104 protein-coding genes, 14 pseudogenes and 1 riboswitch (2 of these 119 only partly in view) are annotated in these 111,432 nt (G+C 69.1%); of the genes and pseudogenes, 53 read left to right on the plus strand and 65 right to left on the minus strand.

The genetic code is table 11. The features are described from left to right. The 3 genes from ACIGQF_RS31535 to ACIGQF_RS31545 form a co-directional block, all read right to left on the minus strand. Positions 1 to 958: the 5' portion of a hypothetical protein gene (locus ACIGQF_RS31535; RefSeq protein WP_399717350.1), read on the minus strand. Its footprint begins 38 nt before the window's first position; 958 of the gene's 996 nt are visible here — the first part of the coding sequence; its start codon is at positions 956 to 958; its stop codon lies off the left edge, out of view. Positions 959 to 1,466: 508 nt separating this feature from the next. After that, positions 1,467 to 1,706: a hypothetical protein gene (locus tag ACIGQF_RS31540; RefSeq protein ID WP_399717353.1), complete on the minus strand. Its 240-nt coding sequence runs from the start codon at positions 1,704 to 1,706 to the stop codon at positions 1,467 to 1,469. A gap of 250 nt (positions 1,707 to 1,956) precedes the next feature. Next, a complete protein-coding gene (locus ACIGQF_RS31545) occupies positions 1,957 to 2,619 on the minus strand; it encodes a DUF4232 domain-containing protein (protein ID WP_399717356.1) in 663 nt (220 codons plus the stop codon). A gap of 444 nt (positions 2,620 to 3,063) precedes the next feature. Here ACIGQF_RS31545 and ACIGQF_RS31550 point away from each other — a divergent pair, with 444 nt between their 5' ends. Continuing rightward, a complete protein-coding gene (locus ACIGQF_RS31550; protein ID WP_399717359.1) occupies positions 3,064 to 4,101 on the plus strand; it encodes a hypothetical protein in 1,038 nt (345 codons plus the stop codon). Between the two features lie 854 nt (positions 4,102 to 4,955). Here ACIGQF_RS31550 and ACIGQF_RS31555 read toward each other — a convergent pair. Then, the gene (locus ACIGQF_RS31555) at positions 4,956 to 5,795 is read right to left on the minus strand and encodes a LysR family transcriptional regulator (RefSeq protein ID WP_399717362.1); all 840 of its coding nucleotides are present in this window, start codon (positions 5,793 to 5,795) and stop codon (positions 4,956 to 4,958) included. A gap of 71 nt (positions 5,796 to 5,866) precedes the next feature. On the opposite strand from ACIGQF_RS31555, the gene ACIGQF_RS31560 reads away from it, so the two are divergent. The 4 genes and pseudogenes from ACIGQF_RS31560 (at position 5,867) to ACIGQF_RS31575 (ending at position 8,560) form a co-directional block, all read left to right on the plus strand. After that, on the plus strand, positions 5,867 to 6,184 hold the full coding sequence (locus tag ACIGQF_RS31560; protein ID WP_361568469.1) for a hypothetical protein: 318 nt from the start codon (positions 5,867 to 5,869) through the stop codon (positions 6,182 to 6,184). Then, positions 6,181 to 6,933, plus strand: coding sequence for an SDR family NAD(P)-dependent oxidoreductase (locus tag ACIGQF_RS31565; protein WP_399717365.1), 753 nt, complete (start codon positions 6,181 to 6,183; stop codon positions 6,931 to 6,933). Before ACIGQF_RS31560 ends, ACIGQF_RS31565 begins: the two co-directional genes overlap by 4 nt. Before the next feature lie 219 nt (positions 6,934 to 7,152). Beyond that, a pseudogene (locus ACIGQF_RS31570) lies at positions 7,153 to 7,986 on the plus strand (amidohydrolase family protein); the annotation flags it as partial. Positions 7,987 to 8,281: 295 nt separating this feature from the next. Further along, positions 8,282 to 8,560 carry a hypothetical protein gene (locus tag ACIGQF_RS31575; protein WP_399717368.1) on the plus strand — a complete coding sequence of 93 codons (279 nt, stop codon included), beginning with the start codon at positions 8,282 to 8,284 and terminating at the stop codon, positions 8,558 to 8,560. Positions 8,561 to 8,756: 196 nt separating this feature from the next. Here the strand turns inward: ACIGQF_RS31575 and ACIGQF_RS31580 are convergent. Then, positions 8,757 to 9,041: pseudogene (locus ACIGQF_RS31580) on the minus strand (HNH endonuclease); the annotation flags it as partial. Between the two features lie 206 nt (positions 9,042 to 9,247). Between ACIGQF_RS31580 and ACIGQF_RS31585 the strand changes: the two are divergent. Continuing rightward, on the plus strand, positions 9,248 to 10,852 hold the full coding sequence (locus ACIGQF_RS31585; protein ID WP_399717371.1) for an ABC-F family ATP-binding cassette domain-containing protein: 1,605 nt from the start codon (positions 9,248 to 9,250) through the stop codon (positions 10,850 to 10,852). 1,317 nt (positions 10,853 to 12,169) lie between these two features. Here ACIGQF_RS31585 and ACIGQF_RS31590 read toward each other — a convergent pair. The 4 genes from ACIGQF_RS31590 to ACIGQF_RS31605 form a co-directional block, all read right to left on the minus strand. Further along, positions 12,170 to 12,430 carry a hypothetical protein gene (locus ACIGQF_RS31590; protein WP_399717374.1) on the minus strand — a complete coding sequence of 87 codons (261 nt, stop codon included), beginning with the start codon at positions 12,428 to 12,430 and terminating at the stop codon, positions 12,170 to 12,172. After that, the gene (locus ACIGQF_RS31595; RefSeq protein ID WP_399717376.1) at positions 12,427 to 12,732 is read right to left on the minus strand and encodes a DUF6247 family protein; all 306 of its coding nucleotides are present in this window, start codon (positions 12,730 to 12,732) and stop codon (positions 12,427 to 12,429) included. Before ACIGQF_RS31595 ends, ACIGQF_RS31590 begins: the two co-directional genes overlap by 4 nt. A gap of 74 nt (positions 12,733 to 12,806) precedes the next feature. After that, positions 12,807 to 13,049, minus strand: a complete 243-nt coding sequence (locus tag ACIGQF_RS31600; RefSeq protein WP_399717378.1) for a DUF6087 family protein — start codon at positions 13,047 to 13,049, stop codon at positions 12,807 to 12,809. 604 nt (positions 13,050 to 13,653) lie between these two features. Then, positions 13,654 to 14,553 carry a helix-turn-helix transcriptional regulator gene (locus ACIGQF_RS31605; protein ID WP_399717381.1) on the minus strand — a complete coding sequence of 300 codons (900 nt, stop codon included), beginning with the start codon at positions 14,551 to 14,553 and terminating at the stop codon, positions 13,654 to 13,656. Positions 14,554 to 14,882: 329 nt separating this feature from the next. Between ACIGQF_RS31605 and ACIGQF_RS31610 the strand changes: the two genes are divergently transcribed. Continuing rightward, complete coding sequence (locus ACIGQF_RS31610) at positions 14,883 to 15,149, plus strand: Atu4866 domain-containing protein (protein WP_399717384.1); 267 nt, start codon at positions 14,883 to 14,885, stop codon at positions 15,147 to 15,149. 115 nt (positions 15,150 to 15,264) lie between these two features. Beyond that, the gene (locus ACIGQF_RS31615) at positions 15,265 to 16,023 is read left to right on the plus strand and encodes an SDR family NAD(P)-dependent oxidoreductase (RefSeq protein WP_399717387.1); all 759 of its coding nucleotides are present in this window, start codon (positions 15,265 to 15,267) and stop codon (positions 16,021 to 16,023) included. 140 nt (positions 16,024 to 16,163) lie between these two features. Here ACIGQF_RS31615 and tpg read toward each other — a convergent pair whose 3' ends face one another. The 6 genes from tpg to ACIGQF_RS31645 all read right to left on the minus strand — a co-directional run bounded on the left by tpg (position 16,164) and on the right by ACIGQF_RS31645 (position 20,218). Then, complete coding sequence (gene tpg, locus ACIGQF_RS31620; RefSeq protein ID WP_399717390.1) at positions 16,164 to 16,721, minus strand: telomere-protecting terminal protein Tpg; 558 nt, start codon at positions 16,719 to 16,721, stop codon at positions 16,164 to 16,166. 3 nt (positions 16,722 to 16,724) lie between these two features. Next, positions 16,725 to 18,794, minus strand: coding sequence for a telomere-associated protein Tap (tap, locus tag ACIGQF_RS31625; protein ID WP_399717393.1), 2,070 nt, complete (start codon positions 18,792 to 18,794; stop codon positions 16,725 to 16,727). Positions 18,795 to 18,809: 15 nt separating this feature from the next. Beyond that, entirely contained in the window at positions 18,810 to 19,193 is a 384-nt protein-coding gene (locus ACIGQF_RS31630; RefSeq protein WP_399717395.1) for a hypothetical protein, read from the minus strand. A gap of 179 nt (positions 19,194 to 19,372) precedes the next feature. Further along, positions 19,373 to 19,504, minus strand: a complete 132-nt coding sequence (locus ACIGQF_RS31635) for a hypothetical protein (RefSeq protein WP_399717397.1) — start codon at positions 19,502 to 19,504, stop codon at positions 19,373 to 19,375. Between the two features lie 29 nt (positions 19,505 to 19,533). After that, positions 19,534 to 19,899: a hypothetical protein gene (locus tag ACIGQF_RS31640; RefSeq protein ID WP_399717399.1), complete on the minus strand. Its 366-nt coding sequence runs from the start codon at positions 19,897 to 19,899 to the stop codon at positions 19,534 to 19,536. Between the two features lie 112 nt (positions 19,900 to 20,011). Further along, on the minus strand, positions 20,012 to 20,218 hold the full coding sequence (locus tag ACIGQF_RS31645) for a hypothetical protein (protein WP_399717402.1): 207 nt from the start codon (positions 20,216 to 20,218) through the stop codon (positions 20,012 to 20,014). 636 nt (positions 20,219 to 20,854) lie between these two features. On the opposite strand from ACIGQF_RS31645, the gene ACIGQF_RS31650 reads away from it, so the two are divergent. From ACIGQF_RS31650 to ACIGQF_RS31680, 7 genes and pseudogenes are all read left to right on the plus strand, one after another. Then, positions 20,855 to 21,580, plus strand: coding sequence for a glycoside hydrolase family 11 protein (locus ACIGQF_RS31650; protein WP_399717405.1), 726 nt, complete (start codon positions 20,855 to 20,857; stop codon positions 21,578 to 21,580). Positions 21,581 to 21,884: 304 nt separating this feature from the next. Then, positions 21,885 to 22,037, plus strand: a pseudogene (locus tag ACIGQF_RS31655) (zinc ribbon domain-containing protein); the annotation flags it as partial. A gap of 153 nt (positions 22,038 to 22,190) precedes the next feature. Further along, positions 22,191 to 22,379 (plus strand): hypothetical protein, encoded by a 189-nt coding sequence (locus tag ACIGQF_RS31660; protein WP_399717408.1) that lies wholly within the window; start codon positions 22,191 to 22,193, stop codon positions 22,377 to 22,379. Between the two features lie 273 nt (positions 22,380 to 22,652). Beyond that, positions 22,653 to 22,889: a hypothetical protein gene (locus tag ACIGQF_RS31665; RefSeq protein ID WP_399717411.1), complete on the plus strand. Its 237-nt coding sequence runs from the start codon at positions 22,653 to 22,655 to the stop codon at positions 22,887 to 22,889. Positions 22,890 to 23,270: 381 nt separating this feature from the next. Next, entirely contained in the window at positions 23,271 to 23,900 is a 630-nt protein-coding gene (locus ACIGQF_RS31670) for an HdeD family acid-resistance protein (protein ID WP_399717414.1), read from the plus strand. A gap of 491 nt (positions 23,901 to 24,391) precedes the next feature. Then, positions 24,392 to 24,487: pseudogene (locus ACIGQF_RS31675) on the plus strand (diacylglycerol kinase); the annotation flags it as partial. 89 nt (positions 24,488 to 24,576) lie between these two features. Continuing rightward, positions 24,577 to 25,140 carry a hypothetical protein gene (locus ACIGQF_RS31680; protein WP_399717696.1) on the plus strand — a complete coding sequence of 188 codons (564 nt, stop codon included), beginning with the start codon at positions 24,577 to 24,579 and terminating at the stop codon, positions 25,138 to 25,140. A gap of 125 nt (positions 25,141 to 25,265) precedes the next feature. Here the strand turns inward: ACIGQF_RS31680 and ACIGQF_RS31685 are convergent, their stop codons facing one another. After that, the gene (locus tag ACIGQF_RS31685) at positions 25,266 to 25,610 is read right to left on the minus strand and encodes a MerR family transcriptional regulator (protein ID WP_399717417.1); all 345 of its coding nucleotides are present in this window, start codon (positions 25,608 to 25,610) and stop codon (positions 25,266 to 25,268) included. Between the two features lie 583 nt (positions 25,611 to 26,193). After that, positions 26,194 to 26,622 (minus strand): DUF6192 family protein, encoded by a 429-nt coding sequence (locus ACIGQF_RS31690; protein WP_399717419.1) that lies wholly within the window; start codon positions 26,620 to 26,622, stop codon positions 26,194 to 26,196. Positions 26,623 to 27,141: 519 nt separating this feature from the next. Between ACIGQF_RS31690 and ACIGQF_RS31695 the strand changes: the two genes are divergently transcribed. The 4 genes from ACIGQF_RS31695 to ACIGQF_RS31710 all read left to right on the plus strand — a co-directional run bounded on the left by ACIGQF_RS31695 (position 27,142) and on the right by ACIGQF_RS31710 (position 30,788). Continuing rightward, positions 27,142 to 28,254 (plus strand): ferredoxin reductase, encoded by a 1,113-nt coding sequence (locus tag ACIGQF_RS31695; RefSeq protein WP_399717422.1) that lies wholly within the window; start codon positions 27,142 to 27,144, stop codon positions 28,252 to 28,254. Positions 28,255 to 28,308: 54 nt separating this feature from the next. Further along, positions 28,309 to 29,433 carry a fatty acid desaturase family protein gene (locus tag ACIGQF_RS31700; RefSeq protein WP_399717425.1) on the plus strand — a complete coding sequence of 375 codons (1,125 nt, stop codon included), beginning with the start codon at positions 28,309 to 28,311 and terminating at the stop codon, positions 29,431 to 29,433. A gap of 824 nt (positions 29,434 to 30,257) precedes the next feature. After that, entirely contained in the window at positions 30,258 to 30,542 is a 285-nt protein-coding gene (locus tag ACIGQF_RS31705; protein ID WP_399717428.1) for a hypothetical protein, read from the plus strand. Positions 30,543 to 30,638: 96 nt separating this feature from the next. Then, the gene (locus ACIGQF_RS31710; protein ID WP_399717430.1) at positions 30,639 to 30,788 is read left to right on the plus strand and encodes a hypothetical protein; all 150 of its coding nucleotides are present in this window, start codon (positions 30,639 to 30,641) and stop codon (positions 30,786 to 30,788) included. Between the two features lie 290 nt (positions 30,789 to 31,078). Here the strand turns inward: ACIGQF_RS31710 and ACIGQF_RS31715 are convergent. The 6 genes and pseudogenes from ACIGQF_RS31715 to ACIGQF_RS31740 form a co-directional block, all read right to left on the minus strand. Further along, positions 31,079 to 31,186: pseudogene (locus ACIGQF_RS31715) on the minus strand (IS5/IS1182 family transposase); the annotation flags it as partial. A 52-nt stretch (positions 31,187 to 31,238) separates the two neighbouring features. Further along, complete coding sequence (locus tag ACIGQF_RS31720; RefSeq protein ID WP_399717433.1) at positions 31,239 to 31,982, minus strand: YoaK family protein; 744 nt, start codon at positions 31,980 to 31,982, stop codon at positions 31,239 to 31,241. 339 nt (positions 31,983 to 32,321) lie between these two features. Then, a complete protein-coding gene (locus ACIGQF_RS31725; RefSeq protein WP_399717435.1) occupies positions 32,322 to 33,620 on the minus strand; it encodes an NAD(P)/FAD-dependent oxidoreductase in 1,299 nt (432 codons plus the stop codon). A 188-nt stretch (positions 33,621 to 33,808) separates the two neighbouring features. Next, on the minus strand, positions 33,809 to 34,270 hold the full coding sequence (locus tag ACIGQF_RS31730; protein ID WP_399717437.1) for a hypothetical protein: 462 nt from the start codon (positions 34,268 to 34,270) through the stop codon (positions 33,809 to 33,811). A gap of 422 nt (positions 34,271 to 34,692) precedes the next feature. After that, on the minus strand, positions 34,693 to 36,207 hold the full coding sequence (locus tag ACIGQF_RS31735) for a cryptochrome/photolyase family protein (protein WP_399717440.1): 1,515 nt from the start codon (positions 36,205 to 36,207) through the stop codon (positions 34,693 to 34,695). 77 nt (positions 36,208 to 36,284) lie between these two features. Continuing rightward, the gene (locus ACIGQF_RS31740) at positions 36,285 to 36,491 is read right to left on the minus strand and encodes a hypothetical protein (RefSeq protein WP_399717443.1); all 207 of its coding nucleotides are present in this window, start codon (positions 36,489 to 36,491) and stop codon (positions 36,285 to 36,287) included. 303 nt (positions 36,492 to 36,794) lie between these two features. On the opposite strand from ACIGQF_RS31740, the gene ACIGQF_RS31745 reads away from it, so the two are divergent. Further along, positions 36,795 to 37,706: an SDR family oxidoreductase gene (locus ACIGQF_RS31745; RefSeq protein ID WP_399717446.1), complete on the plus strand. Its 912-nt coding sequence runs from the start codon at positions 36,795 to 36,797 to the stop codon at positions 37,704 to 37,706. Positions 37,707 to 38,569: 863 nt separating this feature from the next. On the opposite strand, the gene ACIGQF_RS31750 is transcribed toward ACIGQF_RS31745, so the two are convergent. After that, positions 38,570 to 39,037 (minus strand): VOC family protein, encoded by a 468-nt coding sequence (locus ACIGQF_RS31750; RefSeq protein WP_399717448.1) that lies wholly within the window; start codon positions 39,035 to 39,037, stop codon positions 38,570 to 38,572. 488 nt (positions 39,038 to 39,525) lie between these two features. Here ACIGQF_RS31750 and ACIGQF_RS31755 point away from each other — a divergent pair, with 488 nt between their 5' ends. Then, positions 39,526 to 39,807, plus strand: a complete 282-nt coding sequence (locus ACIGQF_RS31755) for a peptidylprolyl isomerase (RefSeq protein ID WP_399717451.1) — start codon at positions 39,526 to 39,528, stop codon at positions 39,805 to 39,807. A 1,019-nt stretch (positions 39,808 to 40,826) separates the two neighbouring features. Here the strand turns inward: ACIGQF_RS31755 and ACIGQF_RS31760 are convergent. After that, entirely contained in the window at positions 40,827 to 42,422 is a 1,596-nt protein-coding gene (locus ACIGQF_RS31760; RefSeq protein ID WP_399717454.1) for a DUF2235 domain-containing protein, read from the minus strand. 808 nt (positions 42,423 to 43,230) lie between these two features. After that, positions 43,231 to 43,962 carry a DUF4232 domain-containing protein gene (locus tag ACIGQF_RS31765; RefSeq protein ID WP_399717456.1) on the minus strand — a complete coding sequence of 244 codons (732 nt, stop codon included), beginning with the start codon at positions 43,960 to 43,962 and terminating at the stop codon, positions 43,231 to 43,233. A 347-nt stretch (positions 43,963 to 44,309) separates the two neighbouring features. On the opposite strand from ACIGQF_RS31765, the pseudogene ACIGQF_RS31770 reads away from it, so the two are divergent. The 6 genes and pseudogenes from ACIGQF_RS31770 to ACIGQF_RS31795 form a co-directional block, all read left to right on the plus strand. Continuing rightward, a pseudogene (locus tag ACIGQF_RS31770) lies at positions 44,310 to 44,780 on the plus strand (transposase); the annotation flags it as partial. Between the two features lie 349 nt (positions 44,781 to 45,129). Beyond that, positions 45,130 to 46,029, plus strand: a complete 900-nt coding sequence (locus ACIGQF_RS31775; RefSeq protein WP_399717459.1) for an ANTAR domain-containing protein — start codon at positions 45,130 to 45,132, stop codon at positions 46,027 to 46,029. 1,238 nt (positions 46,030 to 47,267) lie between these two features. Next, positions 47,268 to 47,768, plus strand: a pseudogene (locus tag ACIGQF_RS31780) (SDR family NAD(P)-dependent oxidoreductase); the annotation flags it as partial. Positions 47,769 to 47,966: 198 nt separating this feature from the next. Then, positions 47,967 to 48,146 (plus strand): hypothetical protein, encoded by a 180-nt coding sequence (locus ACIGQF_RS31785; RefSeq protein ID WP_399717463.1) that lies wholly within the window; start codon positions 47,967 to 47,969, stop codon positions 48,144 to 48,146. A gap of 654 nt (positions 48,147 to 48,800) precedes the next feature. Further along, positions 48,801 to 49,148, plus strand: coding sequence for a hypothetical protein (locus ACIGQF_RS31790; protein WP_399717465.1), 348 nt, complete (start codon positions 48,801 to 48,803; stop codon positions 49,146 to 49,148). Between the two features lie 18 nt (positions 49,149 to 49,166). Beyond that, positions 49,167 to 49,415 carry a hypothetical protein gene (locus tag ACIGQF_RS31795; RefSeq protein ID WP_399717468.1) on the plus strand — a complete coding sequence of 83 codons (249 nt, stop codon included), beginning with the start codon at positions 49,167 to 49,169 and terminating at the stop codon, positions 49,413 to 49,415. A gap of 952 nt (positions 49,416 to 50,367) precedes the next feature. Here ACIGQF_RS31795 and ACIGQF_RS31800 read toward each other — a convergent pair. Further along, positions 50,368 to 50,862 carry a hypothetical protein gene (locus tag ACIGQF_RS31800; RefSeq protein WP_399717470.1) on the minus strand — a complete coding sequence of 165 codons (495 nt, stop codon included), beginning with the start codon at positions 50,860 to 50,862 and terminating at the stop codon, positions 50,368 to 50,370. Between the two features lie 686 nt (positions 50,863 to 51,548). Between ACIGQF_RS31800 and ACIGQF_RS31805 the strand changes: the two genes are divergently transcribed. Together ACIGQF_RS31805 and ACIGQF_RS31810 are read left to right on the plus strand one after the other, a co-directional pair. After that, a complete protein-coding gene (locus ACIGQF_RS31805; RefSeq protein ID WP_399717473.1) occupies positions 51,549 to 51,854 on the plus strand; it encodes a hypothetical protein in 306 nt (101 codons plus the stop codon). Between the two features lie 127 nt (positions 51,855 to 51,981). Continuing rightward, positions 51,982 to 53,094 carry an ABC transporter substrate-binding protein gene (locus ACIGQF_RS31810; RefSeq protein WP_399717475.1) on the plus strand — a complete coding sequence of 371 codons (1,113 nt, stop codon included), beginning with the start codon at positions 51,982 to 51,984 and terminating at the stop codon, positions 53,092 to 53,094. A gap of 426 nt (positions 53,095 to 53,520) precedes the next feature. On the opposite strand, the gene ACIGQF_RS31815 is transcribed toward ACIGQF_RS31810, so the two are convergent. Beyond that, positions 53,521 to 53,820 (minus strand): WhiB family transcriptional regulator, encoded by a 300-nt coding sequence (locus tag ACIGQF_RS31815; RefSeq protein ID WP_399717478.1) that lies wholly within the window; start codon positions 53,818 to 53,820, stop codon positions 53,521 to 53,523. A 339-nt stretch (positions 53,821 to 54,159) separates the two neighbouring features. Continuing rightward, on the minus strand, positions 54,160 to 54,507 hold the full coding sequence (locus ACIGQF_RS31820; RefSeq protein WP_399717480.1) for a PhzF family phenazine biosynthesis protein: 348 nt from the start codon (positions 54,505 to 54,507) through the stop codon (positions 54,160 to 54,162). A 515-nt stretch (positions 54,508 to 55,022) separates the two neighbouring features. Here ACIGQF_RS31820 and ACIGQF_RS31825 point away from each other — a divergent pair. Further along, entirely contained in the window at positions 55,023 to 55,634 is a 612-nt protein-coding gene (locus tag ACIGQF_RS31825) for an ALF repeat-containing protein (RefSeq protein WP_399717483.1), read from the plus strand. A 248-nt stretch (positions 55,635 to 55,882) separates the two neighbouring features. Here the strand turns inward: ACIGQF_RS31825 and ACIGQF_RS31830 are convergent. Beyond that, positions 55,883 to 56,409 (minus strand): annotated as a pseudogene (locus tag ACIGQF_RS31830) (alcohol dehydrogenase); the annotation flags it as partial. Between the two features lie 644 nt (positions 56,410 to 57,053). Continuing rightward, positions 57,054 to 57,551 carry an HIT family protein gene (locus ACIGQF_RS31835; RefSeq protein WP_399717486.1) on the minus strand — a complete coding sequence of 166 codons (498 nt, stop codon included), beginning with the start codon at positions 57,549 to 57,551 and terminating at the stop codon, positions 57,054 to 57,056. Positions 57,552 to 57,681: 130 nt separating this feature from the next. Here ACIGQF_RS31835 and ACIGQF_RS31840 point away from each other — a divergent pair, with 130 nt between their 5' ends. Next, positions 57,682 to 58,101 carry a hypothetical protein gene (locus ACIGQF_RS31840; RefSeq protein ID WP_399717489.1) on the plus strand — a complete coding sequence of 140 codons (420 nt, stop codon included), beginning with the start codon at positions 57,682 to 57,684 and terminating at the stop codon, positions 58,099 to 58,101. Here the strand turns inward: ACIGQF_RS31840 and ACIGQF_RS31845 are convergent. From ACIGQF_RS31845 to ACIGQF_RS31855, 3 genes are all read right to left on the minus strand, one after another. Further along, positions 58,090 to 58,428, minus strand: a complete 339-nt coding sequence (locus ACIGQF_RS31845) for a hypothetical protein (protein ID WP_399717492.1) — start codon at positions 58,426 to 58,428, stop codon at positions 58,090 to 58,092. The genes ACIGQF_RS31840 and ACIGQF_RS31845 overlap by 12 nt on opposite strands. Before the next feature lie 301 nt (positions 58,429 to 58,729). Beyond that, positions 58,730 to 59,029: a hypothetical protein gene (locus tag ACIGQF_RS31850; RefSeq protein WP_399717495.1), complete on the minus strand. Its 300-nt coding sequence runs from the start codon at positions 59,027 to 59,029 to the stop codon at positions 58,730 to 58,732. 32 nt (positions 59,030 to 59,061) lie between these two features. Further along, positions 59,062 to 59,418: a MerR family transcriptional regulator gene (locus tag ACIGQF_RS31855; protein ID WP_399717498.1), complete on the minus strand. Its 357-nt coding sequence runs from the start codon at positions 59,416 to 59,418 to the stop codon at positions 59,062 to 59,064. A gap of 68 nt (positions 59,419 to 59,486) precedes the next feature. Between ACIGQF_RS31855 and ACIGQF_RS31860 the strand changes: the two genes are divergently transcribed. Continuing rightward, complete coding sequence (locus tag ACIGQF_RS31860) at positions 59,487 to 60,599, plus strand: alkene reductase (RefSeq protein WP_399717501.1); 1,113 nt, start codon at positions 59,487 to 59,489, stop codon at positions 60,597 to 60,599. A 105-nt stretch (positions 60,600 to 60,704) separates the two neighbouring features. Here the strand turns inward: ACIGQF_RS31860 and ACIGQF_RS31865 are convergent. Further along, positions 60,705 to 60,803: pseudogene (locus ACIGQF_RS31865) on the minus strand (HNH endonuclease); the annotation flags it as partial. Between the two features lie 790 nt (positions 60,804 to 61,593). Here ACIGQF_RS31865 and ACIGQF_RS31870 point away from each other — a divergent pair. Then, positions 61,594 to 61,815, plus strand: coding sequence for an ArsR/SmtB family transcription factor (locus ACIGQF_RS31870; protein ID WP_399717504.1), 222 nt, complete (start codon positions 61,594 to 61,596; stop codon positions 61,813 to 61,815). Between the two features lie 729 nt (positions 61,816 to 62,544). After that, positions 62,545 to 63,897 carry a caspase domain-containing protein gene (locus tag ACIGQF_RS31875; RefSeq protein WP_399717507.1) on the plus strand — a complete coding sequence of 451 codons (1,353 nt, stop codon included), beginning with the start codon at positions 62,545 to 62,547 and terminating at the stop codon, positions 63,895 to 63,897. Positions 63,898 to 64,994: 1,097 nt separating this feature from the next. Here the strand turns inward: ACIGQF_RS31875 and ACIGQF_RS31880 are convergent. The 4 genes from ACIGQF_RS31880 to ACIGQF_RS31895 form a co-directional block, all read right to left on the minus strand. Next, positions 64,995 to 65,303, minus strand: coding sequence for a hypothetical protein (locus ACIGQF_RS31880; protein ID WP_399717509.1), 309 nt, complete (start codon positions 65,301 to 65,303; stop codon positions 64,995 to 64,997). 318 nt (positions 65,304 to 65,621) lie between these two features. Next, positions 65,622 to 66,254, minus strand: coding sequence for a cytochrome b (locus ACIGQF_RS31885; protein ID WP_399717512.1), 633 nt, complete (start codon positions 66,252 to 66,254; stop codon positions 65,622 to 65,624). Further along, positions 66,251 to 67,384 (minus strand): catalase family peroxidase, encoded by a 1,134-nt coding sequence (locus ACIGQF_RS31890; RefSeq protein WP_399717515.1) that lies wholly within the window; start codon positions 67,382 to 67,384, stop codon positions 66,251 to 66,253. Before ACIGQF_RS31890 ends, ACIGQF_RS31885 begins: the two co-directional genes overlap by 4 nt. Positions 67,385 to 67,399: 15 nt before the next feature. Beyond that, entirely contained in the window at positions 67,400 to 67,921 is a 522-nt protein-coding gene (locus ACIGQF_RS31895) for a hypothetical protein (protein WP_399717518.1), read from the minus strand. A 203-nt stretch (positions 67,922 to 68,124) separates the two neighbouring features. On the opposite strand from ACIGQF_RS31895, the gene ACIGQF_RS31900 reads away from it, so the two are divergent. The 4 genes from ACIGQF_RS31900 to ACIGQF_RS31915 all read left to right on the plus strand — a co-directional run bounded on the left by ACIGQF_RS31900 (position 68,125) and on the right by ACIGQF_RS31915 (position 70,251). Then, positions 68,125 to 68,682, plus strand: a complete 558-nt coding sequence (locus ACIGQF_RS31900; RefSeq protein ID WP_399717520.1) for a sigma-70 family RNA polymerase sigma factor — start codon at positions 68,125 to 68,127, stop codon at positions 68,680 to 68,682. Continuing rightward, complete coding sequence (locus ACIGQF_RS31905) at positions 68,672 to 69,328, plus strand: anti-sigma factor domain-containing protein (protein WP_399717523.1); 657 nt, start codon at positions 68,672 to 68,674, stop codon at positions 69,326 to 69,328. Before ACIGQF_RS31900 ends, ACIGQF_RS31905 begins: the two co-directional genes overlap by 11 nt. Positions 69,329 to 69,543: 215 nt before the next feature. After that, positions 69,544 to 69,723 carry a hypothetical protein gene (locus ACIGQF_RS31910; RefSeq protein WP_399717526.1) on the plus strand — a complete coding sequence of 60 codons (180 nt, stop codon included), beginning with the start codon at positions 69,544 to 69,546 and terminating at the stop codon, positions 69,721 to 69,723. A gap of 180 nt (positions 69,724 to 69,903) precedes the next feature. Next, on the plus strand, positions 69,904 to 70,251 hold the full coding sequence (locus ACIGQF_RS31915) for a thioesterase family protein (RefSeq protein ID WP_399717528.1): 348 nt from the start codon (positions 69,904 to 69,906) through the stop codon (positions 70,249 to 70,251). Here ACIGQF_RS31915 and ACIGQF_RS31920 read toward each other — a convergent pair. The 4 genes and pseudogenes from ACIGQF_RS31920 to ACIGQF_RS31935 form a co-directional block, all read right to left on the minus strand. Beyond that, positions 70,241 to 70,369 (minus strand): annotated as a pseudogene (locus tag ACIGQF_RS31920) (DUF1345 domain-containing protein); the annotation flags it as partial. The gene ACIGQF_RS31915 and the pseudogene ACIGQF_RS31920 sit on opposite strands and share 11 nt — an antisense overlap. A gap of 768 nt (positions 70,370 to 71,137) precedes the next feature. Further along, positions 71,138 to 72,517, minus strand: coding sequence for an MFS transporter (locus ACIGQF_RS31925; protein ID WP_399717531.1), 1,380 nt, complete (start codon positions 72,515 to 72,517; stop codon positions 71,138 to 71,140). A 195-nt stretch (positions 72,518 to 72,712) separates the two neighbouring features. Next, positions 72,713 to 73,168, minus strand: coding sequence for an RpiB/LacA/LacB family sugar-phosphate isomerase (locus ACIGQF_RS31930; protein WP_399717534.1), 456 nt, complete (start codon positions 73,166 to 73,168; stop codon positions 72,713 to 72,715). A 220-nt stretch (positions 73,169 to 73,388) separates the two neighbouring features. Next, on the minus strand, positions 73,389 to 74,381 hold the full coding sequence (locus ACIGQF_RS31935; protein ID WP_399717537.1) for a LacI family DNA-binding transcriptional regulator: 993 nt from the start codon (positions 74,379 to 74,381) through the stop codon (positions 73,389 to 73,391). 44 nt (positions 74,382 to 74,425) lie between these two features. Here ACIGQF_RS31935 and ACIGQF_RS31940 point away from each other — a divergent pair, with 44 nt between their 5' ends. The 4 genes from ACIGQF_RS31940 (at position 74,426) to ACIGQF_RS31955 (ending at position 79,002) form a co-directional block, all read left to right on the plus strand. Further along, complete coding sequence (locus ACIGQF_RS31940; protein ID WP_399717539.1) at positions 74,426 to 74,932, plus strand: FAD-dependent oxidoreductase; 507 nt, start codon at positions 74,426 to 74,428, stop codon at positions 74,930 to 74,932. Between the two features lie 187 nt (positions 74,933 to 75,119). Then, on the plus strand, positions 75,120 to 77,456 hold the full coding sequence (locus ACIGQF_RS31945; RefSeq protein ID WP_399717541.1) for a molybdopterin cofactor-binding domain-containing protein: 2,337 nt from the start codon (positions 75,120 to 75,122) through the stop codon (positions 77,454 to 77,456). A gap of 10 nt (positions 77,457 to 77,466) precedes the next feature. After that, a complete protein-coding gene (locus tag ACIGQF_RS31950) occupies positions 77,467 to 77,943 on the plus strand; it encodes a (2Fe-2S)-binding protein (RefSeq protein ID WP_399717544.1) in 477 nt (158 codons plus the stop codon). 171 nt (positions 77,944 to 78,114) lie between these two features. Further along, positions 78,115 to 79,002, plus strand: coding sequence for an LLM class F420-dependent oxidoreductase (locus tag ACIGQF_RS31955; RefSeq protein ID WP_399717546.1), 888 nt, complete (start codon positions 78,115 to 78,117; stop codon positions 79,000 to 79,002). A gap of 482 nt (positions 79,003 to 79,484) precedes the next feature. Here ACIGQF_RS31955 and ACIGQF_RS31960 read toward each other — a convergent pair whose 3' ends face one another. The 6 genes from ACIGQF_RS31960 to ACIGQF_RS31985 form a co-directional block, all read right to left on the minus strand. Beyond that, on the minus strand, positions 79,485 to 80,795 hold the full coding sequence (locus tag ACIGQF_RS31960; RefSeq protein WP_399717549.1) for an alpha-glucosidase/alpha-galactosidase: 1,311 nt from the start codon (positions 80,793 to 80,795) through the stop codon (positions 79,485 to 79,487). Then, the gene (locus ACIGQF_RS31965) at positions 80,792 to 81,748 is read right to left on the minus strand and encodes a carbohydrate kinase family protein (protein WP_399717552.1); all 957 of its coding nucleotides are present in this window, start codon (positions 81,746 to 81,748) and stop codon (positions 80,792 to 80,794) included. The genes ACIGQF_RS31960 and ACIGQF_RS31965 overlap by 4 nt, the downstream gene beginning before the upstream one ends. Positions 81,749 to 81,793: 45 nt before the next feature. Further along, positions 81,794 to 82,687 carry a carbohydrate ABC transporter permease gene (locus tag ACIGQF_RS31970; protein WP_399717555.1) on the minus strand — a complete coding sequence of 298 codons (894 nt, stop codon included), beginning with the start codon at positions 82,685 to 82,687 and terminating at the stop codon, positions 81,794 to 81,796. Further along, entirely contained in the window at positions 82,684 to 83,628 is a 945-nt protein-coding gene (locus ACIGQF_RS31975) for a carbohydrate ABC transporter permease (protein WP_399717558.1), read from the minus strand. Before ACIGQF_RS31975 ends, ACIGQF_RS31970 begins: the two co-directional genes overlap by 4 nt. A 9-nt stretch (positions 83,629 to 83,637) precedes the next feature. Further along, complete coding sequence (locus ACIGQF_RS31980) at positions 83,638 to 84,966, minus strand: ABC transporter substrate-binding protein (RefSeq protein WP_399717561.1); 1,329 nt, start codon at positions 84,964 to 84,966, stop codon at positions 83,638 to 83,640. Positions 84,967 to 85,146: 180 nt separating this feature from the next. Further along, the gene (locus ACIGQF_RS31985; protein ID WP_399717564.1) at positions 85,147 to 85,968 is read right to left on the minus strand and encodes an endo alpha-1,4 polygalactosaminidase; all 822 of its coding nucleotides are present in this window, start codon (positions 85,966 to 85,968) and stop codon (positions 85,147 to 85,149) included. 965 nt (positions 85,969 to 86,933) lie between these two features. On the opposite strand from ACIGQF_RS31985, the gene ACIGQF_RS31990 reads away from it, so the two are divergent. Both ACIGQF_RS31990 and ACIGQF_RS31995 read left to right on the plus strand, forming a co-directional pair. Then, positions 86,934 to 87,515, plus strand: a complete 582-nt coding sequence (locus ACIGQF_RS31990; RefSeq protein WP_399717566.1) for an RNA polymerase sigma factor — start codon at positions 86,934 to 86,936, stop codon at positions 87,513 to 87,515. Further along, positions 87,512 to 88,324 (plus strand): hypothetical protein, encoded by an 813-nt coding sequence (locus ACIGQF_RS31995; protein WP_399717569.1) that lies wholly within the window; start codon positions 87,512 to 87,514, stop codon positions 88,322 to 88,324. The genes ACIGQF_RS31990 and ACIGQF_RS31995 overlap by 4 nt, the downstream gene beginning before the upstream one ends. 349 nt (positions 88,325 to 88,673) lie before the next feature. On the opposite strand, the gene ACIGQF_RS32000 is transcribed toward ACIGQF_RS31995, so the two are convergent. Next, on the minus strand, positions 88,674 to 89,420 hold the full coding sequence (locus tag ACIGQF_RS32000; protein WP_399717571.1) for a phosphotransferase family protein: 747 nt from the start codon (positions 89,418 to 89,420) through the stop codon (positions 88,674 to 88,676). A gap of 694 nt (positions 89,421 to 90,114) precedes the next feature. Continuing rightward, positions 90,115 to 90,453, minus strand: coding sequence for a helix-turn-helix domain-containing protein (locus tag ACIGQF_RS32005; RefSeq protein ID WP_399717573.1), 339 nt, complete (start codon positions 90,451 to 90,453; stop codon positions 90,115 to 90,117). 214 nt (positions 90,454 to 90,667) lie between these two features. Here ACIGQF_RS32005 and ACIGQF_RS32010 point away from each other — a divergent pair. Continuing rightward, positions 90,668 to 90,775 (plus strand): annotated as a pseudogene (locus tag ACIGQF_RS32010) (VOC family protein); the annotation flags it as partial. Between the two features lie 22 nt (positions 90,776 to 90,797). On the opposite strand, the gene ACIGQF_RS32015 reads toward ACIGQF_RS32010, so the two are convergent. After that, positions 90,798 to 91,448, minus strand: coding sequence for a LysE family translocator (locus tag ACIGQF_RS32015; RefSeq protein ID WP_399717576.1), 651 nt, complete (start codon positions 91,446 to 91,448; stop codon positions 90,798 to 90,800). A gap of 67 nt (positions 91,449 to 91,515) precedes the next feature. Between ACIGQF_RS32015 and ACIGQF_RS32020 the strand changes: the two genes are divergently transcribed. Then, entirely contained in the window at positions 91,516 to 91,833 is a 318-nt protein-coding gene (locus ACIGQF_RS32020; protein WP_399717686.1) for a transposase, read from the plus strand. Between the two features lie 264 nt (positions 91,834 to 92,097). On the opposite strand, the gene ACIGQF_RS32025 is transcribed toward ACIGQF_RS32020, so the two are convergent. Continuing rightward, positions 92,098 to 92,301 (minus strand): cold-shock protein, encoded by a 204-nt coding sequence (locus ACIGQF_RS32025; RefSeq protein ID WP_361550724.1) that lies wholly within the window; start codon positions 92,299 to 92,301, stop codon positions 92,098 to 92,100. Positions 92,302 to 92,955: 654 nt separating this feature from the next. On the opposite strand from ACIGQF_RS32025, the gene ACIGQF_RS32030 reads away from it, so the two are divergent. Next, entirely contained in the window at positions 92,956 to 93,258 is a 303-nt protein-coding gene (locus ACIGQF_RS32030) for a hypothetical protein (protein WP_399717699.1), read from the plus strand. A gap of 66 nt (positions 93,259 to 93,324) precedes the next feature. Here ACIGQF_RS32030 and ACIGQF_RS32035 read toward each other — a convergent pair. Beyond that, positions 93,325 to 93,634, minus strand: a pseudogene (locus ACIGQF_RS32035) (transposase); the annotation flags it as partial. Positions 93,635 to 94,209: 575 nt separating this feature from the next. Between ACIGQF_RS32035 and ACIGQF_RS32040 the strand changes: the two are divergent. The 4 genes and pseudogenes from ACIGQF_RS32040 to ACIGQF_RS32055 form a co-directional block, all read left to right on the plus strand. Further along, on the plus strand, positions 94,210 to 95,703 hold the full coding sequence (locus tag ACIGQF_RS32040) for a xanthine dehydrogenase small subunit (RefSeq protein WP_399717578.1): 1,494 nt from the start codon (positions 94,210 to 94,212) through the stop codon (positions 95,701 to 95,703). Continuing rightward, on the plus strand, positions 95,700 to 98,141 hold the full coding sequence (gene xdhB, locus ACIGQF_RS32045; protein WP_399717581.1) for a xanthine dehydrogenase molybdopterin binding subunit: 2,442 nt from the start codon (positions 95,700 to 95,702) through the stop codon (positions 98,139 to 98,141). The genes ACIGQF_RS32040 and xdhB overlap by 4 nt, the downstream gene beginning before the upstream one ends. Before the next feature lies 1 nt (position 98,142). After that, positions 98,143 to 98,952: a xanthine dehydrogenase accessory protein XdhC gene (gene xdhC, locus ACIGQF_RS32050; protein WP_399717584.1), complete on the plus strand. Its 810-nt coding sequence runs from the start codon at positions 98,143 to 98,145 to the stop codon at positions 98,950 to 98,952. 75 nt (positions 98,953 to 99,027) lie between these two features. Further along, positions 99,028 to 99,234, plus strand: a pseudogene (locus ACIGQF_RS32055) (nuclear transport factor 2 family protein); the annotation flags it as partial. 44 nt (positions 99,235 to 99,278) lie between these two features. Here the strand turns inward: ACIGQF_RS32055 and ACIGQF_RS32060 are convergent. The 4 genes and pseudogenes from ACIGQF_RS32060 to ACIGQF_RS32075 form a co-directional block, all read right to left on the minus strand. Beyond that, positions 99,279 to 102,161 carry a M48 family metallopeptidase gene (locus ACIGQF_RS32060; RefSeq protein ID WP_399717587.1) on the minus strand — a complete coding sequence of 961 codons (2,883 nt, stop codon included), beginning with the start codon at positions 102,159 to 102,161 and terminating at the stop codon, positions 99,279 to 99,281. Continuing rightward, on the minus strand, positions 102,158 to 102,637 hold the full coding sequence (locus tag ACIGQF_RS32065; RefSeq protein WP_399717590.1) for a hypothetical protein: 480 nt from the start codon (positions 102,635 to 102,637) through the stop codon (positions 102,158 to 102,160). The genes ACIGQF_RS32060 and ACIGQF_RS32065 overlap by 4 nt, the downstream gene beginning before the upstream one ends. A 255-nt stretch (positions 102,638 to 102,892) precedes the next feature. Beyond that, positions 102,893 to 103,242: pseudogene (locus tag ACIGQF_RS32070) on the minus strand (short chain dehydrogenase); the annotation flags it as partial. A gap of 150 nt (positions 103,243 to 103,392) precedes the next feature. Next, positions 103,393 to 103,950, minus strand: coding sequence for a DUF3291 domain-containing protein (locus ACIGQF_RS32075; protein ID WP_399717593.1), 558 nt, complete (start codon positions 103,948 to 103,950; stop codon positions 103,393 to 103,395). Between the two features lie 468 nt (positions 103,951 to 104,418). Here ACIGQF_RS32075 and ACIGQF_RS32080 point away from each other — a divergent pair, with 468 nt between their 5' ends. Further along, the gene (locus ACIGQF_RS32080) at positions 104,419 to 104,670 is read left to right on the plus strand and encodes a hypothetical protein (RefSeq protein ID WP_399717595.1); all 252 of its coding nucleotides are present in this window, start codon (positions 104,419 to 104,421) and stop codon (positions 104,668 to 104,670) included. A gap of 306 nt (positions 104,671 to 104,976) precedes the next feature. On the opposite strand, the gene ACIGQF_RS32085 is transcribed toward ACIGQF_RS32080, so the two are convergent. The 5 genes from ACIGQF_RS32085 to ACIGQF_RS32105 form a co-directional block, all read right to left on the minus strand. Then, entirely contained in the window at positions 104,977 to 105,837 is an 861-nt protein-coding gene (locus ACIGQF_RS32085) for an alpha/beta fold hydrolase (protein ID WP_399717690.1), read from the minus strand. Between the two features lie 706 nt (positions 105,838 to 106,543). Next, complete coding sequence (locus ACIGQF_RS32090) at positions 106,544 to 107,236, minus strand: (2Fe-2S)-binding protein (protein WP_399717598.1); 693 nt, start codon at positions 107,234 to 107,236, stop codon at positions 106,544 to 106,546. A 49-nt stretch (positions 107,237 to 107,285) separates the two neighbouring features. Continuing rightward, the gene (locus tag ACIGQF_RS32095) at positions 107,286 to 107,681 is read right to left on the minus strand and encodes a (2Fe-2S) ferredoxin domain-containing protein (protein ID WP_399717601.1); all 396 of its coding nucleotides are present in this window, start codon (positions 107,679 to 107,681) and stop codon (positions 107,286 to 107,288) included. A 40-nt stretch (positions 107,682 to 107,721) separates the two neighbouring features. Next, positions 107,722 to 107,910: riboswitch (cobalamin riboswitch) on the minus strand. 32 nt (positions 107,911 to 107,942) lie between these two features. Beyond that, the gene (locus ACIGQF_RS32100; protein WP_399717604.1) at positions 107,943 to 108,116 is read right to left on the minus strand and encodes a hypothetical protein; all 174 of its coding nucleotides are present in this window, start codon (positions 108,114 to 108,116) and stop codon (positions 107,943 to 107,945) included. Positions 108,117 to 108,283: 167 nt separating this feature from the next. Continuing rightward, positions 108,284 to 108,943, minus strand: a complete 660-nt coding sequence (locus ACIGQF_RS32105; protein WP_399717607.1) for an NADPH-dependent FMN reductase — start codon at positions 108,941 to 108,943, stop codon at positions 108,284 to 108,286. A gap of 601 nt (positions 108,944 to 109,544) precedes the next feature. Between ACIGQF_RS32105 and ACIGQF_RS32110 the strand changes: the two genes are divergently transcribed. Next, positions 109,545 to 110,552, plus strand: a complete 1,008-nt coding sequence (locus tag ACIGQF_RS32110) for a helix-turn-helix domain-containing protein (protein WP_399717609.1) — start codon at positions 109,545 to 109,547, stop codon at positions 110,550 to 110,552. 53 nt (positions 110,553 to 110,605) lie between these two features. Here the strand turns inward: ACIGQF_RS32110 and ACIGQF_RS32115 are convergent, their stop codons facing one another. Together ACIGQF_RS32115 and ACIGQF_RS32120 are read right to left on the minus strand one after the other, a co-directional pair. Then, positions 110,606 to 111,256 (minus strand): S26 family signal peptidase, encoded by a 651-nt coding sequence (locus ACIGQF_RS32115; RefSeq protein WP_399717612.1) that lies wholly within the window; start codon positions 111,254 to 111,256, stop codon positions 110,606 to 110,608. A gap of 12 nt (positions 111,257 to 111,268) precedes the next feature. Then, positions 111,269 to 111,432, minus strand: the end of a protein-coding gene (locus ACIGQF_RS32120; RefSeq protein ID WP_399717614.1) for an ABC transporter ATP-binding protein. The gene runs 1,852 nt beyond the window's last position; 164 of the gene's 2,016 nt are visible here — the last part of the coding sequence; its start codon lies beyond the right edge, outside the window; its stop codon occupies positions 111,269 to 111,271.

Genomic DNA, 111,432 nt, shown 5'->3' on the forward strand with positions numbered 1-111,432 from the left:
GCCCCGTTGAGCCAGTGATGTCCGGACGGTAGCGGGCGGTCATGTTGCCCCACTCGTCGTAGCCGCGCATGGCAGCTTTCAGTGCGTCGACGTAGCGGGTGATGCAGTCGCCGTAGGCCTCACCGACCGCTTGGATCACCTCCGGAATCTCCCGGTCGAGTTCCAGGAAGCGGCCCATCATGCGGCCCCCGGCCTCACGGACCACCGTTACGGCCTCCTCATCGGTCGAGCCATGCTCCCGAGCCGTGACCCGGATCAGATTGTTGACCTCCCCGTGGTTCCTTTCCTTGTAGAAGGAGTGGAGGTCGTTACTGTGCGCCAGGATGTCGCACGACAATTGGCGCATGACGCGCAACTGCGGAATCGCCAGGATCTCTTCGGGCACCTCGAATTGCCCCAGCCGCTCGCACAGGTCGGTGGAGGTCTCGGCGCCCACGGTGCAGCGGCGGACGGCGAGGTAGGTGTCCATACGGTGGACGACTCCTCGCACGCGGTCCGTAGCTTCTCCGACGTGCCCGAGAAAGTAGGTTCGCCAATTGCCGGCGGCGCGGTCACGCCAGCCCTGCCCCATGCCCTGAATGCAGCGGCGCCAGATGTCGGCGTACGCCACTGCGACCGGCACGCGCAGGGCAGTGGCGGTGCCGCGTGTGATGTCGACGAGTTGCTCCAGGACGCTGATGACGTTTTCGACGCGATGCCCCAGGTCTGTGTCGAACTGGTCATCGAAGAAAAAGTAGAAAGTCATCGTGTCGACGGCGAGATCGACATCCTCGCCGGTGGCATAGGGCCAATACAGGCAGGCCAGTTCGGGAAACCGGCATGCACTCCAGTACGTGGCTGCCTCGTTGCTCGCGATCATGCCTGTCCGAACCGCCCACTCCAGTCCATGTCTGCGGGCCCGGCTCAGATCGGGGCTGATCCGGTGCGGGAAGGGCATGTGCAGGCCAGATGTCACCATTCGGCTTTCCCTCGGAGCAGATGCTGGATAGTGAGCGACACCTCGCGCCGCACAGCTCTGACAACCCGCTGAATTCGCCCCTGAAAGGATTATCGACGAGCAGGTCGCCTCCATTGCACTTAACCTGTTGCTCGCTGCACAAGAGAGCACGGAAATAAATGCGCGCACGATGCGCACCGTGTGGGCCTGGGGCAATCCGGCGTGCGCCCCTCAATGCCCCGAACGCCGTCCGCGGCGCTGACCGGCCGCGAGCCCATGCCCCCGGCCCAGGGCGCCCGTTCGCTGCCCGGGAACGATGAGGCGGCGCGGTCGGGCACGGGCCGATGCGCCTGCCCGGGCGCACGGACGACGGTTCTCCCGCCCTGGCCAGGGCGGGAGAACCGTCGTCCGTCGGCTTCAGCGCCGGCTACGGGTGAGGACCCGCACCCCTCCCCTGAGATCCGCACTCAGCGGAGGGACGGGAAAGGGGAACGGTGGCCTCACCACGAGGCGCCGGAGGTGGTGACGGTCAGGCGTAGTGCCAGTAGATCGTTATGGTGGGGGTGGAGTTGGCGGGCAGGTCCTGCTGTTCGCAGAAGTCGATGACGACGTTGTCGCCCTGACCCAACGAGGCCTTGTTGCAGTCCGTCGCGATCTTGCCGGGCACCTCCGTCTGGTGCTGCGTGGCCGCCTGGGAGACGCCGATGGCGGCCCCGGAGAAGGCCAGGACGGTGGCGCCGAGAACGGCTGCCCGCTTGAACTTGCGCATACTTTTCTCCCTTTGCTGTACGTACACGGTGGGCACGCCAGGAGGCGACCGCCACCGTTCCCATGGGGCGGCGTGACCGGTCCGGTGTGGCTACGCTGCGCGCTTGGGACACCGCACGGACCGGAATGCCGGAGGCCGGCGGAGCGCCGACCGGCCCCGGGGCGGCCGCATTCTTCGACCGCGTGGGCTCAACTCCTGCCCGGCCCTTCTCGGGCAGGCTTCAGTGGTCAGATCAGTGGTGGTGGGACGTTTAGAAGTCGTACGGCTTGGCGGTGCTCCAGTTCAGCACGTCGGCCTCGTTCCAGCTGAACTGCTGCTTGGCGCCCTTGAGGGCGACCGAGAAGGAGGGGCCCACCTGGCCGTCCGCGCCGCGCAGCGCGAGGGAGAAGGACTGCGCCGTGTGGTGCCCCGAGCCGTAGTCGAAGAGGTTGACCGCGCTGTAGAGCTTGCCCCCGGGCTGGAGGGTGAGGTGCTTACCTCCGCTGCCCGGCTTGTCCTTCTTGGAGTGCGGCAGCGCGGCCACGTCGACGTCGCCGCCGAGCTTCACGGACGGGTAAGAGGTCACCCAGCACGGCTTGGCTCCCTCGTTGGAGGCGGTGACCAGCAGGTGGTCGCCCTGCTGCCCGGCGAACCGGTGCACCGCGGTCAGCAGCAGCTCATCCCCCCGGCACTGCTGGACACCGGCCGCCTGGCCCTTGGCCGCGGCCTCCTGCGTCCCGCCCGGGGCGGCCTCCGTGCGCACGTCCCCCGTACCGGCCTTGCTCTCCCCGCCCGTGGCGGACTGGCTCGCGGCGCGGTCGCCGCCCGCCGCCTTCGCACCGCTACCGTCGGCACCGCCGCAGGCCGTCAGGCCCAGCGCCAACGCGGCGGTGACGCCGGCCAGAGTGACGGCACGAATCCGGGAAGCACGCATGATCAAGAATCCCCTGCTCTCGGTGCGGGAGCCTTCGGTGATCGTTCCCGCGGTGTGGACACCACCCTTCCCCCAGCCACTGACGTCCCGGAAACGCCTCACTCACGTCCCACCAACACACCGCCCGGGCCGCTCCGGCCGGCCTCGCGGTGCGCCTGACGGCGACTGCCGTCTCGCTGGGCGTGGCTGCATCTGTGACCGGCCAGAAATACGACGGCATGCGACAAGCAGGACACGGGGGAAGCATGACACTGGTGATCGGGACCGACCGGGCGGGATCGCAGCGCAGGCGCGTACGTGTGGCCCGGCAGGCCCGGCTCGTCGAAGCCGCGGTGAGTCCGCCAAGTGTTACGCCTCTTGCGATGTGCCTGTTCTTTCAACTTTGTTGCTCAGTACGGTGGTTCAGGGACCTGAGCCTCTGGGGGGACTGACGTGACGGACGGGATGGATCTGGCGACTACTGCGGTGGAGGCGGTGGCGCAGGCGGCTACCGCTGCGGCGACTGCGGCGGGCAGTGCGATCGGCGGCATGACCGTCGATCTGGTGCGCAGCCGGTTAAGCAGCGTTGACCAAGGAGAAGAAGCCGTATTGGCGGTGGAAGAGACACCGGACGATCCCGATGCGCGCTCGCGGTTGCGCGAGAAGCTGTCGCAGGTGCTGTCCGACGATCCGGCATTCGCCGCGTATCTGGCGAGCGTCCTGGCCCAGCCCAAACCGACCGAGCCGCGCGCCATTGTCGGCAGCATCAATGTCGACCGCGGCAGCCGGGCCCGCGGTACCTTCGTGCTCGGAAATCAGGCTGTCACCAAGATCCGCAGGGGCGATCCTGGGGCGCTGGTTGCTGTCGTCGCGGTGGTCATCGTCATGGCTCTGGCCGGCTACGGCATCGCTCGGCTGGCCACCGGGGACGACGGCCCGCCGTCACCTGACGCTGGGCACAGGGTCACCGCGCTCAGGGACTCCGCCATGGTCAAGGCTGTCGTACCCGATCTGCACAGTATGCCGAGCGGCTGGACCAGCAGTTCTCCGGCATCTCTCACCTCGGGTACTGCTGCCTGCGATGACCTGGGGGAAGACCAGTGCGAAGGGCTCCTGAGCGTGGTCGAGGCATCCTTCGACAACCCTTACGACCAGTCTGCGGACTTCGTGGTTGCTGCCTGGGCTTCGGCCGACGACGCACAACGCTTCTACGACCGCTTCACCCAGCAGGTGAAGAAAGCGAGCGAAACCACGCCGGTGGCCATGCCAGCCTTCGGCGACCAGTCGCTCGCCATCGAACGGTCGGACGGAATGAACAAGTCGGGCGAGGCGTATGTGCGCGTGGGGACCACCGTTATCGCGGTGTCCGAGGGAAAAAGCGAACACGTTCATTACGCGAACTACCAGCTCAGTATGTTGAAGGCGCTGACGCAAATGGTGACGGAACGCGCTCAGGAGGCCCAGGACGGCCGCACCCCTACCGCGGTGACGCACGGCACATGACCAGCTCGCGTGTCAGCCGCGCAGGTCTGCCGGGGCACTCAGACCGCGACGATGCACAGGCGTCTGCGGGAGCATCCGGGGTTGCTGACCGACTGTTCATGCTGGGCGGTGGTGAGCTCCGCCGGGGTCTTGCGCAGTGGGCAGTCGGCTCGGTGCACCCGCACCGGTCGGGGCTTGGTGGAGTCGTGGATGCGGAAACGCTCCAGCGTCTACCGCTCCTGTCTCCGCGTCCGGCGCCGATGCGGGATCTTGGACCCGCGCGGCCGCGCGGGGGTAGTGGCGCTGCCGAGCTTCCGAACGGTGTCCGCTGTCGCCTGCGCCGCTGCGCGACTGGGCTCTCGTCATCGACGTCTGCTGCGGCGCATGAGCCAGTCCGTCAGGCGCGACCGGCGATGACGCGGTGGCGGGGACGGAGGCGGTGACGTGGGCCGCCGACGAAGACGGGATGGCGGGCGACGTACTTGACCACGTAGCCGCGGCCGGCTTTGCCGTCGACGGCGGTCCCCACAGGGCGTGCGGGATCGGTGCGGCGGTGCCGTCGATGAGGTCCTGGGCGAGCTGGTGGACATCAGCGCGGCCGCGGCAGAACTCCGGCCGGGCGATGTTGCCCGGGCCCCCGGGAACGGTGGCCGCGAACTCGGCGACGGCGTCCGGATCCTGGCCGAAGGCCTCCAGGAGCCGGACGATCCGCCGCGCCGACGCGATCGCCTGTCCCGCCTTCTCACTGGCCTTCGTCTTACCCGTCCCAGGCGCGCGGCCGGCGGCCGGCGGGCCAGGAACCGTCTTGCCGGCGCCGCGGGTGCCGGGGCGTGGGAGGGGCGGGCAGATCAGCCGCCACTGCCCGTGCCTGTCCCTCAGGTCCGATGACGCAGTGACGCGGCGGCGGCGATGAGTGCGGTGACGTGGTTGCGGTGGTCGTCGTCCCGGCGGGCGACGACGATCCGGCTCGGTCCCGCGTCGGGGACAGGGATGCACACGATGCCCGAGGGTACGGGCGTGATGAGCGAGCGGGGCAGGACGGCGACGACGCGGCCGATCCTCACCAGAGCGGTGAGTTCGTTGGCATCGGCGACCTCGGGACCGCTGCCGCCGCCGGGGACGCCCGGCCACCTTGGGAAGACCTCATTGCTGAGGTCTTCCCGGGAAATACTGTCGCGCCCGGCGAGCCGGTGGTTTTCGGGGAGGACGGCCACCCGGTCCTCGACGTGGAGGGTTTCGGTGGCCAGCCCTCCGAGGTCATCGAACGGGGCGTAGAGCAGGCCCGCGTCGGCGCGCCCGTCGCGCAGGTGATCGGTGCGGTCGGTGGCGCCGCTGAAGAGGATGTCGACCCGCCGGGCACCGGGCTGCTCCGCGTAGGCGGCGAGGATTCCGGAGAGCAGGTTCGCGTCTCCTCCGGGTTTGATCACGAACCTGAGCGGTGCGTCGTCGGCGGCGCGTTGGGTGTTCTGCACGGCGACCGTCATCGCGTTCAGCGCATGCCGACCGTGCTCCAGCAGGGCCGCGCCCGCGGGCGTCAGTACGACGCTGCGGCTGGTGCGGTCGAAGAGCGTGACGCGCAGCCGGGCCTCGATGCGCTTGATGGTCTTCGACAGAGCGGGCTGCGCGACGGCGAGCCTGTCGGCGGCGCGGCCGAAGTGCAGCTCCTCGGCGACGGTGACGAAGTACCGCAGCTCCCTGACCTCCAACAGATCCATTCCTTCAGGTTATCGAATGCTCGCGGAAGAGGTCTTGGACGCGGCCGGATATCCGGTGGTCATATGGAGACATGATGCAGCACACCATGTTCGTTCAGTTCACCGAACCGATTCCCGACGCCGACCTGAACCAGTACCTCGCGGACCTCGAAAAGGCCGCGAAGGGCACCGGCATACTCCAGACGTTCGCCGCACAGCGCCATATCCCGGTCCCCGGCGAGGAGCAGATCCCGGCGTTCATCGCCACCGCCGTCGTCCAGCTCGGCGCCGCCGACGTGGAGGCGCTGGGGACGCTGTTCGCCGCGCCGGAGGTCGGCGAGGTCTTCGACACCTGGCGCACCCGCTACCCGTTCAAGGCGGCGTGGGCGAACCACGAGGCGCTGGCGTGAGCGACTTTTCCGGCAGGGTCGGCCTGGTCACCGGGGCCGGCAGCGGGATCGGACGCGCCATCGCGTCCGGTCTCGCCCGCCGCGGTGCGGCGGTGGCGGTCCTCGACCTGGAGGAGGCCGCGGCGCGAGAGACCGCCGAGGAGATCACGAGGGCAGGCGGGCGGGCGATCGCCGTCCCGGTCGACATCGCCGACGAGGACTCCGTCCGGTCGGCGATCGGCCGGACCGTCGCCGAGTTCGGGCGGCTGGATGTGGCGGTCAACAACGCCGGCGTCCCGTCGAGCGGCCGGCAGCTGACCGGGATGCCGGCACAGGAGTGGGAACGCGTGCTGCGGATCAACCTGACCGGCACGTTCTTCTGCCTCAAGCACGAGATTCCCGAACTGCGCCGGGCCGGGGGCGGAGCGATCGTCAACATCGCCTCCGGCGGCGGCCTGTACGCCATCCCGCTGTCCCCGGCGTACGTGGCCGGCAAGCACGGCGTCGTCGGACTCACGAAGGCTGCCGCCGTCGACTACGCCGCCGACGGCATCCGGGTCAACGCGGTGGCCCCCGGGATGACCCGCACCGCACACCTGGACCGGGCCACCGAGGGAACCGGGATGGTCGCCCAGCACGAGGCACTCACCCCGCTCGGCCGTCTCGCCACCCCGGACGAGATCGCCGACGCCGCCGTCTGGCTGTGCTCAGGCGAATCCTCCTACATCACGGCAACCACGCTGGCGGTCGACGGCGGACGCCGCGCCTGACCGCACGAACAGGACGCCGCGCCTGGCCACAGGAACAGGGCAAGGGAGACCGGACATGCCACGGATCACCGCCGTCGAAGAGCACATCGCCACCGATGCGTTCCTGGACACCGCTCACCGCCTCGACGCCGTCCCCGGCGACCAGGCCGAGACAGACTTCATGCGCACCGCCGAGCGGCAGAGCCCGATCCGGACAGCCCTGACCGACATCGACGCGAGGATCGCGGCGATGACGCCGCCGGTCAGGCGGTGGCAGTGCTCAGCATCAACCCGCCGGGCGTCCGTCCCTACCCCGCGGCCGACGCCGTCCCGCTCGCCCGGACCGTCAACGACTCCCTCGCCGGCCTGGTACGGGCCCACCCCGACCGATTCGGCGCACTCGGCACGGTCGCACCGCAGGACCTCGAATCCGCCGCAACCGAAATCCAACGGATCATGGGCCCGCTCGGCCTGCACGGCATCATGATCAACTCCTACACCGGCGGCCACTACCTCGACAAGCCCCACTTCGCCCCGCTCCTCGAATCCGCCGAAGCCCACCGGGCGCCGATCTACCTGCATCCACGCTTCCCGAGCGCTCTCGGCCCCTACGACGCATACCGCATGCAGGGCGCGATCTGGGGCTACCAGGCCGAGGCCGGCCTGCACGCCATGCGGCGAGTTCTCAGCGGCGCCCTCGACCGCCACCCGGACCTCACGAGCGTGCTCGGCCACCTCGGCGAAGGCATCCCGTACTGGCTGCGCCGCATCGACAACCGCCATGCCTACGCAAGCCACGTGCTCGCAGCCACCGGCGGCATGCCTCGGTTACGCCTCACCCCCAGCGAGTACTTCCGACGCAACTTCGTCCTCACCACCAGCGGCATCAACGACCGCGCCGTGCTCAACCTTGCCCTCACCGCCGTCGGCGCGGACCGCGTCATGTTCGCCGTCGACGCCCCCTACGAAGACACGAACGACGCGGTCGCGTTCCTCACCGACACTCCCCTTACGGACGCGCAACGGGCGGGCATCAGCCACGCAACCGCCGAACGCGTCTTCAACCCCCACTGATCTGCAGCCGCCGACACACCGTCCGACGTGACCGCCGTGGAACTGGCCTCACAACAAGCGTGATGTAGACCGGCTCCCGTGGCATGGGCGGCATGATCGACACCTACCAGGCGGGCTGCTCCAGGCATCGTGCGGCGCGTCAAGGCGCAGCAGGTGGTGCCCGTGTTGGCTAGGCCTTGGCCGGTCCATGCCAGGTGGCGGGTGTCTGATGCACGGGGACACACCATCGGTGCATGACTGAGGAGGTCGATTCCGCAGGCGCTCTTGCGTGGGTATCGGTGAGCGGATCAGCGGTGTGAGCAGGGCTGCTGGGCCCCAGCGCCTCATCCACGTCCTGGACGGCGAGCCCGCCTGCTTCGAACCCCTGTGGCGAGCCGCCGCCCACCAGCCGGTCACCCCGCAGCCGGCCCGCAGCGCACCGCCCGCCATCCCCTCCACCGCCCCCACCCACGGCCGGATCTCCGACCTGTGCACCGCCTACAACGCCACCCTCAAAACCACCACCACCCGCCTCTTCCCCACCCGACGCATCCTCCCCGCCCCCATCCCCACCCTCGCCCACCCGGGCCTGTAGGAACGGCACCACAGCAGGCACCACAGCACAGAGATGCCGACCGCCTCCAAGCGGTCACGCCGCGGGCGGTACCACCCTTCGTCGCACCGCCCGCACAACACCAGGCTCAGCGCGAACTTCCGGCGGTCCGCCCGCTCACCGAGCTGAGGCTGTCCGGACGTAGCACGAGGCGTGCAGACGGCGAGGCCTGGTCATCTCACGCGGTGGTGTATTCGACGGTGATGTGGCCGCAGCCGCGGGCGTACTGGCTCAGGGTGTCCTGCTCGGTGCGGTCGGCGGTCAGCTCCCAGCGAAGCTTGGTGCCCACCCAGTCGGCGAGGTAGGTGCAGCGGGCGTCAACCGAGGGCGGCATCCACTGGGCCGGGTCCTGGTCGGCCTTGGACCGGTTGGTGCGGGCGGTGACGGCGACCAGGGAGCGGTCGGCGTCCAGGGCGTTGGCGTAGGCCTGGCGGCGCTCGGCGGTCCAGTGGGAGGCCCCAGCTGGCAGGGAGCGTCATGCGAAAGACATATGCGTCGATGGCGCTGAGGGGCCGCACTCCGTCGGCGCCCGGGGTCCCGGCGGCCAGCAGGTGCGCTGCTCACGGGATGTCGGTTACGGTCGTTGCATGTCCACGCCCCGAGTTTCCTAGCCAGGGACCCGCTTCCACGCCAGAAGTGTGCCCTTTAGCTTTCTCGGAGCGTTACCCCATGATTACCGTTCGCGGTGTCGAGCTGCGCGCGGGCGCCCGCCTGCTGCTCTCCGACATCTCCTTCTCCGTCTCCCCCGGCGACCGCATCGGCCTGGTCGGCCGCAACGGCGCGGGCAAGACCACCTTGATGACCACCCTCGCCGGGCAGGCCACGCCCGCCGCCGGGACGATCACGCAGATCGGCCCGGTCGGCCTGCTGGCCCAGGACTCCCGCGCGGCCGACCCGGCCAACACGGTGACCGACCGGATCCTGTCCGCCCGCGGCCTGGACCGGGCCCTGCACACCCTGCGCGCGGCCGAGACCGCCATGGCCAGCGCCGCCGGGCCCGCCGCGCTGAAGCGGGCCATGAGCGGCTACGCCCGCGCCGAGGCCGCCTTCCAGGCCGGCGGCGGGTACGCGGCCGAGGCCGAGGCTGCCCGGGTCGCAGCCGGTCTCGGGCTGCCGGACCGCGTGCTGGGCGAGCCGGTCGGCGCACTGTCCGGCGGCCAGAAGCGCCGGGTGGAACTCGCCCGCATCCTGTTCGCCGGACACGACGGCACGCTGCTGCTCGACGAGCCGACCAACCACCTGGACGCCGACTCCGTCGCCTGGCTGCGCACCTTCCTCCAAGGCCATCAGGGCGGCCTGGTGGTGATCAGCCACGACACCACGCTGCTCGCCGACGTCGTCAACCGTGTCTTCCACCTCGACCCGCAGCGCGCCACCCTCGACATCCACAACACCGGCTGGAACAGCTATCTCACCCAGCGCGAGACGGACGAGCGGCGCCGTGCCCGCGAACGGGCCAACGCCGAACGCAAGGCAACGGCCCTGCACGCACAGGCCGACAAGATGAAGGCGCGGTCGGCCACCGCCGTCATGGCCAAGAGCATGGCCCGTCGCGCGGACCGGATGCTGGCGCAGCTGGAGCCGGCCCGCCGCGCCGAGAAGGTCGCCAAGATCCGGTTGCCCGAGCCCGCTGCGTGCGGGCGGACGCCGCTCGGCGCCGTCAGCCTGTCCAAGTCCTACGGCGGCCACCAGGTCTTGGACCGCGTGGACCTGGCCGTCGACCGGGGCAGCCGCCTGGTCATCCTCGGCCTCAACGGTGCGGGCAAGACCACCCTGCTGCGCCTCCTGGCCGGACAGGAACAACCGGACGCCGGGCGGGTGGTAACCGGACGCGGACTGCGTCTGGGCTACTTCGCCCAGGAACACGACACCCTGCGCGCCCAACAGACCGTACGGGAAAACCTGCGCGCCGCCGCCCCGCACCTCACCGACGGTGACGTACGGCGCGTACTGGGCACGTTCCTGTTCTCCGGCGACGACGCCGACAAACCAGCCGGGGTCCTCTCCGGCGGCGAGAAGACCCGCCTGGCCCTGGCCGGCCTGGTCCACTCCGGCGCGAACGTCCTGCTGCTGGACGAGCCGACCAACAACCTCGACCCCGCCTCCCGCACCGAGGTCCTGGCCGCGGTCGGCTCCTACCCCGGCGCGATCGTGATGGTCACCCACGACGAGGGCGCCATCGACGCCCTGCGCCCCGACCGCGTCCTGCTGTTGCCGGACGCGGACGAGGACCTGTGGAACGAGGATTACTGGGACCTGGTCTCCCTCGCCTGACCACGACCGCCCCGCCCCGGGCCGGGCCACCCGGCCCGTGCCGTACCGGCCCGGGGGTGGCAGAGCCGATCGACGGCTGCGCCGCCACCGCAGCCGTCCCCCCGAGAAAGTGACACAGCCACCCCGCGGGCGGGTTCTGGTTCTGGTGTCCAGCAGACGTGCGCCAAGACGCAGTTCAGCCGAGGCCGCGTCGGGTGAGGCGACGCATACTGTGAGCGCGGGTACCGAAAGCGAGCTGCCAGAGGGCACGAACGCCGGCCCGGGGAATGAGCGCGAGCGGCTCGCCGATAACCGGGACCGCGCCGCGGAGCATCGGGAGCGCCTCGCCGATGCCCGGGAGCGCCTCGCGGACCGGCGGGAGCAGTGCCCCGACGAGCGGAGTCCCAGGCCGGCAAGCGGACGGACCGGCTGGAGGAGCGGGAGCGCCGGCTCGAGGCGGCAGCCCGGTCGGGCGGCGCGAACCCCGGCGACGGGCAGCGGAGGGCCGAGCGGGTGCAGCGGTCACGGGCTGCGCTGGACGCCGCCTGGGCCCAGCTGGACAGGGTCGAGGAACAAGTGCTGCGCGACGATGCGGGCGAGCGTCGGGAGCAGCAGGCGATCGACCGGGAGACGGCGGCAACGGAGCGGCGGGCCGCTGGGTGCCGGGCGGCTGCCGTAGCCGGACCCGGACGAGCGGCTGGCCAAGCTGCGGGCGCGGTTCCTCGCGGCCGGGGCCGACCTGGCCCGTACGGCCGACGAGATGGCCGCCTGATGGGACCGGCACCAGCACACCCGTGATCAGATCGTCACGCCTCGGGCCCGCTCACCGCGGTGAAGGAGAGGCCCTCCCACCGCGGGCCTCGCCGCCGTTGCGCTGACAACGACGGCCCGCGCAGACACTCCCGCGGACCGGTTTCTCACCGGCTCCGGCCGGCTTCCCGTCTGCCCGCAGGCCCAGCGGCCGGCGACCTCCACGGCCGCATGGCACGGTCAGGCCCGCGCAGCGCCGTGACCCGCCGGCCGCGCACCCGCTTTCCCCGCCCACCTCTCACCCACCACTTCAGGGCAGGGCAGCGTACGGAGGGTTGTCGGCGTTGCCGGTGTCGCTTACCACGGGCTCTGACCTGCTGGTTTGCTGGCGCGTCACGCGCAGTGGTGCTACCTCCAGCACAACGGTGTGCACAACCGCGCGTGCAAGGGCTGTGGTGAGCGCCGACGCGGCTATGCGAGCCAGAGGAGGTCGGTGACGCGGACGTCGCGCAGCTCGGGGTGCAGGGTGTAGCTGATGAGGACCGGCAGCCGGTGGACGTCGACGTTGTAGCGGTGGCGGGCTGCTGGTTACCCGGCCCAGGTGATGTCCAGGACGGACAGGTGCTGCGCGGGGCGGTTGACCCAGCAGATGACGGGCAGCGGTCCGATGGAGGCGCAGCGGACGTCTTCGCCTTCGGGGTCGCTGCGGTCCCATTGGGGCCAGCCCCAGGGGGTGCGGGTGGCGATGTCGAGGACGCCGCGGGCCATTTCCTGGCCGTGGTCGGGCAGCTCGCGCAGCACCTGGCCGGCCTTCACGGACAGCCGGACCGACCAGGCCGGCTCGCTCACCGGCGGGGCCCGAGGACGTCTTCGAGGGCGACGAAGTCGGAGTCGTCCCGGCCGGAGTCGAGGAAGGCGTCGACGGCCGGCGCGGTGTCGAGGCGGACCTGCCATTCACGAACGACGTCGTACAGCGGGGCCAGGCTGTAGCTGTGCCGGGAGTCCTCCAGCACCCCCGCCCAGTCCCGCTCGAACGCCGGCACCCAGCGCTCCGCGCGACGGTCGGCGCGGATCCGCGCGAGCAGCTGCGCGGCGGCCGCCGGCGGCGAGGTCGGCGGCGAGGCGGGCGCGTGCCCGGGAGTTGCGCTCATGAGGTCCTCCAGGCAGGTCTCGCTCCACCGTACGCGGCCGCGGTGGGGCTGAGGGAGGATTCGGGCCGCCTTCCCTACCAGAGCTCCGGGCCGGGCTTGGCCGGGCGCATCAGCTCCTGGGCGGCGGCAAGGTCGGCGACGATCGCGACCAGCTTCCAGCGCTGTCCGTCCCAGCGGACCACCACGCGGGGCGCGTCGGGGTCGAGGTGGGCTGCCCGGGGCGGGCCGGAGGTGAGGGGGAGGGCGCGCATGCGTCCGGGCTGGTACGTGCGCTGCAGCAGGCGCCGACCGACGCGCGCGTCACCGGCTTCACTCATCGTCACCGCCCTGGTCCTGGTCGTCGCCGGGGGTCTTCGATGGGCATTCCGCCGATGGCTTCGCGCTCTTCCTCGGTGAGTACGCCGTTGCTCTCGGCGTCTTCCCGCGGCATACCGGCAGTGTCCCGCGCACCGCACGCCGTGCCAACCCTGCCGTTTTCAGACGCCTTTGGGCGCCATGGATAGCAGTCACCTACGGCGCTGAGCCGAAGCTCAGTAGTTGTCACCGGCAGAACCGGATGTCGTGGCGAATGAGACCGGACGAAGCAGCGTGTTTGCCACCAACAAGGCACGCAGCTTGTCACAGCTGCTCACTCAGCAGCCTTTCTGTCACCGGTCCCGCGAGCAGCGGCTGGAGGGGTGCGCGGCCGTTGGCGCTCGCCCCGCGGTCCGAACATGATCAGGTCACTCGACCGGACCGCCGGGACTGGAGTTCACCACCCCGTGCGGGGGGCGGGTGTCGAACTCGGCGACGTCTCCGGAAGCCAGGATGAGGCTTGGTCGCCGAGCGCCAGCCACAGCGGATCTCCCCGGCGAGCTTCGCCGCGGGCTCCAGCTCCGGGCGGCTGCTGGCACGTATGAAACACGCGGAGGCGAAACCGACCTATCGCCGCCGATCTCCACGTTGCCGCCGATCTCCACGTTCCGTCGGCTGGTCACCGGTGGGGCCGGAGTCGGGCCGGCGCCGGGTGGCGTGGAGGGAACCGAGCAGGTTGAGGGACTGGGCGCTGGGGCTGCCTGGTTCGGCATGGTAGATGACGAGCTGCTGGCCGGGCGTCTCGCGTACGTCGAATGCTTGATAGGTGAGAGTGAGCGGGCCGACCTCTGGGTGGAGGAAGCGTTTGGCGTCCTGTGTTTTGCCTCGCACGGTGTGGGACTGCCAGAGGCGGGTGAAGTCCGCGCTGTGCTCAGTGAGGGTGCGCACGAGTGCGCGCAGCCGTGGGTTGTCCGGGTCGAATCCGGTTGCCTCGCGAAGGTTGGCGACGGTGGCCTGTGCTGCCCGGTCCCAGTCCGTGAAGAAGGTGCGGCCCGCGGGGTCGAGGAAGGTCATGCGGGCCAAGTTGTCCGCCGGTTCGAACGGGGCGTAGAGGGCATCGGCCAAGGCGTTGACGGCGAGAAGGTCCAGGGTCCGGCTCATGACGAACGCCGGAGTGTTCGGGTAGCCGTCCATCAGCTGTCGCAGCGCTGGGCTGACCCGCTCGGCGGCGTGGACGGAGGGCCGTTCGCTTGGCGTGGCTCCGGCCAGCCGGTACAAGTGCGCGCGGGCGTCCGCGTCGAGGCGCAGCGCGCGGCTGAGCGCGTCGACCACCTGGGGTGAGGGGTGGCGTTCGCGGCCTTGTTCCAGGCGGGTGTAGTAGTCGGCGCTCACTCCGGTCAGGACGGCGATCTCCTCGCGGCGTAGTCCGGCGACCCTGCGGGCTCCGTAGCTCGTCATGCCGACGTCCTGCGGCTGCAGGCCGGCGCGGCGTGCGCGCAGGAAGTCTCCCAGGTGGTTGTCGTCCATGTGGTCAGGCTAGGCGGCGGCCCGGCGTGGGGGGGGGGGGGGGGGGGGCCCCCCCCCCCCCCCCCCCCCGGGGGGGGGGGGGGGCCCCCCCCCCCCCGCGGCGGGGGGGGGGGGGCCCCCCCCCCGCGCCGGGGGGGCCCGGGGGGGGGGGGGGGGCGCGCACCCCCCCCCGGGGGGGGGGGGGGGCGGGGGGGGGGGGCGGGGCGCGGGCGGGGGGGGGGGGGGGGGCGCCCCCCCCCCCCCCCCCCCGCGCCCTGGTTGGTGGCCGCTGACCTGCCCAGACTCGGTGGAGCGGGATAGATCGCACCATTCGAGGAGAGGAGTCCGCCATGGCCGGGACCGTGGAGAGCGACCACGTCGACGTGGTCGGAACGTGGGTGACCGCGGATGGCCACATCCGGCAGGAGCTGCTGCCGGACGGCCGCTACGACGAGGCCCGCGGCGAGCGGCGCAGCGCGTACACCGGCCGGTACACGGTGACCGGCAGCCACCTGGACTACGTCGACGACACCGGGTTCACCGCCACAGGCGACATCCGGGACGGAGTGCTCTATCACGAGCACCTCGTGCTCTACCGGGAGCAGACGTCGTCGTAGAGCAGGCCGGGCCGTGGCCGCCCTGGTCACCGGGGCGCATCCGCCGTCGGCGGACCAAGAAGCCCCGGCACAGCAGTCAGCCAGTCAGCATCAACGAGAACCAAGGACCACATCCATGACAGGACAACGACTTGACGGCAAGGTCGCGCTGATCACGGGCGCGACCGGCGGCCTCGGCACAGCGACCGCCGAACTCTTCGCCCGCGAAGGCGCCCGGCTAGTGATCACCGATGTCGCCGAAGGCCCTCTGCGGGAGCTGTCCCAGCGGATCGGGGCACGCGGCGCAGAGGTCGTCGCTGCCCGCCTCGATGTCTCCTCCGCGCGGGAGTGGGACGAAGTGATCACCGTCGTCCGCGACCGGTTCGGAACGCTGGACGTGCTCGTGAACCTCGCCGGCATCCTGGACTGGCCAGGGGTCGAGGACACGCGGGAAGAGGCGTGGGACCGCGTCATCGAGGTGAACCAGAAAGGCACCTGGCTCGGCATGAAGGCGGCGATGCCGCTTCTGCGTGCGAGCGGCAACGCCTCGGTGATCAATACCTCGTCCGTACTCGGCCTGGTGGGAAGCGGTGCGGCTGCGGCCTACCAGGCGTCCAAGGGGGCCGTGCGCCTGCTGAGCAAGACCGCCGCGGTCGAGTACGCTCGGCAGGGGGTACGGGTCAACTCGGTGCATCCCGGGGTGATCGCCACGCCGATGATCCAGGACCTCCTCGACGACCAGGGCGACCGGCAGCCGGACATCCAGCGCACCCCCATGCGCCGAGCCGGCCACGCCGACGAGGTCGCCCCCGCGATCCTCTTCCTGGCCTGCGACGACTCCTCGTTCGTCACCGGCTCGGAGCTGGTGGTCGACGGCGGTCTCACCGCGCACTGAACAGCCCGGCCGTACGACGGTCACAACGGCCTGCCGTGCACGCCGCGCCCCGGAGCGCGCCCGGTGACAATACGCCTGCCTGACAACTACCGTGCTTCGGCTCAGGCGCCCATGATGTACGGAATTCCCGTCCGTGCGGCTCAGAAGGAAACGTCGATGTAGTCGATATCGGAGAATTCCACTTCGAGGTTTTCGGCGCGGCGTCCGCCGTCCTTGAAATAGATTTCCTGCAATCCCTCGGCGACGATACCGCGCATCTGCTGGTCGCTGGCGCCCTGCTGCTGCGCATCGAAGAGGCGGGCGGCGTAGGCGGGTGGGAGGTGGACGGTCAGCCGGCGGACCCGGCCGTCGTCGGTGGTGCCGATGGGGGCGGTGTAGCCGAAGCGGGCGCGGGTTTCGATGGTGATGCCGGCGGTGGCGGCGGCCTGCTTGCGGCGACGCTGCCGCACCCGCGGCTGCCACACCTTGGGCACCTCGCGGCGCAGCGCGTCTGCAAGGCGCTTCTGGGGCGTCTTGCGCTGCCCGGCGAGGTAGCGCTCCACCGTGCGCTGGGAGACGCCCAGACGGGCCGCCACGGCCCGTGTGGAGCCCTTCTCCGCGCGCACCAGCAGCCGGATCTGCGCCAGCGGCGTCTTCGGCGGCTCCCGCGTGAACGCTTCGCGGTCAGCACGCTCCAGGGCGTCCTCGATCTCCCCCACGACTTACTCCCCTTCGTCCAGGACGGCATCGCCGCCCTTGATGTGCCGGGCCGGGTTGTACTGCTGCTCCATCAGGTCCACCGCCCACGCCATGGTCTGCACGCCTTCGACCTTCGCCAGGCCCGGAGTGGGGCCGAGGCGGAAGGAGCCGGGATACGGCTTGCCGTCGGGGGTGCGCGGCAGGAAGTCCAGCGGCGACGGGCCGGGGCTGGGGTAGACCACGCAGTCGGAGAGCACCGCGAGCGGGTACAGGCCAGAGGCCTCGGCGGTCTTGCGCATCTTGCGGTGCATGTTCACCCGCGCCTTGGAGATCACCGCGGCGCGGATGTCCGGGCGCCAGGTGGGGCGTTCCAGGGCCGGCCAGCGCTCCCCGTCGCGGTAGTGGCGGCCCTGGGGGCGCTCGCGCAGCTTGCCGATGCCGCCCTTGACGGTGGACTTGATGGCCGCGAGCACCGCGGCGAGGCCCGGGTCGAGGCTCTTGTGCTGCTCCATGGCGGCGAGGAAGGCGGGCTCGTCGAGGTCCCCTGTGACGCCGAGGTCGGCGAGGGTGTCGACGTAGGCGGTCTTGAGGCGGTCGTGCCAGGGGTCCAGGTACGGGCCGGTCTCGGTACGGATGTAGGCCTCGATCGGGGCGACGTCGTAGCCGAGCTCGACCGCGTACGCCACGGTCGGGGTGGCGTACCAGGCCGGTCCGTCGGGGCGCCGGCCGGACGGCGTGAACGGGCTCGGCAGACGCGGGTCCAGCTCGATGTGGGAGAGATCGACCAGCCAGGAGCCGGGGGCCTTCTTGTCGAAAACGGGCCGGTCAACATGGACCGGCTCGCCCAGGCCGACGCTCAGGCGGGCGGCCGCGGCGAGGAAGGCGGTGTTGATGTCCAGGCCCACCGCGTGCGGCAGCAGGCACTCCTCATCCGAGAGCAGCGCCACGTCGCGCACCCACTGGTACGCCTCCTCGTCCAGGAAGCCGCCCTCCCAGCCCTGGGCGACCGGGTGCTCGGTGGTGGCCTCCGGCGGCGCCGGGTCGACCGGGGCGGTCAGCGCGCCGGGGTTCGTCCCCGACACCCACGCGCCGGTCGCGTCGTCCTTGACCGGGCGCGTCGGCGGGCGCAGGGCGGTCATCAGTTCCAGGCCGGAGACGGCGGTGGAGCCGCGCGGGGTGAGCACGCGGGTGGCGTAGGCGCCAAGGACGCGGGCGAGTTCGGCCGGCGGCAGCTGGTCGGCGCCGGGCCAGGCCCGGGCGTCCAGGGCGTCCCAGGACAGGACCGCCAGCTGCACGCACTGCCGCCGGCCGGCCGTAGCCGGGCGGTAGATACGGGGCCACGGGCCGAAACCGCGCCGGGTCAGCTTCCACTGCGCGCGGGTGAGCTGCTTGACCACCGGGTGGTCCTCGGGCAGGCGCAGGGAGCGGCGGGCCTCAGGCCCCTCCAGGCGCTCGGGCAGACCAAGACGGACGGCGGCCGAGGCGGTCAGCACGATCAGCGGGTCGGCGTCCTTGCCGTGGCGATGCAGCCGCGGCGCACCGAGACCGGACTCGGTGAGGGTCCAGTCGACCAGCTGCGAAATGGTCTTCGCCGGGCAGTCCAGCACGACGCCGCCGGCGCAGTAGGCGTTGCCCTCGCCGTCCAGCACCGCCAGCGGACCGTGCGGGAAGCGCGGATCGGCGACCGCAGCCGGGGCGAGCCTCTTCGGCGTCGCCTTCTTCGCGGCCGGCCGCCGCGGTGTCGGTGTCCTGGCCGTGCTGATGGCCGTGCCGTTCTCCCGGCGGGCGCCGGCGTCGGCGTTTGTCGGGGTGGAAGTAGGGGGCGCGGTGGGGGCGGGGTAGCGCTGGGCGAGGCCGTCGAGGAGCCTGCGGTAGGCCTCCAGTCGTTCTGCTCTGGGCTCGGCGCGGCCTGCTTCCCATGCCTGGACGCTGTGTACGCGGGCGCCGAGGGCCTGGGCGACAGCGGCCTGGGTGAGCCCGGCGGCCTCCCGCAGCCGGACCCGTTCGGGCGGAGCGGGCAGCACGGTGCCCTCATCGACGGCGGCCAGGAGAGAGTCGATGGCGGAGAAGAGCTCCTCGGGCTGGTGGTTCATCGGCACTCCCTGCTCCTACCGGACACCTTGGCGGATCTCTTCGAGCCGGGTCATCAGCCGTTGATAGCGCTGCGAGGCGGCCTGGGAGGACTTCATGCCCTGGTACTGGGCGATCTGCCGCCAGTCCAGGCCGCGACGCCGGGCTTCGATGATTACCCGGGTCTCGAGCCGGTCCAGCTGACTGCGCATGTCCTCGAACAGGCTGAGCGCCGCGCCGAGATCGTCCGGAGTCACATCGGGAGCCGGCCCGCCGTCAGGCTGGTGGCCAACAGCGGTGAGCAGCCGGTGGAGCAGGGCGGCGTCCCGCTCCAGGCGGCGCGCCTCGGCCTCCTGAAGGGTGGGATCGCCGACCAGTGCGGACAGTCGTTCGCGGGCCTCGTCCCGAGCAACACGTGCCATACGGCCACCTTATGACATCGAACAATGAAACAACAAGGTGTTGTTTCATTGTTCGACGACAGGCTGTTGAGGGCTGGGCCTGCGGGTTGCAGAGCGGCGGAGGACTGTCAGCGGATGGGCACAACACCGTCGCGGCGTACGGCTGCCCCAAGCCTCCGGGCACCTGCGGCCAGCGCCGTTCAGGGCACGGCGGGCGCTGCGGGCGGATGCAGCGACCGTAGCGCGGCGAGAGTGCCGAGGAGGCGGTGGTCGCAGTGGCGCAGCAGGTGGGCGAGGTCCTCGGGCGGTTCGGCGTGGTGGACCAGGACCACGTCCGTGCTGGTGGTGCGGTGCAGGTGGATCAGGTCCGCCCACTGGGCGGCACAGATTCGGTGGGCGCGCAGATCGTCATCCGCCAGGCCGGGGCGGCCTGCAGAGCGGTGTGGACGGCACGCTCGGCGCCCTCTCCCGCGGCGCAGGTGACCGACGGCCGGGGCACGGTGGCGCCGAGGGCGGCAAGGATGTCGTGCCGCAGCAGGCGGCGTCGGGGGACGACGGTGGGATGAACCACGATGCGGTCGGCCGCCGGGTCGTGGGCGGCCGGCGCGGTACGGGTGAAGCGCACATCAGCGCCGCGGTCCAGGACCACGGCGAGTGGCGGGCGGCCGCGGTGCGCAGCGCCTGCGGTGTGGGGGTCGTAAGCAGACCGCGCCGCACACCAGGACATCGATGCCGCTCCCCCGAACGCATTGACCGGATCCAGCAGGCCCACCCCTCACCCGCCCGCGCTCCGCTCCGCAGCGGCCGACAGGAATTCGCCCCCGGGCGGGAACGGGCCGTCATGCCGTCCTCCCAGCCGACTGAGGCCCAGCGCAGCACATCCCGATCCACGCGGGGCAGCCGGTGCAGGCCAGGCCGATACGCACATGCGCGGTCAGCTGGGCCCAGGCACAGACATTGCCGTGGGCTGCGGAACTGTCGGCGAAGGCAATGCCGCCGGGGTCGGCGGGGTCGGCGGCGGCCCAGATCGGATGGAACAGCAGCATGACCTCCAGAACCTCGCCAGGATGCGGCGGCGCAAGATGATCACCTCCCGGCCCATCCGCTGAAGTCGGCGACGGGTGGTGTGCTTGCTCATTCCGGTCGCCACCCGCGGTCGAGGGGCCGAGGCGTCCGTCAGGGCGAGACTGGCGGATTCAAGGGGCCGGGCGCGGCACGGTACCTCGACGTAGGCGACGCTCGCGGATTTCGCCGCGTCGTACACGGTGAATCATGCAGGCCGTTCGTGCGCCGTTGTTCCCAGTTGGGGCTGCCGCAGCCGCGCCCCGTTCCGAAAGTTTCGAGCATCGTGCACATGCTTGCATTACGGTCCTTCCTCATCGCATTCCATTCCTTGCAACGGTTAGCGTGAGGAGAGGGTTGACCAGCGAAGACGTACTCGCGAAGATCTCTTCTGCCCACAAAAGAGTTTCCGAAAGAATGTCGAAAGTGTTGACAGGGTCATGGCGCTCTACGAAAACTGTGGCCACCGAGCGACAGGAGACCGTCGTTCCCGTTGCGTCATGTGACCGGGGATGGCGGTCGGTTGTTGCGGCACGACGACGGGCGGCCCCCGTCGTGTTCCATGCAAGGCCGCGGGCAGCAAAAGCCGCCCGCCCCGCCAGCCTTCATCGGGAGGATGCATGCATCAGGACGGCAAGCAGCAGGACCAGATCCAGCAGAACCCCGCTCCCTTCAGCGGCTTGAGCCGACGAGGCTTCCTCAGCGGCGCCGGCAGCGTCGCGCTCGCCACCGCGTCCGGGCTGCTGCTGCCCGGCACCGCCCACGCCGCCACCACCATCACCACCAACCAGACCGGCTACGACGGCATGTACTACTCGTTCTGGACCGACGGCGGCGGCTCCGTCTCCATGACGCTCAACGGTGGCGGCAGCTACAGCACCCGGTGGACCAACTGCGGCAACTTCGTCGCCGGCAAGGGCTGGAGCACCGGCGGGCGCAGAACGGTCCGCTACACCGGCTACTTCAACCCGTCGGGGAACGGCTACGGCTGCCTCTACGGCTGGACGTCGAACCCGCTGGTGGAGTACTACATCGTCGACAACTGGGGCAGCTACCGGCCCACCGGCGAGTACAGAGGCACTGTCTACAGCGACGGCGGCACGTATGACATCTACAAGACGACGCGGTACAACGCCCCTTCCGTCGAGGGCACCCGCACCTTCGACCAGTACTGGAGCGTCCGGCAGTCGAAGGTGACCAGTGGCTCCGGCACCATCACCACCGGCAACCACTTCGACGCCTGGGCGCGCGCGGGCATGAACATGGGCCAGTTCAAGTACTACATGATCATGGCCACCGAGGGTTACCAGAGCAGCGGAAGCTCGAACATCACGGTCAGCGGCTGACCTCTGTCCGGCGAACAACCGGTTGCGGGCTCGCCCTCGTGGCGGGTCCCGCAGCCGTGGCCAACTCGCCACCGCGGAACGGGGCGACCGGTTCGACAACCCGCACCTCCACACAGCGATCGACGACATCCCACTCCGACGAGCACACGCCTTGTCCGCGATGACCGCGTCGGGCCCGTGTGACCGGGGCCGCCCGGCTCCGGCCCGGGGCGCCCCAGGCGTCCATGACCTCGTGGAAGACGGTGGAATCGTTGACGCTTGCCGGGCGTGACGACGACAGCCAGGGCAGGCCCCGGCCGCCTACACCTCCCAGACCTGCCACCAGTGCGGTCAAGTCGACCGCAAAAGCCGCCGCACCCGCTGCCTGTTCCGCTGCACCAGATGCGAGCACACCACTCACGCTGACATCGGCGCCGCCTTCAACATCAAAACCCGCGCTACCGAAGCCCACACCTGAGCATCAGCTCGAACTGGGGCAGCAAGCCCAACCTGCCGCCCCAGTGGGCGCGGCCGCGGTGCACGGCGCGTGCGCCGAGCGAGGCTGTTCCCACCGTTCAACCGGCCTGGGCACCCAGCGTCCGCCCGTCGGCCGCCGCCCCGCCGGTGGACGGTGGAGCGCACCCTGAGCCGGCCGAGGCTCCACCGCCGTCCGACCCGCGACCACGAGACCCTGCCCACCCGCTGTGAAGCCATGGCCCACCCGGCACTGACCGACCCGATGGCCCGCCGCCTCACCGACGAGGCCACCGTCTCCTGGCACGACCCGGCAGCCCAGGAGCAAACACCGATTCCGCAATAGAACACCGGAAGAAAACGACCACTGAGCGCCTGCGTAACCCCTGATCCGTGACTGTCCGTCACTGCCTGTGACTGGTGGGCAAGTCCGGTCACTGATGGGGCAGTGCGGGGCGTGTTCGAACGCGGGTGGGGTGGTTCAGGCACGTACGCGGGAGCTTCCGGTCGGCTCTGGTGGTCAGGGGGAGTGAGACGGAGCCTGGCGCTTTGTACGAGCCGAACGCCTCCTTCCGTCGGCAAGGCGGCGGCACTTCGGTCCGTGCTGGAGGTGAGTTCCGTGCCCCAGCCGGTGGGAAGCGTGCTGCGCGACCGCTTCGATGAGCTGGTGACCGCCTCGCTGAAGTCGGTGCAGGTGGTCACGCACCGTCAGTTCGCGCTGGATGACATCGCCCTGGAGACCGAGCCGTTGCGCTCGCACGGCGGTCACCGGCCGGTCGAAGGCGAGGACACGCCGGGCGCCGAGGCCTCGCTGCGGCTCTTCTCCGAAGCGGTCGGCTTGTCCAGGGTGGGGTGAGGATGTGCTCGAAGCGGTCGGCGAGCTTCTCCGGGTTGCGGTGGACCTCGACGGCGCCCCTAGAAGTGGACTGGAGCCCGCGCAGAGTGACACAGCCAGTCATGGCACGTGCCCACGGCGATGGCCGGGCCCGCATTGTGGCTGCACTTCGGTCCACCCTCGATGCCCGGTGGCCTACGTCGCCGCCCGGGGCGGTATGAGGCACAAGGATTTCGCCCTCTGGTACCGCCTACTGGTCTGGCCTGGCCAGTGTCGTTTCGTTCGCGTGGACGGTGTCATCGGCGACGCGACCGTCGTCTTCGACGGGTGAAACGGGGCCGGGCGGGACGACGATAGGAATGACCTGATTCCACCGCGCTTTCCCTAGGAGGAGGAGACGGTATGACATCTCCTTCCGATGCCTCCGTCACCGGAAGTCTGAGTGCCCTGGCGAGCAGGAGCTGGCAATTCGCTCTCACCACGGCCCTGGCCACCATCGCCCTGGGTGTGGTGGTTCTTGCCTGGCCGGGAGAGACGCTGCGGGTCGTCGGTGTGCTCTTCGGCATCTACCTGTTGGTCACGGGTGTCTTCCAGCTCGCCGCCGCCTTCGGCACACACGTCCCCGGGCATCTTCGGGCGCTGCATTTCCTCACCGGGGCGCTCTCCGTACTGCTCGGACTCGTCTGCTTCCGAGGCACCCTGCAGTCGATCCTGCTGCTCGCCCTGTGGATCGGCTTCAGCTGGCTGGTGCGCGGCATCATGATGACGACCACGGCGGCATCCGCCCCAGACATGCCGGCGCGGGGCTGGATGCTCTTCTTCGGCATCATCGGCATACTGGCGGGCATCGTACTGATCGTCCTGCCCGTCACCTCGACCGCCGCGCTCACCCTGACGGTAGGCGTCATGGCCATAGTGCTGGGGGTGGTCGAAGCGTTCCACGCCGTCAGGATCCGGATTGACGCCGGCCGCCTCGCTCAAGGCACTACGCCCCGGCGGCGCCCGCTGTTCCGCCCCCACCCCCAGCACTGACCGCAGAGAGGCCCGGTGCTCCGGCGCGCTCCCGCCTGCCCGGCGTTGCGGGAGTCGCGGCTTTGAACAAGATCCGGGCCCGTCTGGATGGCCGCCGACTGCACGCGGGGACGGGAATTCGACCTGGAGCACCAGCCGGCACCCGGTTGCCGGCTCAGGGCAAGGGCAGCAACCGCCTACGAGTCGGGCCGACGGAGTGTGAGTGGTCGGCCGCTGGCCCGGCCGTACGGTGTGCAAGCGGCCCGCCGATGCTGCGGGATGGGAGTGGCGATGGTTGGCGCCCGGGCAGGTAGGCCGACAGTGGTCGTGGCGAATCCACGCTCGGGTGGTGGCAAGCCCACTCATTTCGGCTTGGCAGGCCGGGCCGAACGGATGGGAGCGGAGGTCTGGCTGATCGACGCCGAGCACGACGCGGCGTCGCTGGCGAGGCGGGCCGTTCGGGAGGGGCGGAGCTGCTGGGCGTCGTGGGTGGCGACGGCACGGTAGCGGCCGTGGCCGCGGTGACCGCCGACGCGGATCGGCCGTTGGTGGTGATTCCGGCGGGCACGCGCAACCACTTCGCCCGGGATCTGGGGCTGGACATCCGCAATCCGGTGCGGTCGTTGAACGCCCTGAGCGACCGTGTGCCCGCACGCGTGGACCTCGGCATGTCGGTCCGCACGTCTTCGTCAACAACGTGTCGTCCGGCGTCTACGCCGACGCCCTGCTCGACCCCGGCTACCGGGAGGAGAAAGCGCGCGCCTTCGCGGCGGTGGTGCCCGGTTACCTCAAGGGAGAGCAGGGGGTGGAGGCCGGTGTGGACACCCCGCGGGGCCCCGTCGAGTTCCCACTGGTGGTGCTGGTCTCCAACAATTCTTACCATGTCCTCACCCCGCGCCACCTGGGGCGCCGCTTCACCCTCACCGCTGGTCTGCTCGGCGGCATCGTGCTCGAGCGCCCGCCCGATACACCGCCGGACCTCCTCCGGCACCTTCGCAGCCAGCTGCGGCGACAGCAAACGCCAGGGCAGGCGGCTGAGGCAGCCATCCTCTGGACGGCAGCCCGCATCACCTTGCACGGCTCGGAGAAGCAGCTGCACGCAGGTATCGACGGCGAACCCATCACTCTGCCGCTTCCCCTCACCTGTGAAACCCGGCCAGGCGCGCTGTCCCTGCTGTTGCCAAGGGAGCGGCCGGGAACCCCTCCGGAACCCGTACTCAGGCGGCCTCGAACGATGTGCGCAGGTGACATTCCGCGGTGATTTCGCCGTCCGGGCGGCGCAGGAACTGCTGGTGCGGCTGCGGCCAGGCAGCGCCGGCAAGCCCGGACGGTCAGGCCGGCCTCTTACGGGTGCCGGGCGAGAAGGCTTCCCGCAGGAGGGCCCGTTCAGACAGGGGCCTCCTGCTGCGGACCGATGGTGCGGGTGCGCAGTTCTTCGTTGATGCGTTGGGCCTCTTCGAGCTGGTCTTCGAGGATGATGATGCGACAGGCCGCTTCGATCTGGGTGCCGGCGTCGACGAGTTCGCGGGCGCGGGCAGCGATGCGCAGCTGATAGCGGGAGTAACGGCGGTGGCCGCCCTCGGAGCGCAACGGTGTGATCAGACGGTGCTCGCCCAGGGTGCGGAGGAAGGCGGGGGTGGTGCCGAGCATCTCGGCGGCCCGGCCCATGGTGTAGGCGGGGTAATCGTCGTCGTCGAGCCTGTCGACGGGGTGGGTACTGCGAGGGGGCATAGACCTCTTCTTCCGGGGACACGTCCGAGGGGCCCGGGTGCCGTACGGCACCCGGGCCCCGAGCGTTCAACACCATCTGCCGACCGGCTTTACACCGGCCTTCGTTTTCCGCCTGTCCGCCTGGGAGGGCGGAGCTGCGGGGATCGCGGATTCTTGACCGGGGACCACCTTCCGTTCTGGGGCCTGCGGTACCCGGGCGGACGCTTCCCCACCCGGGCGATCCTGATGGTGTCTGCTCCTTACCTCACTCGGTGACAAGGTCGCACTGCTCGTTCTTGCGGTCCTGCGTTGCAGCCCCTCTGGGCCGCCCGGCCCGGCAACCAGCCACGGAACCCACCACTTCCGGCCCCGCCACTCCGCTGCCGTTCCGTGCGCGGCAGGTCGTCTCTGCCGCGCCCTCTTCGACGTCCTGAGTACGAGAGAAACACTACTCCTCCCACCCACCCATGTCTACTGTCACCACCACAGATTTACTCCATCAGCAGGACAGACCAACCTGCCCCGGCTCCGCCCGGAACGCGACCTCCCTCATCGGCCACGCCACCCGCCACCGCGCTCGCCCCCCGCAACGGGCCGGTGAGGCTTACCCGGCCGTGCCAGCGCCGCCCTCGCCGTCCCCGTCCTCGCTCGCTCCGCTCCCACGGTTGACGTGCAGCAGGCAGGCGAGTTCTTCGTCCACGCCGGCCTCACCTGTGACCGCGGTGTGCTCAGCCCAGTCACAGGCGGCGCGGAACCGGGCCACGTCCTGCGCGATCACCTCCTGGACGTCCTCGGCCAGCTGCTCATCGCGCAGAGCCGGCACCCGGTCGTACGCGACAGTCAGGAGCTGATGGCAGACCTTCTTCCAGCCCAGGAACAGCAGCACCTTGATCGTGCACCGCGAGGCCAGGGCAACAGGGAAGTTCCCCAGGGCGTTGCCGGGGACGTCGCCGCCTGCGTCATCCAGCCACTCCTCAGCCTGGAGGTGGGCCCGGTAGAACAGTCCGCACGCTCCGGCCATCGTGAGCGGCACGAAAGGCAGCCTCGGGACAGCGCAGGAAACCGCTCGCCACCTGCGCAGCGACTTAATCGTCCACCGCCAGGTCGTGGATCGCCTCGATCCCTTCCTGCACGGTCTACGGGGTGTCCACCTGCCGGCGCACCTGCCGCTTGGTCAAGTCGCTGCCGCCGGGGTGAGAGCGGCCAGGGCCTGCTGGTGAAAGCCGTGGTACTCCCGTCGCCGAGCGGGCTGCCCGGACGGCGGCAGGCGTAGGGCGTCGGCGGGCAGTGGTTCCGGTCAAAAGCGCTCGCCTGCAGCCGCCATCCGCGGGCCGGCCGGTCGCACGGGACCGCCGAAGAAGGATGGCGTCAGGCATGCGGCCCGGCCGCAGCATGCTGCGGCGGATTATCGTCCTGCCGTTTTGCCTCCGGTCCGCGGGCCCGTAAGAGTGGACGGCCTCTGGCCACCTACCGCGCGCACCGGCGCGTGATCGGGTCTTGCGTCGATGAGGAGAGGACGCCTGGAGCCATGGCCCGTCTCTTACCTCGCACGGTGTTCCCCGACTGCCTCGCCCGCCTGGCGCTGGGGGCAGCGGGGCGGCTGACCACGCCTCTGCTCCCGGACGACTATCTGGCGCTGGCCGATCCGCTGCTGTCGCGGCAGTGGCCGGCCGGGCGCGTGGAGGCGGTACGGGCGGAGACGGCGGAGGCGTCGACCTTGGTGATCCGGCCCGGCCACGGCTGGCGGCCCGCCCGCAGGGCCGGGCAGTACGTACCGGTGGGGGTGCGGATCGACGGAGTGCTGCACTGGCGCACCTACTCGCTCACCACGCCGCCCGGCAGGCCCGGCGCCCCCTTCTCGATCACGGTCAGGGCGCTGCCGGACGGCCGCGTCTCCCAGTACCTGGCCCACCGCCTCCGCCCGGGAGATGTGCTGCGCCTGGGCCCGGCCCAGGGCACCTTCCACCTGCCCGACCCGCCTCCCCGGCGGCTGCTGCTGCTCACCGGCGGGATCGGCATCACCCCGGTCATGGCCATGCTTCGGGCCCTGGCCGGCGGTGGCCGTCCCGCGGAGGGTACCGACGTCCTGCTGGTGCACTCCGCCCCCGACCCCGACCGCACGGTCTTCGGCCCGGAACTGCGGGCGATGGCCGAGCGCCTGCCCTGGTTCCGGCTGCACGAACACCACACCCGCGCCGGCGCCAACCCGTCCGGTCACCTCACCCCGGAACGGCTGCCCGCCCTCTGTCCGGACTGGCGCGAGCGTGCCACCTGGGCCTGCGGTCCCGACGCGCTGTTGGAGGCCGCCGAACGCTTCTGGGCCACCGAAGGACTCGCCGAGTACCTGCACACCGAGCGGTTCCGGCCCGCCCCGCCGCTGCCGCCCAGCGCCGCCGGCACTGCCGCCCCGGGCGCACGCGTGCACTTCGCGGCGAGCGGGGCGGAGAGGGCCGCGGACACCGGTACGCCACTGCTCCACGTGGGGGAGGCTGCCGGGGTGGCCATGCCGAGCGGTTGCCGCATGGGCATCTGCTTCGGCTGCGTCAGCCCGCTCCTGCACGGCCGGGTCCGCGACCTGCGCACCGGCGAAGTGCACGGCGAGCCGGGCGACCTGATCCAGACCTGCGTCTCCGCCGCCCACGGCCCCGTCACCCTCGACCTGTGAAGCCCCGCACCGTCCTGTGAATCTCTGTGCCTTTCACCGGAGGAGCCGTCCACCATGGTCACCGCCCTTTCGACCGAGCCGGTCCTGCCCGATCCCCCCGATGCGCCGCCGCGGAGGATCGACACCGAAACCCTCGGCCGTGCACTCGACCGCATCCGTGCCGACGTCCTCGCCCGCCGCGGCGCCGAGGACGCCCGCTACATCCACACCGTCGTAGCCGTCCACCGCCGCCTGGAAATCGGCGGGCGCGCGGCCTTGGCCGTCTCTCTGCTGCCCCCGGCCTGGCTCGCCGGCACAGCCGCCCTCGCCACCGCCAAGATCCTGGAGAACCTCGAACTCGGGCACAACATCATGCACGGCCAGTGGGACTGGATGCGCGACCCGGCAATCCACTCCACCACCTGGGAGTGGGACAACCCCACCCCCGCCTACGCCTGGAAACACACCCACAACCACCTCCACCACACGTGGACCAACGTCGTCGGCCGCGACCGCGACCTCGGCTTCACCGTCCTACGCATGAGCGAGGACCAACCCTGGCACCCCGCCCACCTCTTCCAGCCCCTCTACACGGCCCTGGGCGCGCCCTTCTTCGAGTGGATGGCCGCCCTGTACGACCTGGAGGCCGACGCCGTCCTCCAACGCCGCAAACCCCTGCGGGCCTTCCTCCGCGACGCCACCAACACCCTGCGCAAGGGAGCCCGCCAGGCCGCCAAGGACTACCTCCTCTTCCCCCTCCTCGCCGGCCCCTCCGCCGTGCCCTGCCTGCTGGGCAACCTCACCGCCAACACCGCGCGCAGCCTGTGGGCCCACACCGTCATCTTCTGCGGCCACTTCCCCGACGGCGTCCGCTCCTTCACCGAAGAGGAAACCGAGGACGAGACCCGCGGCCAGTGGTACCTGCGCCAGGCCCTCGGCTCGGCCAACATCGAGGGCGGCACCGTCTTCCACATCCTCACCGGCAACCTCAGCCACCAGATCGAACACCACCTCTTCCCGGACCTGCCCAGCAACCGCTACGCCGAGATCGCCCCCCGCGTCCGCGAGATCCTCACCGCCCACGGCATCCCGTACACCACCGGCCCCCTCCTCAAGCAGTACGCCTCCACCTGGGCCCGCATCTGCCGCCTGGCCCTGCCCAACGCGCCCAGGACACCGCACGGCAACACGGCTTCCTGAGCGGGCGTTTCTCGCGAATGCCCACCCTCGGCGCCCACCGGGCGACCGTCCCAGAACCCACGTGGAGGTCCTGCCGGGGGCTGGGACGGCGCCGGCGGCGCGGCCGCCGAGGTCCGGCTGAGGGCACGGCTGTCCAATACCAAGAGCCGGCGCGCCAAGCCCACCGCGGACAAGCCGGCGGAGCTCGCCGAACTCGGACTCCCCTGGCCATAGGTGGAGCCGAGAACCGTGACCCCCGGGTCACAGTTGTGCGCGCCCCGCGAACCGGAAGCGAGGCGAGGCGAGCGGCCCCGCCAGTTGCCGGAAGCCGCTCTTTGTGCCTCGACGCTCCTCGGCCTCCGACGGATACGAGTGCCGATCATGGCGCGGGCCCCGAGTCGCTGAAAGGGGAGAAACGTTCGAGCGCTCCGCACGGGTACGGGCTTTTCGCCGTTCAGACCATGTCCGTCACTCGAACTCAGAGCGTCCCACTGGCTGCCGGCCTCGCCGGACTACCCATCGCCGCCATCGTCATCTGTCAGCAAGGTGCTCCCGAAAAAACGACGCAGCGGCGCGTTCGGCTTCCCTCCGTCCGGGGCCGGCAGGCGAGGGGCGCTCCGGCCGCGGGTGTCGACGACGACCGACGTCCCCACCGGTCCGCCCGGGCCGAGGACGGACTCGATCCCACCTGTCCCCTCAGCGGCCATCTCACGCACCGCCTCCTGCACGGCGACTCGCGCAAGATCGTCCTCGCCCGTGACGATGTGCCCGTGGCCCCCGGCAACCACCGGGCCCCCGGGTCACCGGCCGGACATGGACCGCCTCTGCGCGGAGCACCATTTCAAGTGGCGCTCCGGTGTCCTGGAGGACCTGCGCCGCCGGGTCCGCCACTTCGCCGCCGGCACCTGGCAGGAACACACCCCGGCCGTCCGCGACGAAGCCAGCCGCCGCTACGGCGTCTCGCCGAGCGCAACAAGCGCGAGGACGCCAACGCCCTCACCGTCACCCCTGAGGCACTCGACGACTTCATCGACCGGTTCGACGTGCCCTCCGCGGAGGAAGACGTGATCGTCTACACCGGAGACCTGGACACGCTCGTCACGCAACTCTCCACATCCCAGGGGCAGTAGCCCCTCACGCGGCGGCCGGGTCGCCAGCACGGGCCGTGACACCGCAGCTTCAGAAAGCGGGCATTCCGGGTGGTTGGGCCGCACTGGGCTGCGCGCATGAGGAATACGAAGGCGTTCAAGGACGCGGTGGCCCGGACGCTCGCCGAGCTCGCCCGCAAGGGGGTGACCATGGGGCCCACGATGGTCACGGTCGTCATCGAGGCTCGACGAGGCGATCGCCGGACAGCAGCGTGCCGGCCTGCTTGACGTGCTGCAGCACAGGTGAGACCTCCATACTCTGCAGGCCGGCCAAGGAACGTTCCCCTCGTCGATGTCGAAGAACACTGGATGATGCCGGAGTTGACGTCCGCACTTCGCGCCGCGCAGCGTCCCGACGAGAGTCCTCTCCTCAACGAGACGGGCGACAATCAGCAATGCTTGGAGGACCTGGGGCCGGCCGCGTCGCAGCCATGGACGCTCAAGGCATCGACCTGACCGTCAAGACCGTCAGCCGCCCCAAGGACGCGCAGAGCTTCGTTCTTCTGCCGCGGCGTTGGATCCCGCACCGGCCGCACCGGCCGCGGCGGAGCCAGCATCGGCTCGATCACCGCCCACGCCTGATCAGTCAGCTCATGACGACGCACCACAAACCGACCAACTACCAAACGACTTTGCGGACACGACCCAGGCAGTCCTTAGGGTGCCGGGCCAGGTCTCTCACCGAACGCCGGCGTATCGGCGCTCCGGCTGCCCATGGGGAGATCGAGCAGGCCAGTGGCGGGGGCGTGTGACGTGCCGGCGGTGACGGTAGAGCGCATACCCCCCGCCGAGCAGGGCGCAGCACGTCGCCGGTATCCACAGCGCGTGCAGGGCGGCAGCGCTCGCCGCGTAGGCACCGGCAACGCCGCCGCCCGCGAAAGTCACCACGGTGGTGGCCAACAGCACGCCCTTCCACGCCTGGCCGCCTCGGTAGCCGCGGCATCCGAGCAGGACGCCGAGATCAGTCAGCGTTCCGGTCATGTGGCTGGTGCGTAGCACCATGCCGCGGTAGTTGGAGAACATCCCGTTCTGCAGTCCGCAGGCACCGGCGGCCAAGATCATCGCGTACGGAGTGCTCTGCTGTTCGCCGGCAACAAGGGGTGCTGCGCCCAGCAGGGCGGCCTCGATCAGCAGGGCCACCCCGTAGCGGCGGCCGATGGTCTGCGTATGGGGGCCGAGCAGGGCTCCGGCCGCGATCGCACCGCAGAAAAAGGCGATCAGGACCGTTGCGAGATTCGTCAGCCCGCTGAGGTCACCGCCGGTCACGTCCATGCTGGCCTGGGACAACGATCCCGTCACGTGGCTGACCGGGAGGAGCAAGGAGGTGAGGAACACCGAGTTCACGAACCCGGCGACCGCGGCCAGCACCGCGGCGGCGATCACCACGAACCGCTTCAGTCGAGCGTCCTCGGGTGTAGTCATGTATTGCACGGCTCCTGTTGGCTTTCGGGGCGGATGGTCAACAGGGCGACGGTGACCTGTGTACTCTCCCAAGCCTCCTCGAACCAGGTAAAGAGCGGTTGAATGAGCCGTAACAGGCTCTTTAGCCCCATACCGGTGACCGTGGCGTGGCTTCAACATCGCAGGCCAGGGCGTCGAGGACGGCGGTGACCGCGCGATCACCACAGGCCAGGCTCTTTAGATGACGCTTATGGCGATGCGGATCTGGGGTCCTCGGGCGTCAGCCGACCGGTGGGCAAGGCTCCAGCGGAGCGATCGTGTCCTGAGCGGCCGGCCGTCTTGTCTTTGCCGGACCGCTGTCTACCGGGGGGCGGCGGTGCGCGGCGAGCAGGCGGACAGGCATTCGGTTGGCAGCCCCAGACGCGCAGACACTGCGTCGGCTGCCCGGGCTCCCGAGAACAAGGCTCCCTGGATGGAGCTGGTATCACGGTGGTCACCGCAGATGTGGATGCCGGCGATGTGGTCGGGGCGGTGGAATGGGTGGGGGGCGGTCATGGCGGGCAGCGCATGCCGGATGTCGTAGGTGGCCAGATGTTCCCAGCCCTCGGTCGACGTCCTGTGGAGGACGGCCAGGCGGCGGCGGACCTGCGCTTCGGTGACCGCCTCGGCGGAGAGCCCCGCCCGGTGGACGAGGGAAGTGGCGATCAGCGCGCGGCCGGCGGGCGCGTACTCGGGCGCGGCGGCGCTGACGACGACCGTGTTGTCCACGGGCGAGTCGTCGGTGTCGACGATGAGCGTCGGGTCGGTGCTGACCGGGTCGTGTGCGGCGTGGTACCAGGTGGTCACTCCCTTCCACGGTGGTGCGGTCAGCCCGGGGACCAGGGCGGCGGCAGCGGTGGCATCGGTGGCCACCACCACAGCTCGGGTGTGGAGGGTGCCGGCTTCGGTGGTCACACTCTTTGCGGTGACGTCGGTGACGGGGGTGCTCAGGTGCAGCGCTCCGGTGGGGAGCCGCTGGGCGAGTTGCTGGGGGATGGCGGCCATGCCGGCTGCGGGGAGCGCCGATTCGCCGCGGACGAGCATGCGCAGCATCAGATCGACGAAGCGGCCGGAGGTGGCGCCGGCGGGGTCGAGGGTGACGCCGGTGAAGAAGGGCTTGAGCACCTGCTCGATCGTCTGGGCGGACAGGCCCCGTGCCCGCCAGTGCTCGTCCGCCGGGGTGTCGGGGCGGCCCAGCAATGTCGTGGCGGGCAGGGCGGAGACTTCGGCGGCGTAGCGGGCCAGTGCGGCCTTCGCGGTGAGGGACCCGATGGGCGCGCGGAGCATCTGTGGCAGTGCGCGGAGGTCGCGGCGCGGGTCGTGCAAGGTGGTCCGTCGTCCGGCGTGGTGCAGCGTCAGGGCACGGCGGAAGGTCCGCAGGCGCAGTGCGGGCATGTCCAGCAGCTGACGTACCTTCGGGTACGCCGTACTGAGGACTTGAAAGCCCCGGTCCAGCTGGAAGCCGTCGACTCGGTCGGTGCTGACCCGGCCGCCCACAGTTTGCCCCGCCTCCAGGACGGCGACCTCCGCACCGCGGTCGGCCAGTTGCACCGCTGCGGACAGGCCGGCCAGACCGGCGCCCACGATCACGACATCGCACCGTGCCGGTAGCGCACCCACGGGCTTCGCCTCCTCCGCCCGGGCCAGGCCCGGATCGCTGGTTCGCCTTGGCAGTCTGCCTGCCGCGGCCGCCGCTCACGAGGGTGGGGCGGGCCGGCGCCTGGCCACTCCACCCATACGGGCTACCGAAGCTGCCGGGAGGAGGTCGACCGGTGGCGGCCGGGAGGCGGAACCCATCGTCGGCCGTCCTAGGTGGCCGGTGCTTCATGGTCCGGTGCCGCCTGGTGCGCGGGGTGGCCGGCGGTGCGGCGGCGTTCTTTCATCTCCGCCTCGAAGACATGGGTGCGGCCCTCCATCAGTTCCTCGTGCAGCAAGGTACTCACGCGGTGGAACTCGGCGTAGTAGCCCTCGTCGTACTCCTCCACGATTTGGAAGGTCCAGCGGCCGGGCAGCACATTGCGGCCCCGCATCTGCCGGCTCACCTCTTCCGCGAGGTCGTCGCGCCCGGCATCCCGCAGCAGCTTCACGACGTCATCCAGCGCCAGGTCGGCGTGGCCGGTGAGTTGGTGGAAAGAGTACAGGTGCCCGCGGGCCCGCTCGATGGTCTCCAGGGCCTCGGACATTTTGCCCACCGCGGCCACCGCCTCATCACTCGCACCGTCCGGTCTGCGGTGCCGTGATGCGGGCAGCTGCTTACCGGAGTCGGTCACGAGACCTCCTGCTCAGGGGAATGTCTGGCGCGGGTGACGGATCGGGGCAGAGGCCTGCTGCGCATCGGCACCATCAGGCTGCCTTCTCGCAGGGTGTCCGCGATGGCCCGATGGCCGGAGCATAAGCATGGCCGGCTCGCCCGACGGTGTTCGGCCTCCGTGGCACCACCCACAAGGGTGACTTCCCCGCTGGATGGTCGGCCAACTGGAGTGATGTTGCTGTCGCCGGCCGCGAGGCGGCCCCAGGCAGTCACCGCGGTCGGCCCGCTGAGGTCCTGCCGCCGTTGTCCGGCGCGTTGGCGCCGGGGGGGGAGCTCCAACGGTGCCGACTGGTGCACGTGTTGGCCTGGTTTTGGGTGTGGGCGACCATGCGGTGCGGCGATGTATTGACAAGACCGTCTTCTCGCCTCTGCGGCGCCGGTTCAGGGGGCGCGGTCGGCGCGGTGGCGTTCTTGCTGTACGACCTCGTTCAGGTCGGTGAGCCGGTCCAGGCCGCGCAGCGGCTGGGCCAGGCGGGCATTGTGCTGCAGTTGACTGCGATGGCGGTCAAGAAACCACCAGTAGCCGGCCGCGTAGGGGCAGCCGCGGTCGCCGACCCGTTGGTCGGGCCGGTAGGCGCAGCCATGGCACAGATCGCTCATCTTGTCGATGTAGGCGCCGCCGCACACGTACGGCTTGGTCGTCATCCGTCCGCCGTCGGCGTACTGCGACATCCCGATGACGTTGGGCAGCATGACCCAGTCATAGCCGTCAACGAAGTTGCGATGGAACCAGTCGGTGACCTCCGCCGGATGCCATCCGCGCTGCAACGCGTAGTTGCCCAGAATCATCAGACGGGGGATGTGGTGGACCCAGCCGCGGTCGCGGACCTGGGCGAGGACGGTGGACAGGCAGCGGGCCTGGACAGCGTCGGCGTCCAGGTCGAGGAACCAGTCCGGTAGGGGCCGGCGGTGCCGCAGGGTGTTGCTGTGGCGGTAGTTCTTACCGAAGAGCCAGTACAGGTGCCAGACGTACTCCCGCCAGCCGGCGATCTGCCGGATGAAGCCCTCGGCGGAGTTCAGTGGCACCTGTCCGGCGCGGTAGGCGGCCTCCGCCCGTTCGGTGCACTCGGCCGGGTCCAGCAGCCCTAGATTCAGCGGCGCGGACAGCAAGCTGTGGCTCATGGCCCAGTCCTCGGCCAGCATCGCGTCCTCCCACCGCCCGAAGGTGGCGAGGCGCTTGTCGACGAAGCGGGTGAGCGCGCGCAGCGCCTCCCGACGGCTGGCGGGGAAGGTCCGTGGTGCGTCGTGGCCGACGAAGGTCACCTCCCCGTCTGTCTCCCAGCGGTCCAGGTCGCGGCGGACCTCGGCGTCGATGTCATCCTCGCGCGGCAGGTACGGGCCGGGCACGGGCAGGTTCGCCGCGGACGGGGGTGGCTGCCGGTTGTCCGCGTCCCAGTTCCAGCGGCCACCGGCGGGCTGGTCACCGTCCATGAGGAGGTCATGCCGGCGACGCACGGTGCGGTAGAAGTCCTCCAGCCGCAGATGGCCCTGTTCCCGGCGGTCCGTCCCCCCGGCCCAGGCAGCGAAATCTGCCGGCGGCACGAGGAAGCCGCGCGGCGGCTCCACCGTGACCTGCTGCGATCCCGTCACCAAGCGCAGCGCCGCATGCGAGGTGGGGTGGCATACGCTCACCGGAGCATCGCCGACAGCCCGCTCGAGGCCCTCCCGGTAGGTGTCGGCCCGGACATAGCGCACCCGGTCACCGAGTTCTGCGGCCCGGTGCCGCATGGCCGAGAGCATCAGATGCGCCTTGGCCCGGTGGAAACGGCGGCGCTTGAACACGGCCTTGCTCTCGATCATGACCACTTCGCCCTGGTGATCATCGAGGAAGTGCGGCCCCAATTGATCGCCGAACAGCCAGCGGTACCGCGGCTCACCTGCCCCTTGCGTGCCCATGGCCTCATCCTCGGCCCGTTCATCGCGCACGCGCCACTCGGATGTGGGCGCACGAACGGGATCGGAAGCCGGCTGCATCAGTGTGGAGCGTCGGTGATCGACCAGAGCTGGTGGCCGGTGGGACAGGCGTCGTACAGGGCCACGTGGCTGTCGGCGTTGTTCGGGCCCCGCAGTCCCAAGGCGTACTCGGTGCCTGCGAGAATGAACTGAAAGAACTCGCCGTACCGCCGGACAGCCCACTCCTGGCGCGCACCCTGCCGCCCCGCCCCGCTGCTGGTAGACACCGCCGGCGCTCGTCGACCGGATGCGTCTGCGGCACGGGCAGAGACAACACCTACTCCCCCATCCCCTTGCGCCCAGGGGCCGGCCTTTTCGCTCCGGCGCTGTTCAAGTTGCGGGCCGGGCCCTTGAGAGGTGCGTACGGTGGGCCTCACCGCCTGGGCCGACGCTCGAAGGACCGCGCGTCGCAAGGTCCAAAAACGCCGTCCACGCCTACCGTAGGCAACGGCGGCCGTGAACAGCGCAGCGCATGTAAACGAGGCGTGCGGGCGAGCCCACGTACCCGGCGGCGCGAAGGGAGTCGTTCCATGGCAGCCGAGGTGAGCGCGCTGCACGGCAGGACCGCTGTCGTGACCGGAGCGGCCCGGGGCCTGGGCGCGGCGATAGCCAGGGAAATGGCCGACCGCGGTGCCACAGTGGCTCTGCTGGGCCGCGAGAAGCAGACACTGGCCAAGGTCCGGGACTCACTGCCGGGCGAATCCCGGTGCTGGGAGGTCGACGTCACCGATGACGCCGCCATGGCCCGCGCCGCCGCCGAGGTCGGCGAGCGGCTCGGGCCCCCTTCCGTGGTCGTGGCCAACGCCGGCCTGGCGGAAGGCGGGCCCTTCGCGGAGTCCGACCCCGTGTCCTGGCGACGGGTGATCGAGGTGAACCTCATCGGCAGCGCCGTCACCGCCCGCGCCTTTCTCCCGGCGCTGCTCCACACTCGCGGATACTTCCTGCAGGTCGCCTCGCTGGCGTCCATCGGCGCGGCACCCATGATGAGCGCCTACTGTGCCTCGAAGGCCGGCGTGGAATCCTTCGCCCACTCACTGCGCGCGGAACTCGCCCACCAGCACGTGGGCGTCGGCATCGCCTACATCAACTGGACCGACACCGACATGATCCGCGATGCCGACGAGCACGCGGTCCTCCGCGAACTGCGCGGTCACATGCCAAAGCCCGCGCGCAAGGTGTACCCCGTCGCGTATGTCGCCGGCCGGCTGGTGGCCGCGATCGAACGGCGCCGCCCGTCCGTCTACGTACCTTCCTGGCTGCGGGCGACCCAACTGGTACGGGCCGCCATGCCTCCCGTCGTCACCACGCTGTCGCGGCACGAACTGCCGCGTCTGGCCGCCGCCGAACCTTTCGAAGCGACCGGCCTCCTCGGCGCGGGCGGCCACGCGGACAGCGCGGAGGCAGCAGGTGGCGGTACGAATGGCCCGGGCGCCGACCGCTGAGGGGAGCGTGCGGGGAGTTCTACGTGGCCACCACCGCCGGCCCCGAGCTGTGGACGGAGACCGAGCTCGGCGAGGCCGACGGCTTCCAGCCGAGCATGCGGCTGGCCCGCAGGCCGGGCATGCGGCCGATCCGCAGCCTTTCCCCGAAGCCAACCCCTCGCCACAGGCACACGCCTCACCGACACGGGCGCAGGATCTCCCGCCGCCCTGCTGGACGACTTATGCACCGGCCAGAACCGCCGTCGCCTACGGTGCTCAGGTGCTGCACGGCGTGACGCCGGTATCCCGCGGTGTCGTCCGCAAATTCGTCACCGACCTGCTGGACGCCCCCGCCTCCTGACATGCAGCCAGGGCGGACGGAGGCAGACCGTGCCGACGGAACGACCTGCCGCACCCACCCCGTGCCGGCAGGCTTCCGGCTCAGCTCACGCAACGGAAGCGGACAGTGGAAGCGGACAATGGAAGCCTGGCTTGACGAGAAGATCGCACTGATCAGCGGCACTGCAGTGGCGTCGGGGCATCGGTTGCGCGCTTGCCGGCCGAATGCGGGGCGCATGTGGTGGCGACCGACACTCCCCGGCCATAACGAGCGTGAGCCTGCCACGCGACGCTGAACCACCACCGGCCAGGGCTCCGTGCACGACTGCCGGCTCACTCCCATCGCACACGGCCCTCACCACGCACCGTGACCCGACCGCCCGATCCACACCGCGACGCGCTCCTACGCCGCACCGCCGCACCAGCTGCTCGGCGCTCCGGAGAGTGGGTGAAGCGGGACGGCGGCCCGGCTATCGCCCCACAGCGAACCGGTGCGTACAGGCGCGACGAGCAAGACGCCACGCCCGTGAAGGGCCCACTCCTCATCACATGCGCTGGCGACCGGATCCGACGGGCGGGTCGGCGAACACCCCCTGGAGCATGCCGGTGGCCTGGCCGACTTCGATGAGGTAACCGTCTGGGTCGCGCAGATAGCAGCGCAACTCGGCCTTGCGGTCCAGGGGCTCCGTGAGGAACTCCGCGCCTTTGGCGACGGCGTCGGCGTAGAAGGCGCCGATGTCGGCGACGCGGACGTTGAGAAAACTGGACACCGTGTCGTCGTTCTCCGGCGGTACAAGGGTCACGCCGGGCTTGTCGGGGGTGGGCCCGCCTCCGGGATTCATGATGATCCAGCTGTTGGCCACCTTCACGATGACGGGGTTCTCCTCCAGCACGACCTCGCCGCCGAAGACATCGGCGTAGAAGCGCCGCGATGTCGCGACGTCGCGCACGGTCAGGAAGTGGGTGAGGACCAGCCCGTGCTCAGGTGCAGGCAGATCGCCATGAGTCGTCATCGCTGCGGCCCTTTCTGTGGGTGGAGAGCCGGACGGATCACACCGGGCTGCATCATGTACATACCCGGACCGGCCCAGCCCGAGTAGCCCGGCCGGACTCCCCCCATGCCGCCGAGGTCCGGCCGCGCCCCTACCGGTACGGGTGGAAAGGCACCGCGACCGACAGCTCCGGCGCACCGGGCGAGTGCTGTGATTTCCTCAGCAGTGATACCGGCGCCTTGAACTGGATCTGCTCTCCTCCAGCACCAGGCCCCGGTCCTCGGCGGCAAGCTCCTCGAAGCGCACCCGGGTGACGATCCCGACGTTGGCGGCCGATGACACGAGAGTCCGCCCACGCTCCGTTCACCAGCAATACTTGGCCGTACCTTCGCGCACCGTGGCCGTGTTCACGCCGTCCGTCAGGACGGATAATGATCACGCTTAGATGGTGACAACGGCCTCGCCCACCGGCTGAGGTCGACATACGTGTACTCGAAGGGATGTAACTGATGGCTAGGGCTTCTGCACGTCACATTCTCGTGGCCTCTGAAGACAAGGCGAATGAGCTGAAGGCTCAGCTTGAAGCTGGAGCAGATTTCGCCGAGGCCGCCAAGGCGAACTCCACCTGCCCCTCCGGTCGCCAGGGTGGTGACCTCGGTTCGTTCGGCCCCGGGCAGATGGTTCCCGAGTTCGACACCGTCGTCTTCTCTGCTCCCCTCAACACAGTCCAGGGTCCGGTGAAGACTCAGTTCGGGTTTCACCTCATCGAGGTGACCAGCCGCCAGGACTGACGCGATCGCTGCATGCGCAGCAGATCTGCCGACGCCGTGTGCGACTGCCTGCCTCACACCCGAGGCAGGCAGTCCTGACCGGCATGACGCCACGGCCCGCCCGCGCCGCTGTGCAGGGGGGGGCGGGCCGTGGCGCCAACAGGCCATGGAGCATCTCCCTACTTCGAGGCCGTGGCACGCCCGGCCCCTACGTCCGGCACTGTCGGGGCCCGGCTCCGGACGGCCGGCAGCGGTCCTCGGGAAGTCAGGTGCCTGCCGTCCACGCCACTCCCCCATGGTCAATGTCGCCAAGGCCGCCGGACTGGCGGTGCCAGCCTGTCGAGCGCAGGCAAGACCGGTACTCGTACCGGCCCAGCGCGGTGAAGCAGGAACCCGCCGAGACGGTCAGACGACCGTGGTAGGAATCCCCGGCCTTTAGGTTCGCCGCCGGGCCGCAGCAGGCCGGCCGCGCAGTTGAGTTGTTCGAGCGATGCCACGGCCGGTCTCTCGGCACCTACCCCGGCGAGCTGGTCGCCGCCCTACTCACGCTCGCCGGGTTTTGCGCCGAGCTGGCCGCCCACTCAGCTGCCGAACAGTTGTACCGGCGAGCGGTGGAGCTGCTCACCACCGCGCAAGACAGTGCCACACGAAACGTTCTGCTGCTTGAGACGCTGGTGCGGTTGGGTAACGGGCAGCGCCTGCAGGGACACTACGCCGACGCCGAGACGAGCCTGCGCAACGCCGCCCAGTCCTCAGCGCCCTGCAAGCCCCTTCGCTCTCTCAGTGCTCTGCCGGAGTCCGGTCCGGGCGCGCGCGAGTACGCTGCTGCGCCGCGGTAGGCCACGCTCCGGTCGGCCAGCGGCTATGAGAGTGCTCCTGCACCGGCTGGCGGTTGCCGTACTTTCGCTGTGTTTGGCCAGGTGGTCCGGGCGCGCACAGTCCCTGAGTCTGAGCCTGCGATTGTTGTCCGCTGTGGCCGAAAGCCATCTCGACTGGGCAAGACGGGGGCAGTGCGAACTCCGCGCGAGCGGCTTTCGGGCTCAAGAGTTCCGCGTGACGGTCAATCGGATGCTGCCACGGTTGTTGCCGTAGAAGCCCCAGGCGTCATTGGCGTACGCATAAAAGTAGCCGGGTTGGTTGGTGTGGGTTTCGTTGCTACCCACGAGGATGCGTTCGTGGCCGCGATTGCCGGGGGCTCCCTGAAGGCGTACAGCATCGTTGGCGATGTAACCGACGAGGCACATCCACGGGAGGTCCACCTCACGTGGTGCGCCCGGAGCGGTGGCCTCTTGCTGGCGGGTCACGCTGCGGTAGAGCCTGACCCCCTGGCCGATCAGGGTGCCGGCGTGGCGCAGCAGGTCGGTGGGGCGGAGCCGGTCCCATCCGGTGGTGCCCGCAGGGCCCGACCAGATCCACCCGTCCAGCCATTGCCCTGTGGCCTGGAAAGCGTAGCTGCCGGGTTCGAGGTAGAGACCGGTGTCGTTCCACAGTTCGCGGGCGAAGATCTCGACGGTAGCCGTTTCGCCGGGCTGAAGGATTCGGCTGTGCCGATAGGGGCCGCTGGTGATCGGCTGCCGTTCTTGTCGCTGCCGCACCGAGTGGTCCAGTGTCTGGGTAGCGGGCATCGCTCGTTCTGCGCTGTCGGCGGGGAGAACCGGGGGTACGGCGCGCGGCCGCTGCTGCCACACGATCTGCAGCAAGGTGTCCAGCAACGGTTCGGTCAGCAGGGGGACCACGCTGAAGACACCCCGGGTGTCGTCGTGCTGGACGTCGGCCGGGTCCGGGGCGATCTGGCTCAGCGAATGTGCGGAGAAGCGTAGCCCTGCTGCCTTGGATGCCTCGTCGATCATCCACTGCAGGGGGCCGTCGCTCAGGCCGGTCTGCACATGGCCGCCGCCGACGTCCATGTGGCTGCCGGGGAACCAGCGCTGCTCGATGTCCTGACCCACCGCTGTGTTCTCCCACAGCGTGGGGGTGAACGGGCGGCGCCGTTCGTCCATGGCGAGGGCGTGGCGGGCGTGCTTGATGTGCGGATTCAGGGTCACATCGTGTCGGAATTCCAGGCGGCGTGCCGGGACGAGCAGGTTGATGCCGGCCAGGTAGTTGGGGATGCCCAGGGAGCCGACTGTGTCCCAGACACCGATGAAGTCCACCGGCATGGCGGTGGCGTTGTCGGGGTCGAAGTGGAAGCGCATCCCCGTGCGCCATCGCCGGCTGTCGTCGCGAGCCCGGTAGTGGGCGTAGGCACGGCGCACGTATCGGCCAGTGGTGGATGCGTCCAGCCCGCCGATGTCGATCAGGCCGGAGGCAGTGATCAGGCCGGCGAGGCTGCGGGCGGTATAGGCGCCCCGGCTGAAACCGAACAGCGCGATGGTGTCTCCTGGCTGGTAGTTGGTGGCCAGCCACTGGTAGGCGTCGAGGATGTCCTGCGACAAGCCGGCTCCCAGCGCACCGCCCAGCAGTCGGCGCAGCAGGCCGCCTTCGGTTCCCACCCCGGGTTCGTAGTGACTGCGCTGGGGTAGCCCGTGGGCATCCGTGGCCAGCAGGGCGTTGTGCAGGCGACGCACATTGGAGGCCGACGCCATGGACGGATCGAACCAGGTGCCGTCGCAGCACACGACGAGACGTTGCGGCATGGCAGTGCTCCTTCCAGGTGGCACCCCCGTGTCTCCGGTTGTAGCGACGCCCGCTCATCACGTACAGGCAACTTCGTGTGTATGCGGACCGTGCCGACATCGCGTTCCTGCATCAGTGCCCAGCGGAAAGGTGCTGGCGAGGGGGACCGCCTACCACGTCGAACGCAGCCGTAGCGGACATGGGCAGTGGTCTCTACACGGCGTACGTGTCGTTGCGCGACGGTGGCAGACCTCGGCCTGCAACGGCCGGGTTTCTGCGCGGTCGCCCCGGCACCCGGAGTCATTTTGGAGGCGTCGCACGATGAGCACACATCGACCTCGTGCACCTGGAACACCGTCCTGGCCACACTGCGCCTACGGCTCAGATCCTGCTACTGACCCTCTGGGCTGCCGTGGCGTCCGCATCCCCGGCCATACCACGTGCCTTGTCCACTTGGTCGAGGCCGACCGGGCCGCCTACCTGGACTCCTTGTCTCCCCGGCACCGACACCGACCACCGCGGAACCTCTTCGTCGAGCCTCTTCTCGATTCGCTCCTCAACGCCCTGCGCGACCCCTCCACCGGGCATCCCCGCTTCGGCGTCGCTCGGTTCGGATCAGCGACCTTTCAGGGCGACGCCTCCAGGAAGCGTCCGATACGAGGAAGGTGCCCGCCGGGACGAGGTGGGTGAGTACCAACGTGGTGACACCGCAGCGCTTGGCGATAGGGCCGATCAGGGTGACGTCGGTGTGATGACCTCGGCGTCCAGGAGAACGTCGTACGGTAGCCGTCCGGATGCGGCGACCCGATCCGTAAAGGCGCCTGCGCGTCACTCCGTCGTGGTGACCGGGCCGGTGAAGGTCCCCGGGCGGGTGGCACCCGACTGATCCAGCAGCGCACCGCCGTACGGCCAGTCCAGCACGATGTTCCGGCGCTCGTCCGGCGGCGTGATCACTACCTGGTTCGGTGCGAACTTCCGGTCGTCCTCGCGGGTGGACGCGAGGAAGGTGATGTCGAACACGGCCTTCCCGCCGGCGTCGAGCCGGACGGACTCCGGCTTCTTGCTGCTGCGCCGCAGGTCCCAGGTGTCGCCGTGGGCGGTCCGGAGCTGGACGCCGGGGAAGCCGGCCAGGGTGCACCCGGTCGTGCCGGTGTTCGTCAGCACCACCCGGGCGGTCTGCTGCCCGTCGTAGTCCATGTCCGGGCCGCCCTCGAAGGTCGACCACACGGCCTTGAGGTGCTCGCTGGTGCAACTGCGCGCCGACGAGGAACTGTCGGAGGCGCCGCCCGCCTTGGCCTCGACCGCCTTGCCGGAGCCGCCCGTGGACCCGCCGGAGCCGCCGGAGGAACCGCGCGGGTCGGTATTGGGCGTACCACCAGGGTTCGAGTCGACAGTGGGGGTGCCGCCCGGGTGGACGGGCGTGGCGGCCGGGGACGGGCCGCCCTTGGCATCAGTTGTGGTGTCACCGCCTCCACAGGCGGTGAGCGAGAACGCCGCAGCGGCGATCAGCGAAGCCGCCGCGACGGTGCGGGCCCGGCGAACAGCAATCTTGCGCGACATGGAAACCCCCTGGGTGGTTGGAGTGTGTCCGGAACGCGGTGCCTTCCGCGTCCTGCACACCACCCTGTTCACCGCCGCTGATGATCGACTAATGCCTGACTAACACGTTTCCGGTGCACCGCGACGCCGTCGGTCTCTGACCGATGATGAAGATGTTCGACACGCAGATGCAGCTGCGCGCGGGTCAGGCCGGCATCATGCGCTGGGCGCCCCGGCACCCTCCCTCGCCACAACGAGGCCGGCGTCCTCGGTGCCGATGACGTCGCCACCCGCCTGTTCTCTCTCGCCGAAGGGCCGCGCGCCTACAGGACCTTCAAGGCCCGGCAGACAGCGTGATCATAAAGGGGGGCCGAGACGGCGAGCTGTCCGCCTGCGTGCTGGATTCCCAGAGCGTCAAGACCTCCGCAGGCGTGCCCCTGGCCGAGCAGGGCACCGACGCCGGGAAGCGGATCGTCGGCCGCACGCGCCACCTGGGCTGCGACACCCTCGGCCTGCTGCTGACCGTCACGGTCACCGCCGCCAGCGTCTCCGACACCGCGGCCGGCGCGAGGCTGCTGTCCCGCATCGCCGCCGCCTGCCCCCGTATCCGCAAGGCCTGGATGGACGCCGGATACCGCACCACCGCCATCGACCACGGCGCCCGCCTCGCCATCGACGTCGAGCCCGTCTCTCGCCCGCCCGACGCCCGCGGCTTCGTGCACATCCCGCGACGCTGGACCATCGAGCACACCATCGGCTGGCTCATGCACCACCGCAGACTCGCCCGTGACTACGAGAGTCACGCACACCGCCCCGAAGCCGTGATCCAGCTCACAATGAAGCTGCTGACGTTCTCCATCCACCATCCACCCAAGGGCCCCCGGGCCGCTCCGCCGGCAACGCCCCGCGCGGCCGCATCCACCACGTCTTCTCCCTCTCTTGCTCATTTTCCAGAGGCGGTGCGGGTTACCAGCGCCAGAATTCCCTTGCTGCGCAACGCGATCTGCAGTCGACCACCCACCCGGCCTGAGGCCGGCCGATCTCGGCCTCAGCGCCGCCTGGCCACCGCCGGCGGTGGCCAGGCCACAGCGGGCGGGATGACAGATGGGTTAGGTTCGGCCTGCAGATGCTCGGGCGCCGTGACCGGGCACCGTCCGGCGCGATCCGGCTGGAAGGCAGAGGAGAGCCATGCAAGAGCCAACAGAATCAGTCCCGGCCCCCCAGCCCCAAGACCGCGAGGCACCGGACATTCGGAAAGAGGAAGTCGACCAGCTCCGCCGTGAGGTGCGGGACCTGCGCGCCAAGGTCCGCACGCACCCGCTGATTGCCCAGGCGCAGGGCATCGTGCAGGAGCGCTACCGGCTGCCGGACGCGCACAGTGCCTTTGAGCTGATGAAACGCTGCGCACAGCGGCACAACCTCAAATTGCGGACCCTGGCGTCTGCCGTGGTGACCGTCCCCCGCCCCGACGGGGAGCAGGGCCTGTGGTTCCCGGGCCGCTCCGGCCGGAGACCGCCGGCACTGCGGTTCCTGCCGGGTCACCGGCCGGACAAGGTCAACCGCAGCACCGTCCTGAAGCGGGTGCTCCACCAAGCGCGGACACTCACCGACGCGCCGATGGGTGACCTGCAGACCGTGGAACCGTCGCTCGGGCTGCGGATGGAGCACCATTACGGCCTCAGTGAGGAGTTCCTGGACTTCTTCGCCGTAGTCGACGAGGGCACTTCCTGCTTCAAGGCCGCCCAGAGCCGGACCCGCGTCGCCTCCGACGTCGCCACCGACCCAGCCGTCAGCGAACCGTCCCGCGAAATGATCTGGTCGGTCGGCAGCCGCACCACCCACAGCCTGCCGATGCTCTCCACCACCGGGCGCGCCCTCGGGGTGTTCTCCCTCCATCTCCCCCGGGCGAATCAGGACCTCACCCGGGGACAGGCCACCGCCTTGGACGCCATCGCCCTGCAAGCCGGCCGGTGGCTGGACTGGCACCAGCACACCGTCGTCCTGAACGCCCTGGAAGACCTCCACCGACACGGCACGGTCCTGCGGGCCGCACCGCGCCGATACCCGTCCGACGACGGCACCGGATAGCTTCCAATGATTGCGGCCCGTACGGGCTGGGGCCCGCCGCCGTTGCCGACTTCCTGAGGACGGCGGTCCGGAGGGGGCGGTCCGGAGGGGGCGGAAGGACGGCGGTCCGGAGGGGGTGGCGGACCGGTTCCTCACCGGCTGCCCTATCCGCCCCTTTTCACGGACAGCAGCAGGAAGGTGGCATACGAGGTCAGCAATGCTGTGCAAGCCGTCCTGGCGGTCTTCCCCCGTCCTGGTGGCACGGGGGAAGACCGCCAGGACGGCTGATGTGCGTTCTGGCCGCAGGCACGTCAAGTGCCCCTGCTGGGGAGTGTCCCTCTCGGCCCCACGTGGTGATCTCAGGGCAAGATCTGAGAATGAGCTTTGGCCCCCACCTCTTGGCCCCTCGGCGCATGGGCTTGACCTTGCCCGTAGGTGAAGGCTGACGGTGTGCAGGCAACCGGGCCGGCGAACCACGCGGTCCTGGCTCAGCCGAACACAGGCCAGGGAGCTTGTATGGGATCGCGCTGCGTCATTCTCGACATCGGCGGAGGTCTGGAGATCACGCCCCCACGGGGTGGAAGCAGCAATGGGAGGAGCGGCTCGGACCGCCGGTGGGCAGCGTGGACCAGCACTGCATGACGTCTGGCAGGCCGTAGCGATCGGAACGATCAGCGAAGCCGAATGTGGAGTTGATCGAGTATGTGCGCGGGCTGCGCTCCGGCCAGACCCGGCGTCTGTGGCACACGTGCAAACGCCAGCGGACCGAGGTCGGAGACCTGCTCCCCGACCTGATCCGCGAATCGGGCCGCGCCTGGGGATGCGGATGCGGATGCGGGCCAAGGCTCAGTTCGGGAGTAGGCCTGTCGGCATGCCGGGATGGCTGCCTTGATGCCTCGGCCACGCAGGTACGCGCGGATCTCCGTCGACGAGTAACCCTTGTCCGCCGCGAGGGCCGGTGCCGGAGCTGGGATCGGCCCAGTTGACCTGAGCAGGACGGGCTGTGCGTGGGGAAGCCGGGAGACCAGCCGGGTACGCAGGGCGGGCAGCAGCCCGCGGCCCGGGCTGGTGGGCATGCCGATCACCAGGGTGCGCAGCTCGGCGGCCCTTGCCTCCTCCACCGCTGCCTCGGCGGCCTCCCGTGCGGCCAGTACTCCGCGGGCATGCGGCAGCAGGGCTTCTACCACCACGGTCAACCGCACTGCCCGTCGGTCCCGGTGGAACAGCCGCGCGCCCACCTGTTTCTCCAGCGTCCGTAGCGGCTGACCCGGGCGCTGCTTCCGCAGATGCCGGAGCGGGGCAGCGGTTCGATCGTGAACGTCAGCTACTTCGGCGGACAGCTGTCCTTCGCCGGGTTCTCCGCGTACAGCGCAACCAAGGCGGCGCTGGAGCAGTTGTCGGAGGGCCTGGCCGACGAAGTGGCGCCGTTCGGCATGAAGGTGCTGATCGTGGAGCCCGGCGCGTTCCGCACCAACCTGTTCGGCAGGGGCGCGGCCCTCCTTTCCCAGGAGCACCCGGCATACGCGGAGAAGGTCGGCGCCACTCGGAAGGCGGTGCTGCGCGGGGACGGTATGCAGGCCGGGGCCCCTGCGAAGGCCGCAGCGGCGATCCGACTGGCCCTGGATGCTGAGAACATCCCGCTGCGGCTTGCCCTCGGCGGCGACGCGGTGGACGCCCTCATCGGGCACCTGGACCCGGTGCGGGCGGAACTCGCCGCGCGGGAAGAGGTCTCCCGAGGGACGGACTTCGACACTCCGTGACGCCTCAGGGCAGCGCGGGACCTGTCCGCGCAGGCACAGTCCATTCCTGCGCGGTCTTGGTGGCGGCAACGCCACCAGGAGCACGGTGGCCCGGAACGCCACCGTGCCTTGGGCCCGCGATACCTCGGCGGATTCGGTGGGCCCTGTCCGAGCGTCCGGTTCGCTTCCGTCAGCGGGCCGCCAGGTGCGGATTTCCAGGTGCGTGATGTGCGCGGCAGGGTCGATGCAGCCGGTTTCCACCAGCCCTTGGTGGATGGCGGTGGTGATGTCGCCGTCGACGCCATCCACCCGTGCGGCGAAGCCGCCGGTGGCGGCGGAGGCGTAGGAGCGTTCTTCGGTGTGGCCAGTGCGCTGGATGACGTCGCGGCGGATGCCTGATGAGTCGGCGCGACTGCCGAAGGAGTACAGGAAGCCGGTGTTGTTCATGCGGACGGTGAAGGCCAGGCGCAGGTGATCAGGACGGCTTTGGAGCGGACGCGGGCGCGGGTGCCAGCGGCGGTGGTGCGGCGGTGATATGCCGAGCAGCCAGGACAGTCAGGGCGGCCAGTTCACTGAAGGTCCGTGATTCCTGCGGCTTGAGCGGCGTACGCGGTATGCCGTGCCGTTCCGCGAATAATTAGCAATTCACGTCACTTCCGTCGCAGGCGGCAGACTGAAGATTGAATTCCGCATTCAGCAGCATTACCCATACTTTAATCGGCACTGTTGACTTTCCCGAGGGATAGCGGCAGCCTTTCATCACGGTGGTGTTCGGCTTGCTGGGAACGAACATGTCGTCGATTTCGCAGCACCGATAGCCGTCGCACACACTGGCGGCAGAAAGGAAACCACCGTCGACCCGACTGGCCGGCTCTGGTGTATCGGATTGACCGACGCAGGGCACAGGGGCGGCATTCGCATACTCGTTCGCCTATCCGTACCCATGACGACACCGTGCAGCAGACTCCCGCGGAGTCCGTCCGGACGGTCACGAGAGAACAGAATCCGCCAGCTGCGGACCCTTCTGACCCTACAACGTCCGTGGAGGCAAGTATGGCGGCCACGACCAGGCAACTGTTCGTTAACTCACCAGCCAACAGGACCGTCACAGTGGACCTGGGGGCAACCACCACATTCGTGGCATGGGGTTCGATCACGATGCTCGACCCGCGAATTCAATTCGACCGGGACAACGCCGTCGTGATCGACATACCTTTCATCGACGGAAATCGAACGAACACTCAAGTTTTCGGAGGTGACCACTGGGGGGATGCCGGCGCCTTCAGCAACGTCCACGATTCAGCAATCGTTCGCTTCGGCCGGACCGTCACCTTCAGGATGCGCACCTTCGGACCCGACATTGACGCCATGGGTTGCGGAATTGTCATCACCAATCCATGACGCTTGAGAGGGAAGCCAATGCCGAGGTACTTCGTCTACGACAAGGAAAACGGTCGCGTTGTGCATGTGCACGAGACGTATGACGCGACGAGTGGCACCACCCGTCCGTGCTCACGGGAAGAAGTGTTCGCGGTTGTGGACGCGGCGCTGAACAAAGAGAAGCTGGACATACTGCAGTCCGAGTTCGAGCCGGAGGCCGGCTCCGGGGAGCTGCGTGTCGATCTCACCACTCAGAAAGTGGTGGCGGCCGGGGTGCCGAACGGGTAGCCGGTTCAGCATCCTGACGGCGTCCGCGTTCGACGTGGTTGCGCCACGCGAGGTGGGCACATCCGGAGCGCCTGGTGCTCCGGATGTGCCCCCCTCGCGCGCCACGTACCGGTCTCGATGCGTTACGGGACGTTCAACGTCGTTCCTCCGCCTGCCCGCCGGCCAGACGGAGGAACGACGCATCACCGCCTGGCCCGGTCGATCAACCGGGCCAATCGCTTGCCGGAGTCACGCAGACTCCCTGGACCGGCTCAGGCCCGGGATACGACTCGCCCCGCCGCTGGCATGCCGCCCCAAGGTCGGCGCGACTGTCCGCGGTCGTCATGAGGCACTACTTTCTCGCTCGTGCTGAGCGAGCCAGTCGCAGGGTTGGCTCACCCAGGGGTGTCGGCGGCGAACAGTCTCGTGCGCACCGTTACGGTCCGGGACCTCGGGCGGTCCGAGGCCTCGGGCGGTCCTGGACCTCTGGCGGTCCGGGGCGCACGGTTCGGTGGGGTCTGGCGGCCGGTTCTGCGGGTGGGTGAAAGCCGAGCAGGCAGTCATCCCTGCTGATCACAGGGCGTCGGTCAACTACCGCTCTTGGAGAGGCTTCACCACCGGGCACTCCTCACACTGCGATCCCAGTCGCTGGTCGACCTGGCGCGTCTTGGACGAACTTCAACAGCGAGCAGTGCACAGCGACCGCGAGCGCGACCAGAACCCGGACGATACCTCGTCACGATTCGAAGGTCCGCCGTCCTGTGTGCGGCTGAGCCGCTCCGGGTTGACCCAGCCGAGCATCACGAGAACGGTGGCAAGGGCAAACAGCACGATGACGAGGCCGAGCACAGACTTCCCCCGTAGACCGAAGACTTCAAACTGACCATCCGTAGCACCAGATCAGGACGGCACGACGGCAAGACGGCAAACCGATTCCGGACGCATTCCACCGCCACTCCCCCGACCTCGCCTGCTACCTGCGGAACCGGTGGAACTGGCCGCGCAACTTGGGCATCCAGCGCGGCAGCCAGGTCATAAGGGCCGCCGTCGCGGCCAGGCTGCCGAGTGTCACGAAGAAGGCGCCCGGATAGAGGTGGTTCACCCAGCATGGCTGCCACTCTTCGAGGCAGGGCTTCGAAGAACTCCTCTTTCCGGGGATCGCGCGGGAGACAGCCAATCCGATCACCACGGCCACGGCCGCGTACACGAGGCCGACCACGGTCCATTTGGTCGAGCGCGTGTCGCCGGCCGAGTTGGCCCGGCGGAAGGAGCGCTTGGCGGCCGTGAACGTGAGCGGAAGCAGCACGCCGATGGTGATGCCGAATCCGATACCGGTCGCCGGCCAGTACGCGGCCAGATCCCACAACTCGTCACCGAGCCACAGTGACAGTGCGAAGAAGCCGACGAGAGCTACCACTGCGGCGGCCTGCTTGGCGACCGCCTTTCGGCTCACCTTGGAACGGTTCATCAGCGGATCCTCTCGGTGGTCCTGTTCTTGTGCGTGCGGCCGGTGCGCGGTCGCGGCCGCGAGCCCGCCTGTCCGCGCGGCGTAGGAAGTGAGCGAGCCGTGGCGGCTCCTGCAGCAACCGTGGTGCCGGGGCAGCCGGAACGGCTGCGATGAGGTCCCTGTCACCTGAGGGCCGGTGTCGAGGAACGGACGCCCCAGCACGATGTGAAAGGCCGTCGAGCCTGTACGCCGTCTTCGAAGAACCCCAGGTCAAAGCCCACACAGTCCGGAACCGCGGGCACTCCCGCGAGCTCCCTCACTGCCACCCCCGACGATCCAGCACCTCGTGCCACTCACATCCCGGTGACACAACCTAATGATCATCAAGACTCGCTGGCAAAGATCAAGATTCGATGCACAGCACAGCCACCGGTGTGGTCGGGGTAGCCGGATCACGTTGCCGTGACCAGGTCCCCTCGGAACTCGAACCAGTTGGTTAATTCACATTCACGTGGGCTGTCCGGTTCGTACTGGACTCCGGCGGTCAGCGCCTGCTTGCAGAGAGGGCAGAGCCCTTGCTGCCTGACCGCCAGGAGAAGACTGGTCTTGTTCATCGGCAGAGGCTCTCCCTTCCGGCGGGTCCCGCCCGTACCCAGTGAGAGCGGGGTCGTCCGGGCGCTCCGCCCTTGACGAGACGGTGGCGGACGATGCCTGCCCACACGAACTTGATGAGGTGTCGGGCGGGCGGCAAGCTGATCATCAAGCCGAGCACGGCGGCTTGCGCGATGCTCCGGGCGCCGCTGCGGACCGAGGTGCAGACCCTGCATGGCTCCACTGCCGAGGCCGAGCTCATGTTGTGCGCAGTCAAGGTGACTGGAAATTTCCTGATCGCTGGCATCGGCGCTCCGACAGGGCTTGTTGAAAGTGACTGCCGGAGATGCAGGACGTCGTTGGTGCCGGTAACGATGAAGCGTGGCGACTCAGCGAACGAACAGGCGGTTGCCTATTGGTGATGGTGGTGGTTCCAATGACAGCATGATCATCCGGATGCCCCACCGCGGCGAGACATGAACGCACCGCCAGCCCAGGCCCTCGACCGGAGCAGACCGTGACCGCATCGTCCCAGGGAGACGCCATCCGATGAACACGCCACCATCGCCGTCCGAAGCGGAGCACACGGACAGTTCATCCGTCCGTCTGGGCGTTCTCGTTCCGCTGACGCGGCCCGGTTGGGTCGAGGCGGGCCGACACCTGCTCGCAGGACTCGAGCTGGCCGTGCGCGAGGTCAACGACGCCGGTGGTATCGGCGGCAGGCATCTCGAGCTGGTGATCCGGGACACCGCGGCCGATCCGGAGCGGGCCGCGGCGGCCGTGGACGAACTGGCCGGGCTGGGCGTGGCCGCCGTGGCGGGCGAGTACCACAGTGTCGTCGCCCGCGCCGCCGCCGTCCGGGCCGACGCCCTCGGCGTGCCGTTCCTCTGTTCGTCCGCGGTGCTCGACACGCTCACCGAACAGCCGACGGAGTGGGTCGCGCGCCTGGCCCCGGCCCAGTCCCGCGGCTGGCGGGTCTACGCGGACTTCCTCCTCAACACAGGTCGGCGGCGGATCGTCGTAGCGACTCAGCCGAGCGTCTACTGGGCGTCCGGGACTCGCGTCCTGCGGGAACACCTCGCTTCCCGCGGCGGCACCGTCGCCGAACTCGACGCGAACGCGCTCACTCCCGAGGCCCTATGCGACGCGCTCGTCGACCATGGCGCCACGGCGCTGCTCCTGCTGGTCGGCCACCCGGAGCCCGCAGTGTCGATCGTCAGGGCCGTCCGGGGTGACCGGCGGCTTGCCAAGATCCTGATCGGCGCACCGGCCGGGCAACCGGAGTTCGCCGAATGGGCCGCAGCGCTGGGCAAAGACGGCGCCGGCATCCCGTTCCTGCGCTACCTGCCCGAGCGCCACGGTCCGCTCGGCGAACGCGTCGGGAAGGAACTCCGCGAGCGGCTGGGAGATGCGCCGTCCTTCGTCGCCTTCGAAGGCTGGGACACCGTCACCGTCCTTGCCGAGGTGCTGCGTTCCCACGGCACGGAGCGGGCGGCTATCGCCGACTCGTGGCCGCGCGTGGCGGTCGAGGGCACCCGCGGGACGATCCGCTTCTCCCGCACGCCAGGCATCAACGCGTGGCAATGGGCCTGGGCACCCATCCAAGTCGTCGATCGGGACCCGGCGGAGCCCAATCGCCTTCGAGTCCTCCAAGCCGACTGAAGGTACGCGGTCCTCGTCTCCGCGCATACGGGTTGCCGCTCGCCCGGAGTTCCTGCAGGTCCGTGGTGTGGGGCCGAATCGTGGATCGCCTCGATCTTCTCCTGCAGTGGACCTTGAAGGCGCCCCTTCCGTCCGATGGTCGGAAGGGGGCCTGGAGAATGCGGACTTGGGTGTGTGTAGGTAACGCCGATGGCCCCGGCGAACATCTGAAGCGACTCCCGCACACCCAGGATCTCTTCGTCGGCATCGTAGGGGTGGGCGCCGCCCGGACCACATCAGCAGCTCAACCAACACACCCGCGGCTGGCGTGACCCTGGCCATCGGCCTGGCCATCGCGAGAGGACACCCATGGGGTTTCCTGGCGCACACTTTCAGCGCCAACTGGCTCGCGGTGTCGCCATATGAATCACTCGGTCACGCTCCCATTCACGACGCTGCGTGGACGCTGGCGGGGGCGACGTACTCGGCGACACGAGCCGCCTCCAGCAACCGTCTCCACGAGCGGACCGTCGGCCTGCGGCGTAGGAGGGCGCGGCGTTCGCGCTCTGTCATGCCGCCCCACACGCCCCACTCGATCCGCTCGTCGAGAGCTTGAGCCAGGCACTCCAAGCGCACCGGGCAGCCGCTGCATATCGACTTCACTCGGTTCTGCGCTGTTCCTTGTACGAACAGCAGATCCGGGTCCGCGCCTCGGCATACGCCGCGCTCGGTCCAGGCGTTCGTCATGGCGCACCCATCTGTCGTCGATCACCGTGTGCATGCGACCGTAAACGGTTTGTGGCCTCTGCATGCATCACCCATACGAGTGGATTTGGCATGTGCCAGCGGCGCGATCCTCATGTCGCTCCAGCTCGGGGGCAGTGCTGCACCATCAGCTCGAATGAGAATTCGCCAGGCAGACCCTCGGCGTAGCCGACATGCTTGCTTGCCGTCGCCTGCCTCGACCAGAGGCAACTGCGCCCCGAGGGCGCCGAATGAACCGGCCACGACCGGTTCCTGCTCGCCACCGGGCACTACATGATCGCCCTGTACGCCGCACTCGCCGAGGCCGGAGCCATCCTCAGCTCAGCTCAGTTCGGCTCGGAACGCAGTGACCGCATCACCCGTGATCGAGACACAGTGGGAGCCGTCTGCTGCCGTATCAACGGTGACCCTGACATTTCCTGGCCGCCGCGTCGCCTCGCCTTGGCGACCCGTGAACTCGAGGCGCTCATCCGAGGCGGGAGCCAGGCCGTATCGCACCGGATAGGCCCCGAGCGGCCCGTATCCGTTGCCCGTGACCGGGTCTTCCACGATGCCGATGGCCGGGGCAACCATCCGTGCCCAGGTCAGGAGATGGTCCTCGCCCGTGGCGCGGGTGAAGACGAAGAAGCCGTTGCTGCCTCGTACGCGATGGCGGGTTCTGGCACGCACTCGGTGAAAGGCCTGCTGGTCCTGCGGCAGCCGGACTATCGAGGTACGCGGCCACCATCGATTCCGAACTACGCGTGCCGGATAGAACCACCGAAGTTCGCTCACAGAAGGTGTGCCAGAACCGGTAACGGGAGTCAGCTGCCGACGACCGGCTTCGGGACACACTGCGAGGGCCGCCTTCTTGATCAATTTCGATGACTGACGACACCCGCGTGGTCCTCCTGGCGGCCGCGTGGGGCACCGGGTGGCACGGCCGACCTGAGGGAGGGTGCTGGGCGACTCCCAATCGAGACGTTCGAAGGCATCCCGCCACCGCTGCCAGGCAAAGCACCCCGATGAGGGGGCGGTTGCCGGCCCCGGACGACTACGGCCCAGCCGGCCAGCGCCCTTCGCATCCGGCCCCGCCCCGCGGAGACCGTGTGCACTTTTTCCGGACTAACAGATTTCTGATGCACTTTTGACTCGCATGGGTGATCATCAGCTCACCTGAAATTCCATCACGGAGGCATGCATCCATGAGACCTAGATTCACACGTGCCGTTCTGCTCGTCTCGGCCGCCGCACTGACACCGGCCCTCCTCTTCACCGCACCGGCGTTCGCCGAGAGCCCGGCGGCGTCGGCCCCGGCCACGAGCACCGCGGCCGCCGTGCTCGACACACCGGTGGACGAGATGTCGGAGGCCGAACTGCGCGCCGCGATCGGCGTCATCCTGGCGGACGAGGACAGCGGCCGCGGGGTCGTCCGAGAGGCCAATGAGGCCCTCAACGGCACCGTGGAGGACGTGAGGAGCTTCTTGAAGACCGGCTACCGGCTGGCCCAGGCGGAGGACGACCGGGTGGCCATCGCTCGCATCCTCCACGCAGCAACACAGAACAAGGACAAGCGAGTCATCCAGGAAGCCAACAAGCTCCTCGACAACGACTCCCCCGAGGAGATGCGCACCTGGCTGGAGACCGGCTACCGGCTGGCCCAAGCCGAGGACGACGCCGTCTACATAGTTCGCATGCTCGCGGACCCGAACATCAGCGACGCACTCCGCGCCGCTGTCAACGCTGCGCTGGACGACGGCTCCCCAGAAACCCTGCGCTACTTCCGCGAGGTGGGTCAGTACGAGGTGGACGGCTAAGTCGAGCGGGCGCTCTCGCCCAAGCGACCCGCTGCCCGGGGCCGCTCCGGGGGTCGCCGCCGGCCGGGCAGCAACAGTTCACGGGGCAGCGCGGGAAAGTCCGCCGCAGGCTGGTGCGCACTCAGCAGAAGGCCCCGAAGGGGGCCGGCTGGGGCCCAGTGTCCCGGCGGCACCATCCCGCGTAACCCCTCTGCGCAGGTGACGAATGCACGGGCGGCCGTGCGGGCGGTGGGGATCAGTGGGCCTTGTCAGCCGGCCGATGGGGTGAGGACGGAGCGGACGAACGGGCCACCGTGCGCGGCGGCGTACGCGGCGACGTACGCGACAGCGTCGTTGACGTCATCGAGGCCGAACGACCGGACCCGTTCGGGGGCGAGATCCAGACTGCCCGAGGCGAGGAGCGGGATGATGCCGAACATTGACTGTACGCGGATACATCCACTGTCCGCGCACGGTGACCGAGTTGCGCATGATCCATGGGTACGGGAGGGCAAGGTCGTCGCCACCGAACATGCCGATGCCGCCCATGAGGACGACGCGGCCGTACTCGCGCACGGTCATGGCCGCCGCGCGCGCAAGCCGAGCTGGGTGCGCTCGGCGGGAGCAGGTCGATCACCATGTCGATCGGGCCGTCGGCCGCCGCGGACATCGCCGCGCGGTCGATGGCCTCGTCCCCGGTCAGCGGGACCGGACGCAGCCGCGGACCGGAACGGGTAGACAGGAGGTCGAGCGCGGCCTGATTGCGGCCCGGGGCGACCACGCGGCCCGCTCCCGACTGGCTGACGAAGCTCCGCATGGTCGCCGGCGGCTTCGACGTGACGACGGTGCCCTCCCGGCTCTCACCGGTGCTGCCACCCGGGGTGAGCCTGCTGCGCGTCGACGCCCCCCCCCCCGAGATCCACCGAGTGCTCGTGGCACGCCTCCCCGGCCACCCCGCCCCGGCGATCACGGCCGTCACCCGAGCGATCACTTCGACCGCCTGAACCGCCGCCCAGGCCGCGTACGATCGCGTGTACCCCCTTCCCCTCGCGAGTGGGCCCCGCGGTCACTCACCGGCGGCCCGTTCTTCGCAGTACTGGCGATCGATTTCGCCGTCGTCACGGCCCTGCACAAACTCTTCGCGCCCCGCGCCCCGCGCCCCGCGCCCCACGCCCCGCGGCCGCGCATAACGGCCGACGGCAGCTGGCCTTCTGTCGAGGCAAGCGGACTCGTTGCCGGTGGACAACGCCGCACTGGTCGGGGGGTTTGGTGTTCACCCTCTCACCAAAGGCTCTCAAACCACCCTCTAAGAAAACCCCAGTGACTACACCCTCGGAGGAGTCACTCACCCAGGCCCTTTCCCGCACCAACAACACGACCGACATGCTGGTCTGGGTACGAAGGGCCGGACTGCCGGGGCCCGTCCACTCCCCGATGTCACTATCGCGTGTCGCTGCTTCCCACCGACACTGTCAACTGGTCCAGTTCGCTGCCGATCGCTTCCCGCAGTACGTCATGCTGCGGGCCGAGCCTGAACTGCTCGTCACCCCACCGTTCACGCGGATACAGCCACACCGGAGCACCCACCACCTCGGCCGGCTCCCACTCGAACCGTGGCCACACATGCGCATGCAGGAACGGGTCCGTGTTCCCCAGGATCTCCAGATTCACCCGCCTAAAAGCCTGGTCCAGCCGCCTACAGGCCCGCTCCACCGCTTCACCGAGCTGGTCCATGTCGGACAGGAACGACAGCCGCTTCGCCCTCGGCAGGTCCGACAGCCGCTGCACACCGGGTTCATCCACGAGAAGAACCGAATAGCCCGGCAGAAACTGAACGTCCCCGATCACCGCGAACCCCGACGTCAAACGCCGCAGCACCGTGGGGTTTTCACCCCGCAGAGCAGACCCGACCCGATCCATCCGCCAGTCACCGGTCATGGAACGAACCTACATGCCGGTGACCAAGAAACGCTCTGCCCTGCCTCCAGGCCCAGGCCAGCGGATCGGGCACCAGAAATCGGAGGGGCAGCGGCGTCCTCGTTGGATCGGGCCGCGTACCCTCTCCTCCGTGCCCCGTCATCCCAAGAAGCCCCGCCGACTGGTCGCCGACGAGCGGGCGTACCTGTGGACGCTGCGCCACCACCACCGCGCACCGGACAGTGGCCGGCCTGCGAACTGCCGCGAGGTTCTCACGCTGTACCCGCAACCGGCCGGCACCGGCGGCTCACTGCGCATCGTCTTCACCCAAGGTCAGGGCCGGTACGTCCCCGGCGGGTACCCCCTGGGTTCCGGGGACGTGGGGTACGTCCGGGGTGGCTCCCTGAACCTGCACGAACCGAGTGCCGTGCGGGCCCTGCTCGACGCGGCGGTGGCCCGAGGGTGGCAGCCTCATGAGCGGCGGGCGGTGGAACTCGACGGCTGGCCCTTGCTGCAGGCGACAGTCGGCGTCCCCACCGGTGGCGCAGGCACTGGCTCGCTACTCCCTTAGGCCCACGGCTCTCCAGCCCCGCCGGGCGGCTTCGGACAGGACACGGTGCCAGTTCTTCAGCAAATCAGTGAACGCATCGAAGTCCCCGACCCACTCCTGGGGATCAGCGGCATGCTTCCCGAAGGCCTCACGCAACCCGCCCTGCCCGGGGTGTATCCGCTGCGACGTCGCGGCCAGTTCTCGCACGCTCTTCGGCGACCGTGCTGGCGACCGTGCGAGCAGGATGCCGTAGCTGACAGCGGGGTCACCGCTGAAGAAGCCGGGATCCACGTGGTCCGCCTCGCCGTCCAGCCCTTCCCAGATCGGGCCGAGCAGCAAGGTTGCCACGCCGACCCAACCACCACTTCGCTGTCGCCCGGACGAACACAGCACCGTACGGTACGACATCCGGTGCCGAGCAGGTCACCAGCGAAGTCGCCAGCGCGACGCACCGAGCAATTGGAGGCCACTGACGGTACGCGGGGTGGCTGCAATGCCAGGAGAACGACTCGTTTGTCCATCACCAGGCGCGGCAGACTTGGCCGATCGGTGAGAAGCGTGAGCCGAAGGTCCCCGTCCGGCGAATGCGCAGGAGGGCGCCCCAGTTCGAGGACACATTCGCCCCGGGGCTCTGAGCAGCACGGAACCTCTAACGGAATTCTTCCGCGTGCTCTTCTGCCCACGAGCGGAACGTGCGCGCCGGCGCTCCGGTGATCTCTTCCACCGTGGTAGTGATCAAGCCGGATCGGGCCCGTGAATCAGCGCTGGCCAGCAGGGCTTCGACGAGGGCGAGCGGCCTGCCGTCTGCGAGCATCTGCTGTCGGTCGTGCGGATCCGGCGGTTCAGCGGATGGCCGGTGATGGCCGGTGATGGCCGGTGGCGGAACGGCAACCGATTCCGCCGTGCTGGGCGGGTGCCGCTCCCACAGGCGGGCGGGCAGCACCCGCACTCACCGGCCGGTGGCACGTACCCGCCTTCTCCTCAGCCCGCTGCTGTGGCGATGACCTCGTCCAGGACCTCGCGTGTGTACAACAGGTCCTTGATCGAGCGGTCGACCCGGGCACGCTCTGCCGTCAGCTGCTCGACCAGCCACGGCGTGGCCGTCTCTGCCGGGCCCCCGTCGTGGTCCCGCATGCAGGGCAGGAGACTTGCGATCTTCTCGCCGCACAGCCCGGCGGCCAGTAGCTGCTGGATGAGGATCACGCGGTCCACAGCAGCCTCCGGGTACTCCCGGTGCCCTCCAGCCGTGCGCTCCGAGGCCAGCATGCACTTCTGCTCGTAGTAACGCAGGGAACGTACGCTCACTCCCGTACGCCGGGACAGTTCACCGATCTTCATGAATCCCCCAGCCCCTCACCGGATCAAGAATTGAACCTGACATCAGTGTCAGATCTTATGGTTCCCGCATGACGAACACAGCCCCTTCTCCTCTGCTCACCCCCTACTCCTCAAACAGCCTCTCCCTCCCCAACCGTCTTGTCATGGCCCCCATGACCCGCTTCCGCGCACACGAGGACGGCACACCGCTCCCGGTCGTCGCGGAGTACTACGCACAGCGCGCGGAAGCCGGCCTCCTCATCACCGAGGGCATCTGGCCACACCGCCGGGGCCAGAGCGGCTGGCGTATCCCGGGCCTGGAGACCGAGGCCCACATAGCCGGCTGGCGTGCGGTGACCGAGGCCGTGCACGCGCGCGGCGGCCGCATCTTCGCACAGCTCATGCACGGCGGTCGTCAGGGACACCCGCGTTCGCGGCTGCTCGGCGACCTCCCGGCCGGCCCCTCCGCGGTACCGGTTCCCGGCCCCGTCCACGTCAAGGACGGCAAGGCCGATGCACCCCTGCCGCTCGAAATGACAGCGCAGGACATCCGCACCGCGATCGATGATCACGTCAGCGCCGCGCGCAACGCGCTTCGGGCAGGCTTCGACGGTGTGGAGCTCCACGGGGCCAACAGTTATCTGATCCACCAGTTCCTCGCCGACAACACCAACCGCCGCGACGACGCGTACGGGCGCGACAAGACGCGGTTCGCCATCGAACTGGTCACCGCAGTCGCCGAGGCCATCGGAGCACCCCGGCTCGGGCTCCGGCTCTCCCCCGGCAACCCGCAGTTCGGGATGACCGAGCACGCCCCGGCCCCCGTCTACCGTGCGCTGATCGAGGCGCTGAACCCGCTCGGTATGGCGTACCTCCACCTCACCGACAACGACCACTACCCGGCCCTGGCAGACCTGCGCCCCCGGTGGAACGGCACCCTCATCGCCAACGTCGGCGAGAATCACGCGCCCACCACCCAGCAACAAGGTGAACGCGTGCTCGCACAGGGCCACGCAGACCTGATCTCCTACGGGCGCGCCTTCCTCGCCCACCCCGACCTGCCCGCACGCATCGCCGTCAACGATCCGCTCGCGACGCCGATCGACGTGGAGCACCTCTACACCCACGGCGCACGGGGCTACACCGACTACCCGACGCTCGGACAACAGCGCGCCGAGCAGTCCGCCGCCCGCGCGGCATAGGCATAGGCATAGGCATAGGCATCCAGAACGACAGCGGTCAGAGGCCGCGTGCGGTGCACACCTCAGCGCGGGGATGCGACGGCTGCACAAGCGCGCACGTGGTGAGGTGCAGTTTGCATCGGCCGAGGGTGGCATCCACTGTGCCGAATCCTGGTCGGTCTTGGAGCGGTTGGTCTTCGCGGTGACCGCGACCAGGGAACGTTCCGGCGCCGAGGACGGCGGCGTGTGCCGCCGGCGGGGTGCCCGTACACCCCGACCCGGCCCAGGTTCAGAGCATCGAGGACGAAGCGGAGGTCGACAACGCGGGTATCGATCATGGTGCGGAATGTGGCCGCACCGGGTGGCCCCAGCAGTGCTGTGGGGCGGACCCGTTCCCGACCCGGCCGGGTGCTTGGGAACTCGGCCTCGCTCGCGTCTCCGGGGTGATCGACGGTGATGACCGTCCAGCCATGTGAGGCGAGGTCCACCGCGAGGGTGCTGCCCGTCGTGCGGGCGTCGCCGCCGCCGGGGCTGTACAGCAGCGCCGGACGGCGGTCGGAAAGGGGCGAAGCGCCGGTCCGGGCGTGGGTGAGGGTGGCCGCCCAGTCGACTCCCCTCTTCGGCAGCTGCGGGTGAATCCGCCAGCACGAGTCGGTGAACAGCGCGGCGGTTCCTGGAGTCAGCTGCGGGGCACGCGGGAGGCCGTGGCTGGTGGTGACCGGTGGCCGGTTGCAGGACGGTGGCCATGAGTTCCCGTACGCCGATCTCCGGCGTCCACGGATCGTTGCGCGAAGAGTCGACGAGGTAGAGCGTCTCAGCGCCGACGGGGTAGGGCCCGGCTGGTGCCGGCAGTCGCAGACGCTGAAGCGGTGCTGCCTCGCGGGGGAAGCGGCGGGTGGTGTGGTGGGCGGCAGAGGCGGGGCGGCGTCGAGCAGCAGTGCGGCGGCTCCGGACGGAGGGCTGCCGCTCGTCCCGGACGAGAGCGGCGCACCAGACTCCCCCCCTCACGGGGGTCTTGGGGCGTACCCGGCTCGCGCTGCTGCGCTCCCTGGACCAACCGCGCACGACCACGGGGTTGGCGCAGCGCGTCGGCGTCAGTAACGCGACGGCCTCCGCCCATGCCTCCGCGCTGCGCGCCGCCGGCCTGATCTCCACCACCCGCACGGGCCGCTCTGTACGTCATACGCGAACAGCCCTGGCGGAGCTGCTGCTGAGCAGCCGTGCGGCCGGCGACTGAGCACCCGGTAGCCGGTCGCCGCGTGCGGGTCGGTGTCCGGCGCGATGCCGATGGCCGCACTCCAGCAGTGTGCCGCTGGCGATACGGACCTCCGGACGTACCCGTGGTGCGTCCCGGCTCTCCTCCTTCCCCACCCGTCGGAGGTCCCTCGCCGCCGTGTTCGGGTCCGTCACGACGAGCCGTCGCCTCATGCCCGGCTCCCCCGTCGCGTTCGTTGCACACAGTTGCGGCGCGGCCCTCCTGCGCCCGCCACGCAGGGGCAAGGGGCCATGCACCGCCTTCCGGGCGGCTGTGGTGACCCCCGAAGCAGGGGATTCCCATATGAGCAAGCCCTAATGGTGACTGAACCACCAGGTGATGATGCCGGTAGCTGCCGTGGCGCCGGCCCCGTAAGCGATGCCTCGGACGGCACTGAACAGCGCGGACTTGCCCAGGCGCCGCGCAATCACTCGTCGTGCACTTCCTGACCGCTTCCAGTGAACGGCGTTCATGGATTCACCTGCCCTGATCGATGGTGCTGTGGACGGGGAGGACTTCATCCGCAGGCGGTGGCCGTTGGTCTCCTGTTATCGGGTATATCCCCGGAGGAACTGGCTGATTGGGCTGCCTAACGCATGGCTACGGGGAATGACGGCTTACAACAGAATCTGACAACTTTGAACGCCGCCGGGTGGCAGTCTGAAGGCGAGGCGGGGCACTGGGCCCAGCCGGCACGAGACAGGGGTCCGCATGGTGAGGCACGGCGGGAGAGGATTGGCCCGCCCTGCGCTGTCCGATGGGCCGCTGAAGAACCTCAACGACGCCTTGCACGAATTGCATCGCCGTGCCGGGCGCCCGAGCCTGCGGGAGCTTGAGGCCGACATCAAGGCCGAGGACAGCCTGCCGGTACCGCCCAGCCACACGCGGATCTACGACGTGTTCAGCAAGGCTCGCGTACCGGACTCGTCCCTGCTGTGCTGCCTCGCCTTGGTCATCGCCCGGCGAGGCCACGCTCTCGATACCGAGATCGATCCCGGAGCGGAACCGGACCGCTTCTACCGAATGTGGCTCGCTGCCGATGCGGCAGAACGGCAGGCGACGTATGACTCGCTCGCCCCGGATCCGGTCACTGCTGCCGCGCCGCAACAGGCATCTGCCGTGCCCGACCCACCCGTTCCTCCCCTCACGGACAGCCCGCCCGCTCCCCCGCCCTCGGACACCTCATCCGCTCCCCCACGGCGCGAGGGCATCGCGGCAATGCTGCGGCGAGCTGGGGCGTCAAGGCGCCGGCAACTGAGCAGCGCGGGCACGGCAGAACTCCCTCCGGCGGCTGGGCTCCAGCCCCGGCACGATCGCCAACTTCTCCACGCGATGCTGCCGCATCCTCTCGATTCTCGCGCCGTGTTCATCGGCACCTCGGCCTACGACACCCTCCCGGAACTGCCAAGCGTCCAGAACGGGCTCCTGGACCTGTGCGGGGCCCTGACCTCCCAGTACGGCACTTTTCACCCCTCCAACGCCAGAACGGTCCTCAATCCAGGCAGCGTTACGGAAGCTCTCGCGCCGCTGGAGGAGGCGGCATCCGAAGCGGCAGACACCCTGGTTCTCTACCTCGCGGGCCACGGGCTGCTCGACTCCTACGATGGCGAACTGTCGCTTGGGATGGTCAGCTCCCGCCCCGGCGTGTCGTATACCGCGTTGCCCTACAACTGGGTTCGCGAACTCATCGCCAACAGTCCCGCCCGACGCCGCATCGTGATCATGGACTGCTGTTTCAGCGGGAGCGTGCTGCACACCATGGGCGCAGAGGACCTGGCACCGGCCTCGGCCATCGAAGGCACCTACCTGATCACCTCGACATCGCCCACTGCCAGAGCCATGGCCCCAGCCGGCCAGCAGTACACCGCCTTTACGGGAGAGTTGCTGCGCATCCTGAGTGCGGGCATCCCGGGCGGACCGGAAGTGCTGGACCTGGATTTGATCTACCAGCACCTCAACGGCGAACTGGCACGGCAAGGCCTGCCAAGGCCGCAACGCCAGGACCGAAACGGCCTCGGCCGACTCGGTCTGGCCCTCAATCCCGCCGCCGGCCCGACCGGCTGATCCGTCGCTCCTGGGCGGCCGTCCCTGCGACGCCTCGCGCCACGTGGCAGACACTCATCAACGGCATGGGCGTCCGGCCGCCGAGGACAACGGGCGCGGCGTTCGATGAACATCGGGGTGCGCCGCGGCGCCGTACCAGGCCGCAGAGTGGCGGGGCCCCGCGCATAACCTGGCCCTCCGGCAGGACCCTTCAGAGGGCTGGGAATCGAGGACGACGTGAGGGCGCTCGGGATGTGATCCGGGACGACGTGAGGGCGCTCGGGATGTGATCCGGAGCGGCGTGCGGTTGGTGGCCGGGGATCCGGAGTCGGTCGGCGGCAACCAGATCGTCGACCGGCTCGGCGCGGGCGGGACGGGGGTTGTCTACCGCGCGCCCTCGGTCTCGGGGCGGACCTACGCAGTGAAGGTGATCCGTACGGAGCTCGCCGAGGACGGCGGCCGCGACTACGTTGCGGTCGACCGCTCGGTCATGGGCGGCAAGGGCACCGCGGTGGACTTTGGGAAACGCACTCCCCTCAACACGCCCACCGACATGCCGATGACCGCCTCGGACGACTTCTTCTACGCGCCCTCGACCGACGGGACGATCACTGCCGTGGACTGCCGGCGAGACCGCGTCGCCCGGCGCAAGCGGAGCCCGCGGCATCAGCCACCTCGCTGTGCAGGACGGAAGGATCCTGCTCACCGACGCCCAGTGACGGCTGCACACCCTCGAAGCCCTCACCGGCCGCCACCTGTCCACAGGCGTGGCACATCCCGGCTCCATGGACGCGGACACCCAGCACTATGCCCCCGCACCGATCGTCATCGGCGAGTCTGTTTATGGGGTGACATCCGGCAATACGCTGTACCGAACCCCCTTGCCGGCCCAGAGCTGACCGACGGTCCGGGGCCGGCCCCGGACACCATTGCCCACTGCAATCAGAGAAGAAAGGAACCGTGCAGCGCTTGGCGTCCGGGGAGCGAGCCAAGGCGTGCGATGCGCATCAACGCCGCCCCTGGGCAGGGTGGCGGCGTGCAAGCGGATGCCGCAGCGCCAGCACCCCGCCCCCCGCCCCCCGCCCCCCGCCCCCCAATACGGTCATGGCAGGAGCGTGTCAGACGACCTTGATGCTGATTCCGACGAAAGTGTCCGAGTCCCCAGGCTCGATGCCGGTAGCCGCAGGGCCCGCGCAATCCGGCAGGGCGAATACCAGAGCCGTACCGCTTGTGTTGTTGGTGATGTCCAGGGCAAGCGCGCTTGATGTGACGGCGATACAACCAGTGGGGTTCACGTACTCGCGGTGACCGAGTGGGCTGTCAACGACCAGGGTTCCCTGCGCCGCGTATGCGGATCCAGGTAAGGCCAGGGCAAGCACTGCTGTCGTGCCGAGCGTTGCGAGCGTCGTGGCGAGGCGTCGTTGCATGGGATTTCTTTCTGTCGAAGCAGATGGAAGAGGTGCCGCGACGGAGCAATGCGCCGTTTGAGTGATCGACAATCCGACGCTCTGGGCAACCACCCCTGTGAGTGAATCCTTTCCGGACGACTGGTTCCTCCCCTTTTCGAGGACCGCTCGGAGCGACCTTCACTCTCCTCGGTATTCGGAAAACCGGTGGAAGGGCCGCGAGTGGTGCATCTGGGACCCTACGGTCCGGCGCCACCGCGGAGGGCCTGCCGACGGCCTCCTTCGCCGGCCAGCGTGCGACGCGGCGGGAGCGCCGCCGTGGGCCCCGCCCCGTCCAGGTCATTCGTCCGGTCGAGTGGAGCTTCCGAATCCCATGCGGCTGAGCAGCCTGTCGCGTGTGACGAGTGTGTGGAAGAGCACCGCGCACATGTGTGCGGTGAAGAGCGCGAACAGCAGGTACGCCAGGAGTGTGTGCGTCTCCCGCAGCACCGCATACAGACCCTGGTCGGCGGGGAGCAGTGCCGGAAGGCGCAGTGGTCCCCACAGCTCGACGGGTGTGCCGGCCGCCGACACCATGCCCCAGCCGACGAGCGGCTGCGCGAACATCAGGGCGTACATGAGGCATTCGGAGCCGGACGCCGCGATCCGTTCCCATGGGCCCATGCTCGGGGGGTGGGGCGGTGGCCTGTGCAGAAGCCGGTTGATGAAACGGAGTACGACGAGGGCGAGGATCAGCGTTCCGAGTGGCTGGTGGAGGGAGCGCAGTTCGGCGTAGTGGGCGGGGGAAGTCACCATGGCGGCCCCGATGAACAGCATGGCGATCACCGCCGCCGCCATCGCCCAGTGCAGCAGGCGCGAGAACAGGGTGAACCTCGGCGGGGCCGCCGTCTCGCCCCGGCCGCGCTCCGTCGTCTTCGCTCGTGTGTTTCCGACGACATGGGGGTGTTTCTCGTTGTTTGTGGGTGTGTTCACTGCAGCACCTTGGTGACGTCGACGGGGCTGGGCTGCTTGGGCTCGCCTGCGCGGCGCTTGTAGGACTGGGAGTAGACCGCCGAGCGGGCGCTGAGCAGTGGATCGTCGGATCCGGCGATTCCGTCCGGCAGGACGAGCGGGTCGAAGTTGACGTCGCGGCTGTTTCCCTCGGCCTCGGTGTGTACCGCGTCCAGCGTCAGCGTCCCGGCGTCGAGCTTCCTGCGGGCGGCGGGCCAGGGCCGGGTGGCGTCGTGCGTGGGGTCGTCGGCGTGCCCGACCGTCAGCATCAGCCGCCAGCGCAGCGGCCCTTCGGCAAGCTTGGCGATCAGCGTGTCGAACAGGTGGTTCTTGCCTATCGCCGTGCCCGCACCGTTCCCGTCGCCCGTCTTGGCCGGTCTGACCGGCTGCAACGGCGTCAGCGACCAGCGCACGGGGACGGTGGTGCCCGCCGCGTTGGTGAAGCGGAAGGCGTTCAGGCCGTAGAAGGTGCTGTCGTCGAAGCCTGAGGTGGGCGGGTGCTTCTTGTTGTACGCCATCGCCGCGGCCGTCTCGGGGTGTGCGGCGAGGAAGTCGGCCATCTTGCGCGGGTCGGGCTTTCCCGTGGCGGGCACTGGCTTGGCCGCGAGGATCCGGTCGTAGAAGCCCTGGGGTGTGCTGTCGAGGAAGACCGGAGTGTTGATCATGGCCGTGCGCCACTGCTCTCCGCCTGGCAGGTCGAAGAGCAGGCCCAGCCCTCGTGCCAGGGGGCTGGCGTCGGCGACGTCCGGCGCGCCGCCGGAGAGGGAGAACCGCCCCGTCACGGGGGTGGTCCGCCCGGACTCGAACACCGAGGCCTTCGACACTTCGCGCCCGCCGCGGGCGACGAAGTGCCCGGAGACGCTCACGCCCTTGGCGTGGTTGCGCCGGAAGCCGGTGTGCTTGCCGGCGACGCGCTCGAAGCGGTCGACGAAGCGCGCTGGGGTCAGTCTGTCCTCAGGGAGCAGGTCGGCGGCGTACGCGAAGGCGCCCACATTCGCCGCGCCGACGCCGACGGTGGCGGCGAGCCCGAGCAGAGCGCGCCGGCTCAGGGCAGGCGCCGGGGCCGGCCGGAGTGAGGGAGGGGGCGTCGCCGCCCCGTTGTCCTCGTTCATTCCCCTCCTCCCCCGTCACTTGCCGGAGTCGAGCTTCACGGCGTGCCAGACGCCCTTGACGCCGTCGCCGGTGGTCCGGCCGGGCTTGGTGTCCTTCGCGAAGCGGTACACCGGCTTCGCGTTGTAGGAGACCTGGACGGTGCCGTCCGCGCGCTCGAAGTGTCCGAGCTTGCCGGGAAGTTCCGCTCCCTCGGCGGGGTGCGGCGTCCCGGCCGTCGGCGGCCACAGGTCGGCGCACTTTCCGGCACACGCCGATTTGCCGTCGGAGTCGTTGTCGAAGGTGTAGAGAGTGAAGCCCTTGCCGTCGGTCAGTACTGTGCCGAGGTCGGTCTTCCTGGAGGCCAGTTCGGTCTGCCGGGTGTCGCCGCCGGCTGTCTCCGAGGCCGAGGGCTTTCCCGCGGCCCTGTCGTCCTGCTTCTGCCCTTCCTGAGGCCCGCCACCGCCGCAGGCCGACAGCAAAAGGGCCCCGCCGACCGCCGTCGCCAGGGCCACGCCTGTCCGCCTGCCCACCATCGCCATGACCGTCCCGCTGAGCATCGCAACTCTCCGTTCGTACCTGTTGAAGACGAGTAGCCAATGGGGGATACGGGCCCTGCGCGGCACACCTTCACCAGCGCCGGGTGTGTGACATGTCACAGGGGCGGAAGCGGTCGCTGTGGTGAAGCTTTCGGCGGCCCAGCTCGTATACCCCTGCGAGATCGGGGTTTTGGCGCTGTGACGACGTGCTGGGAGGTGGTGCCATGCTGCGGCCGGTGCCGCGCAAGCGAAGAGGTCGGCTCGACGACGAAGTGGTGCTGCGCGAGGCATACAAGGAACACGCCGAGGAGCTGTTCGCCTTCGCCCGTCGCTCGCTGAGCGATGCGGGGGTGGCCGAGGAGGTCGTGCAAGAGACGTTCCTGCGGGCCTGGCGGTCCGCCGACCGGTACGAGCCGGCGACGGCATCGTTGCGCACCTGGCTCTTCTCGATCTGCCGCAACATCGTCATCGACACACACCGGGCCAGCGCTGTCCGGCCCCGGTCCGCGGACACCGACCCGAAGGACACCCCTCCGGCCGACACCCCGGTCCACGAACCGCTGGAGCAGTTGCTGGTCGGGCTCCAGGTGGAGGAGGCCCTGCGCAGGCTCTCCGACCAGCACCGTCTGGTCCTCGTGGAAGTTCATCTGCGCGATCGGCCCGCCGCCGAAGTGGCGGATCAGCTGGGCATCCCGGAAGGCACTGTCCGCAGCCGCGTCTACTACGCGCTCAAAGCACTCAAACTCGTCATGGAGGAAATGGGGTGGCAGGGTGAACACTGACCAGTGTCGGCACAACCGGACCCTGCTCGGCATGTACTCCCTCGGGAGGCTGGATGCCGCACAGTCCGTGGCGGTGCAGGCGCACCTCGACGGCTGCCCGGACTGCCGCGCCGAACTGCGCGAACTGTGCGGCGTGGCCGCCGCACTGGGCCAGGCCGACCCCGACCGGGTCGCCGAGCCGTCCCCGGCTCCGCCCGCCTCCCTGCAAACCGCCATCTTCACGGAGATCGCCAAGGCCCGGACCCAAAGCCGTCGCCCCAGGGCCCTCATGCTCGCGGCCGCCGTGCTCGCAGTGTGCCTCGGGGCAGGAGCGGTGGTCGCTCACGAGGTCGCCTCGCCCGGCGGCCGGCCCGTCTCCTTCACCTCCCAGCCCACGGGCGTACAGGCGTCGGCGGCGGTCGAGGGCAAGGGGTGGGGCACGATGGTGCACCTCGACATCGCTGGCCTGCCGCAGGGCAAGCGCTACATGGTCTGGCTGGAACAGCGCGACGGCAGCCGGATGCCCGCCGGCAGCTTCATCGCAGGCGGCACCCGCACCATGTCGATGCAGCTGGCCGTGGGCCTGCCCATGACCGACGCCATGGCTCTGGGCATCAGCACCCCGACCGACCAGCGCCCCCTGCTGCGGGCACCACTGCGCTCGTAGGCGCGCGCCTGTAGTCGCTGGGTCGCGAGTCCCGCTGGGCCGACGTTTCGCCGCGGTCGGCCTCGGCGGAGCGATCTGTCATGCCTTGTCGCACGATGCCACGCACCCTCGGGGCACGTGTGCAGCCGAGCCCTCCGCCGCAGGCCAGACCCCACTCAGGACCACAGCCACGCCTTGCATCGTTCCCCCTCGGCACAGGAGACGTATGAAGAGCCGTGGAACGCGAAGGAAAGGAGGCGACCGTGTTGTGGTTGGCGGTGCTGTTTCTACTGATGGGTCGCAGACCCGCACGCCTCGATATCTCCTTCAAACGCGTGGGGCACCTCGTCGCCAGCTGCGTGGGTGGCATCGCGTTCATGGCCACCGCGATATGGATGCTCTCCACCGGCCGGTGAGCTCTCAAGACCATTGACGGTTTCCGTCTGCCGCCCCCGGAACGAAGCGCATGTCACCGCATGTCGGCCGGACGTTCCGTGCTCTCGAACTCCTCAGCTCTACCAACTCAGCTAGGCCGACCTCACGCGCCGGCAGTGGCGCGCGGTCTTTTCGCGTGGCCGCCGGGTTAGCGTGGGGGCATGCGCCATGAAGTGACCGACGTAGACACCGCGGTGGCGGTGGGCAGCGGCGATGTGCCGGTGCTCGCCACGCCGCGGCTCATCGCCTGGATGGAGGCGGCCACCGTGCGTGCCGCCGAACAGTTCACCGGAACGGGCCAGACGACCGTGGGCACCGCGGTCCGTATCGAGCACACGCGTGCCACGCGGGTGGGTGGCAAGGTGGAGATCGTCACCGAGCCGCCGGCCGCCGCTTCCGGCCGACGGCTGACCTTCCGCGTGCAAGCGGTCGACGACTCGGGCGACCTGGTCGCCTCGGGCGAGATCGACCGTGCAATCGTCGATCGAGAGCGGTTCCTCAGCCGGTGACGATTCCGGCGACGAGGTTGATGGCGGTGGCCAGGACGCTGGTGCCGAAAACGTAGGACAGCAGGCAGTGCCGCAGTGCCATCGCGCTGATCGCGGAGCTGAAGACATCGGTGTCGGACCAGGTAGGTCATGGTCTAGTTTCTACGTGCGCTTACGGAGCGCTACGTCTCCCCAGTAGGCGTCCTGAGCAGCCCACTCCATCAGACAGGTAGTCGAGCAGGAGTGACGCGGAGCCCAGGGAGCGTCGGCGTAGGTGCTGACATCAATCCCCACGCGGAATCAGCTTGAGATCGGTCGCGCCGTACTTCTGCACAAACTCTTCCAAGGCGGGGGCTACCGCGTGCACTTCACCGGCCGCAACCCTCACCTCCCGCTGAGTCTTGAACTGGAAGACGTACAGGAATGTCTGTGGTGAGCTTCCTGCCCGCCTGAGAGGCCCGTACAGCCCCGTACTCGCGTCGTAGGGAAAGGTCGGGCCCCGGTCAGTGCAAGCCGGGGGAAGGCTTCAGGCGGACCGTGCTTCGGTCAGTACCCCGGCCACCTCGCGTACGTCCTGGTACTCCGAGAGCTTGTCCAGCACCACCCGCAGACGGGTAGTCGTGCGGTCGCTCGGAAGGTCGGCAGTGAGCGTCAGAATCCGTCCGGCCGCTCGGAGTCTCCGCCCCGCGGACAGCAAAGCACCGCCTGCTGGAGGCTACCGGCGTACCGGCGCCTTGCGCGTCGTCTACGGTGCCCTGTTCAAAGACGGGCGGACCATCCAGGTGGACTCCCGATTCACCTTCGCCGAGACGTCCCGGGTATGCGTCCAAACGCCGCTTTCGCGCGGTGAAACGCCGAAGTCGAGATCATCGCTCTCTATCGGTAGCCGCATTCGGGGGTGGTGAGCTCACTGCGACGGGGACGCTGCCGGACCAGTTTCGAGTGTCTTTGAGGTGTTCAGGATATGGCGCTCCTCCGCGACGAGACCGCGTACACGCTCGCGCTCATCACGTCCCCAGGTCTCCCTTGTGGCCAGGATGCCGACCAGTCCGATGATCGCCGCGCCGAGGTAGAGCAGCGCGGCGCCGGGCCAGCCGAAGGCTCCCACAAGAGCGGCAGCGAGAAGAGGGGCGAATCCGCCGATGGCTGCCGCGATTTGGTAGCCGAGCGAGGCTCCCGAAGTGCGAGTCGCGGTGCGGAACTGCTCGGTGAGCAGGGAGCCCTGGGTACCGGTCAGCGATGCGTGAATGAGTCCGATGCCGATGATGAACACCATCGCGACCAGAACTGGCTGCGCCGAGTTGGTGAGCAGATACATCGGGAACGCGAAGAGGACTGCCGCCGTGCAGGCGGTGATGTAGAGGGGCCGGCGTCCGATGCGGTCGGTGAGGGCCCCGGCGAGGAAGGTGACGGCGATGGCCAGAATGCTGGCGGCAGTGATCGCGGCGAGAGCGACGGGGCGAAGCTCCGGGTTGCGTTCGGTGACGTAGCTGAGCAGGTAGGTCGCGGTGGAGTAGTAGGCGAAGGATTCGACGACGCGCAGGGCGATCACCCGCAGGATTCCCTGCCAGTCGGCTGCCAGGGTCGCGCGGAGCGGGTTCTTCTCCGTCGTACCGCTGGCCTGGGCCTCCTGGAACTCGGGGGATTCGGAGAGCCGAGAGCGGACGATCAACGCGACGACTACAAGGACGGCGCTGAGCAAGAAGGGCGCCCTCCACTGCCAGCTGCCGTGGAGAGTGTCGCTCCATGCGAACACGCCGCTGGCCAGGGCAATACCCAGTGGGTTACCGGACTGGGGAATGGCTGCGAACATGCCGCGGCGGTGCCAGGGTGCGTGCTCGTAAGCCATCGTGATCGCCCCGCCCCATTCGGCGCCGAATGCCAGGCCTTGGACCATGCGAATGGCCACGAGCAGGATGGGGGCAAGCACCCCGACCTGTTCGTATGTCGGTAGTGCGCCGATGAGGAACGTGGCGGCGCCCATGACGGTCATCGCTGCCACGAGGACGGGTTTGCGGCCGAGCTTGTCCGCGAAGTATCCGCCGATCGCGCCCCCGAGCGGGCGCATGACGAAGCCGACAGCGAGGGTGGCGAAGGAGAGCAGGGTGCCGACGAGCCGGTCGCTCTCGGGGAAGAAGACTGCACTGAAGTAGAGCGCGGAGGCGGTGCCGTAGGCGATGAAGTCGTAGTTCTCGACGCTGGTGCCGAAGGCTGCGGCTACCGCGGTCTTCACGCGGTCCTTGGAGCCGAGAGCGCTTCGCCGTTCGGCCGTGGCGCTGATGGACATGGCTGATCTCCTTGATAGTTCGCCGGAAAGATGTCGGCGTCTACGGAGTGAGGCTGTGAGGGCCGTGGGGCAGGTGGCCAAACCCCTTGGCTGAAGGTGTTTTGGGCATGTCGAGGAAGCGCCCGGCGCTGTGCATGGCAGGGCGTTCGGGGTCAGCGGTGGTTCAACCGCTGACCGGGGTGCTGGGTCAGCGGGTCAGGAAGTCGGAACCAAGGCGTCGAGGGCGTTGAGTTTGGCAACCCGCCTGCGGGTGTTTTCGTCGTTGTCGAAGGCGGCGCCGAGGAACTCACGGACGATGTCGGGCACGAGCGCATGAGGGACCAGCCAGGCGCCCATGGCGATGGCGTTGGCGTCGTCGTGCTCAACGGCCTGGTGGGCGGAGTAGGGCTCGTGGGCGAGACCGCAGCGGACTCCGGGGAGCTTGTTGGCAGCCATGACTGCTCCCTGGCCGGTGCCGCACACAAGTAGGGCCCGGTCGGCGGAGCCGGAGAGCACAGCCTCGCAAGTAGTGCGGGTGATGTCGGGGAAATCGACAGGGTCGGCGCTGTGGGTGCCGCAGTCGATCACCTCGTGCCCCAGGGACTCAATGGCTTGGCGAACGGTGTCCTTGAGTCCGTATCCGGCATGGTCGGCGCCGAGGGCGACCTTCATCGGCTGCTCCTTGAGGTTGAAGGTGGTCTGGGGCTGGGGCTGAGGTTCTGGACATTCAGGCGAGCCGGGTGTGGCAAGGGTGGACAGCGTCAGCCGCACACCGTGGTATGGCGTACGACCGCCATGGCCGGGCGCACCGCGGCTTGGCGAACATCCGGCGGTCCGCCAACGAGGCCGGTGCGCGGGGCCCCCGTGCCCGCGACGGCGACCTGGTGGCGCATCAGCTGCCGTCCGCGGCCCGGTCGATGAAGGAGGTGGGGACGCGTCGGCCGGATGCGGGGCGGCCGGCGATGAGGTCGACGAGCCCACGTACACCGAGTCGCCCGATGGACGATGCGTCGTTGCGGACCGCGCTGATGGGCGGCGAAGCGAACTCGAACCAGTCGAGGTCATCGAAGGAGACGATTTCGATGCGGCCGGCCTGCTCCGTGCCGAGCCGCTCGCGCAGTGCGCGCACGGCGCCCAGGGTCGTGAGGCCGTTCGCACCGAACACCGCGGTGAAGGTGATGCCGCGGTCCAGGATGCGGTACATGGCCTCGGCCGCTCCGTCGGCGAGGAAGTCTCCGGCATCGAGCAGTCTGTCGTCCGTGCTGATGCCGTACGCCTGGCGCCCGGCGAGGTAGGCGGCTCGGCGCTCCGCTCCGGTGGAGATTTCCTCGGGTCCGCCGATGAAAACGACATCGCGATGCCCTCGGCGCTGCAGCCAGGTGAGCACCTGCTCGACGCCCTGGGCGTTGTCCGTGCCGTACAGCGGGGCATCGATGCCCTCGACCGTCCGGTTGAGGAATACGAGCGGCAGTCCGGAGGCGGCGGTTGCCGCGAGCCGTGGCGAGAGGGTGCTCTGCGGCGAGAAGAGAAGGCCGTCGACGCGCTGACCGGCGAAAGTCTGAAGGTATGTGTCAGCCTGCTCGGCGTCCTCATTGGCGTTGGCCAGCAGCACGGTGTAGCCGTGGCTGCGCGCCTCCTGCTCGGCGGCGTGAGCCAGCTCGGAGAAGAACGGGTTACGGATGTCCGAGACGACCAGTCCCAGCACATCGGTCCGGGCCCGTCGAAGAGAACGAGCGGGGCCATTGGCGACGTATCCCAGCTCGGCCGCGGCTGTGAGCACCCGGGACCGGGAGTCGGCCGAGGTCTGGCTGCTGCCGCTGAGCACTCGCGACGCAGTGCCGAGCGAGACCCCGGCCCGTGCCGCGACGTCCTTGATCGTGGCCAACCGCCCCACCTCTCTGTGGAACCTTATGGAAACGTTTCCATGGCGTGAATGAATTCAACATCGCACATCAACCGCCACATCGACAAGGCCTCTCTCCTACGAGCCGCCGCTACCGGCGAGCCGGAGCGCACTCGGCGTTCGACACCAGCCCGCCCGGCGGTCCAGGCCACCTGTGCCTCCTCGTGGCCGGGCAGGAAGCCAGAGGGCTGGACCAACTGGACACCGCCGGCCGCCGCCAGGTCCTGCTCGGCCCGCTCGCGCCGCACATCGGACCCAAGGTCCTCGCCCCCGTCAGCCGGCACGAGAAGTCGTGGCACCCCGACAAGCACGCCGACGGCGGCTATCCAGCACTGCCGATCCCAAGAACGACCGACGGATACCTACCCATACCGTCCCAGCCGTCCGGCGGCATTCACCGGGGCGGCTTCGAGACCGCGAGCGAACCGGCCGGCTACATCGAGGGCGCCATTCAATCCGGCGAGCGTGCGGCTCGCGAAGTGATCGAGAGCCTGCCGCGCACCGCCGCCCGACGCGAGACAGACACGGCATGACCCGCGAGGAAGCCGCTCCCCCAGCAGCCGACCCACCGGGCTATCGAGCAGAAGAATGCCTCGCCAAGACTTAACCCCTCCCGCTGTGGATCAACCACATGTACAACAGCTGGCACGCCGCGTCGCACCGTAACCGAAGACGGAAGGTTCCCCATGAGCGAAATGAGCGATCAGAAAGGGCTGGTCCATGACCTTCAGCCGATCCGTGCCTGAATCCGGGAGTGCGAGCGGGGGCGTCTCCCGCCGTGGTTTCCTCGGCTACGTCCTCGCGGCCGGCACCCTGGTCGTCGCCACGGACATCCAGCTCGGCACCCCGGCGTACGCCGCGGTGCCCTCGCCGCCACAGCCGCCCGAGCTGTACGACCTCAATGACCTCCTCACCGATGCTGCCCGCCCCACGTCGCAGCTGATCACCATCACCGTCGAGCCCGACGGCACCGCGTCGTTCGCGATGCCGCGGATGGAGGTCGGTCAGGGCATCACCACCTCCACGGCGATGATCATCGCCGAAGAACTGGACCTGCCCGTGGACAAGGTACGGGTCACCCTGGCGCCGGCGCGGCCCGAGCTGCTCTTCAATCAGCTCACCGGCGGGTCCAACACCACCATCTCCACGTTCACTCCGGTGCGGGTGGCGGCGGCGATCGCGAAGCTGCAACTCCTCGAAGCAGCGGCGATCGAGCTCGGCTCGACGGTGGCACTGCTGAAGTCCAAGGCCGGTGTCATCACCGCACCGGACGGCTCCTCGGCGACCTACGGCGAGCTGGCAACCAAGGCAGCCGCACACCACACCAAGCAGGTGACGATCGACCCCGAGCAGCTGAAGCCGACCAACGACTTCGAAGTTGTCGGCAAGCCGCAGAACCGGGTGGACGCACACGACATCGTCACCGGCAAGAAGCAGTTCGCCATGGACCTCGACATCCCCGGCGCCCTGCCCACCATGATCTGCCGACCACCGACGCTGAACGGATCCCCGAAGGCGATCCGCAACGCGGCCGCGGTGCTGGCCCTTCCCGGTGTCACCGACGTCGCAATGATCACCACAGGGGTGGCGGTCCGCGCGGAGACGTTCGGCCAGTGCATCGACGCGGTGCGCGCGCTCGACGTCGACTGGGGCCCCGGGAGCGTGGAGGGCGAGGACGACGAGTCGATTCTGGCCGGCCTGCGCAAGGCCGAACTCCCCCTCGCCGTACCGAAAGTGCCAGTCCTGGCCCGGCACATCGACGCCGACTTCGAGTTCATGTTCCGCTCCAGCGCGGCACTCGAGCCGTACGCCGCCGTGGCTGACGTGCGCGCCGACAGAGCCGAGATCTGGGCCGGGCTGAAGGCGCCCATCGTCGCCCAGGCCGAGGTCGCCGAGGCGCTCGGCCTGCCGCAGAGCAAGGTCAAGGTCAATGTCGTCACCGGCGGCGGGTCGTTCGGGCACAAGTTGTTCGGCGACCACGCCGTCGAGGCCGCGCGGGCATCGAAGGCGCTGGGCAAGCCGGTGCGGCTGATGTGGCACCGGGCCGACGAGCCGCGCCAGGGCCGGGTGCACCCGATGGCCACCTCGCGGATCCGGGCAACGTACCTCGCGGGCAACGTGCTCACCTTTGAGCAACGGCACACCTCGGTGGAGACCTCTTTCCGGCACGGCCTGGGCGAGATGATCACCGCGGTCGCGGCCGAACTGCCCTCCGGGGTGGGCAACCTCGGGTTCGCCGAAACCATTTACGCACTCACCCAGGAGCTGCCCTACGACTTCGGTGTCGTCACCCAGACGCTCACCGAAACCGACCAGCGTTTCAACACCGGCTCCATGCGCAACATCTACTCCCCCGATGTGGCCTGCGCCAACGAGCTGGTGGTGGACATGCTGGCCAAGGCTATGGGCAAGGACCCGCTCGCCTTCCGGCTCGGATTCCTCAAGAACGACCGGACCAAGGCCGTGCTGCGGAAGGCCGCAGAGGTCGGCGGCTGGGGACGGAAGATGCCTGCCGGCACGGCGCAGGGCATCGCCGTCCACAAGGAGTACAAGGGCGCGACCGCGTGCCTGGTCGAGATCGATTGCCGGCCGGAGACGGTGAACCGGAAGATCCGTGACGGTGTGGCGGGGCCGCGGGTGACCAAGGCCGTCATCGCGATCGACGCCGGGTTGGTGATCAACCCGCGCGGTCTGGAGGCACAGATGATGGGCTGCTTCGCCGACGGCCTGGCGCTCGCATTGACCGGCAGTCTGCACCTGCGGGACGGCCACTTCCTGGAAGCGAGCTGGGACAACTACTTCTACACCCGGCAGTGGAACGTCCCGCCCGACTTCACCGCGATCGCGATGCCCTCCAGCGGCGACCAGCCGGGCGGCGCCGGGGAGGCCGGCGTGGCCTGCTCCGTCGCCGCGGTCGCCTGCGCGTACGCGCGGGCCACGGGAAAGGTGCCGAAGAGGTTCCCCATCAACCACGACGACCCCATCGGCTTCGAGATCAAGTCGTTCATCCCGCCCGTACCCGAGTCACCGACCGACGGCCTGAGCTGGACCTACTGAGGAGAGCACGATGAGCAAACACACCTTCGTCGTCAACGGGAAGCCGGTCAGCGTCGACGTGGACGACGACGTGCGCGTGCTGTGGGTGCTGCGCGATGTTCTCGGCATACGCGGGCCCAAGTACGGCTGCGGCATCAACGTCTGTAAGGCCTGTACCTCGCATTTCAACGGCAAGGCGTTCAACCCGTGCGCGGTGCGGGTGGCTGACATCGGCGAGCACGACGAGATCACCACGATCGAGGGCCTCGCCGACACGGTGGGCGCCGACCTCCACCCCATGCAGGAGGCATGGCTGGAGCACGACGTGGCGCAGTGCGGCTACTGCCAGCCGGGCCAGATCATGGCGGCCGTCGCCAAAGTGAAGCAGGTCCGCGCCGAAGGCCGGGAAATCACCGACGACGACCTCGACGAAATCCGCAACGTCTGCCGTTGTGGCACCTACTCCCGAATCCGCGAAGCGATCAAGGCCGGCGCAGCGCACATGTAGGCGCACCAGAAACGCGAGACGCGTCGCGGAGACGGAAACACCTCCGCACGCGCCTCGGCGACATGGGTTCAGCATGGGCGAACGCTCGCGCAGGGTCAGCGCCTGGAGTGGGTCCGCTCCCCCGGCGCCGGCCGCGGGAATAGCTGCCGGGCCAATGCCCTTGTCCGAACCATGACCGTCACTGAAGACATCGGCACCATCGGTATCTGGACCGGAGCGTACGGGGCGCGATACGCGGATGACGCATCGCGCCGTGCGGAGATCGCGGACGCCGCGGCGGAGCTGGACGAACTGGGTTACGGAACGCTCTGGCTCGGGGCTAATCCGGGCGTGGCGAACGCCGTACCGGCCCTGGAGGCCACCCGGAACCTCCGCGTCGCCACCGGCATCCTCAGCATCTGGGAGCACGAAGCGGCCGCTGTCGCCGCGCAGTTCGCGGAGGCCGACGCCGCCTTCGGCCACCGCTTCCTGCTGGGGCTGGGCGTCAGCCACGCGCAGCTCGCCGACGCCTACGCCCGCCCGTACTCCGCCATGAAGGACTTCCTGACCGGCCTGGACGAGGCACCGGTGCCCGTACCGGCCGGCCGACGGGTGCTGGCCGCCCTCGGCCCCAAGATGCTGAAGCTCTCCCATGACCGGGCTGCGGGCGCGCACCCGTACCTGGTCACGGTCGAATACACCGCGCAGGCCCGGGCAACTCTGGGCGAGCATGCGACGCTCGCCCCCGAGCACAAGGTCGTCCTCGACACCGACCTCGCCCGCGGCCGGCAGACAGCCCGGAACTACCTCTCGTTCTACCTGGCGATGCCCAACTACACCAACAATCTCCAGCGGCTCGGCTTCTCCGAGGAGGACTTCAAGGACGGCGGCAGCGACCGGCTCATCGACGCCCTGTTCGCCATCGGCGACGTCGACGCGGTCCGCCGACGCACCGAGGAGTTCCTCACGGCCGGCGCGAACCACGTCGCGCTGCAGGTCGTCACCGCCGACCCACTGGGCGACATCCCGCGCGCCGAATGGCGACGACTGGCGGAGGCACTGCCACTGACCTCCCGCTGAACACCTACCGGCGCGGGGAACATCGGGTCCAGCAGCCAAGGGCGGCACACCGCCGCCCATGCGCCGGCATGCGGCAGGCCAGTAGCCCCGGACACGTGAAGCCGTCCGGGGCCACCAGGCACGTACAGTCCCGGCTCTCAGCCCTTCACACAAACGGCCTGCTCCAGCCTGGCGACGGCCAGGAGACCACATCGCGCTGCTGGGCAGGGACAGTCACGGCCGATGGGGCCGGCACCGTCCCCCGGTCCGTGGGCAAGCTGAACAGCCGACGGTGGACAGGGTCGAGGCCGGACGCGCCGTCTGCTCTTGTTGCGCCGCACGCCGATTCGCCGGCCCGTCCCGAGGTCACCGTACGGCTCTGTCGTCGACACCCGCGTCGCCTGTCCCCTACCGCCCTCACCCCGGGCCGAGATACGGCCGGCAGCGGTGGTGGCAGTGTTGCTTGCGACCATGAGCGAGGCAGCGGGTGAGGGAACGGCCGTTCAGCTGCCGAGGGTTGCTCGCAGTGCGGGCTGGAGGCGGTCGGCGTGGGCGCGGACCATGTCGTCGCAGAGCTGCCAGATCCGCTGGACCGGCAGGGTGGCGGCGGTGGCCGGGTCGGTCATGGCCGCGTGCCGGATGTGGCGCGGTTCGTTCTCCACCGCGGCCCGCACGACGAGGTCGTTCATGCTGAGGTACGTGCGGTTCAGGGCCGCCAGCTGCGGGGGAAGCGATCCGATCCGGGTGGGCTGCACGCCCGAGGCGTCGACGAGGCACGGCACCTCCACCACCCCGGTGCGCGGGAGGTTGTCGATCAGGCCGTGGTTGGGCACGTTGCCGTAGACGGTCCGGGGTGTGCCGGTGACGATGCTGTGGATGATCTGCGGGGCGTACTCCATGGTGCCCTCGACCGTCAGTGACTCGCCGGCGGCCAGTGCGTCGCGAGTTTTCTCGTACGCGGCGACGTTCTCCTCGACGATGCCGAGGTACGCGCCCACCGGCAGGCGGAGACGCTCGATCTCGCTGTCGTGGTGCAGGTACCAGGGCACGTACTCGGAGGAGTGCTCGCTGGTCTCGGTCGGGTAGTGGCCCAGCCTGCGGTACATGTCGACCCGGACCCTGCGGCGCAGCTGCTCGTCTGCCGCTATGAGGTCGTCGAGGCGGGCGTAGAGGTCGGTCTCGCCGTGGCGCAATTCCAGTATCCACGCCTGGTGGTTGACGCCCGCGGCCCGGTAGGTGACCTCCTGGTAGGGGACTTTCAGCAGGTCGGACAGGTCGCGGATGGTCCAGTACACCGAGTGGCACAGGCCCACCACCTTGGTCAGGCCGGTGGCCTCGGCCAGGTACTGGATGTTCATCGCCATGGGGTTGGTGTAGTTCAGCAGCCATGCGTCGGGGCACAGTTCTGCGATGTCCGCGCCGAGTGCCCGAAGGTGGGGGAAGGTGCGCAGCGCGCGGAAGATGCCTCCGATGCCGAGGGTGTCGCCGATCGTCTGGCGCAGGCCGTAGCGCGCGGGGATCTCGAAGTCGGTGCGGGTGGCCTCGCCCATGCCGACCTGGACGATGTTGATGACGAAGTCGGCGCCGTTCAGTGCCTCGCGGCGGTCCAGGTGGGCGGTGATCGGCGCGCTCGCGCCCAGATGGTCGGCGATGTGGTGTGCGGCGGCCTCTGCGGTGCGCAGGCGTTCGGTGTCGATGTCGTGCAGTGCGATGTGCGCGTTCTTCAGCTCGGCGAAGGCGAAGAGGTCCGCGAGCAGGCCCTGGGTGAAGACGACACTGCCGGCGCCGATGAAAGCGATCTTGGGACGGGTCATGACGGGGTCTTTCCGTTGCGGGTGACATGGGCGAGGGCTTCGTCCCATGTGGGTTGGGCTGGGGTGCCACCGTGTGCCCGGGTGGACAGGGCACCGCAGGCGGCGGCGAACTGCAGGGAGTCCTCCAGGGGGAGGCCGGCGAGCGTGGCGGCGACGAATCCGGCGTCGAAGCTGTCCCCGGCGCCGACGGTGTCCTTGGGAGTGACGGGCGGGGCCGCGGCCGTGACGAGCCGGCGGCCGTCGTGGCAGAGGGCGCCCTCGGCGCCGTTCTTGACCGCGACGAGCGTGCCGTGGGTCGCGAGGTGCTCGGCCGCGGCCTGCGGTGTGCGGGCTATCGGCCCGGCCAGGCGCCCGGCCTCGTAGGCGTTGGGCAGCAGGATGTCCGTCGCGGCGAGGACCGGGGCGAGACGGTCCGCGTCCCACAGGCCCGACGGATCGTCGTTGGTGTCCAGGGAGGTGACCGCGCCGTGGCCGCGGGCGGTCCGCAGCAGGTCGGGGAGGCTCTTGGCGAGCTGCGGCATCAGGAAGTAGGAGGCGGCGTGCACGTGCCTGCTGGTCATGAGCAGGCGGGCGGGGACGTCGTCGCCGGTGGTGGCGGCCAGTGTGCCGGGCGAGGTGAGGATGGCGCGGTCCTCCCCTCGCGTCACCACCACGGTCAGTGGCGTCGGCAGGGACGCGTCCAGGTGCAGGAAGTCGGTGTTGACACCGCGCTCGGCGAGCGTGTTCCGCACATAGCGGCCCGCGTCGTCTTCGCCGACACGGCCGGCGAAGGCCACGCTCAGGCCGAGGCGAGCGGCGCCGCACGCCATGATCGCGGCTGAGCCACCGAGGGTGAGGGAGCCGGATTCCACCAGTTGCTCGCGCTGGCCGAAGGCGAGCGGTGCGGTCAGTGGACCGAGGATCACGTCGGGGTTGGCGTCCCCGATGACGAGGAGGTCGAAGGTGTGCGGCATCGCGGTTTCCCAGAGGTCGTGTCGTTGTGTGCGGGCGGTGGTCGGTCAGCCCTTGAGGCCGCTGGAGGTGATGGACCGGATGAACGCCTTCTGTGCGCCGAGAAAGGCGAGCAGCACCGGCAGCACGGTGATCACGTTGCCCGCCATCACGGCGGACCAGCGGGTGTGGTGCTGTCCCTGGAAGGTGGTCAGGCCCAGCTGGAGGGTGTATTGGGTGTCGTGGTTGATGGCGATCAGCGGCCAGGTGAGGTCATTCCAGGTGCTCAGGAACGTCAGTACGGCGACGGTGCTCAGCGCCGGCCGCGACAGCGGCAGCACGATGCGGAAGAGGACCCGCAGCCGGGAGCAGCCGTCGATCCAGGCCGCCTCCTCCAGCTCCTTGGGCAGGGAGAGGAAGAACTGCCGCAGGAGGAACACCGCGAACGGTGTGACGAGGGAGGGCACGATCAGAGCGCCCAGGGTGTCGATGAGCCCCAGCCGCTTCATGACGAGGAAGGTGGGGATCATCGTCAGCTGGAACGGGATCGCCATCGTGGCGAGCATCAGCACGAGCAGCGCTCTGGAGCCTGCGAATCGCATGCGGGCGAACGCGTAGCCGCCGAGCGCGCCGAACAGCAGGTTGGAGGCGACCGCCACCGCGGAGACGATGGCCGAGTTCAGCAGCCAGCGGGGGAACATCGCGTTGCCCAGGACGTAGCGGTAGCCGCCCAGGTCGATGCCCGAGGGCCACAGCGCCGGCGGGAAGCGGTTGATCTCCGCGTTGGTCATCACGGAGCTGAGCAGCAGCCAGATCAGTGGCGCCGCGAAGAGCAGTGCAAGCGGCGCGAGCAGCACGTGCCACATGCTGAACGGCAGCCGCGGGCGGCACCGGGCCGTCGGCGTGCCGGGCTCGGTCGCGGAGCGAGAGGCGGTCTGCGGTGGCGCGGAGGTGGCCGTCATGACGTGACTCCTTCGGTGCGGTCCCGGCCGCGTACCACGCGCAGCACGACGGCGATCACGAGAAGCGCCAGGGCCAGGACGTAGGCCGCCGCCGCCCCGTAGCCGGCGGTGAAGCTTTTGAAGGCCTGCTCCCAGATGAAGTAGACGATCACCGTGGTCGAGCCGAGCGGGCCGCCCTTGGTGGTGACGTAGACCAGGTCGAAGACCTGGAGCGACTGGATCGTCTGCCACAGCAGCAGGAACACACAGACGGGCGTGAGCGTGGGCAGGGTGACGTGGCGCAGCAGGTTCACCCGCCCCGCCCCGTCGAGCCGGGCCGCCTCCAGAAGTTCCAGCGGGACGTCCTGGAGGGCGGCGAGAAAGACCACGACGCAGAAGCCGGTTCCGCTCCACAGGGTGATGGCGACCAGGACGAGCAGGGCTTGGGTGGGGTCGGTGAGGAAGCCTTGCGGGGAGATGCCCAGGTGGTGCAGTACCGCGTTGGCGGCGCCGAACTGCGGGTCGAGGATGAAGGAGAACAGCACTCCCTGCGCGGTGGCCGAGACGACGAAGGGGACGAAGATCAGTGTGCGGTACCCACCGACGCATCTGATGCGCCGGTTCAGCGCAAGCGCCAGCACCAGCCCGAAGACGATGCTGAGCGGCACGTACAACACCGTATACAGCAGGGTGTTGCGCACGGCCTGGCCGAAGTGCGGGTCCTGCGCCAGCGCCCGGTAGTTGTCCAGCCCCACCCAACGGCTCGGTGTGACGAGGTCGTTGGCCTGGAAGGACAGCAGCAGCGACCACACGACGGGAACCACGCTGAGCCCGATGATGATGAGCACGGCCGGGGAGATGAAGGCCCAGGCGGTGGCCGACTCGCCACGGCGCCGGCGGCGCAGCGCACGCCGGCCGCGGTCGGCGTCGCTCAGAGTGATCGGCGAGGGAAGGGACGGCATACGGGCTCCTCAGCGCGGGATGAGCAGGGCAGCGTTGGCTTCCTGCGCACAGGAGCGGATCGCCTCGGCCGGTGTGCTTTTGCCGAGCAGTACGGCGACGATCGCCTGCCCGAGCGCCTGTGAGATCTGCGGGTAGGCCGGGTGTGCGGGCCGTACCCGGGCCGTCTCGACGGCTTTGGTGAACACCGGCAGCCCGGGAGTGTCCCGCGCGTGCCGTTGCCACGCCGGCAGGGTCTGGCTGCGGCGGCTCAGCGGCAGGCTGCCCGCCTGGATGTCCCAGCGGACGTCCTGGGCCGGCTGCGTCAGCCAGCTGATGAAGGTCCGGGCCGCGGCCGCCCGGGCGCTGCCGTTGTCGAAGAGGGTCCAGGTGTCCGGGCCCGAGATCGTCACCGGCTTCCGGCTGAAGCTGGGCAGCGGCACCACGTGGTATTCGACCCCGGCCTGGGTGATGTCGGGGAGTTGCCACGGGCCGGTGGGGACCATGGCCATCCGGCCGGACAGGAACACCTGGTACATCTGCTCGCTGCCGGGCTTGGGGTCGATGTAGACGCTGCGGTCGCGGGCGAGTGCGTGGACGACCTCCAGCGCCCGCACACCGGTCTCGGCGAATCCGATGTGCTTGCCGTCCTCGGCGATCACCTCGCCGCCGAGGTCCCAGATCATCGGCCACAGGCGCCACACGGTGTCCTCGTCGCCGGTGCCCGGCCACCCCGTCCCGAACGTGCCGCCCCCGGCGTGGGTGAGTCTGCGTGCGGTCTCCACGAACTCCTGCCAGGTCCAGCCGGCCTCGGGCAGCGGGAGCCCGGCCGCACGGAAGAGCTTGGCGTTGCAGACCACCGACAGGGAGTCCAGCACGGCGGGTACGGCCCGGACCCGTCCGTTGACGGTGACCGCCTCGCGCGCCGCGGGCCAGTAGTTCTTCCAGGGGGTCGGCCCGTCCTCCACCATGGACGTCAGGTCGATGACCTGTGGACTGCGGGCAACGCTGGCGAGGTCGGAGCCGAAGATGTACGCGATGTCGGGGTAGGCGCCTGCGGCGAGGGCGGCCGTGACCTTCTGCAGCATCGCGTCCGCCAGGACTCCGCCGCCGAGGTCGATGCTGATGTGCGGGTGGGCGCGCTCGAAATCGGCGACCAGCCTCTTGATGACCGCGGCGGCCGTGTCGGTCTGGCCGTGCCACATCTGCAGGGTGACCCTGCCGTCGGCGCCGTCTCCGGCCGCGCTGTCCGCGGCGCAGCCGGAGACGGTGGCCGCGGCCGCGGAGAGTGCCAGCACACCGCCGCCTCGCAGGACGCCGCGGCGCGTGGGCCGGGGAACCGCGGATGACACTGCAGCCATCTGTACCTCCAGGAAGAGCGGACGTCGCGATCCGCCGGGAACCAGCGCAGCGGTGCTGCCACAGGCAGGCCGGTCCCTGTCCGCCGCACGCCGCAGGAACCGCGGCCGTGTCACCGGCCGTGCCACCGGTCCCGGACGTTCCCGGACGCCCGGGACCACTACCACAGGACCGGTAGCTGCTCAGCAGGTCTCGCGCACGTAGCCCTTGCTGCCGGCGGGGGAAACGTCCAGGTCACGGCGTACGATGCTCAGCTCGTCGCCCCAGCCCTCGCATGCCGTCGAGAGGCCGTCGGCCGTGTACTCGATCACGATGACGTGGTCGCCGAAGGCCGAGGTGTACTGGTCGCACTCGTCCCATCTGCCGCACTCCTCGGCGATGGCGAAGTCGAGCCCGTTGGCGACCCGGTTTCCTGACAGCTCCGAGGTGTTCTTCTGTGCGATCGCCAGCCCCTTTTCGTGGGCGTGGGCGGAAAGCAGCTTGATGTAGGACTGCGCCTGCGCCTTGCTGAGCAGCTTGCCCGAGCGGCCGAAGCTGTCGAAGTTGTCGGGCTCCACCGCGTCGAACCCCTTGCTCGCACACCCGTCGATCCAGGTGCCCACCTTCGCGGCGACGCGCTGCCGCTTGTCGGCGGTGCGCACGTCGAGCAGCGCCTCGCCCCAGTTGTCGTCGTAGACGACATCACCGTTCGCGTCGCGCAACAGCAGATCCGGGTCCCAGTCCTTCTCCGCGCCCGGCTGGGCCTGGAAGGCGTTGACGTAGCAGATGTTGTACTTGCCGGAAGCCGGCGAGGCGCTGTGGTCCCGGCTCACCACATCCACACCGGCCGGCGGGGTGTACGCGCCGCCGATCTGGTAGTCGAACCCGGCGTGCGCCGGGGGAAGGGTGACGTCGCTCGGTCCGGCCGAGGCGATGGCCGGTGTGAGGAGGGCGGCCGCGAGGGTCGCCGCGCCGGCCGCGGCAAGCCCCAGGGACCTGCGGTGACGAACGAAGTTCAGGCTCATCAGGCGAGCTCCACGTGATGAGGGCACGTCCCCGCCTCGGACACGGACCGTGATCCTGGCGACTCAGTCCGGGCTCGTGGCGCAGTGCGCAGTGCCAACTACCGGCTAGGCGTACCTCTGCGTCGCGCGGTGAACGGCGACGTGACACGGAGTAAATCGAGCACTTCCTGTCATGTCAAGAGCGTGAAGTTGCGCGATACCAGACGGAGTCGCGCATCATCACGCAACACCGCGGCTTCTCTTCGCCACACGCAGCCCCGGACTCGCCCGGAGGCCACCGCCCGCCGCGAGACGGCCCGTTCACCCCGCGCCGGGGCCAAGTCCACTGGCCAACAACACTCCCGCTGGTCTGCACGAAGTCGACACCACCCACATCCCTCACGCGTATCGCAAGTAGTCGGCAGCGAGCCGGCGGAATCGCTGAAGGCTTTTCCGCGCCGCAGGCAGCCGCTGCCTTCGGACGCCCGCCACGCGCTACCCCACCACCCGCCGCACCGGCCCGATCCCCAGCACCAGCTGCCTGGCCCGGCTGCTGGGTCATTCCGGGCAGCGGCTTAACGGGCTCGGTGTGCAGGAGCTGATCGCTGAGCCCGCCCGCGAAGTGGGCGCCGATACCAGGGGACGCGCGCGGGAGAACGGATTTGCCTGTTTCGCATGTTTCTCCAGATCCGCTTACACATTCGAGGGTCTTTTTCGATTGGCTGGCCTCAAGGGCAAAGGCGCCCTTGAGTGCCGACGCGGGGGGCGAGCACTCCTCAGCCGTTGAGAGGACAACAGTCAGTGCATTCCGACATGGCTGCTCACATTCCGACGTGGGCTGCGGGGACACCACGACAGGTCGCCGCCGATGCACGCGCCGTAGGCCAGGGGATGGCCTCCCAGGGGGTGGGCGTGCGGGCCGGAGCGAGCCGCATTGCAGCCCAGCCGGGCGGCACCCGCCGCGCCGACCATCGGGAGGGCGCACTGTGACCTCCCGCCACCCCAACCCCTGGAGCGCCGCATCCGTGGCCGAGGCCCACTTCTCCGCGGTCCTCCCGCTGGACTTCACGGCCTTCTTCATGCAGCACCATCGCGCCTACCTGCGCTACGCCTGCCTCCAGCTGGATGATGAGCGCGAAGCCGAGACGGTGGTCGAGGACGTCTTCGCCGAGCTCGCCTCCGACTGGAGCGAGGTCCTGCGCCAGCCCAACGTGCCGGCCTACGCCATGGCCGCGCTCAAAGAGGCGATCGCGCAACGGATGCCCCAGCACAAGCGGCAGCCCTTCGTTGCCAGCGCCGCGTTCGCCGCCGCTCGGAAGGCCGGCCGGGCACAGCTGAACATCCTCGAGTCCCAGCTGGGCCTGTACGCGGCAATCGCCCGGCTGCCGGAACGGCAGTACGACGTGATCGTCCTGCGCTTCGTGCTCGGCTACGACCCCAAACAGGTCGCCCACATCATGGGCGTCACCTACGCCACGGTCCGATCCCACATCTCCGGCGCACGCCGCCGCCTCGCCCGCGAACTGCGCATCGCCTGGGAAGAACCACAAGAGGAGGAACAGGCATGAGCCGGAACAACCGCAGGCCTGCCCGCATCGACCAGGAACTGGCCGGCGCAGAGGTCCTGGCCGACGCCTACACCGACTACGACGCACAGGCAGCCTTGAACCGCATCGCGCAGAAGGTGGTATGGCGCAAGGCCACCGCGCTGGAACAGCGAGCCCGCAACGCCCGCCACTTCAACCACTGCCGCGAGCTGCGCGAAGAGCCCCCCGGCCCCGTCACTCCCCTGCACGCCCGGGCAACCGCCCAGCTGGGCGCGCTCTCGTCCCGGGTGATCCGCAATCCGGCAGCCATCGCTGCCATGGCGCTGCTGGTCGATGACAGACACCGGATCGAGCCGGCCGGCGCGCTGGCGTTCGCCTGTCTGCTCTACCTCGCCGACCGCCAGGAGGCGGCGCAGTTCTGGTGGCAGTTCGCCGCCGGTGCCGGCTCTGCGACCGCCGCCCACTGCCTCTACCTGCATCATGTGCAACTCGCCGAGCAGTCCGACGCCCTGCACTGGCACCGCCAGGCCGTGCAAATGTACGGCCAGGAGGTCGACCCCCTGCTGAGTGAGCGGCCGGCGCTGCTGAAACCAACGCCGGTCTGCCTGCTCCCTGGGGGCGAGCTCGATGTCGAGGTGGTGGTGGAAGTCAAACGCTCCACGGCGTCGCACCGGGCGTACGAAGCTCGCTGGTGGGTGTTCACCACCTCCCTCACCAACGCCGTGCACCGGCTGAAGGCCGAGGGCGACCCTGACGGCGACTTCGACGACATCCCGAAGATCGATCCGGAGCTCGCCGCCGAGCTCGAGGTCTGCACCACCGCACCCTGACCCGGCCACCGCTCCACCGGTGCTTCAACAGCGGGGCCCGCGATCCGGCGGGCCCCGCTGCAAAGGAGGCTCAAGAGAAGTGACCCTGCACATCGACCCCGTCGCGGGCCTGGTCTTCCTCCTCGGCTGCGCCGCGGCCTACGGGGCCTACGGGCACCAAAGCACAGCCGCCCCACAGCCTTGGACGCAGGAGACCTCGTGGGGGCGATAACAGCCGGCGCGGCGGTGGTCGCCGTCACCGGCTTCCTTCGCTGGTTCGCCGTACCTGCGTACCCGTTGGAGATCCGCGACGACAGCCACCACGCGTCGTCGTCCTCAGCTGCACCGTCAGAGTCGGGCCCGCACGGCCTCACATCTGGGACCTCAGCACGTCGACCTCACAGCCCGGCGCGAACGGGTCGAAGCCATGATCCACCAGCCAGCGAACCCCCAGCAGGCTTCGCAACGACCACCACGCGCGGATCACGTCGAGGTCGACGTCGGCGCCATAGCCGGCGATGACGTCGCCGAGGTGCTCCTCGTGTCCGAGCATCAAGGTGGCGAGGTCGTACAGGGCATCTCCCTGGCCCGCCTCGGACCAGTCGATGATGCCCGTGACCTCGTTGTCCGCGACGAACACGTGAGACACCTGCAGGTCGCCGTGCGTGAACACCGGAGTCCACGGCCGGAGTGCGGCCTCGGCGACCTGCCGGTTGCGGGTGACCAGGCCGGCGGGCAGGACACCGTTCGTCACAAGCCACTCGCACTCGCCGTCGAGCTCCGCCGTCAACTCGTCCAGGCCCCGGCCGGCCCGGCCGGGCCGGGGTGGCAAGGGCGCGTCGTGCAGTTTCCGGATGACGGCGCCCGCCGCGGCCCATTCCGCCGATGACGTGGTCGACGGCTCGCCGAGGCGGGCGATCGCCGCCCCGGGGACCGCAGCAATCGCGAGCACGGGCGGCTTGCGCCAAAGGATCTTCGGCGTCGGGACCGGCGCCAGAGCCATCGCCTCGACCTCGACGTCCATGCGCGCCTGATCGGCGTCCACCTTCAGGAACACATCGCCGACGCGCAAGGTAGCGCGCTCGGAATGGGCGACCACGACCTTGACCTCATCCATGGCGACCAGGATCGCGGATAACTGTCCACGTCACTGGGAATATTGCGTCGGCTGCGTGGCTGACTGCGTCCCGCCGCCCGGCGGTCTCCTGCAGGACACCGCTGGCCAGGTCAAGGCCACCAAAGTTGTCGGGAGGCGAAAGCGATCGCGTAGCGACTATTGAGATCCCGGATCTCTGCGCGATTATCGCTCATGCAGGGAATTACACGTGGGAATTCACGTTTGCGAACATAATCAAATTGTCGCTCACACCTGAAGGTAGTAAGCGACTGTGCCCATCAGCCCCGCTCGCTCGGTACGGCAACCCGATCAGCCAACGTCATCGGCTGCGGCCGTGATCCTTTCGTACGCCGCCAACGGCGACGCCCTCCGCCGCCACATCCGGCATCACCACCTCCCCGTCGTGCGTACCGCAGCCCGGCCATCACCCGGTCCAGGCGCTGCGGAGTTGTTTGGCAGGCCCTCTGAGCTGCCCTGAACAATCCGGCTTCCACTCCGTCCTTGGTCGGAGCCGTCCGCCCGGCTTGCGGGTTCGCCATATGTCATCGACGTCCCACAGCCGGAACGCCACCAAGGCATCGAAGCCTCCGAAGGTGGCGCGGCGGATCGCCTGGCCAGTGCCTGCCTCTTGGGCCGGCAGGCACCAGACTGCCCCGTTGCTGCTGAGAGATCGCTAGCAGGCAATGCCAACGCCTTAGCAATGCGTCTCAGCCTGCACGCCGAGCGCTCTGTGCCGGTATTCCCTGGGTGGCATGCCGTAGCGAGTGCGGAAGACGCGGGTGAAGTCGGCAGCGCGGACGAAGCCCCAGCGGGTGGCGATCTGATGGATGGTGTGGTGGCGCAGCGTGGGATCGGCGAGGTCGCGGCGGGCGCGTTCCAGCCGCTGGTGACGGATCCAGGCAGCGACGGTCAGGTCCTGCTCCTTGAAGAGGCGATGCAGGTGACTGAGGGAGATGTGGTGCGCGGCCGCGATCTCGCGCGGGGTGAGCTGGGGGTCGGCCGGGCGCTGCTGGATGAAGGAGTGGATGCGCATGGTCAGTGTCCGCCGGGGAGTCTCAGGGGTGAGGCAGCCTCGGCCTGGAGCTCGTGGGCCAGGAGCCCGGAGACCAGGTCGAGCACGATGTTCCCCAACCGGGGTTGTCGGAGGGCTGAAAGGAGCCGGTGACCGAGGTAATGCTGGTGAGGAACTGCGCCAGCAGGCCGCCGAACCCCTTCCTGTGCCGATATGCGGTGTCCGAGCAGCTTGAGGGGAGGTCGCCAAGAACCGGGGGCATCTTGACGTGCGGGGCGGCACCGGGTCCGTGGAGAAAGAGCGCCTCGCCGCGCTGGAGGCCGAGTGCGCACGACTGTTCCCGCGTCGCTCTCAGCGCCCAGCTGTCAGCGCAGGGCGACAGCCGCGCCCGGCCGTTCGGTGGCAATCTTGACGGCGAAGCCCGCCAGCGCGGTGCCCATGGCATAGCGGTGCAGGCGCTGCCAGAGAGGGTGCCGGGCGAAGAACCCGGCGACGGAGCCGGCTGTCACGATGAAGAACGCGTTGCCCGCGACCCCCACCGCGATCTGAGTCAGCCCCAACAGCAGCCCCTGCAGGCCGACGTGTCCGCGCTCCGGGTCGACGAACTGCGGCAGCAGCGAGATGTAGAGGATAGCCACCTTGGGATTGAGCAGACAGGTGAGGAAGCCCATCAGGAAGAGCTTGCGGGGCCGGTCCTGCTCCAAATCCTGCGTCGCGACAGCGGATCGGCCGCCCGGCCGGACGGCCTTCCAGGCCAGCCAGAGCAGGTAACCCGCTCCTGCCAGCTTGATCGCCAAATAGATCTCCGGCACCAGCGCGAAGACCGTGGCGATACCGGCGGACACTGCGAAGAGATAGGCCAGGAAGCCGAGGGCGACCCCGGCCAACGAGATCAGCCCTGCCCGGCGGCCCTGGCTGATCGAACGGGAGACCAGGTAGATCATGTTCGGCCCCGGCGTCAGCACCATGCCGAGCTCCACCAACGCGATCCCCGCTATTGCGCCCAGCCCGATCACAGCACTACCTCCGTACACACGTTCGCCCAGAGGCAACCTAGCAGCCCACAGCCACGTGTGGCGCAACATGCCGAGCCGGGGACAGCTGTCACCTCGCCACGCCAACTGTCAGCAAGAAGCCGCAGTCGCGGCATCAGTTGCCCCTGGCGCAGGGGAAGACGTGGCCACGGGGGCGGGGAAGGGGCCGTCGTGGCTTGTGCCGGACGACCGATGGGACCAGGTGGAGCAATGGCCGCCAGTGCGGCAGCAACGACTACGCAAGCTCAGCCGACCGCCACTCGATGACTACGGATGCCTGGAGGGGATTTTGTTCACGCTGCACGTGGGGATCCGGTGGGAGCGGCTGCCGCAAGAACTCTGCTTCGGCTCGGGCACGACCTGCTGACGCCGGCTGCGGGACTGGCACGAGGCCGGGCTGTGGTGCTCGGTCGTACCAGGTACTGCTGACCGAACTGCACCGTGCCGGGATAGTGGGCTGGTCGCGGGGGCGATGCTCGACGGCCTGCACGCCCAGGCCCGTATCGGCGGCCCACAGCGAGGCCGGGCCCGGTCGACCGCACACCGGCCCGTACCGAGACAGTACAGAAATTGAGAAACCGGTCCACGAGACTCCGCCAGAGCCTCGTAGACCGGTCACCGTCAGGCTCGCTCAGGCGAGGGTGATGTTCTCCGCCTGGGGGCCCTTCTGGCCCTGGGTGACCTCGAAGGTCACGGCCTGGCCCTCCTGCAGCTCGCGGAAGCCGGTGGCGTTGATGTTGGAGTAGTGCGCAAAGACGTCCGGACCCCCGCCGTCCTGCGCGATGAAGCCGAAGCCCTTTTCAGAGTTGAACCACTTCACGGTTCCGCTTGCCATGCTCGTGCCTTTCCATCGTTGTCGGGTCCGCACCGCGCGGCCCGGAGGTGATCGCCCTGGTCCGGCACCACACACCAAGACGCCCGCGCCGGAGCACGGGCAGGACCACGACAGCTGACGCCGACGCTACACGCCGAAACCGCCCACGACCAGAGAGCAACGATCTTCAGCCAACAACAACCACAGCTACCCACCCGCGCGCCACGCCCGGCACCTCGGCCACGTGTGTCGTGCGCGGAATACGCCGGTGCGGAATCGAACAGGAGGAGGGGACGTCGACAGCGTCCTCGCCGAGCCGAGCGAGGTTCGGCGTTGCTGGGCCACCTGAGCAGTAGGGCACAGTGGTGAGTGAGGCGGCGAGTCATCTGTTCGAACAGCGAACAGATACGACGTTTGCCCGGCGAGGTCAGTCCGGCGAGGCCAGTGCGGCATCGGCATCAGCGGGACCCCGGCCACCTCCGCCTTCCTCGATATCGCGCCTCACTATCCGCTCCCGCTATGGCGCGCGGCAGATCCGAAAGGCCCACAAGACTACTGACTGCCTGCGGGTGTGATATCGGATCAACCGAAGCCGGAGTGTGCCGTGACGGATCAGCATGCCCCACCCGGCTCGACAGCCCTGCCTCAATACGTCGACACGATGGAAAGGTCATCGTGGATGAATTCATTCAGGACATGCAGGTTCCGAAACGTGACCCGCTGCGCCATCAGAAAATCAACGGACCGAAACTCGGCTGGTCCTTCAGCAACACCGCACCTGCGGCCGGCCAGCAGGCCGCGGAGCAGTTCGCGCACGGCTTCCTTGAGTACCTCGGTCGAGGCGAGTCAGCAACCGTACTGATCTCAGGAAAAGGCACGCGCACGCCAATCACAGAATCCGTGATTCCCTTTTCGGACCATGGCGCTGTCTATACACCCGCCAGTTTTGGGTTGAGCCATGCCGGCGCCCAGTCGTAGGGCGACAGGCCGTGGCGAAGAAGGTCGGCGATGTGCGCGACGGTGCCGATGAGGAGGAGGCCGGCCGCGGTAACGCAGACCGGTATCACCATCCAGCGCGGGGCGCGAGGCCGGGCGGCGGCGGTGGGGGCCGCAGCGAGAGCGAATCGGCGGGATGCCGCGCGTCAACGGCAGCGGGGCCTGGCTGTCGTGCAGGTTGGCGCCGGAGATGCCCACCGAGATCGGCAGCCCGTTACGGTCGCAGATGACGTGGATTTCCGAGCCCAGCTTGCCGCGATCGGTCGGATTCGGTCCCCCGGCGATCCCGTCGAGGGTCCTCTTTGACCGCCCGGACACTGATCGAGTCGATCGCGCAGCGCGACCAGTCCAAGTCACCTGTCCGCCGGGTTCTGGGTGCTGCCGGAGAGCGGCCGCTCCCCCCGGTTGGGCGTCCGCAGGGTGTAGGCAGCCGTGATGACGACGTGCGTGCTGGCCGGCAGGACGGCGTCCTGGCTGCCCGGCAGCCGTCGGTGTCTCTCTGCCGCGGCGCTGCGTACGACGCAGGATGCCGCAGTCGACTCCAGGTCGAGATGGCGAATTGCAACCTCTTGACGCGTGTACTCTCTGCGGCTAGCTTTCCGTAGGAACTGCGTCATGATCACTGGAAGGGGGCGACCGGCAGATGTACACCAGCTCTGACCTGGGTCGCCTCGCCCAGTGCACGGTCTGGGTTCCGGGCCGCATCGCGCACGGCTGCTGAATACGCCGCCTTCACGTGCCTTCTGACGGCACTTTCCGGGTGTCCCGCCACCTCTTCTCCGGGTACCCGTCCTCCTCCTTTCCGCATGCCGACACTGCCGTTGCGTGCGTCTAGCCTCCGCTTCTCTCGCGTGGCGGGCCCGACACAGAAAGCTGCCTTGAATTGGCGAACATAATGAAGCGACCGATCGCGTGCCGAAGGGAAGGCCTGGCATGGTAGAGGCGCAGATCACGGTCAACGGAGAAGAAACACCGATTTCACCTGCCGCCCCTCACACCACGGTGTTGGATTTCCTGCGTGAGCGTGGCCTCACAGGGACCAAGGAGGGCTGCGCCGAGGGTGAGTGCGGCGCCTGTTCGGTGCTGGTGGCGCGTCCCGGGGTGGACAAGCCCACCGACTGGGTGGCGGTCAACGCCTGCCTGCTCCCTGTCGCGGCGCTGAATGGGCAGGAGGTCATCACCTCTGAAGGTCTGGCCACGGCGGGCGAGCCCGGTACGCCGCCTACTCTGCACCCCGTACAGCAGGAGATGGCCGTCCGCGGCGGCTCCCAGTGCGGCTACTGCACGCCAGGGTTCATCTGCAGCATGGCAGCCGAGTACTACCGGCCGGGCCGCTGCGCGCACGCCAAGCAGGAGCAGGAGCAGGGACCGGAAACGGAATCGGCCGACAGCGTCGACGCCGAGCATGGGCCGAACGGCTTTGATCTGCACTCGCTGAGCGGAAACCTTTGCCGCTGCACCGGCTACCGGCCGATCCGCGATGCCGCGTACGCGGTCGGCCTGCCCACCGACGAAGACCCGCTGGCACAGCGTCGTGAGCAGTCCCCGCCCGTACCGGTCGCCACTGAGTACGCCCAGGACGGCAGGGCTTTCCTGCGTCGGGACACGCTCGCCGAGACACTGAACGTACTGCGTGAGCGGCCCGACGCCATCGTGGTCGCCGGCTCCACCGACTGGGGTGTAGAGGTCAACATCCGTTCCCGCAGAGCGGATTGTGTGATCGCCGTCGACCGGCTTGCCGAAATGCGCGAGTTGCGCGTCGAACCGGATCACATCGAGATCGGCGCGGCGCTCACTCTCACCGAGATCGAACGTCGTCTGGACGGGGATGTCCCGCTGCTGGCGGAGCTGTTCCCGCAGTTCGCGTCCCGGCTGATCCGCAACGGTGCGACTCTCGGCGGCAATCTGGGTACGGGGTCCCCCATCGGCGACAGCCCGCCGGCGCTGCTCGCACTGGAGGCGTCGCTGGTGCTTGCCGACGCCGACGGCGAGCGCGTGGTCCCGCTCGCGGACTACTTCACCGGTTACCGGCAGAGTGTGCGCCGTCGGGATGAGCTGATCCGCGCGGTGCGCATCCCGCTGCCGCTGTCCCCCGTCGTGGCCTTCCACAAGATCGCCAAGCGGCGTTTTGACGACATCTCCAGCGTGGCGGTCGCCTTCGCGCTGGACATCGAGGACGGGGTCGTCCGCAAGGCGTGCATCGGCCTGGGCGGCGTGGCCGCCACCCCGATTCGCGCCCTCACCACCGAGGCGGCCCTGGAGGGCAAGCCGTGGACGGAGGAGACTGTGGCGGGTGCAGCCAGTGTGCTTCAGGCAGAGGGCACTCCGATGAATGACCATCGCGCCAGTGCCGGCTACCGCTCCGCGATGCTCGGCCAGAGCCTGCTCAAGCTGTACACGCAGACCACCGAGGCGGTGTCGTCATGAGTCAACTGTCCCAGCGTCCCGAGAAGCCCGTCGTCGGCGTCCCCATGCCGCACGAGAGCGCCAACCTGCACGTCACCGGCACCGCGCTCTACACCGACGACCTGGTCCAGCGGACCAAGGACGTGCTGCACGCCTACCCGGTGCAGGTCATGAAGGCCCGCGGCAGGATCACCGCGCTGCGCACCGAGCCGGCGCTCGCCGTGCCCGGCGTGGTGCGCGTACTCACGGGAGCCGACGTGCCCGGTGTCAACGACGCCGGCATGAAGCACGACGAACCGCTCTTCCCCGATGAGGTCATGTTCCACGGCCATGCCGTCGCCTGGGTGCTCGGCGAGACCCTGGAGGCGGCTCGGCTGGGAGCGGCGGCCGTCGAGGTGGAACTCGACGAACTCCCCTCCCTGGTAACGCTGCAGGAAGCGATCGCGGCGGGCAGCTATCACGGTGCCAAGCCCTTGATGGTGCACGGCGACGTCGACGCGGGCTTCGCCGAATCCGCCCACGTGTTCACCGGCGAGTTCCAGTTCTCCGGGCAGGAGCACTTCTACCTCGAGACGCACGCCGCGCTGGCCCAGATCGACGAGAACGGGCAGGTGTTCATCCAGAGCAGCACCCAGCACCCGTCGGAGACTCAGGAGATCGTCGCGCACGTGCTCGGCTTGGCCAGCCACGAGGTGACGGTGCAGTGTCTGCGGATGGGCGGTGGCTTCGGCGGCAAGGAGATGCAGCCGCACGGGTTCGCTGCCATCGCCGCGCTCGGCGCCAAGCTGACCGGCCGTCCGGTCCGGTTCCGGCTCAACCGGACCCAGGACCTGACCATGTCGGGCAAGCGCCACGGTTTCCACTCCACGTGGAAGATCGGCTTCGACGCGGACGGCCGCATCCAGGCTCTGGACGCCACTCTGACCGCTGACGGCGGCTGGAGCCTGGACCTGTCCGAGCCGGTGCTGGCCCGCGCGTTGTGCCACATCGACAACACCTACTGGATCCCCAACGCACGCGTCGCCGGCCGTATCGCCAAGACCAACACGGTCTCCAACACCGCATTCCGCGGCTTCGGCGGCCCGCAGGGCATGCTGGTGATCGAGGACATCCTGGGCCGTGTCGCACCGCAGCTCGGCCTGGACCCCATGGAGCTGCGGGAACGCAACTTCTACCAGCCCGGCCAGGGCCAGACGACGCCGTACGGACAGCCGGTCACGCAGCCCGAACGCATCTCCACTGTCTGGCACCAGGTGCAGAACGAGGCCGGCATCGCCGATCGCAAGCGCGAGATCGCCGCCTTCAATGCCGCCCACCCGCACACCAAGCGGGCCCTTGCGCTCACCGGCATCAAGTTCGGCATCTCGTTCAACCTCACCGCCTTCAACCAGGGCGGCGCACTGGTGCTGATCTACAAGGACGGTTCCGTCCTGATCAACCATGGCGGCACCGAGATGGGCCAGGGCCTGCACACCAAGATGTTGCAGGTGGCCGCGACCACACTGGGCATCCCACTGCACAAGGTCCGCCTCGCTCCGACACGTACCGACAAGGTGCCCAACACCTCGGCCACCGCCGCGAGTGCCGGTGCCGACCTCAACGGTGGCGCGGTGAAGAACGCCTGTGAGCAGTTGCGCGAGCGGCTGCTGCAGGTGGCAGCCACTCAACTGGGCGCGAACGCCTCGGACGTACGCATCGTCGAGGGCGTCGCGCGAGCCCTGGGCCACGACACGGAGCTGGTCTGGGACGACCTGGTGCGTACCGCGTACTTCCAGCGCGTTCAGCTGTCGGCGGCCGGTTTCTACCGGACCGAGGGACTGCACTGGGACGCCAAGGCCTTCCACGGCTCGCCGTTCAAGTACTTCGCTCATGGCGCTGCCGCGACGGAGGTAGAGGTGGACGGCTTCACCGGCGGATACCGCATCCGCCGCGTGGACATCGTGCACGACGTCGGCGACAGCCTGTCCCCGATGATCGACATCGGTCAGGTCGAGGGTGGCTTCGTCCAGGGTGCGGGCTGGCTGACCCTTGAGGACCTGCGCTGGGATACCGGTGAAGGCCCCAACCGTGGCCGGCTGCTCACCCAGGCCGCGAGCACCTACAAGCTGCCGAGCTTCTCGGAGATGCCCGAGGAATTCAACGTCACGCTCCTGGAGAACGCCACCGAAGAGGGTGCCGTCTACGGGTCCAAGGCCGTGGGTGAGCCTCCGCTGATGCTGGCGTTCTCGGTACGCGAAGCACTGCGGCAGGCGGCTGCCGCGTTCGGGCCGAGCGGGGTCGGTGTCGAGTTGGCATCACCCGCAACGCCCGAAGCCGTGTTCTGGGCGATCCAGAGCGCTCGTCAGGCTGCTCGCCAGGCCGGCGCCGCTCAGGAGGGGGTCGCCACGGGGGTTGCCGCCGGCGGACGGCCCGTCGGCCGCCGAGCGGGACTCGCTGCGGAAGAGTTGAGCGGTGCCTGACATGGCCTGGGTCGCTGCGGTCGCACGGTTGCGGGCACGCCGGGAGTCCGGCGTGCTCGTGACCGTGGCGACCGTGCGCGGCCACGCTCCGCGCGACGCCGGTGCGAAACTCGTCGTGGGACGGAGCGAGACGTGGGGGTCGATCGGTGGGGGCAATGTCGAGGCCGTCGCCATCGACCGTGCCCGGGAAATGATCGCCACGTCCAAGCCGGAGCCGGAACTGCTGGATTTCGCCCTGAATGACAAGGTGGTCAACCGACACGGCGTGCAGTGCTGCGGTGGCACGGTTTCGATCCTGCTGGAGCCGCTGCCGACCGTGCAGGCGGTGGCCATCTTCGGCCTCGGTCACGTCGGACTGGAACTGGCGCGCATCCTGTCGCGCCAGGATCTCGACCTCCACCTGATCGACACGCGCTCCGACATGCTCACCAAGGAACGGCTCGCCCCACTGTCGGACGCGGTGGCGCAGGTCCACGTGCATCACACGCCGTTGCTGCCCGAGGAAGTGCTGGCGGGGCTGCCGCGCGGCGCCCACGTACTGATCATGACCCACGATCACGCCGAGGACGCGGCGTTGTGCGACGCGGCTCTGCGCAGGCGGCATCTCGGCTCCATCGGGCTGATCGGGTCGGCGGCCAAGTGGAGCCGGTTCCGCAGGCGCCTCGCCACCGAGGGCGGCCACGACGAAGCAACCATCGCTCGCATCAAGACCCCGATCGGGATGGCAGACATCACCGGCAAGGAGCCAGCGACCATCGCGGTGAGTGTGGCTGCCGACTTGCTGCGCACTTTCGAAACCGAGGTGTCCTGAACTCGGGCTCCTGAGCGTCATCCTGTGGTCGGGAGCGAAGGCTCCCGGCCACGGCGTACTACGTCTAGGGGTCATGTGAAGGCGCAAAGCTTCGTTGCCTCCTGGACGGCGGCGTGGAACGCGCACGACCTGGACGCTCTACTGACGCACTTCACCGACGACGTGACCTTTCACTCCCCGGTGGCCGCGCAGCTGCTCGGCGGTGACGGGATCATCCGCGGCAAAGAGGCGCGGCGCGACTACTGGGCGGAGGGGCTGCGACGCATGCCCGATCTGCGGTTCGAGGTGGTCGGCAGCTACGATGCTCACCGCTCCCCCGCCCCCACCTACGGGCTCGGGTCCGGGGCGGCTGCCCGGATTTCGTCGAACCGGCGTCCCATCTTCTCGCTGAAGGCTGCCGCTTCGTCGATGTCGTCCATGGATTTGTTGAATTCCCGTTCATCGCCGTGGTCGAAGCTGTGTGAGCAGGACTTTGCCCCTTTCTGCATGAGGGCGTTGTGTTTCTGCCACTGAGCATCGGCCCGGGCGTCCGGGATCGGGAAGTATTTTCCGGCGTCCTTGGCGATCCGGCCGAATTTTCGGCAGACCGGCTCGAAAGCGGATTCTTCGACGATTCCTCCCGCGTCGGCGCCTTTGGTGAACGCATCACCGAGAGCATGATGGGCGTCACCGAAGCGGTTCAGGAGGTCTCCCCCGCCGAACTTCAGCCAGTACTCCAATTGTGCTCGTTGGATTACCGGGGTACTGGCCGCGGCCCGGGGTACCTGCGAATAGGCGCGGTTCCGGTTCTCCAGTCCGTCGCCCGATGTTCCCTCCCGGTCGGTCTCGGCCGCAGCCGCCACCGTGGCGGACATGACGACGGCGCAGATGGCGGCCACGGCAGTCCGCCGGATGTAGAGCCTTCGCCGGCTCTCCGGCTGCCGGGTGGCCATCGAGCGTCCCTGGTCCCGGGCTCGGAGTCGCCGAAACGCCAGTACGACCGCAGCGGCGATGGTGACGGCGAGTGCGGTGGTGATGAGCACAGGTGCCAGGAGTGGTCGGGTGACCGTCCATGCGGGAGACGGCACCCAATTGCAATGCGAGGCGAGGGTGCTGAGCGGCTCGATGCATCCGTCGACCGACATCAGGAGGTGGGCCCCCAAGAGGCCCGTCAGCGCGGTGATTTCGGCGGTCAGCAGGGTGCTGTAGAGCGGGTAGCGACCCAGCCGGTTGGCGAGGAGAGCACCGGTCGTCGCCGAGAAGGTCACCAGGACGACGAGCATCCAAGCGCTCAGGCTCACCGAGTACAGACCGCCGCGCTGCCCCGATGGCGGCTGCCAGGTGTGCATGTATGCCTTGGCGACAGCGATGCCACCCCAGCTGGCAAGGCCCCCCAGCATCGCGGCCAACAGCACGGGCCGCAGCGGCGGCAGGGTCGGCCTGGACTCTTCCGCCGCATTCTCTCCCGAATCTTCCGAAGCTTCCGAAGCTTGCTCCTCTCGGTGGCCCCGCCCGGTCGTCCAGGCCAGCAGCGGCACCACGCACAGCGCGCAGACAGCAGCCAGGACAAGGGGATGGATGAATCCGGTGAACACTTCGAACCACACGGAAAGCGCAAGCACCATGCCCTGGTGCTCAGCGACCGGCCCGGGGAAGGTCAGCTCCGTCTCCCGGCGGGCCGCATCCATGTCGAACCATCCGCCGACCAGATTGATCCCGAACGTGTCCCACCAGACCATCCACGCCGTCAGCAGCAGACACCCCACCGCCATGACCAGCAGCATGGCCGGCCCTCTCACCCGCCAGGGCCATGCCCTCAGCCACAGCTGCGAGGACTCCGCAGTCCACCAGGCGAAAAGCACACCCGCGGCCACGACCGCGGCAAGAACTTCAGCATGGGGCGGCAACCAGCGCGTAGTCGATACCTGCTGCGTCACCACTGCACCGACCGCCATTCCCGCACCCAGCCACAATCCAGCACGCACGCCGGACAGCACGCGCCTTTTGGTGAGTACGGCATGAGCCACGGCACGCCACAGCGCAATCCCCGCGACACCGGTGACCGCGGCGGCCCCCAGCAGCGGCACCACATACTCACGCCATCCACCGCCACCGCCCAGTACAGTCCCAGCCTGATTGGTGATCACCGGCGCGGCGATTCCGGTCAGGAGCATCGGCAGCGCCTGCACGCCGAACAGCATCGCGGGATCCTCCAGCGCGCCCCGCCGCAGGTCCCAGCGGGGATGGGTCCGCCACACCTCGGTAAGGCGGGCCCAGCCGCGCCTGAGCCGCCCTTCGGGCCCGGGCGGCACCATAATCGCCCAGCTGCGCGGGTCCGCGCCCCCGCTCACCGCCGCCAGATCGGCGTACACCTCGCGCATTCGCAGAACATCGGCGCGGGCCAGGTACACCAGCACGGTCAGGAACACGCAGAGGATGAGCGCCCGCCACACGGTCATCTGCTCGGCGTGCCGGATGGGCGACCGAAACGACGTGGCGAGCGCGGCCACGCACCACACCAAGTACGGCAGCAGGACCAGGGCGAGGAACACCCGCCACAGGGCGACGGTGGCGTACGTCAACGTGACGTCGCCGTTGCGCACATGGGCGAACTCGTGCAGCAGCACCGCCCGGAAGCCCTCCGGCTCACCGGACCTGCGGGCAAGCAGGCCGGCGTGGAGGCAGACGGTCGGACGCCGGTTGCTTCCGTACACCGCCGCGCCGGCCGACAGCTCTGTGGGCGCGACGACGAACCGCGGCGTGCGGGCCAGCCCGGCCTGGGCCGCCACTTCGTGCAACGTACCGCGGATATCCCCCGTACGGTCGACGTCCTCCAGCGGAACGTGCCGGCCGCGCCACATCTTCCAGGCCGGCAGGGCCCGGAACACCAGCGCGGACGCCACAAGGACCAGGACGGGCCACAAGATGCCGACGAGGTCCAGCGGCGGCTCCGGGGCGTACCGGGCCTGGCAGGCCTCGAGGGCGTCGGCGTGCAGGACCATGCCGATGCTGCTGGCCATGTCGTCGATCCGGTTCGGGTCGACGCCGGCGGCGAGCATGCAGCCGAACGAGTTCGCGTCCGTCTCGCTGAGGCGGCGGGAGAGCGAGACACTAATCATCATCGAGCCGCTGCTCACCAGCAGCAGGATCACCAGCAGTACGAAGCGCGGAGTAGTGCCGGCGCCGATCGCCCGCTCATCGAACCGGCGCCGTGGGTCCGGCGTGGTCATCGCGGCTGCCCCTCGTCCGCGGTGTGATCCGCGGCGTTGTCGGCGGGCTCGTCCTCCCCGTCCTGTGCGGTGAGCGTGAGCCTGACCACCACCGCGTCGGCGATCGTCTCCGCGCGCCGCTCGCTCAGACCACGCTCAGCACCCACTTTGAGTACCAACTCGTGTACCTCACACAGTTGTTCACGACTCAAGGCCGGGACCACCGCGGGTTCCGCCCGCCTGCGGAAGATCTTCCGGCCGACCGCCTTCACGCCCCTCGTGGCCCCGATCGCGGCCTGGCCGCCGAGCTGGCGCGCCGCTTCGTGCACCGCGAGCCACACCACGGGCGTGACCAGTACGGCCGCCTCGTCCAGCCCGAACCCGAGCGGATCCTGCTCACTGCGCCCGCGGCCCATCCGCCGGGCCACGACTTCCTCGTCCAGCGCCGCCAACCCGTCCACCACGGGCAGTTCCTCCGCAGCGACCTCGGCCACCACGTCCCTGACCACATCGCCGGCCCGCACCCCACCAGAGGTCACGTCCCTCGCCCCCGTACCACTTGCCTGACAACCAAAGTCTCAGGATGCACTCCCACAACGCATTCGCCAACAGCCGTGCGTGGCAGCGGCCTTCGGTCTTCAGTCTCGGTCTTCGGTCTTCGGTCTTCGGTCTTCGACCGTCGGTTCTCGCGGCCGATGAGGAGGGTCCGGAGGCTGAACCGGGGGTCGGCCCCACGGCGTCGCCCGCCACCGTCACGCGCGGCGCACCCCGGCCAGTTCCTCGGACAGTTCCCAGACCCGTTGGGCGTCGTTCGTGCTGTGCAGGCGGCTGTAGAGCTTCTGCTGCGCGGGGGGCCGCCCAGGTGGCCCGGGCCGCTGGGGCCGTAGAACGCTCCGCGTTCGGCGTGCGGCGACGTGGCCGCGTACAGCGCGGGGAGCGCTGCGGTGCGTACCGTGCCGAGGAGGATGCCGCGGGCGGACAGGGCGCGGATGACGCGTACGCCCAGGGTGTCCCAGGCACGCCCCACCTCTGGGCGGGCCGCGTGCAGGTTCGAGGGAGCGACGCCCGGGTGGGACAGGTTGCTGGTGATACCCCAGTCGGCGCGGTGACAGGCGCGGAGCGGGGGGGACCAGCCGCCCGGTCAGCTTGTTCCTCATCTTCAAGCGTCGCGCACGGTGATGGTCTTGCTTCGGCGTTCGCCGTCATTCAATCGAGTTGTTCGACAGCGAACCCAGTCGTTCAGGCTTCCTGATCAGCAAACCTGGTCGCTCTTCGGCCCGATGCCATTGATGCTGGTCGCAGCTCCGTCCCGAGCGAACGAGTGGTGGAAGGTGAAGGCATGCGGTGCGGAGCCATGGTCGTGAAGGTGCTCCAGCCTGGAAACTCCGTCCTGCCAGGTGGGTATCACATCGTCGGAGACCCACCAGCACACGTAATTCGGGTGCCCTGTCCTCTCGAACCAGTCATAACGCCTGTTCAGCGCCTCGCGGTGCAGACCGGTGTAGATGGCGTCGAAGGCGGGGCGCAGGTCGGTCCAGAGTGAGAGGGTCGCGGCCAGGGCGGTGGTTTCCACCGTGCGGCCCTTGCCGTACCAGGTCGGTACGGCGAACTCGCCCCATGCACCCCAGTCAGCCTCGAAGAGCATGCCCCGGTCACCGCCTGCCGCTTCAGCACGAGCGAGGTACCCGGGGCGCTGACTGATCTTCCGGTAGACGGTCTCACCAATGTCGTAGAACTCGCGCGTGAGAGGCGCGGGATCGGCGAGAGGTGACTTCAGAACGCCGAATGTGTACAGCGCAAGATGAGGCATACGTCTCTCCCTGGTTGGGGGTGCCTGATGTGGACCCGCGGGTGGCTCAGCCTGGCGGAGCTCCTGGGCGACCGTGGGCGATCGCCGAAGACCAGGTGAAGGTAGCTGCCTCCGCGGCCCCTGTCGATATTGCGTTTTTCCTCTCCACGTGGCCTCTCGCACCGGTCATTGCGGGGGCTGGGCGGTGACGGGCGAGGCAGGCTGGTGCGTGCACAGGTGGCGCTGCACGCCGCGCGTGGACGCTCCCACGCATGCATCGCCCGGGAGGCGGGCTGCATATGGACACCGCGCGCCGCCGGCCTGTCCGGTTCGCTCAGGCGGGCCTGCCCGGGCTCAAAGACCGCAGGCGCCGAGGCCGCCCGACGGAACGCCACCCCGTTCATGTCGGCGTCGACCGTGCGTCGCCGGCTGGCCAGGGCGTGAACAAACCCCGAGCGATGTACGGCGCCGGCCACTTAGGTTGTGGTCATGAGCCTCGATCTAGATGATGAGATCCGCAGCCATGGGGAACTTGCCGCGTTTGTTCGCGACCTGCACCAGGAGTACTTGAGCCGAGGGCAGGAGTGGGAGAACAGCAACCTGGAGAGGTTTCTTGAGGCTCTGGCCGCGTGGATTGACAGCGCGGACGGCTTGTACCGCAACTTCGGCAAAGATCTCCCGCCTGCAGGCGACTGGACTTTCTTCGCGCGCAGTCTTCAGGCAGCCACGGTATACGAGTGACCGGTCGGAGCGTACACGGATAGGCCGGATGGGCGTTCAACTCGTCGAATGGGCCGTGCACTTGAGGCGCGTCCTCACTGTTCACCTGTCGCGCGGGCAGCCTTCGCGCGATCCGGGTCGCATCACGGAGGCTCTACCTCGACCGGCTGAAGGTAGCCATCGGTCTCCCTGGGCGCTGGATCGCCACAGGCCGATCGTACCGATCGTTCAGGGTGTGCGGTCCTCGGCTCCTGTGAAGTACCCGGACATGACCCGGGGCCACGACGGCCGCTCAGGAGTCGGCGAACCGGCGAACCGGTCGAAGCCCTACGTGCCCAACGCTCCTTGCACGAATCGCCGAAGGTGCGCACGTACGGCGTGGGGCTGTTCCAACCAGGACTCGTGACCGGCGCCCTCGATCCGCGTCAGGGGAAGATCGAGCCGACGGGCGAGTGATGCGAGTGCCGAGATAGGTCGGGGGTCGGCGCCGCCGCCGAGAAGCTCCGCTCGCGCGGGCAGGCACGCGCGCAGCTCGGCAAGATGTTCATCGAGCGGGTCCGCGCGCCCTTCCTTGCCGAGTTCACTGTTCATGACCCAGTTGACGGGGCGACGCCGCCGGGCACCCTGCGCGGCCCGGTGCCATCCCCCTTCGGGATCGGCGTGGTCGGTGAACCAGGCCAGCGTGAGCAGCTCCACTTCCTGCTCCTCCGTGCGCTGCCGCAGTTCCTCCAACTCGCGGAGCCGCTCCTGCTGCGCTGCGGACATGCGGCGGCTGCGCTCCACCCGGTACCCGGTACGCCAATCACCGACGAACGGCCCACACATCAGGAGCATCGCGGCAACCCGTTCAGAGTGCATCAGGCAGAACCGGCTCGCCAGATCGGCGCCGTAGGAGTGCCCGATCAGTACGGCCTCGGGCACGTCCCATGCGTCGAGCAGTTCAGCAAGATCGTCGACATGCCTGGCGAAGGAATGGGGTCCCTGCCAGGGGGAATGACCTGTGCCGCGCTGGTCGTACCGGTACGCAGGCGCCAGGTCCGCGACCATGGAGGCGACCTCGCCCAGGTAGTCCGGCAGACCGGGACCGCCATGGAGCAGAACCACGGCCGGCTGCTGAGCTGTGTCCCCTTGCGCCATCCAGCGCAACCGCGTCCCGTCAGTCATCGCCACGAGACCCTGCGTCTCCATCGAAGTCACCGCGAAGAACCTACCGGCGGCACCGAGGCTTCGCCAAAGATTTGGAGAACGAACCGACTTCGCCGGGGCGACGACATGACTGGCTGGTCACGTCGGGGACCACTCGCGCCGTATGCACCGGCCGACACGATCGCCGTTTCGAACAAAGTGCCCTCACCAGCAGAGAGAAAGCTCGGCTCGACCGGGTCCGCACCTGCGTGACGGGCCTCGCTCGTCCCCGCGTGGTGGCGATCGAATGGCTCGATCCACTGTGGCCCGCCGGCCACTGGGTACCGGAACAGATCGCTGCGGCGGGCGGTGGGTGACCCGCTCCAGGCCTCTCCCGGCGAGCATATGAAACCGATGCCCTGGGGCTCCGTATGTGCCGTGCGTCCCGATGTCCTCCTGGTCCTGCCGTGCGGGTTCCCACCTGACCGGATGCTGCAGGAAGCGGAGTCGCTCACGAGCCTCACCGGCTGGTCGGACCTGCCCTCCGTTCGGTCCGGCCGTGTATGGGCGCTGGACGGCCCCTCGTACTTCAATCGACCGGGGCCTCGAGTGGTGCGCGGCGCCGGGATCCTGGGGCAGCTACTGCACGGGGCGGCTTGCGGATCCCCCTGACACATGCAGAAGCACGTCGGCTCTCCGCCAGTACTACTGACGTAGACCACTGAGGTAGCGCCTCCGTCGACGTCCGTGCAGGCACCGGCTCCACCCGTCAGTTCACCAGACAGCAGTCTCCGCATTTTCCACCGCCGGGGGCCCGGTAGTACAGGCAGCAACTGCGGCGACGAAACGTCAGGTCCGGGCCGGTGATGTGGCCGGTACCACGAAGCCGTCCTGTAGCCAGCAGATCCATGGTGAGATGAGTGAGTGGAGCTCGCAGGTCAGGCTGAGTCCGAAGCAGCATGGACGCGGACCCGAGGAGCGCCGACGCCATGTTGCCGTCCAGCAATCGCGGCGAGATCTTGACAGCGAGTTGGTTTTCCAACGCCTCCATGCGTTGGTTGACCTCGGCGTACATCTGCTGCGATACGGACGGCAGTCCTGTTGTGTACCGGCCGACCGGGTCTGCCAGATGGAGAGCCGGGCCGCCCTCGGACCACTGCAGCGAGCTCAGATCGAGAACAATTCCGTGCAGGAGCGTGCAGGCCAGCACGGGGGACCACAAGCGGGCCGCGAGCCCCAAGTGGGCGATGGAGACGCCGATCCGCGCCTCGTCCGTGGCATATCGCTCGTTCACCGTCTCAGCCAGTGCGGCGAACACCGCCGGGCTGAGTTGTCCGCTCTCGTGCGGCCCGGCGTGACGGTCCATCGTTGTGGACAGGACGAAGAAGCCGCCCAGGGCGGCGACGTCGTGGAGCGCCGAGGCCACGTCCTTGGCGCGTGCCTCCCCCGCCCTTTCACTCATGTCGGATCCTTCCGCAGTCGCGGCAGTTCGGCGAGCCGGTCCATCGGGATCAGGTTGCTTTCACGCGACGTGGTGGGGTGAAGGTGTAGAGGTCAAGAATCTCCGGGCGTGGCGCGACGCCCGGGCCACCGGAGCTCACCCATGCGGCTACGTCCTCAGTGGCGTCGCCATCGTTGACCAGACCCAGCCATACCGGTCGAGCGCCGGCCGCGCGGCCGACCGCGGACGGCTGCACCACGATGACATTCGCCTGATCGCAGACGTCGAGACACTCGGAGATCCGTACCGGCGCCACGGCGCGTAGCCGCGCGGTCTGCGCCGCGTGGTCGCCGCTCACCTTGACGGTGCCGCAGCAGCAGTCGCGGCACACGACCACCCGGCAGGGAACCGAGTTTTCGGCTCCCCTGTTGTCGTCCTGCACCACGTCGGCCGGCGTTTCTGGCATGCCGCGTCCTTCCTCTCACCGGGGAGATCCGCCCCGGGGTCCATCGAGGAGGCGACAGCGTGAGTCTCCTGGCTCCCGGGTTACTGCTCGTCCCGCCTTCCCACCCGCGCGGGGCGGTGGCTCATCGGGATCCGCTCGCCGATCACAGTGGCGGTACCGCACCGGATTCACACCGGTTTCCTCGAACCGCCGTCGCCTTTGTCATCCGACATCATGCCATTAGCAATCTTCGGGACCTCGGGCGCTATCGCGTCGGCTCGGTCAGCCCGCGGCGGACGATCGCACCGCGCCCTGCCCACCCACTGCGGAAGGCACCGCGTGCACCATTTGCAGCAGTCCGACCCGCGCCCCGTGGATACGATTCAGGCCGAACCTGTCGATGGCACCCAGCATGAGCTTCTGGCAGTGGTTCGTCCGGGCCATCGGCTTGTCCATCAAGTGCTGGTCGTCATTGATTGCTGCCAGCCATGTCTTCCGGGCGTCGTGGACGAGTCAGCTCGGCCAGGAGCTCCGCCCGTCGTGGGCAACCGCGGCTGCCCACGAAGTCAGGGGCAGCAATGCCCGGGTCAGTCCTCGGCGCGCTGGGTCACGCAATGCCCGTGTCAGTCTTCGGCGCGCTGGGTCACTGGTGCGTCGGTGCGGTCACCGGGGAACTCGTACCAGCGACGCTGCAGGCAGACGAACTGCACGTCGGCGCAGACCAGCCGCATGAACCCGGCGATGGTTTCGGTCAGCCGCTGCTGTGCTCCGGGGTGGGAGAGCCGACCGTCCTCGGTGAAGCCCTCGTGCGCACGAGGCAGGCTGAACATGTCGGGGTAGACCCGCGTCCCCAGGTGCTCCAGCGGGACACGTAGCGCCCACAGGCCGCGGTTGCCACCGATCATCGACGGCGAGGACGACAGCAACAGCGCGTGCTTGGTCTTGAAGGGCTGCGGTCGAACGCGTGACACCCAGTCGATGGCGTTCTTCAACAGTCCCGGAACGGAGGCGTTGTACTCGGGAGACGAGATCACGAACGCATCGCAACGTTTGATCCGCTCGGCCAGGGCCAGGGCGCCGGCCGGTAGCCCTTCCGCGTCTTCCACATCGCCGTCGTACAACGGCATGTCGAAATCCCGCATGCCGGCCAGATCGGCCTCGGCACCACTCTCGGCGACCAGGTGCGATGCCAGAGCGGCCAGCCGCGCGTTGGTGGAGTGGGCACGCAGGGCCGCGCCGAACACCAGGACGCGAACAGCAGCCGGTTCCACCTCTGCAGCCATAGCGGCCCCATTCCTTCCTCCGGGCAGCCGTACCAGCGGCCAGTCTTCCGCAGCCCGGCCCGCCGCACCAGACGGCGGAACGGCTGCCGCCGCACACGTAACGCTGTTCGGGTGACGTCATGACGGCATGGTGTCGTGGCGTCGTGGCGACATCATCATGCGATCCCCCCCCGAGGCCCCACGGTGCGCCGGCGGCTGAGCAGCCCCCACACAGGCGATGCACCATCCGGTCAGCAGTACGGCGGCCAGGCCGAGCACGTCGTCCCGAGGCGACTCGCACCCACAGCCGTCGCTCTCCTGTTCGCCTCCCCGGCTGAGGACTTTTCGCGGACTCTCACCGAAACCACCACCGGATCGCGACGAAATGAGCATTCCCTGGAATACGTACGCTCCCCTTCCTCTGTGTCATCGCTGCGGGAGACCTCCTGCGGGAGGCCTCCTGCGGGCGCCGTAAAACGGCGACAAGTCGCTGAATCACATCTGTCCCTGCTTCATCAGCAGTGGCAAGCTTCTCGCCCAGACAGCTCTTACGGCAGGGCAGGGGGAACGAGTGAGAGACGAACGATTAGAGCCGGAAGGCATCACCGAGGTGGCCGCATTCATGACGGGGCTGCGTCGGCTGCGCGCGCTGTCCGGGCTGACCTTCCGGGAACTGGCACGCCGGGCCGAAGCAGAGGGGCGCACCCTGCCCGCCAGCACACTCGCCGCCGCTCTTGGCCGGGAGAAACTGCCGAGGGCGGAAGTCGTGGAAGGGCTCGTCCGGGCCTGCGGCTGTCCGCCGGACACCGTCGCCGCGTGGCTGGCGGCGCGCAGCAGGCTTGCCTGTCCCGGCCCTGAAACGACCGCGAGCACCGCATCGGCCGCAGCTCCTGACCAGGGCACCCCGGCCGATACGGCGACCGCAGTACGGCGCAGACGCCTGGGCCTGCGCCGGCGGACGGGAACGTACATCGCTGCGGCGGGCGTCGCCACCGCTGTCACCCTGGGGCTGGTCCTGTACGCACAGACCGGTTCCGCAGCCGGTGGGGCCGGTGAGACCGGACCGGAGCGGACCGCCGCTCTGAGCGACACCGCGGAGCCACCGACCCCGCCCCCGTCCGCGTCCGCGTCCGTACCAGAGGGCAAGTACCTCATCCGCGCCGCGCAATCGGGACTCTGTCTCGCCGAGCGCGTCGGCGAGGGGTCGGGACAGGTCCATCAGGACGAATGCGCCAATGCCATACCGGATTACGCCCTGGAACGGTTCCCCGACGGCACGTATCAGATCCTTTCCCAGCACCCCGAGTTCGGGCCGGGATGCATGGGCGTTACGGACCGGCGTACGGCCGAACTCGCCCCGGTCGCCGATGACTTCTGCGGACGGCGGGGACCTGCCGAGCGCTTCGTACTGGAACGTGTGGACGACGACGCCGTCACCGGCGCGGCAAAGGCCGGCCTCGGCACCTCACCCGACAACGACCTGTACCGGCTGCGCCCACGCCATTCGCAGAAATGCCTGGGCTTCACGCCGTCGGCGACCTCCGGCGGGCGCGAAGGGCAGCCGCTGCTCCAGTTGTCGTGCGCCCCGAAAGCCGAGGGGCAGTTGTTCGCCTTCGAACCGGTGACGTGACGAGGGTGACGGCGGTGCCGGTCCTGGCGGTGCTGGCGTTCCTGGTGGTGGCGCTAGCCCGATAGGCCGTGATGTTCGTGATGTTCGTGACGTTGGTGGCGACGGTTCTGGCGGGAACGCCGGGCCGCCCGGCCGAGCGGCCGTACGACGACACCGAGCACCTCCGCGGTCGAGTAGTAGCCGAAGCGGCGTGAGTCGAAGCTCTGTGCCCGGTTGTCACCGAGCAGTACGAGCCTGCCCGGCGGAACGGTGGTCTCGGGAACGTCCGCGAGGGACGGGACGCGGTCGCGCGGTACCGCGTCACCAGGCAGCGCGGCGACCCTCTTGATGATCCACTCGAAGTAATCGGGGTCGTCGGGACCCATCACAGCGCGCCCGAGCACCGCGAGCTCCCCCACCGCCCGGACGGGGCCGCGTCGGACGAGGACGCGGTCCCCGCCCAGGAGCGTGGGCTGCATGCTCGCGCCCCGGACCGTCACGACCACCCATCGGCCGCGCAGCAGCGCACGGCCGACGGCCAGAGCCACCGAGGGGGCGGGCGCCAGGACGAACAGCCACACCACAGGCGCGGGCCGGCGCAGCACCGCCAGCATTGCGGCTGCGGTCAGCAGGGTCAGCCCGATGAGCAGCGGGCCGCGCACGGGGCGGGCGAAGCCTTCGCCCCGGCGGTGCCCGGGAGACGCAGGAGGCGCAGGAAGGGGCATGATCGTGTGTCCTCAGTCGCGCGTGGCAGCCCGGTAGCCGGATGCCTGGAGTGTGAACAGCCGTGCGTACGTACCGCCGAGTTCGAGCAGTTCCTCGTGGCTGCCCGCCTCCGCCACGCGGCCGTCCTCCAGAACGACGATCCGGTCGGCACCCCGTAGTGCGCCGAGGCGATGCG

This window comes from Streptomyces sp. NPDC053560, from assembly GCF_044544605.1.
Classification (GTDB): domain Bacteria; phylum Actinomycetota; class Actinomycetes; order Streptomycetales; family Streptomycetaceae; genus Streptomyces.

Excerpts from the sequence above, each read along its gene's own strand:
- ACIGQF_RS31700 (WP_399717425.1), top strand. The coding sequence starts at position 28,309 with ATGGTCACCGCCCTTTCGACCGAGCCGGTCCTGCCCGATCCCCCCGAT.
- ACIGQF_RS31685 (WP_399717417.1), bottom strand. The coding sequence starts at position 25,610 with ATGCCCCCTCGCAGTACCCACCCCGTCGACAGGCTCGACGACGACGAT.
- ACIGQF_RS31710 (WP_399717430.1), top strand. The coding sequence starts at position 30,639 with ATGAGGAATACGAAGGCGTTCAAGGACGCGGTGGCCCGGACGCTCGCC.
- ACIGQF_RS31765 (WP_399717456.1), bottom strand. The coding sequence starts at position 43,962 with ATGTCGCGCAAGATTGCTGTTCGCCGGGCCCGCACCGTCGCGGCGGCT.
- ACIGQF_RS32040 (WP_399717578.1), top strand. The coding sequence starts at position 94,210 with ATGGTAGAGGCGCAGATCACGGTCAACGGAGAAGAAACACCGATTTCA.
- ACIGQF_RS32085 (WP_399717690.1), bottom strand. The coding sequence starts at position 105,837 with ATGGAGACGCAGGGTCTCGTGGCGATGACTGACGGGACGCGGTTGCGC.
- ACIGQF_RS31745 (WP_399717446.1), top strand. The coding sequence starts at position 36,795 with ATGGCAGCCGAGGTGAGCGCGCTGCACGGCAGGACCGCTGTCGTGACC.
- ACIGQF_RS31860 (WP_399717501.1), top strand. The coding sequence starts at position 59,487 with ATGACGAACACAGCCCCTTCTCCTCTGCTCACCCCCTACTCCTCAAAC.
- ACIGQF_RS31875 (WP_399717507.1), top strand. The coding sequence starts at position 62,545 with ATGGTGAGGCACGGCGGGAGAGGATTGGCCCGCCCTGCGCTGTCCGAT.
- ACIGQF_RS31630 (WP_399717395.1), bottom strand. The coding sequence starts at position 19,193 with ATGGCACGTGTTGCTCGGGACGAGGCCCGCGAACGACTGTCCGCACTG.
- ACIGQF_RS31550 (WP_399717359.1), top strand. The coding sequence starts at position 3,064 with ATGGATCTGGCGACTACTGCGGTGGAGGCGGTGGCGCAGGCGGCTACC.
- ACIGQF_RS31800 (WP_399717470.1), bottom strand. The coding sequence starts at position 50,862 with ATGAACCGTTCCAAGGTGAGCCGAAAGGCGGTCGCCAAGCAGGCCGCC.
- ACIGQF_RS32080 (WP_399717595.1), top strand. The coding sequence starts at position 104,419 with ATGAGCCTCGATCTAGATGATGAGATCCGCAGCCATGGGGAACTTGCC.
- ACIGQF_RS31555 (WP_399717362.1), bottom strand. The coding sequence starts at position 5,795 with ATGGATCTGTTGGAGGTCAGGGAGCTGCGGTACTTCGTCACCGTCGCC.
- ACIGQF_RS31605 (WP_399717381.1), bottom strand. The coding sequence starts at position 14,553 with ATGGACGACAACCACCTGGGAGACTTCCTGCGCGCACGCCGCGCCGGC.
- ACIGQF_RS31970 (WP_399717555.1), bottom strand. The coding sequence starts at position 82,687 with ATGACGGCCACCTCCGCGCCACCGCAGACCGCCTCTCGCTCCGCGACC.
- ACIGQF_RS32115 (WP_399717612.1), bottom strand. The coding sequence starts at position 111,256 with ATGCCCCTTCCTGCGCCTCCTGCGTCTCCCGGGCACCGCCGGGGCGAA.
- ACIGQF_RS31615 (WP_399717387.1), top strand. The coding sequence starts at position 15,265 with ATGACAGGACAACGACTTGACGGCAAGGTCGCGCTGATCACGGGCGCG.
- ACIGQF_RS31930 (WP_399717534.1), bottom strand. The coding sequence starts at position 73,168 with ATGAAGGTCGCCCTCGGCGCCGACCATGCCGGATACGGACTCAAGGAC.
- ACIGQF_RS31955 (WP_399717546.1), top strand. The coding sequence starts at position 78,115 with ATGACCGTCACTGAAGACATCGGCACCATCGGTATCTGGACCGGAGCG.
- ACIGQF_RS31890 (WP_399717515.1), bottom strand. The coding sequence starts at position 67,384 with ATGAACGAGGACAACGGGGCGGCGACGCCCCCTCCCTCACTCCGGCCG.
- ACIGQF_RS31965 (WP_399717552.1), bottom strand. The coding sequence starts at position 81,748 with ATGCCGCACACCTTCGACCTCCTCGTCATCGGGGACGCCAACCCCGAC.
- ACIGQF_RS31815 (WP_399717478.1), bottom strand. The coding sequence starts at position 53,820 with ATGACGAACGCCTGGACCGAGCGCGGCGTATGCCGAGGCGCGGACCCG.
- tap (WP_399717393.1), bottom strand. The coding sequence starts at position 18,794 with ATGAACCACCAGCCCGAGGAGCTCTTCTCCGCCATCGACTCTCTCCTG.
- ACIGQF_RS31750 (WP_399717448.1), bottom strand. The coding sequence starts at position 39,037 with ATGACGACTCATGGCGATCTGCCTGCACCTGAGCACGGGCTGGTCCTC.
- ACIGQF_RS31880 (WP_399717509.1), bottom strand. The coding sequence starts at position 65,303 with ATGCAACGACGCCTCGCCACGACGCTCGCAACGCTCGGCACGACAGCA.
- ACIGQF_RS31895 (WP_399717518.1), bottom strand. The coding sequence starts at position 67,921 with ATGCTCAGCGGGACGGTCATGGCGATGGTGGGCAGGCGGACAGGCGTG.
- ACIGQF_RS31610 (WP_399717384.1), top strand. The coding sequence starts at position 14,883 with ATGGCCGGGACCGTGGAGAGCGACCACGTCGACGTGGTCGGAACGTGG.
- ACIGQF_RS31900 (WP_399717520.1), top strand. The coding sequence starts at position 68,125 with ATGCTGCGGCCGGTGCCGCGCAAGCGAAGAGGTCGGCTCGACGACGAA.
- ACIGQF_RS31825 (WP_399717483.1), top strand. The coding sequence starts at position 55,023 with ATGAGACCTAGATTCACACGTGCCGTTCTGCTCGTCTCGGCCGCCGCA.
- ACIGQF_RS31560 (WP_361568469.1), top strand. The coding sequence starts at position 5,867 with ATGATGCAGCACACCATGTTCGTTCAGTTCACCGAACCGATTCCCGAC.
- ACIGQF_RS31810 (WP_399717475.1), top strand. The coding sequence starts at position 51,982 with ATGAACACGCCACCATCGCCGTCCGAAGCGGAGCACACGGACAGTTCA.
- ACIGQF_RS31975 (WP_399717558.1), bottom strand. The coding sequence starts at position 83,628 with ATGCCGTCCCTTCCCTCGCCGATCACTCTGAGCGACGCCGACCGCGGC.
- ACIGQF_RS31650 (WP_399717405.1), top strand. The coding sequence starts at position 20,855 with ATGCATCAGGACGGCAAGCAGCAGGACCAGATCCAGCAGAACCCCGCT.
- ACIGQF_RS31995 (WP_399717569.1), top strand. The coding sequence starts at position 87,512 with ATGAGCCGGAACAACCGCAGGCCTGCCCGCATCGACCAGGAACTGGCC.
- xdhB (WP_399717581.1), top strand. The coding sequence starts at position 95,700 with ATGAGTCAACTGTCCCAGCGTCCCGAGAAGCCCGTCGTCGGCGTCCCC.
- ACIGQF_RS31985 (WP_399717564.1), bottom strand. The coding sequence starts at position 85,968 with ATGAGCCTGAACTTCGTTCGTCACCGCAGGTCCCTGGGGCTTGCCGCG.
- ACIGQF_RS32075 (WP_399717593.1), bottom strand. The coding sequence starts at position 103,950 with ATGCCTCATCTTGCGCTGTACACATTCGGCGTTCTGAAGTCACCTCTC.
- ACIGQF_RS31925 (WP_399717531.1), bottom strand. The coding sequence starts at position 72,517 with ATGTCCATCAGCGCCACGGCCGAACGGCGAAGCGCTCTCGGCTCCAAG.
- ACIGQF_RS31805 (WP_399717473.1), top strand. The coding sequence starts at position 51,549 with ATGCCTGCCCACACGAACTTGATGAGGTGTCGGGCGGGCGGCAAGCTG.
- ACIGQF_RS32110 (WP_399717609.1), top strand. The coding sequence starts at position 109,545 with ATGACGGGGCTGCGTCGGCTGCGCGCGCTGTCCGGGCTGACCTTCCGG.
- xdhC (WP_399717584.1), top strand. The coding sequence starts at position 98,143 with ATGGCCTGGGTCGCTGCGGTCGCACGGTTGCGGGCACGCCGGGAGTCC.
- ACIGQF_RS31775 (WP_399717459.1), top strand. The coding sequence starts at position 45,130 with ATGCAAGAGCCAACAGAATCAGTCCCGGCCCCCCAGCCCCAAGACCGC.
- ACIGQF_RS31735 (WP_399717440.1), bottom strand. The coding sequence starts at position 36,207 with ATGGGCACGCAAGGGGCAGGTGAGCCGCGGTACCGCTGGCTGTTCGGC.
- ACIGQF_RS31720 (WP_399717433.1), bottom strand. The coding sequence starts at position 31,982 with ATGACTACACCCGAGGACGCTCGACTGAAGCGGTTCGTGGTGATCGCC.
- ACIGQF_RS31790 (WP_399717465.1), top strand. The coding sequence starts at position 48,801 with ATGGCGGCCACGACCAGGCAACTGTTCGTTAACTCACCAGCCAACAGG.
- ACIGQF_RS31755 (WP_399717451.1), top strand. The coding sequence starts at position 39,526 with ATGGCTAGGGCTTCTGCACGTCACATTCTCGTGGCCTCTGAAGACAAG.
- ACIGQF_RS31960 (WP_399717549.1), bottom strand. The coding sequence starts at position 80,795 with ATGACCCGTCCCAAGATCGCTTTCATCGGCGCCGGCAGTGTCGTCTTC.
- ACIGQF_RS31585 (WP_399717371.1), top strand. The coding sequence starts at position 9,248 with ATGATTACCGTTCGCGGTGTCGAGCTGCGCGCGGGCGCCCGCCTGCTG.
- ACIGQF_RS31595 (WP_399717376.1), bottom strand. The coding sequence starts at position 12,732 with ATGAGCGCAACTCCCGGGCACGCGCCCGCCTCGCCGCCGACCTCGCCG.
- ACIGQF_RS31640 (WP_399717399.1), bottom strand. The coding sequence starts at position 19,899 with ATGTCCTGGTGTGCGGCGCGGTCTGCTTACGACCCCCACACCGCAGGC.
- ACIGQF_RS31670 (WP_399717414.1), top strand. The coding sequence starts at position 23,271 with ATGACATCTCCTTCCGATGCCTCCGTCACCGGAAGTCTGAGTGCCCTG.
- ACIGQF_RS31545 (WP_399717356.1), bottom strand. The coding sequence starts at position 2,619 with ATGCGTGCTTCCCGGATTCGTGCCGTCACTCTGGCCGGCGTCACCGCC.
- ACIGQF_RS31645 (WP_399717402.1), bottom strand. The coding sequence starts at position 20,218 with ATGCTGCTGTTCCATCCGATCTGGGCCGCCGCCGACCCCGCCGACCCC.
- ACIGQF_RS31855 (WP_399717498.1), bottom strand. The coding sequence starts at position 59,418 with ATGAAGATCGGTGAACTGTCCCGGCGTACGGGAGTGAGCGTACGTTCC.
- ACIGQF_RS31945 (WP_399717541.1), top strand. The coding sequence starts at position 75,120 with ATGACCTTCAGCCGATCCGTGCCTGAATCCGGGAGTGCGAGCGGGGGC.
- ACIGQF_RS32105 (WP_399717607.1), bottom strand. The coding sequence starts at position 108,943 with ATGGCTGCAGAGGTGGAACCGGCTGCTGTTCGCGTCCTGGTGTTCGGC.
- ACIGQF_RS32100 (WP_399717604.1), bottom strand. The coding sequence starts at position 108,116 with ATGGACAAGCCGATGGCCCGGACGAACCACTGCCAGAAGCTCATGCTG.
- ACIGQF_RS31760 (WP_399717454.1), bottom strand. The coding sequence starts at position 42,422 with ATGCCGCAACGTCTCGTCGTGTGCTGCGACGGCACCTGGTTCGATCCG.
- ACIGQF_RS31835 (WP_399717486.1), bottom strand. The coding sequence starts at position 57,551 with ATGACCGGTGACTGGCGGATGGATCGGGTCGGGTCTGCTCTGCGGGGT.
- ACIGQF_RS31980 (WP_399717561.1), bottom strand. The coding sequence starts at position 84,966 with ATGGCTGCAGTGTCATCCGCGGTTCCCCGGCCCACGCGCCGCGGCGTC.
- ACIGQF_RS31795 (WP_399717468.1), top strand. The coding sequence starts at position 49,167 with ATGCCGAGGTACTTCGTCTACGACAAGGAAAACGGTCGCGTTGTGCAT.
- ACIGQF_RS32005 (WP_399717573.1), bottom strand. The coding sequence starts at position 90,453 with ATGCGCATCCACTCCTTCATCCAGCAGCGCCCGGCCGACCCCCAGCTC.
- ACIGQF_RS32000 (WP_399717571.1), bottom strand. The coding sequence starts at position 89,420 with ATGGATGAGGTCAAGGTCGTGGTCGCCCATTCCGAGCGCGCTACCTTG.
- ACIGQF_RS32020 (WP_399717686.1), top strand. The coding sequence starts at position 91,516 with ATGCCGAGCCGGGGACAGCTGTCACCTCGCCACGCCAACTGTCAGCAA.
- ACIGQF_RS32090 (WP_399717598.1), bottom strand. The coding sequence starts at position 107,236 with ATGAGTGAAAGGGCGGGGGAGGCACGCGCCAAGGACGTGGCCTCGGCG.
- ACIGQF_RS32095 (WP_399717601.1), bottom strand. The coding sequence starts at position 107,681 with ATGCCAGAAACGCCGGCCGACGTGGTGCAGGACGACAACAGGGGAGCC.
- ACIGQF_RS31600 (WP_399717378.1), bottom strand. The coding sequence starts at position 13,049 with ATGAGTGAAGCCGGTGACGCGCGCGTCGGTCGGCGCCTGCTGCAGCGC.
- ACIGQF_RS32025 (WP_361550724.1), bottom strand. The coding sequence starts at position 92,301 with ATGGCAAGCGGAACCGTGAAGTGGTTCAACTCTGAAAAGGGCTTCGGC.
- ACIGQF_RS32060 (WP_399717587.1), bottom strand. The coding sequence starts at position 102,161 with ATGACCACGCCGGACCCACGGCGCCGGTTCGATGAGCGGGCGATCGGC.
- ACIGQF_RS31950 (WP_399717544.1), top strand. The coding sequence starts at position 77,467 with ATGAGCAAACACACCTTCGTCGTCAACGGGAAGCCGGTCAGCGTCGAC.
- ACIGQF_RS31540 (WP_399717353.1), bottom strand. The coding sequence starts at position 1,706 with ATGCGCAAGTTCAAGCGGGCAGCCGTTCTCGGCGCCACCGTCCTGGCC.
- ACIGQF_RS31915 (WP_399717528.1), top strand. The coding sequence starts at position 69,904 with ATGCGCCATGAAGTGACCGACGTAGACACCGCGGTGGCGGTGGGCAGC.